Source organism: Serratia sp. 25CWL12 (assembly GCF_055790885.1).
Map to the genome: position 1 here is coordinate 230,686 of NZ_CM147698.1, position 115,343 is coordinate 346,028.

At 50.9% G+C, this 115,343-nt stretch carries 95 protein-coding genes, 1 tRNA gene, 8 pseudogenes and 1 riboswitch (2 of these 105 only partly in view); of the genes and pseudogenes, 53 read left to right on the forward strand and 51 right to left on the reverse strand.

All coding sequences use genetic code 11. The features are described from left to right. On the reverse strand, positions 1–1,580 hold the 5' portion of the coding sequence (gene dnaG / locus ACX9GV_RS01075) for a DNA primase (RefSeq protein WP_473196744.1). 169 nt of this gene lie to the left of the window's left edge; the window shows 1,580 of its 1,749 coding nt (coding positions 1–1,580); its start codon is at positions 1,578–1,580; the stop codon falls past the left edge of the window. Positions 1,581–1,715: 135 nt separating this feature from the next. After that, the gene (gene rpsU, locus ACX9GV_RS01080; protein WP_001144069.1) at positions 1,716–1,931 is read right to left on the reverse strand and encodes a 30S ribosomal protein S21; all 216 of its coding nucleotides are present in this window, start codon (positions 1,929–1,931) and stop codon (positions 1,716–1,718) included. 231 nt (positions 1,932–2,162) lie between these two features. On the opposite strand from rpsU, the gene tsaD reads away from it, so the two are divergent. Beyond that, the gene (gene tsaD, locus ACX9GV_RS01085) at positions 2,163–3,209 is read left to right on the forward strand and encodes a tRNA (adenosine(37)-N6)-threonylcarbamoyltransferase complex transferase subunit TsaD (RefSeq protein ID WP_473196745.1); all 1,047 of its coding nucleotides are present in this window, start codon (positions 2,163–2,165) and stop codon (positions 3,207–3,209) included. Positions 3,210–3,259: 50 nt separating this feature from the next. On the opposite strand, the gene plsY is transcribed toward tsaD, so the two are convergent. Further along, positions 3,260–3,898, reverse strand: coding sequence for a glycerol-3-phosphate 1-O-acyltransferase PlsY (gene plsY / locus ACX9GV_RS01090; protein ID WP_473196746.1), 639 nt, complete (start codon positions 3,896–3,898; stop codon positions 3,260–3,262). 106 nt (positions 3,899–4,004) lie between these two features. Between plsY and folB the strand changes: the two genes are divergently transcribed. Together folB and bacA are read left to right on the forward strand one after the other, a co-directional pair. Continuing rightward, positions 4,005–4,364: a bifunctional dihydroneopterin aldolase/7,8-dihydroneopterin epimerase gene (gene folB / locus ACX9GV_RS01095; protein WP_037384678.1), complete on the forward strand. Its 360-nt coding sequence runs from the start codon at positions 4,005–4,007 to the stop codon at positions 4,362–4,364. A gap of 97 nt (positions 4,365–4,461) precedes the next feature. Further along, a complete protein-coding gene (bacA, locus tag ACX9GV_RS01100; RefSeq protein ID WP_473196747.1) occupies positions 4,462–5,286 on the forward strand; it encodes an undecaprenyl-diphosphate phosphatase in 825 nt (274 codons plus the stop codon). Between the two features lie 35 nt (positions 5,287–5,321). Here the strand turns inward: bacA and ACX9GV_RS01105 are convergent, their stop codons facing one another. Next, positions 5,322–6,557 carry a multifunctional CCA addition/repair protein gene (locus tag ACX9GV_RS01105; RefSeq protein ID WP_473196748.1) on the reverse strand — a complete coding sequence of 412 codons (1,236 nt, stop codon included), beginning with the start codon at positions 6,555–6,557 and terminating at the stop codon, positions 5,322–5,324. Between the two features lie 167 nt (positions 6,558–6,724). Then, positions 6,725–7,342, reverse strand: coding sequence for a TIGR04211 family SH3 domain-containing protein (locus tag ACX9GV_RS01110; RefSeq protein WP_023490362.1), 618 nt, complete (start codon positions 7,340–7,342; stop codon positions 6,725–6,727). A 230-nt stretch (positions 7,343–7,572) separates the two neighbouring features. On the opposite strand from ACX9GV_RS01110, the gene ACX9GV_RS01115 reads away from it, so the two are divergent. The 4 genes from ACX9GV_RS01115 to yjeH all read left to right on the forward strand — a co-directional run bounded on the left by ACX9GV_RS01115 (position 7,573) and on the right by yjeH (position 14,658). Next, positions 7,573–8,868 (forward strand): CYTH and CHAD domain-containing protein, encoded by a 1,296-nt coding sequence (locus ACX9GV_RS01115; protein WP_473196749.1) that lies wholly within the window; start codon positions 7,573–7,575, stop codon positions 8,866–8,868. 59 nt (positions 8,869–8,927) lie between these two features. Next, a complete protein-coding gene (glnE, locus tag ACX9GV_RS01120) occupies positions 8,928–11,765 on the forward strand; it encodes a bifunctional [glutamate--ammonia ligase]-adenylyl-L-tyrosine phosphorylase/[glutamate--ammonia-ligase] adenylyltransferase (RefSeq protein WP_473196750.1) in 2,838 nt (945 codons plus the stop codon). A gap of 145 nt (positions 11,766–11,910) precedes the next feature. Then, positions 11,911–13,344 carry a bifunctional D-glycero-beta-D-manno-heptose-7-phosphate kinase/D-glycero-beta-D-manno-heptose 1-phosphate adenylyltransferase HldE gene (gene hldE, locus ACX9GV_RS01125; RefSeq protein WP_473196751.1) on the forward strand — a complete coding sequence of 478 codons (1,434 nt, stop codon included), beginning with the start codon at positions 11,911–11,913 and terminating at the stop codon, positions 13,342–13,344. Between the two features lie 60 nt (positions 13,345–13,404). After that, on the forward strand, positions 13,405–14,658 hold the full coding sequence (yjeH, locus tag ACX9GV_RS01130; RefSeq protein ID WP_473196752.1) for an L-methionine/branched-chain amino acid transporter: 1,254 nt from the start codon (positions 13,405–13,407) through the stop codon (positions 14,656–14,658). A 125-nt stretch (positions 14,659–14,783) separates the two neighbouring features. On the opposite strand, the gene ubiK is transcribed toward yjeH, so the two are convergent. Next, a complete protein-coding gene (ubiK, locus tag ACX9GV_RS01135; protein ID WP_473196753.1) occupies positions 14,784–15,056 on the reverse strand; it encodes a ubiquinone biosynthesis accessory factor UbiK in 273 nt (90 codons plus the stop codon). Between the two features lie 129 nt (positions 15,057–15,185). Then, positions 15,186–15,347: riboswitch (FMN riboswitch) on the forward strand. 111 nt (positions 15,348–15,458) lie between these two features. Here ubiK and ribB point away from each other — a divergent pair. Together ribB and ygiD are read left to right on the forward strand one after the other, a co-directional pair. Next, entirely contained in the window at positions 15,459–16,112 is a 654-nt protein-coding gene (gene ribB, locus ACX9GV_RS01140) for a 3,4-dihydroxy-2-butanone-4-phosphate synthase (RefSeq protein WP_473196754.1), read from the forward strand. A gap of 164 nt (positions 16,113–16,276) precedes the next feature. After that, entirely contained in the window at positions 16,277–17,059 is a 783-nt protein-coding gene (ygiD, locus tag ACX9GV_RS01145) for a 4,5-DOPA-extradiol-dioxygenase (RefSeq protein WP_473196755.1), read from the forward strand. A 224-nt stretch (positions 17,060–17,283) separates the two neighbouring features. On the opposite strand, the gene ACX9GV_RS01150 is transcribed toward ygiD, so the two are convergent. Continuing rightward, positions 17,284–17,706: an ester cyclase gene (locus ACX9GV_RS01150; protein WP_473196756.1), complete on the reverse strand. Its 423-nt coding sequence runs from the start codon at positions 17,704–17,706 to the stop codon at positions 17,284–17,286. Between the two features lie 67 nt (positions 17,707–17,773). Here ACX9GV_RS01150 and ACX9GV_RS01155 point away from each other — a divergent pair, with 67 nt between their 5' ends. Continuing rightward, positions 17,774–18,928, forward strand: coding sequence for a helix-turn-helix transcriptional regulator (locus tag ACX9GV_RS01155; protein ID WP_473196757.1), 1,155 nt, complete (start codon positions 17,774–17,776; stop codon positions 18,926–18,928). Positions 18,929–19,047: 119 nt separating this feature from the next. Here the strand turns inward: ACX9GV_RS01155 and ACX9GV_RS01160 are convergent, their stop codons facing one another. Next, a complete protein-coding gene (locus tag ACX9GV_RS01160; protein ID WP_473196758.1) occupies positions 19,048–19,425 on the reverse strand; it encodes a hypothetical protein in 378 nt (125 codons plus the stop codon). Positions 19,426–19,834: 409 nt separating this feature from the next. Between ACX9GV_RS01160 and zigA the strand changes: the two genes are divergently transcribed. Together zigA and ACX9GV_RS01170 are read left to right on the forward strand one after the other, a co-directional pair. Then, the gene (zigA, locus tag ACX9GV_RS01165; protein ID WP_473196759.1) at positions 19,835–21,058 is read left to right on the forward strand and encodes a zinc metallochaperone GTPase ZigA; all 1,224 of its coding nucleotides are present in this window, start codon (positions 19,835–19,837) and stop codon (positions 21,056–21,058) included. A gap of 232 nt (positions 21,059–21,290) precedes the next feature. Beyond that, entirely contained in the window at positions 21,291–22,304 is a 1,014-nt protein-coding gene (locus ACX9GV_RS01170) for a nickel/cobalt transporter (protein ID WP_473196760.1), read from the forward strand. 413 nt (positions 22,305–22,717) lie between these two features. On the opposite strand, the gene ACX9GV_RS01175 is transcribed toward ACX9GV_RS01170, so the two are convergent. Both ACX9GV_RS01175 and ACX9GV_RS01180 read right to left on the reverse strand, forming a co-directional pair. Then, positions 22,718–23,878 (reverse strand): glutathionylspermidine synthase family protein, encoded by a 1,161-nt coding sequence (locus ACX9GV_RS01175; protein ID WP_473196761.1) that lies wholly within the window; start codon positions 23,876–23,878, stop codon positions 22,718–22,720. A 3-nt stretch (positions 23,879–23,881) separates the two neighbouring features. After that, positions 23,882–24,541: a DUF1190 family protein gene (locus tag ACX9GV_RS01180; protein ID WP_473196762.1), complete on the reverse strand. Its 660-nt coding sequence runs from the start codon at positions 24,539–24,541 to the stop codon at positions 23,882–23,884. Between the two features lie 343 nt (positions 24,542–24,884). Between ACX9GV_RS01180 and ACX9GV_RS01185 the strand changes: the two genes are divergently transcribed. The 4 genes from ACX9GV_RS01185 to dhaM all read left to right on the forward strand — a co-directional run bounded on the left by ACX9GV_RS01185 (position 24,885) and on the right by dhaM (position 29,264). Further along, positions 24,885–25,985 carry a glycerol dehydrogenase gene (locus ACX9GV_RS01185; protein WP_473196763.1) on the forward strand — a complete coding sequence of 367 codons (1,101 nt, stop codon included), beginning with the start codon at positions 24,885–24,887 and terminating at the stop codon, positions 25,983–25,985. 134 nt (positions 25,986–26,119) lie between these two features. Continuing rightward, positions 26,120–27,187 (forward strand): dihydroxyacetone kinase subunit DhaK, encoded by a 1,068-nt coding sequence (gene dhaK / locus ACX9GV_RS01190; RefSeq protein WP_037384675.1) that lies wholly within the window; start codon positions 26,120–26,122, stop codon positions 27,185–27,187. 11 nt (positions 27,188–27,198) lie between these two features. Beyond that, a complete protein-coding gene (dhaL, locus tag ACX9GV_RS01195) occupies positions 27,199–27,837 on the forward strand; it encodes a dihydroxyacetone kinase subunit DhaL (protein WP_023489696.1) in 639 nt (212 codons plus the stop codon). Beyond that, positions 27,834–29,264 carry a dihydroxyacetone kinase phosphoryl donor subunit DhaM gene (gene dhaM / locus ACX9GV_RS01200; protein ID WP_023489697.1) on the forward strand — a complete coding sequence of 477 codons (1,431 nt, stop codon included), beginning with the start codon at positions 27,834–27,836 and terminating at the stop codon, positions 29,262–29,264. Before dhaL ends, dhaM begins: the two co-directional genes overlap by 4 nt. Here dhaM and dhaR read toward each other — a convergent pair. Next, a complete protein-coding gene (gene dhaR / locus ACX9GV_RS01205; protein ID WP_473196764.1) occupies positions 29,261–31,210 on the reverse strand; it encodes a dihydroxyacetone kinase operon transcriptional regulator DhaR in 1,950 nt (649 codons plus the stop codon). The genes dhaM and dhaR overlap by 4 nt on opposite strands. A 142-nt stretch (positions 31,211–31,352) precedes the next feature. Beyond that, positions 31,353–32,780 (reverse strand): outer membrane channel protein TolC, encoded by a 1,428-nt coding sequence (gene tolC, locus ACX9GV_RS01210; protein WP_473196765.1) that lies wholly within the window; start codon positions 32,778–32,780, stop codon positions 31,353–31,355. 341 nt (positions 32,781–33,121) lie between these two features. On the opposite strand from tolC, the gene nudF reads away from it, so the two are divergent. The 9 genes from nudF (at position 33,122) to uriT (ending at position 42,642) form a co-directional block, all read left to right on the forward strand. Next, positions 33,122–33,754 carry an ADP-ribose diphosphatase gene (nudF, locus tag ACX9GV_RS01215; protein WP_023490684.1) on the forward strand — a complete coding sequence of 211 codons (633 nt, stop codon included), beginning with the start codon at positions 33,122–33,124 and terminating at the stop codon, positions 33,752–33,754. Continuing rightward, a complete protein-coding gene (locus ACX9GV_RS01220; protein ID WP_023490683.1) occupies positions 33,755–34,180 on the forward strand; it encodes a DUF1249 family protein in 426 nt (141 codons plus the stop codon). It begins immediately after the preceding gene. A 197-nt stretch (positions 34,181–34,377) separates the two neighbouring features. Beyond that, positions 34,378–35,205, forward strand: a complete 828-nt coding sequence (gene cpdA, locus ACX9GV_RS01225; protein WP_473196766.1) for a 3',5'-cyclic-AMP phosphodiesterase — start codon at positions 34,378–34,380, stop codon at positions 35,203–35,205. After that, positions 35,205–35,780 carry an esterase YqiA gene (gene yqiA, locus ACX9GV_RS01230; protein ID WP_023490681.1) on the forward strand — a complete coding sequence of 192 codons (576 nt, stop codon included), beginning with the start codon at positions 35,205–35,207 and terminating at the stop codon, positions 35,778–35,780. The genes cpdA and yqiA overlap by 1 nt, the downstream gene beginning before the upstream one ends. Before the next feature lie 26 nt (positions 35,781–35,806). Continuing rightward, on the forward strand, positions 35,807–37,702 hold the full coding sequence (gene parE, locus ACX9GV_RS01235; RefSeq protein ID WP_023490680.1) for a DNA topoisomerase IV subunit B: 1,896 nt from the start codon (positions 35,807–35,809) through the stop codon (positions 37,700–37,702). 76 nt (positions 37,703–37,778) lie between these two features. Then, complete coding sequence (locus ACX9GV_RS01240; protein ID WP_473196767.1) at positions 37,779–38,675, forward strand: LysR substrate-binding domain-containing protein; 897 nt, start codon at positions 37,779–37,781, stop codon at positions 38,673–38,675. A 372-nt stretch (positions 38,676–39,047) separates the two neighbouring features. Next, positions 39,048–40,259: a ribokinase gene (rbsK, locus tag ACX9GV_RS01245; protein ID WP_473197947.1), complete on the forward strand. Its 1,212-nt coding sequence runs from the start codon at positions 39,048–39,050 to the stop codon at positions 40,257–40,259. Positions 40,260–40,300: 41 nt separating this feature from the next. Further along, complete coding sequence (uriH, locus tag ACX9GV_RS01250; RefSeq protein ID WP_023489182.1) at positions 40,301–41,248, forward strand: uridine-preferring nucleoside hydrolase UriH; 948 nt, start codon at positions 40,301–40,303, stop codon at positions 41,246–41,248. Further along, positions 41,248–42,642, forward strand: a complete 1,395-nt coding sequence (uriT, locus tag ACX9GV_RS01255) for a uridine transporter UriT (RefSeq protein ID WP_023489183.1) — start codon at positions 41,248–41,250, stop codon at positions 42,640–42,642. The genes uriH and uriT overlap by 1 nt, the downstream gene beginning before the upstream one ends. Before the next feature lie 93 nt (positions 42,643–42,735). On the opposite strand, the gene ACX9GV_RS01260 is transcribed toward uriT, so the two are convergent. The 4 genes from ACX9GV_RS01260 to tnpA all read right to left on the reverse strand — a co-directional run bounded on the left by ACX9GV_RS01260 (position 42,736) and on the right by tnpA (position 44,275). Further along, on the reverse strand, positions 42,736–43,161 hold the full coding sequence (locus ACX9GV_RS01260) for a DUF4952 domain-containing protein (protein ID WP_473196768.1): 426 nt from the start codon (positions 43,159–43,161) through the stop codon (positions 42,736–42,738). Positions 43,162–43,173: 12 nt separating this feature from the next. After that, a complete protein-coding gene (locus tag ACX9GV_RS01265; protein WP_023489185.1) occupies positions 43,174–43,461 on the reverse strand; it encodes a type II toxin-antitoxin system RelE family toxin in 288 nt (95 codons plus the stop codon). Continuing rightward, positions 43,458–43,709 carry a type II toxin-antitoxin system Phd/YefM family antitoxin gene (locus tag ACX9GV_RS01270; protein ID WP_037384612.1) on the reverse strand — a complete coding sequence of 84 codons (252 nt, stop codon included), beginning with the start codon at positions 43,707–43,709 and terminating at the stop codon, positions 43,458–43,460. Before ACX9GV_RS01270 ends, ACX9GV_RS01265 begins: the two co-directional genes overlap by 4 nt. Before the next feature lie 149 nt (positions 43,710–43,858). After that, the gene (gene tnpA, locus ACX9GV_RS01275) at positions 43,859–44,275 is read right to left on the reverse strand and encodes an IS200/IS605 family transposase (protein WP_473196769.1); all 417 of its coding nucleotides are present in this window, start codon (positions 44,273–44,275) and stop codon (positions 43,859–43,861) included. Between the two features lie 23 nt (positions 44,276–44,298). Between tnpA and ACX9GV_RS01280 the strand changes: the two genes are divergently transcribed. Next, entirely contained in the window at positions 44,299–45,507 is a 1,209-nt protein-coding gene (locus ACX9GV_RS01280; protein ID WP_473196770.1) for an RNA-guided endonuclease InsQ/TnpB family protein, read from the forward strand. A gap of 118 nt (positions 45,508–45,625) precedes the next feature. Here ACX9GV_RS01280 and ACX9GV_RS01285 read toward each other — a convergent pair whose 3' ends face one another. Then, positions 45,626–46,207, reverse strand: a complete 582-nt coding sequence (locus tag ACX9GV_RS01285) for an NAD(P)H-dependent oxidoreductase (protein ID WP_473196771.1) — start codon at positions 46,205–46,207, stop codon at positions 45,626–45,628. Between the two features lie 258 nt (positions 46,208–46,465). Here ACX9GV_RS01285 and parC point away from each other — a divergent pair, with 258 nt between their 5' ends. The 3 genes from parC to ftsP all read left to right on the forward strand — a co-directional run bounded on the left by parC (position 46,466) and on the right by ftsP (position 51,156). Beyond that, entirely contained in the window at positions 46,466–48,739 is a 2,274-nt protein-coding gene (gene parC / locus ACX9GV_RS01290; RefSeq protein ID WP_473196772.1) for a DNA topoisomerase IV subunit A, read from the forward strand. 162 nt (positions 48,740–48,901) lie between these two features. Next, on the forward strand, positions 48,902–49,636 hold the full coding sequence (locus ACX9GV_RS01295) for a 1-acylglycerol-3-phosphate O-acyltransferase (RefSeq protein ID WP_473196773.1): 735 nt from the start codon (positions 48,902–48,904) through the stop codon (positions 49,634–49,636). Between the two features lie 104 nt (positions 49,637–49,740). Then, positions 49,741–51,156, forward strand: coding sequence for a cell division protein FtsP (gene ftsP / locus ACX9GV_RS01300; protein WP_473196774.1), 1,416 nt, complete (start codon positions 49,741–49,743; stop codon positions 51,154–51,156). Here ftsP and ACX9GV_RS01305 read toward each other — a convergent pair. Further along, complete coding sequence (locus ACX9GV_RS01305; protein WP_023489892.1) at positions 51,153–52,067, reverse strand: LysR family transcriptional regulator; 915 nt, start codon at positions 52,065–52,067, stop codon at positions 51,153–51,155. The two genes, ftsP and ACX9GV_RS01305, sit on opposite strands and share 4 nt — an antisense overlap. Positions 52,068–52,372: 305 nt before the next feature. On the opposite strand from ACX9GV_RS01305, the gene xapA reads away from it, so the two are divergent. Both xapA and ACX9GV_RS01315 read left to right on the forward strand, forming a co-directional pair. Further along, positions 52,373–53,233 carry a xanthosine phosphorylase gene (gene xapA, locus ACX9GV_RS01310; protein ID WP_473196775.1) on the forward strand — a complete coding sequence of 287 codons (861 nt, stop codon included), beginning with the start codon at positions 52,373–52,375 and terminating at the stop codon, positions 53,231–53,233. 188 nt (positions 53,234–53,421) lie between these two features. Continuing rightward, a complete protein-coding gene (locus ACX9GV_RS01315) occupies positions 53,422–54,681 on the forward strand; it encodes a nucleoside permease (protein WP_473196776.1) in 1,260 nt (419 codons plus the stop codon). A gap of 113 nt (positions 54,682–54,794) precedes the next feature. Here ACX9GV_RS01315 and ACX9GV_RS01320 read toward each other — a convergent pair whose 3' ends face one another. After that, positions 54,795–55,532 carry a LuxR family transcriptional regulator gene (locus tag ACX9GV_RS01320; RefSeq protein WP_473196777.1) on the reverse strand — a complete coding sequence of 246 codons (738 nt, stop codon included), beginning with the start codon at positions 55,530–55,532 and terminating at the stop codon, positions 54,795–54,797. A 647-nt stretch (positions 55,533–56,179) separates the two neighbouring features. On the opposite strand from ACX9GV_RS01320, the pseudogene ACX9GV_RS01325 reads away from it, so the two are divergent. After that, positions 56,180–56,913 (forward strand): annotated as a pseudogene (locus ACX9GV_RS01325) (GntR family transcriptional regulator). A gap of 86 nt (positions 56,914–56,999) precedes the next feature. Then, entirely contained in the window at positions 57,000–59,180 is a 2,181-nt protein-coding gene (locus tag ACX9GV_RS01330; RefSeq protein ID WP_023491134.1) for a YgiQ family radical SAM protein, read from the forward strand. A 182-nt stretch (positions 59,181–59,362) separates the two neighbouring features. Here ACX9GV_RS01330 and ACX9GV_RS01335 read toward each other — a convergent pair whose 3' ends face one another. From ACX9GV_RS01335 to deoC, 4 genes are all read right to left on the reverse strand, one after another. Further along, positions 59,363–59,764, reverse strand: a complete 402-nt coding sequence (locus ACX9GV_RS01335) for a VOC family protein (RefSeq protein WP_473196778.1) — start codon at positions 59,762–59,764, stop codon at positions 59,363–59,365. A 1-nt stretch (position 59,765) separates the two neighbouring features. Further along, positions 59,766–61,097: an L-fucose:H+ symporter permease gene (gene fucP / locus ACX9GV_RS01340; RefSeq protein WP_473196779.1), complete on the reverse strand. Its 1,332-nt coding sequence runs from the start codon at positions 61,095–61,097 to the stop codon at positions 59,766–59,768. Beyond that, positions 61,094–62,626 (reverse strand): xylulokinase, encoded by a 1,533-nt coding sequence (locus tag ACX9GV_RS01345; protein ID WP_473196780.1) that lies wholly within the window; start codon positions 62,624–62,626, stop codon positions 61,094–61,096. Before ACX9GV_RS01345 ends, fucP begins: the two co-directional genes overlap by 4 nt. An 88-nt stretch (positions 62,627–62,714) precedes the next feature. Then, positions 62,715–63,428 carry a deoxyribose-phosphate aldolase gene (deoC, locus tag ACX9GV_RS01350; RefSeq protein WP_473196781.1) on the reverse strand — a complete coding sequence of 238 codons (714 nt, stop codon included), beginning with the start codon at positions 63,426–63,428 and terminating at the stop codon, positions 62,715–62,717. A 281-nt stretch (positions 63,429–63,709) separates the two neighbouring features. On the opposite strand from deoC, the gene ACX9GV_RS01355 reads away from it, so the two are divergent. Both ACX9GV_RS01355 and ACX9GV_RS01360 read left to right on the forward strand, forming a co-directional pair. Continuing rightward, positions 63,710–63,794 (forward strand) — tRNA-Leu (locus ACX9GV_RS01355). A 162-nt stretch (positions 63,795–63,956) separates the two neighbouring features. After that, complete coding sequence (locus ACX9GV_RS01360; protein ID WP_473196782.1) at positions 63,957–64,904, forward strand: tyrosine-type recombinase/integrase; 948 nt, start codon at positions 63,957–63,959, stop codon at positions 64,902–64,904. Positions 64,905–64,989: 85 nt separating this feature from the next. Here ACX9GV_RS01360 and ACX9GV_RS01365 read toward each other — a convergent pair whose 3' ends face one another. From ACX9GV_RS01365 to ACX9GV_RS01380, 4 genes are all read right to left on the reverse strand, one after another. Continuing rightward, positions 64,990–66,249, reverse strand: coding sequence for a hypothetical protein (locus ACX9GV_RS01365; RefSeq protein WP_473196783.1), 1,260 nt, complete (start codon positions 66,247–66,249; stop codon positions 64,990–64,992). A gap of 565 nt (positions 66,250–66,814) precedes the next feature. Then, positions 66,815–67,090: an Ogr/Delta-like zinc finger protein gene (locus ACX9GV_RS01370; protein WP_473196784.1), complete on the reverse strand. Its 276-nt coding sequence runs from the start codon at positions 67,088–67,090 to the stop codon at positions 66,815–66,817. A 1-nt stretch (position 67,091) separates the two neighbouring features. After that, a complete protein-coding gene (locus ACX9GV_RS01375) occupies positions 67,092–67,646 on the reverse strand; it encodes a phage polarity suppression protein (RefSeq protein WP_473196785.1) in 555 nt (184 codons plus the stop codon). Next, positions 67,639–68,403: a septation initiation protein gene (locus ACX9GV_RS01380; protein ID WP_473196786.1), complete on the reverse strand. Its 765-nt coding sequence runs from the start codon at positions 68,401–68,403 to the stop codon at positions 67,639–67,641. Before ACX9GV_RS01380 ends, ACX9GV_RS01375 begins: the two co-directional genes overlap by 8 nt. 892 nt (positions 68,404–69,295) lie before the next feature. Here ACX9GV_RS01380 and ACX9GV_RS01385 point away from each other — a divergent pair. The 12 genes and pseudogenes from ACX9GV_RS01385 to ACX9GV_RS01440 all read left to right on the forward strand — a co-directional run bounded on the left by ACX9GV_RS01385 (position 69,296) and on the right by ACX9GV_RS01440 (position 79,738). Further along, on the forward strand, positions 69,296–69,556 hold the full coding sequence (locus tag ACX9GV_RS01385) for a helix-turn-helix transcriptional regulator (protein WP_473196787.1): 261 nt from the start codon (positions 69,296–69,298) through the stop codon (positions 69,554–69,556). Next, positions 69,553–70,101: a host cell division inhibitor Icd-like protein gene (locus ACX9GV_RS01390; protein ID WP_473196788.1), complete on the forward strand. Its 549-nt coding sequence runs from the start codon at positions 69,553–69,555 to the stop codon at positions 70,099–70,101. The genes ACX9GV_RS01385 and ACX9GV_RS01390 overlap by 4 nt, the downstream gene beginning before the upstream one ends. Next, complete coding sequence (locus ACX9GV_RS01395; RefSeq protein WP_473196789.1) at positions 70,101–70,325, forward strand: hypothetical protein; 225 nt, start codon at positions 70,101–70,103, stop codon at positions 70,323–70,325. Before ACX9GV_RS01390 ends, ACX9GV_RS01395 begins: the two co-directional genes overlap by 1 nt. After that, on the forward strand, positions 70,322–70,645 hold the full coding sequence (locus ACX9GV_RS01400; RefSeq protein ID WP_473196790.1) for a DUF5375 family protein: 324 nt from the start codon (positions 70,322–70,324) through the stop codon (positions 70,643–70,645). The genes ACX9GV_RS01395 and ACX9GV_RS01400 overlap by 4 nt, the downstream gene beginning before the upstream one ends. A gap of 14 nt (positions 70,646–70,659) precedes the next feature. Further along, positions 70,660–73,002 (forward strand): primase-helicase zinc-binding domain-containing protein, encoded by a 2,343-nt coding sequence (locus ACX9GV_RS01405; protein ID WP_473196791.1) that lies wholly within the window; start codon positions 70,660–70,662, stop codon positions 73,000–73,002. Between the two features lie 484 nt (positions 73,003–73,486). Further along, complete coding sequence (locus tag ACX9GV_RS01410) at positions 73,487–74,785, forward strand: hypothetical protein (RefSeq protein WP_473196792.1); 1,299 nt, start codon at positions 73,487–73,489, stop codon at positions 74,783–74,785. 253 nt (positions 74,786–75,038) lie between these two features. Beyond that, positions 75,039–75,235, forward strand: a pseudogene (locus ACX9GV_RS01415) (IS630 family transposase); the annotation flags it as partial. Positions 75,236–75,823: 588 nt separating this feature from the next. After that, positions 75,824–75,901, forward strand: a pseudogene (locus tag ACX9GV_RS01420) (Arm DNA-binding domain-containing protein); the annotation flags it as partial. A gap of 214 nt (positions 75,902–76,115) precedes the next feature. Then, a pseudogene (locus tag ACX9GV_RS01425) lies at positions 76,116–76,510 on the forward strand (DUF6088 family protein). A gap of 259 nt (positions 76,511–76,769) precedes the next feature. Further along, positions 76,770–77,846, forward strand: a complete 1,077-nt coding sequence (gene fic, locus ACX9GV_RS01430; protein WP_473196793.1) for a protein adenylyltransferase Fic — start codon at positions 76,770–76,772, stop codon at positions 77,844–77,846. Positions 77,847–78,105: 259 nt separating this feature from the next. Next, positions 78,106–78,411, forward strand: a complete 306-nt coding sequence (locus ACX9GV_RS01435) for a helix-turn-helix transcriptional regulator (RefSeq protein ID WP_473196794.1) — start codon at positions 78,106–78,108, stop codon at positions 78,409–78,411. Between the two features lie 4 nt (positions 78,412–78,415). Further along, a complete protein-coding gene (locus ACX9GV_RS01440; RefSeq protein ID WP_473196795.1) occupies positions 78,416–79,738 on the forward strand; it encodes a type II toxin-antitoxin system HipA family toxin in 1,323 nt (440 codons plus the stop codon). 335 nt (positions 79,739–80,073) lie between these two features. On the opposite strand, the gene ACX9GV_RS01445 is transcribed toward ACX9GV_RS01440, so the two are convergent. Both ACX9GV_RS01445 and ACX9GV_RS01450 read right to left on the reverse strand, forming a co-directional pair. Next, on the reverse strand, positions 80,074–80,250 hold the full coding sequence (locus ACX9GV_RS01445) for a hypothetical protein (RefSeq protein ID WP_473197948.1): 177 nt from the start codon (positions 80,248–80,250) through the stop codon (positions 80,074–80,076). A 66-nt stretch (positions 80,251–80,316) separates the two neighbouring features. Continuing rightward, positions 80,317–80,460: pseudogene (locus ACX9GV_RS01450) on the reverse strand (ash family protein); the annotation flags it as partial. A 594-nt stretch (positions 80,461–81,054) separates the two neighbouring features. Between ACX9GV_RS01450 and ACX9GV_RS01455 the strand changes: the two are divergent. After that, positions 81,055–81,265: pseudogene (locus ACX9GV_RS01455) on the forward strand (hypothetical protein); the annotation flags it as partial. Between the two features lie 35 nt (positions 81,266–81,300). On the opposite strand, the gene ACX9GV_RS01460 reads toward ACX9GV_RS01455, so the two are convergent. Continuing rightward, the gene (locus tag ACX9GV_RS01460; RefSeq protein ID WP_473196796.1) at positions 81,301–81,654 is read right to left on the reverse strand and encodes a hypothetical protein; all 354 of its coding nucleotides are present in this window, start codon (positions 81,652–81,654) and stop codon (positions 81,301–81,303) included. A 50-nt stretch (positions 81,655–81,704) separates the two neighbouring features. Next, on the reverse strand, positions 81,705–81,899 hold the full coding sequence (locus ACX9GV_RS01465) for a DUF6862 domain-containing protein (RefSeq protein ID WP_473196797.1): 195 nt from the start codon (positions 81,897–81,899) through the stop codon (positions 81,705–81,707). A 24-nt stretch (positions 81,900–81,923) separates the two neighbouring features. Here ACX9GV_RS01465 and ACX9GV_RS01470 point away from each other — a divergent pair, with 24 nt between their 5' ends. Further along, entirely contained in the window at positions 81,924–82,226 is a 303-nt protein-coding gene (locus tag ACX9GV_RS01470) for a hypothetical protein (protein ID WP_473196798.1), read from the forward strand. A 35-nt stretch (positions 82,227–82,261) separates the two neighbouring features. Here the strand turns inward: ACX9GV_RS01470 and ACX9GV_RS01475 are convergent, their stop codons facing one another. The 5 genes from ACX9GV_RS01475 to ACX9GV_RS01495 all read right to left on the reverse strand — a co-directional run bounded on the left by ACX9GV_RS01475 (position 82,262) and on the right by ACX9GV_RS01495 (position 88,456). After that, entirely contained in the window at positions 82,262–82,603 is a 342-nt protein-coding gene (locus ACX9GV_RS01475) for an immunity 8 family protein (protein WP_473196799.1), read from the reverse strand. 2 nt (positions 82,604–82,605) lie between these two features. Beyond that, the gene (locus tag ACX9GV_RS01480) at positions 82,606–83,421 is read right to left on the reverse strand and encodes a hypothetical protein (RefSeq protein ID WP_473196800.1); all 816 of its coding nucleotides are present in this window, start codon (positions 83,419–83,421) and stop codon (positions 82,606–82,608) included. Positions 83,422–83,746: 325 nt separating this feature from the next. After that, positions 83,747–83,992, reverse strand: a complete 246-nt coding sequence (locus tag ACX9GV_RS01485; protein WP_473196801.1) for a hypothetical protein — start codon at positions 83,990–83,992, stop codon at positions 83,747–83,749. 421 nt (positions 83,993–84,413) lie between these two features. After that, entirely contained in the window at positions 84,414–85,481 is a 1,068-nt protein-coding gene (xerC, locus tag ACX9GV_RS01490) for a site-specific tyrosine recombinase XerC (RefSeq protein ID WP_473196802.1), read from the reverse strand. Beyond that, on the reverse strand, positions 85,481–88,456 hold the full coding sequence (locus ACX9GV_RS01495; RefSeq protein ID WP_473196803.1) for a CHC2 zinc finger domain-containing protein: 2,976 nt from the start codon (positions 88,454–88,456) through the stop codon (positions 85,481–85,483). Before ACX9GV_RS01495 ends, xerC (ACX9GV_RS01490) begins: the two co-directional genes overlap by 1 nt. Before the next feature lie 132 nt (positions 88,457–88,588). On the opposite strand from ACX9GV_RS01495, the gene ACX9GV_RS01500 reads away from it, so the two are divergent. After that, complete coding sequence (locus ACX9GV_RS01500) at positions 88,589–88,927, forward strand: helix-turn-helix domain-containing protein (protein WP_473197949.1); 339 nt, start codon at positions 88,589–88,591, stop codon at positions 88,925–88,927. A gap of 56 nt (positions 88,928–88,983) precedes the next feature. Continuing rightward, the gene (locus tag ACX9GV_RS01505; RefSeq protein ID WP_473196804.1) at positions 88,984–89,196 is read left to right on the forward strand and encodes a SymE family type I addiction module toxin; all 213 of its coding nucleotides are present in this window, start codon (positions 88,984–88,986) and stop codon (positions 89,194–89,196) included. Positions 89,197–89,242: 46 nt separating this feature from the next. On the opposite strand, the gene ACX9GV_RS01510 is transcribed toward ACX9GV_RS01505, so the two are convergent. The 5 genes and pseudogenes from ACX9GV_RS01510 to ACX9GV_RS01530 all read right to left on the reverse strand — a co-directional run bounded on the left by ACX9GV_RS01510 (position 89,243) and on the right by ACX9GV_RS01530 (position 95,584). Next, entirely contained in the window at positions 89,243–89,578 is a 336-nt protein-coding gene (locus ACX9GV_RS01510) for an immunity protein YezG family protein (RefSeq protein ID WP_473196805.1), read from the reverse strand. Further along, positions 89,578–90,510, reverse strand: a pseudogene (locus tag ACX9GV_RS01515) (DNA/RNA non-specific endonuclease); the annotation flags it as partial. The gene ACX9GV_RS01510 and the pseudogene ACX9GV_RS01515, both read right to left, overlap by 1 nt. A 364-nt stretch (positions 90,511–90,874) precedes the next feature. Continuing rightward, a complete protein-coding gene (locus tag ACX9GV_RS01520; RefSeq protein WP_473196801.1) occupies positions 90,875–91,120 on the reverse strand; it encodes a hypothetical protein in 246 nt (81 codons plus the stop codon). A 421-nt stretch (positions 91,121–91,541) separates the two neighbouring features. Beyond that, positions 91,542–92,609, reverse strand: a complete 1,068-nt coding sequence (gene xerC, locus ACX9GV_RS01525) for a site-specific tyrosine recombinase XerC (RefSeq protein WP_473196802.1) — start codon at positions 92,607–92,609, stop codon at positions 91,542–91,544. Further along, positions 92,609–95,584 (reverse strand): CHC2 zinc finger domain-containing protein, encoded by a 2,976-nt coding sequence (locus tag ACX9GV_RS01530; RefSeq protein ID WP_473196803.1) that lies wholly within the window; start codon positions 95,582–95,584, stop codon positions 92,609–92,611. Before ACX9GV_RS01530 ends, xerC (ACX9GV_RS01525) begins: the two co-directional genes overlap by 1 nt. A gap of 132 nt (positions 95,585–95,716) precedes the next feature. Here ACX9GV_RS01530 and ACX9GV_RS01535 point away from each other — a divergent pair, with 132 nt between their 5' ends. Both ACX9GV_RS01535 and ACX9GV_RS01540 read left to right on the forward strand, forming a co-directional pair. Beyond that, complete coding sequence (locus ACX9GV_RS01535) at positions 95,717–96,055, forward strand: helix-turn-helix domain-containing protein (protein ID WP_473197949.1); 339 nt, start codon at positions 95,717–95,719, stop codon at positions 96,053–96,055. 56 nt (positions 96,056–96,111) lie between these two features. Next, a complete protein-coding gene (locus ACX9GV_RS01540; RefSeq protein WP_473196804.1) occupies positions 96,112–96,324 on the forward strand; it encodes a SymE family type I addiction module toxin in 213 nt (70 codons plus the stop codon). A gap of 46 nt (positions 96,325–96,370) precedes the next feature. Here ACX9GV_RS01540 and ACX9GV_RS01545 read toward each other — a convergent pair whose 3' ends face one another. From ACX9GV_RS01545 to ACX9GV_RS01590, 10 genes and pseudogenes are all read right to left on the reverse strand, one after another. Further along, a complete protein-coding gene (locus ACX9GV_RS01545) occupies positions 96,371–96,706 on the reverse strand; it encodes an immunity protein YezG family protein (RefSeq protein ID WP_473196805.1) in 336 nt (111 codons plus the stop codon). Beyond that, positions 96,706–108,255 carry a hemagglutinin repeat-containing protein gene (locus ACX9GV_RS01550; protein ID WP_473196806.1) on the reverse strand — a complete coding sequence of 3,850 codons (11,550 nt, stop codon included), beginning with the start codon at positions 108,253–108,255 and terminating at the stop codon, positions 96,706–96,708. Before ACX9GV_RS01550 ends, ACX9GV_RS01545 begins: the two co-directional genes overlap by 1 nt. A 62-nt stretch (positions 108,256–108,317) precedes the next feature. Then, positions 108,318–110,042, reverse strand: a complete 1,725-nt coding sequence (locus tag ACX9GV_RS01555; RefSeq protein WP_473196807.1) for a ShlB/FhaC/HecB family hemolysin secretion/activation protein — start codon at positions 110,040–110,042, stop codon at positions 108,318–108,320. A gap of 315 nt (positions 110,043–110,357) precedes the next feature. Continuing rightward, entirely contained in the window at positions 110,358–110,945 is a 588-nt protein-coding gene (locus ACX9GV_RS01560; protein WP_473196808.1) for a DUF2913 family protein, read from the reverse strand. A gap of 356 nt (positions 110,946–111,301) precedes the next feature. Then, entirely contained in the window at positions 111,302–111,928 is a 627-nt protein-coding gene (locus ACX9GV_RS01565; RefSeq protein ID WP_023489257.1) for an ECs1377 family protein, read from the reverse strand. A 353-nt stretch (positions 111,929–112,281) separates the two neighbouring features. Next, the gene (locus ACX9GV_RS01570; RefSeq protein WP_473197950.1) at positions 112,282–112,407 is read right to left on the reverse strand and encodes a putative zinc ribbon protein; all 126 of its coding nucleotides are present in this window, start codon (positions 112,405–112,407) and stop codon (positions 112,282–112,284) included. A 26-nt stretch (positions 112,408–112,433) separates the two neighbouring features. Further along, a pseudogene (locus tag ACX9GV_RS01575) lies at positions 112,434–112,520 on the reverse strand (putative zinc ribbon protein); the annotation flags it as partial. A 15-nt stretch (positions 112,521–112,535) separates the two neighbouring features. Further along, positions 112,536–113,984, reverse strand: coding sequence for a UbiD family decarboxylase (locus ACX9GV_RS01580; protein ID WP_023489258.1), 1,449 nt, complete (start codon positions 113,982–113,984; stop codon positions 112,536–112,538). 2 nt (positions 113,985–113,986) lie between these two features. After that, positions 113,987–115,249 carry an MFS transporter gene (locus ACX9GV_RS01585; RefSeq protein WP_473196809.1) on the reverse strand — a complete coding sequence of 421 codons (1,263 nt, stop codon included), beginning with the start codon at positions 115,247–115,249 and terminating at the stop codon, positions 113,987–113,989. An 11-nt stretch (positions 115,250–115,260) separates the two neighbouring features. Next, positions 115,261–115,343, reverse strand: partial view of a phosphoribosylanthranilate isomerase gene (locus ACX9GV_RS01590; protein WP_023489260.1) — the 3' portion only. The gene runs 1,141 nt beyond the window's last position; only the last 83 of its 1,224 coding nucleotides appear in the window; the start codon falls outside the window, past its right edge; its stop codon occupies positions 115,261–115,263.

A 115,343-nucleotide genomic window follows, 5' to 3' on the forward strand; every position in this document is an offset into this window, starting at 1 on the left:
ACGATCATATGGTTCCATGTTGCCAAGGTTTCAAGCTGCGGACTGAATTCATTGTCCCGATAGAGCTCCAGCAACTGGCCGGTGTTGAGCCCAGGCTGTGCTAAACAGGTCTGCACCAATTCAGAAAATAACGGTAAGCCTGCCTGCTTGCTCTGCTCTAACCCTTCCAGCGATGGTATAAGTGTAGCCAAACGTGGATTCTGCACCAGTAAACCTATCAGTATACGCATGGTCGTGCGCTTTAACTGGGGGGCCTGATAAGGATTGGCATTTTCCATCTGTTTGGGCATCAACTTATCAAGTTGGCTGTCATCCAGCAGGCCCAGCTTACTACCCAGTTGTTGACGCAAATATAAACGCAACGTTTCTCCGGGCACCTGAGTGATCAACGGCAGTGCCAGTGTACTCAGTTTGGCGCGACCATCCGGGCTACTTAAATCCACTTGTGGCATCAAGGTTTCGAATAAGAAAGTGGAAAGCGGCTGCGCCAGCTCCATTCGTTGTTCAAAGGCCTCTTTGCCCTCTTTGCGTACTAAGGTGTCCGGGTCTTCACCATCAGGCAAAAACATAAAACGTAACTGGCGACCATCATTAAGATAGGGCAGTGCGGTTTCTAACGCACGCCAAGCTGCCTCGCGGCCAGCCCTGTCACCATCATAACAACAGATCACATTATCTGTGGCGCGGAACAGTAACTGAATGTGTTCCGCCGTGGTTGAGGTGCCTAATGAGGCAACGGCATAATCTATGCCATATTGCGCTAATGCCACCACATCCATATAACCTTCCACCACCAACAGGCGCTGTGGGGTGGAGTGAATCTGTTGTGCTTCATACAGGCCATATAACTGGCGGCCTTTGTGGAACACTTCAGTTTCTGGCGAGTTCAAGTATTTTGGCAAGCCATCACCCAATACCCGCCCACCAAAAGCGATGACTCGCCCACGTTTGTCGCGAATGGGGAACATCACACGTTCGCGAAAACGATCATAAGTACGCCCTTGATCGTTGGTCACCAGCATACCGGCATCATTCAATGCGGCCCGGTTGTCGCCATTCCCGCCAAAACGCTTGAGCGCGTTATCCCAACCCGGCGGTGCAAAACCGATGGCAAAATGGCGGATAACCTCATCACTCAATCCACGTTGTTGTAGGTAATGACGTGCCGACAACCCACTGGGTTGATGTAGCGACTGTTGATAGAACGTACTGAGCTGTTCCATCAGTTGGTAGAGATTTTGGCGCTGATGGCGTTCAATTTGCGTTGGCCCGTTACCTGCCTCGTAAGGCACTTCCAGACCCTGCATGGCGGCGAGTTCTTCGATGGTTTCGACAAACTCCAGTCTGTCGTAATTCATCAGGAAATCGACGGCGTTGCCATGTGCCCCACAACCAAAACAGTGATAAAACTGTTTTTCACCATTTACAGTGAATGAAGGTGTTTTCTCGTGGTGGAACGGACAACATGCGTGATAGTTCTTGCCCTGCTTTTTAAGCTTCACCCGCGCATCGATCAGATCGATGATGTCGGTACGAGCCAGCAAGTCATTGATAAATACACGCGGAATTCGCCCAGCCATAAGCCCCTGTTATATTTGCTATAAACAAGAACAAGCCGCGCTTTCCTTCCGGAAGGCACGGCCTTCGTATGCAACTACTCGGTCTGCGTGTTGTTTAAAACCAACAAACACGCGGTGGGGTTGCCCCCCGAAGGATTAATACAGACGAGTGCGGCGTGCGTTTTCGCGAGCCAGTTTCTTGGCGTGACGCTTTACCGCAGAAGCTTTAGCACGTTTACGCTCGGTAGTTGGTTTTTCATAAAACTCACGGCGACGAACTTCAGCTAAAACACCCGCTTTTTCGCAGGAACGCTTGAAACGACGCAGAGCAACATCAAATGGCTCGTTTTCACGTACTTTAATTACAGGCATGTGCCTCTCACCTCAATAAAATTCGGTTTGCTGCTGGCCAAGCGCCAGCCTTTTCAAAATGGTGCGGAATTTTACTTCAATGCATGCTGCTTTGTAAAGCACCATGGCAAACTCATATGATTATCCTTTAGCCAAAGTGGCCCTTCAAGTTGATTCAACTTGCCGGATTGGCAGTAAACGCTCTATGGATTGTGATAAACTGACCGCTGCACGTGAATGATGGGAAATGTAATGCGCGTACTGGGTATAGAAACGTCCTGTGATGAAACCGGAATTGCAGTGTATGACGACCAAGCCGGTTTATTAGCTAATCAACTTTACAGCCAGGTTAAACTGCATGCCGACTATGGTGGTGTGGTGCCGGAACTGGCTTCCCGTGATCATGTGCGCAAAACCGTGCCGTTGATACAGGCTGCGCTGAAAGAGGCCGGGTTGTCGGCGGCGGATATCGATGGTGTCGCCTATACCGCGGGCCCGGGTTTGGTCGGGGCACTGCTGGTTGGGGCTACCATTGGTCGCGCGCTGGCCTTTGCCTGGAACGTGCCCGCGGTGCCAGTACATCATATGGAAGGGCACTTGCTGGCTCCCATGCTGGAGGATAACCCACCTGCCTTTCCCTTTGTAGCGTTACTGGTGTCTGGTGGCCATACCCAGCTTATTTGTGTCAACGGCGTGGGTGAATATACCTTGCTCGGCGAGTCGATTGATGACGCTGCCGGTGAAGCATTCGACAAAACGGCAAAGTTGTTGGGGTTGGATTACCCGGGTGGGCCATTGTTGTCAAAAATGGCGCAACAGGGGACTCCTGGCCGTTTTACCTTTCCACGGCCAATGACGGACCGTCCCGGTTTGGATTTCAGTTTTTCCGGCTTGAAGACGTTTGCTGCCAATACGATTCGTGCCAACGGTAACGATGAGCAAACTCAAGCTGATATCGCCTGGGCATTTGAGGATGCGGTGGTAGAAACCTTAGCCATCAAGTGTAAACGTGCGTTGGAGCAAACCGGCCTTAAGCGGCTGGTGGTTGCTGGTGGTGTGAGTGCAAACCAGACGTTACGCCATAAACTGGCGGAAATGATGAAAAAACGTCGGGGTGAGGTTTTTTATGCTCGCCCGGAATTTTGTACCGATAACGGTGCCATGATTGCCTACGCCGGGATGATCCGGCTGAAAAACGGCGCCGATAGTGAATTGAGTGTTTCGGTGCACCCACGCTGGCCACTGGCAGAGTTGCCTGCGGTTGATTTCAACCCCGTCACGCTAGATAGCGCCAAGTGAATAGATAAACAGCGGCTGGATTAAGCTTGAATAGATAACTTAGCCGCTGATTACTCTTCTTTTTTTTCTGCCGATTCCGCTGTTTCTTTATTTTTTTTGCGGAATTTCCCCCAGATTTTCCCTTCTTGCCCACGCCACAGGCGCTGAATATTGTCGTGATGGCGCAACAGGATCAGGCATGAGAGCATGGCGACCGGGAAGGTGAACTGCGGCTTGAACCACCAGACGTAAAACGGTGCAATGAGTGCGCTGATGATTGCCCCCAGCGAGGAGTAACCACTCAAGAGTACCGTCAGCAGCCAGGTTCCGGTCATCAGGCCGGTGAGGTCCCAACTGATTGGTGCAATGGCACCGAATGCAGTGGCGACGCCTTTCCCCCCACGAAAATGGAAAAACACCGGGTAAATATGCCCAAGGCAGGCGGCGATGGCGGTTAACCCCAGGTATAGCGGTGGCAGGCTGAGCCAATAAGCCAGCCAGACCGGCAGCATCCCCTTGATAATATCAAACAGTAATACCGCCAGTGCCGCCAAGCGCCCGCCAATACGCAGCACATTGGTGGCCCCAGGATTTCCTGACCCTTGTTCACGCGGATCAGGTAGCCCGGCGATCCGGCAAACCAGGATCGCACTGGAAATTGAGCCACACAGATACGCGAAGATAATCATGCCAAGCGCGGTAGCACTCATAACGCGGTTCCGTTTAATAATGGTCGTTTTACTTACAATATCCATGGATAATACGCATATTCAGCCAGAAGTGGTACTGGCGAGGGCAAAAACTGAGAATGACGTGATGGATATCGTATTTATTGAAGAACTTAGTGTGATCACCACCATTGGTGTTTATGACTGGGAACAGACCATTCAACAGAAGCTGGTGTTCGATATCGAAATGGCCTGGGATAATCGCCAAGCCGCAGCCAGTGATGATGTGAATGACTGCCTAAGCTACGCGGATGTCAGTGAGGCGGTGATTGGGCATGTACAACCTAATCGTTTTGCTTTGGTAGAGCGTGTAGCGGAAGAAGTGGCTGAAATTTTACTGCAACGTTTTAACTCTCCTTGGGTGCGTATTAAAGTCAGCAAACCGGGGGCGGTGGCCCAAGCAAACCGGGTTGGGGTGATTATTGAACGCGGTAGGCGGCCAGTCTGAAACTCGGTCATTTTTATGCGCTAGTGATATTGGCTGCAACTTGAATGAACCTGGGTATAGAATAAGCTGTTAAATTTTAAACGGAGTAGGCAGGTTGATGACAGACGTACATTTATTGTTTGTGGCATTTGTGCTTGGGGTGGTTGAAGGATTGACCGAGTTCCTACCGGTCTCTTCCACTGGCCATATGATTATTGTTGGGCAATGGTTGGGTTTTACCGGGGATACGGCCAAAACTTTTGAAGTGATTATTCAACTGGGTTCGATTCTGGCGGTAGTGGTGGTGTTCTGGCGCCGCTTGTTTGGTCTGATCGGCATTCATTTTGGTGGTAAACCAGTAGCTCATGAAGGGAAGACGGCAGGGCACCTGACGTTGGGGCATATCCTGCTGGCGATGTTCCCGGCGGTGGTGTTGGGGCTGCTGCTTCATGATTTTATCAAATCGCTGTTTGAAGCGAAAAACGTCATGTATGCCCTGATTGCCGGTGGCGTGCTGCTGTTGGTAGCGGAATGGCTAAAACCGAAAAACCCACGGGCAGTGGGGTTGGATGACATCACTTATCGTCAAGCGTTTGCTATCGGTTGCTTCCAGTGTCTGGCGCTGTGGCCGGGTTTTTCCCGTTCAGGATCCACCATTTCTGGCGGTATGCTGGTGGGGGTAAACCGTTATGCAGCATCTGAGTTTTCCTTCATCCTGGCGGTACCGATGATGATGGGGGCCAGTATACTGGATCTCTATAAGAGCCTGCATTTTCTGACCTTGGCCGACTTGCCAATGTTCGCCGTTGGTTTTATTACGGCTTTCGTTGTCGCGCTGATCGCGATTAAAACTTTCCTGCAGTTGATCAAACGTATTTCGTTTGTGCCGTTTGCTATCTACCGGTTTATCGTTGCGGGTGTGGTTTATATGGTGTTTATGTAATTGAGTAAAAAGGGTAAGCCCCCCTGGCGTGATGATTACGCTGAAGGGGCTTGCTCTTTCTTCCATTCTGCCAGTGCTTGCTGGCGGCGGCGGCGCACTTCATCGCGGATTGCCAGCCCTTGCAGGCCACTGGCTACCACCTCTTTCACCGAAATGCTGTTGGCGACCAGATAGGCTTGGCGCAAGTAGTCACCTTGCGGGTAAGGTGAGTTTTCAAACCCGGTGCGCCCTCGGGCATCAGCTTCGCTGGAGAGGATCATCTGTTGCAGACGTTGTGGTTTACGCCAGACATCAATGTTATCAAACAACTTGAGCAATGTTTCCGGGCGTAGCTTGTCAACGGTGTGGATCAGGTCATGATATTCCGCCACCAGTTTGGCCAGTTCACGCAGTGGGTTCGGCACGCGTAACCGTTGGCAGAGTTGTTCCACCAACCTGACCCCCACTGGGCCATGACCGTAGTGATGGGGCCAGAGTTCTTTCGGTGTTAGCCCCTTACCCAAGTCGTGGCACAGAGCGGAGAAACGGATAGCCACTTCAGCGCTGAGTTGGCTGGCTATCGCCAGTGTCATCAACGTATGTACCCCGGTATCGATCTCTGGGTGCCACTTTTCGGGTGCCGGTACGCCAAATAAGGCATCAATTTCTGGGAACAACACCTTTAACGCCCCACAGTCCCGTAGTACCTGGAAATAAACCTGGGGAGTCTGGCTCTGTAAGGCTTTCTCTGTTTCTTTCCAAACTCGTTCTGCGGTTAAGCTGGATAACTCGCCACTTTCAGCCATGCTACGCATCAGCGCCTGGGTTTCCGCTGCGATGGTAAAGCCCAAAGGGGCAAAGCGCGCAGCAAAGCGGGCTACCCGTAAAACACGTAGCGGATCTTCTGCAAAGGCATGGGAAACATGGCGTAAAATGCGGGCATTAAGGTCAGCTTGACCATGATAGGGATCGACCAAATTCCCGTTGTCTTCCTGTGCCATGGCATTGATGGTGAGATCACGGCGCATCAAGTCTGCTTCGAGGGTGACATCCGGGGCCGCGTAGCAGTTAAAACCGGTATACCCCTGACCCGATTTACGCTCGGTACGTGCCAGTGCGTACTCTTCATGGGTTTTCGGGTTGAGAAACACCGGGAAGTCTTTACCCACAGGCTGATAACCGAGCGCGAGCAGTTCATCGGGTGTGGCACCCACCACCACCCAGTCCCGATCAACTACCGGCAGATTAAGCAGGGTGTCGCGTACAGCGCCGCCGACCAGGTAAGTCTTCACGGTTTAGCTCCTGAATATTGTGGGTACAGCGGTTATCAGGGCAAACCGACCGATGGGCTGTTGGCAACATCGGTCATTAGTATGCCCATGGTCGGTTTTGGCTCGGGTATCTTGAGCTTAAGAACCTGGTCAACAACCACAGATATTTGAACCGTAGGTAACGGTTATTAGTTCATCCAGCGGCTGTTTTTACGGCGTGGCACCAGGCGAGGCAGCAGTAGGCCAATCAGTAACCCCATACCCGCGACGCCACCACCGTACATAAACCACTGCAGAATAATGGTCCGTTGTTTGTCGTCAAGCTGCAGGTTAACCGCATCTACCTTTTTCTGCGCTACAATCAACTGATTCTTTAGATTCTGGTTTTCTTGGCGCAAACTATTGATGGTGCTGTCGCTGGTGGCGACTTTCTGCTGCATGTCGGCGGTACGTTGGTTCCAGCTGTTATCAATGTTGGCTAATTTATCGGTCAGGTCTTTCACCTGCTGTTCTAACAGTGGTACTTGCGTGCGCAGGCTGGGTGTTTGACTTAGTTGACTTAGTGGGATCCAGACCGTGCGCCCTTTGGCATCACGGATCTGCCCGTAACTATTACTGTCATTGACGTTCAATAGCGTGACTTCTTCGCCGGCATTAAGTGTGCCGACAACACGAAATTGGTTACCTGGGCCACTAAGGACATAGGTGTTTAATTCATCGGAGATATAGCGTTTATCTTCGGCATGTGCGCACCAAGTGATGCTAAAACTGAATATGGTAAGTCCAATCAGGCGTAATTTCGGCATAGTTTGATCGTTTCTGTGTGGATTTATGGAAAGATAGTAGAGTGTTAAATCTGAAGGTGCAACGGCAAAACCGGAATGAAAGCTATCTTTCCGGGGGAGATCTCATCCTTAGCTTGATTCAAGTTGCAGAATACCCGCAAACTTGCGGATGATTTGACAGGGTAAGCTGAGCGGAATGTGAGTGGTTGGTGTCTTTATATAACTGGCATGATTTAGAGTATAAAAACAAAATGAGTGTTGAAATAGAACTGAAGTTTATTGTTTCCCCCACTGCGGTCGATACGCTTTCCGAGCGATTTGCGGCCTGGCCTAATGAGCATGTGGCACCGCAGCAGCTAACCAATATTTATTATGAAACTGCCGATAACTTTATGCGCAACCATGATATGGGTTTGCGTATTCGTGGTTGTGATGGCAAATACGAGATGACCCTTAAAACCGCCGGTTCGGTGATTGGGGGGCTGCATCAGCGGCCAGAATATAATGTTGCCATCGCTAAACCCACGCTGGGCTTGAAAAAATTCCCTGCGGATATCTGGCCAGAGGGTTGCAAGTTGCTGCCGTTGCAAAAGGCGTTGCAGCCGCTGTTTCGCACTGATTTTGTGCGTGAGAAGTGGGTGGTTACTTACGGTAACAGCGAGGTCGAGATTGGCTTTGACCAAGGCGAAGTACGTGCAGGTGAGGACAGTGAAGCCATATGCGAACTGGAGCTGGAGCTGAAAAGTGGCGAAACGGCGGATTTACTGGCTTTGGCGGCAAAATTGGCTGAACAAGGTGGTTTGCGGCAGGGGAGCCTGAGCAAGGCTGCTCGCGGTTACCACTTGGCGCAAGGTAATGTCCCCCGTGAGCGGCAGCCGCTAAAGGTACTGAAACTGGCGGCCAAATCCACCGTGGAACAGGGAATGGTGGCTGCCTGTGAGCAGGCGCTGAGTCATTGGCAATATCATGAAGAGCTCTGGTTACGTGGTGACCAACAGGCCCGTCACGGGGTGATAGAGGCGATAGCGTTGATTCGCCAGGCGCTGGTGTTGTTTGGTGGTCTGGTGCCTCGTAAAGCCAGTACGGATTTACGCGCCTGTTTGACGGCACTGGAACCGTTGCTGGAGGCAAAAACCACCGAGCCTCAGGTGTTGTGTTACAGCCCAGAGTACCTGCAAGGTAAGTTGGTACTTACGTCGTGGTTAGTGACCGCTGCATGGCGACCCTTTATTGATAGTAAAGCACAGGTCAAGCTGGGCGGTTCCTTCAAACGTTTCTGCGATATTATGTTGGCGCGCTGTGTGGCGGAGTTGAAAGCGGCTTTCGCGCAGAAACTGAGCGAAGATGATTACCAAGAGCAATTGCCACGTTTGACCCGGCAGGTACTGTCGTTGCTATTACTGTCTGGCGCTTATCCTGATAGCGAAACCGAACCCTATATTGCGGGTTGGCGTGAGTTGCAATCTGCTGTCGCCGAGAATCGCCAGGGCTGGTATGAATCTTGTCGTAAACAGGCGCTTTCCCATGCGTCGTTTTGGTTAAGTTAAAGGGTCTATACCCAAGTTTATTAATCATGGCTGGCAGGCCACAGCACAGGTCCATCACTATGTTGCCACTCTCTGCTGCATTACAGCGCCAGGCACAGAATATTGTGCAGCGTTTTCAGGAAACGTTGGGTGCCGAAATGGTGCTCAGTAACACCGAACAGGCTGTTCTGGTGTCGAGCGATTTTGTCAGTGACATGTTGCTTCACCACCCGGAATGGTTAGAGACGCTGCGCAAGCAACCGCCAGTGGCGGATGAGTGGCAGCATTATGCCGCCTGGTTGCAGGACACACTTGAAGACGTGCGTGACGAAGGGCAGTTAATGCAGGTATTGCGCCTGTTCCGCCGTGAAAGCCTGGTGCGCATTGCCTGGGCGCAGGCCCTACAGTTGTGTTCAACGCAAGATACACTGCAGCAGCTGAGCGCCTTGGCGGAAACGCTGATCGTCAGCGCCCGTGACTGGCTATATCAAACCTGTTGTTGCGAGTGGGGGACCCCTTGTAATGCGCAGGGCGAACCCCAGCCATTGCTGATCCTGGGGATGGGCAAGCTGGGCGGCGGGGAGCTGAATTTTTCTTCTGATATCGATCTGATTTTCGCCTATCCGGAAAATGGCCACACTAAGGGCGGGCGGCGTGAGTTGGATAATGCCCAGTTCTTTACCCGTTTGGGGCAACGGGTGATCAAGGTGCTGGATCAGCAAACTATTGATGGTTTTGTCTATCGTGTCGACATGCGCCTGCGGCCCTTTGGTGATAGCGGCCCCTTGGTGATGAGCTTTGCCGCGCTGGAGGATTATTACCAGGAGCAGGGGCGGGATTGGGAACGTTATGCCATGGTGAAGGCGCGGTTGATGGGCGGCGCGGAAGACCCTTACAGTCAGGAACTGCGTAACCTGTTGCGGCCCTTTGTGTTCCGTCGCTATATCGATTTCAGTGTGATCCAGTCGCTGCGTAATATGAAGAGCATGATCGCCCGTGAAGTGCGGCGGCGGGGGTTGAAAGACAATATCAAGCTGGGTGCTGGCGGTATTCGCGAAATTGAGTTTATTACTCAGGTATTCCAATTGATCCGCGGTGGGCGTGAGCCGGATTTACAAGGGAGTTCGCTGTTACCCACGTTGCAAGCCGTGGGGGCGTTAGGGCTGTTGGCTGAGCAACAGGTTGCTTCACTCAGTGAGAGCTATCTATTGCTGCGGCGCTTGGAGAACCTGCTTCAGGCGATTGGTGATCAACAAACGCAAACCTTGCCGCAGGATGAGCTGGATCAGGCTCGCTTGGCTTGGGGGATGGGGCAAGCGGATTGGCAAGCGCTGGTCACTCTGCTGGATAACCATATGCAGCAAGTTCGAGCAGTGTTTGATGAGCTGATTGGTGACGACAGCCCGGATGTGGGTGAAGATCCCAACTATCAGCATTTCCATAGCCTATGGCAGGATGCGCTGGATGAGAACGAACTGGCCCCTTTGACGCCCCATCTGAATCCAGAGTCGCGCAAGCAGATGCTGCATACCATTGCCAGCTTCCGTCATGATGTAGACAAGCGGACTATCGGTCCACGTGGGCGAGATGTGTTGGATCAATTGATGCCACGCCTATTGGCTGAAGTGTGCCCACGTCATGATGTGACCACGGTGTTGGTGCGCTTGAGTCAATTACTGCTGAGCATTGTTACTCGCACCACCTATCTTGAACTGCTGATGGAAAACCATGCGGCCCTTAGCCACCTGATTCGTCTTTGTGCGGCATCACCGATGGTCACCAGCCAATTGGCACGTTATCCGCTACTGTTGGATGAGTTGCTGGATACCTCCACGCTGTATCAACCGGTGGCTCCAGGGGCGTATTGCAGTGAATTGCGCCAATACCGCCTGCGGGTCCCGGAAGATGATGAAGAGCAGCAGTTAGAAGCATTGCGCCAGTTCAAGCAGGCGCAGCAATTGCGTATTGCCGCCGCAGATATTGCTGAAGTTCTGCCAGTGATGAAAGTGAGTGATCACTTAACCTATCTGGCAGAAGCCATCATTGATACGGTGGTGCAGCAGGCCTGGATGGATATGTCTGCCCGTTACGGTCAACCCACCCATTTACATGAGCGTGAGGGGCGCGGGTTCGCGGTTATCGGCTACGGTAAGTTGGGGGGCTGGGAATTGGGCTATAGCTCAGATCTCGATCTGGTCTTTCTGTTGGATTGCCCACCGGAAGTGATGACTGACGGCGAACGTTGTATTGATGGTCGCCAGTTTTATCTGCGCTTAGCACAACGAATTATGCATCTGTTCAGCACCCGTACCTCTTCCGGTATTCTCTACGAGGTGGATGCCCGCCTGCGCCCTTCCGGTGCGGCGGGGATGCTGGTGAGCACGATAGAGGCGTTTGCTGACTACCAGCGTAACGAGGCCTGGACATGGGAACATCAGGCGTTGGTGCGGGCGCGTATTGTCTATGGCGACCCGGCATTGCATCAGCAATTTGACCACATCCGCCACGAGATTCTGTGTAAACCGCGCGAGGTCACCAAACTGCAACAAGAAGTGCGGGAAATGCGGGAAAAGATGCGCCACCATTTAGGGAGTAAGCAGCGTGATCTATTTGATATCAAAGCCGATGAAGGTGGCATCACCGATATTGAATTTATCGCCCAATACCTGGTGTTGCGTTACGCCGGGGGGGAACCGCGTTTAACGCGTTGGTCGGATAATGTGCGGATCTTTGAGCTGATGGCCAATTATAACATCATGTCGGAACAGGAGGCGCAGGCGTTAACCATGGCCTATGTCACCATGCGTGATGAAATTCACCACCTGGCACTGCAAGAACAGTCCAGTAAAGTCAGTCAGACGTTGTTTGCGGCTGAGCGTGATCAGGTATGTGCCAGTTGGCGTAAATGGTTGGGGTAATTTGTCGTCAGTTTTTACGGCTACTTCGGCTTTTATGTTAATATTCGCCAAATTTTTTTTGTACTCATCATATGGCTAGCGGCAGTGAGCGAAGGGGTTCCTGCCGCTTGAATCATGAGAAATATCACTTGTTGGGAGTTATTGGATGAAAGTGACACTGCCAGATTTTCACCGTGCCAGTGTATTGGTGGTGGGTGACGTCATGTTGGATCGCTATTGGCACGGGCCGACCAGCCGTATTTCACCGGAAGCGCCGGTGCCGGTAGTCAAGGTTGAGGCTATCGAGGAGCGTCCAGGTGGTGCAGCGAACGTGGCGATGAATATCGCTTCGCTGGGTGCCAACTCTCGTCTGGTCGGGTTGACGGGGATTGATGATGCAGCACGAGCCCTGAATACCAAACTCAGTGAAGTGAATGTGCGCTGTGATTTTGTGTCGGTGTCCACCCATCCTACGATTACCAAGTTACGGGTACTTTCCCGTAATCAACAGTTGATTCGCCTCGACTTTGAAGAAGGCTTCTCTAACGTTGATCAACAGCCGATTTTTGATCGCATCCAGCACGCTTTGCCACAAATTGGTGCGCTAGTCTTATCGGATTACGCCAAAGGGGCGTTGAGCCAGGTACAAGGGATGATCCAGTTGGCGCGTGCTGCCAAGGTACCGGTATTAATTGACCCTAAAGGCTCCGATTTTGAACGTTATCGCGGGGCCACCTTATTGACGCCAAACCTGTCTGAGTTTGAAGCGGTAGTGGGTCATTGCAAGAGTGAAGCCGAATTGGTTGAGCGAGGCATCAAGCTGGTGGCGGAGTATGAGTTGTCAGCATTGTTAATTACCCGTTCAGAACAAGGGATGACCCTGTTACAACAGGGGCAGGCTCCGCTGCATTTGCCTACCCTGGCGCAAGAAGTGTTCGACGTGACCGGCGCCGGTGATACGGTTATCGGTGTGTTGGCCGCGGCACTGGCCGCAGGCAATACCTTGGAAGATGCCTGTTTCCTGGCTAATGCTGCCGCTGGTGTGGTGGTCGGTAAATTGGGTACCTCCACCGTTTCCCCTATTGAGCTGGAAAATGCCATTCGTGGCCGGGCAAAAACCGGTTTTGGTGTCATGAGCGAAGCTGAACTGAAAAAGACCGTGGCACAGGCGCGCCAACGGGGTGAGAAAGTGGTGATGACCAATGGCATTTTCGATATTCTCCATGCCGGCCATGTCTCTTACCTGGCAAACGCCCGCAAATTGGGCGATCGCCTGATTGTTGCAGTGAATAGTGACGCGTCCACTAAACGCCTGAAAGGGGAAACCCGGCCAATTAATCCGCTGGAAAACCGCATGGTGGTGTTGGCTGCACTGGAAGCTGTCGATTGGGTGGTGTCGTTCGAAGAAGATACCCCGCAGCGTCTTATCGCCGATATTTTGCCTGATCTGCTGGTCAAAGGTGGCGATTATCAACCGCATGAAATTGCCGGTAGTGTTGAAGTCTGGGCTAATGGTGGTGAGGTCAAAGTACTAAACTTTGAGAATGGGTTATCAACGACCAATATCATTAAAGCCATCAAGGACCGTTCCAGCAACTAAGGGCCATTAACTCGGCTACAATTTGTTTGTATGGTGGCTGGGTTTACAAGGCGGTGTACAGTGAGCGGACTAAAGCAAGAACTCAGTTTGTTACAAGGCGTGGGGCTGTTGTCCACTTCACTGTTGGGTACCGGGGTCTTTGCCGTACCCGCCTTGGCTGCACTGGTGGCGGGAAGTGACAGCCTGTGGGCTTGGCCAATATTGTTGATATTGGTCTTTCCGATTGCCATTGCCTTTGCCGCATTGGGGCGCCATTTTCCCAGTGCCGGAGGGGCTGCGCACTTTGTTGGTCTGGCGTTTGGCCCGCGAATGGCCAAAGTCACCGCCTGGCTATTTCTTTCCGTGATCCCGGTGGGGTTGCCTGCGGCCTTGCAGATTGCGGTGGGTTTCTGGCAAGCGGCATTTGGTTGGGGCTCTAATCAATTACTGTTGGTTGAAATTGCCACACTGGTGGTGATTTGGTTACTGGGCCTACGTAGTGCTGGTTCCAGCGCGAATATTCAGACGTTGATCGCTCTTTTGGTGATCGCATTGGTGGTGGCGATCTGGCTGCAAGGGGGGATCACCCCAGCACAGATCGCTTGGCCAGCTATCCACGATATCTCTTCAACTAATATGTTCCACGCACTTGCCGTGATGTTCTGGTGCTTTGTCGGGCTGGAGGCTTTTGCTCATCTGGCGACAGAATTTCGTAACCCGGAACGGGATTTTCCCCGGGCGTTGCTGGTGGGGTTGACGGTCGCGGGGGCGGTCTATTGGGGCTGTACCGTCGCGGTGTTGCATTTCCATGCATATAGTGAGGATCAGGCAGCGGCGGCTTCACTGCCAGGCATAGTGGTGCAGCTCTTTGGCGAACATGCGTTATGGGTTGCCTGCATCATCGGTTATCTGGCTTGCTTTGCCAGCGTGAATATTTATACCCAGAGTTTTGCCCGGCTGGTGTGGTCACAAGCACAACAGAGGCCCGCGAGCCCGTTAGCTAAACTCTCCGCTGGGCAGGTTCCCGTTAATGCACTGAATGCGGTGGCAGTCAGTTGCCTGAGCTTTACCTTGCTGATTCATACCCTGGAATTGCCGTTGGATATGTTGTTGGTCTATGCCAATGGGATTTTTGTGCTGATTTATCTGTTGTGTATGCTGGCGGGCTGGCGGATATTACAGGGGCGCTCCCGGCTGATGGCGATTGTCGGCTCGTTACTGTGCTTGCTGTTGCTGGTGATTATTGGCTGGGAAAGCCTGTATGCACTGGGAATGTTCGTGGTTATCTGGCTGGTGATGCCGCGTAAGCTGCCAGCGGTGGTCCGCAAGCAATAAGCAAAAGCCACATTTATTGCGAACCGACAGTTATTGCGCACCCACATTTATTTATTGCGCACCACATTATTGCGAACCCACCTAGAGGGGTTCGCACCTGATAATGATGGCGGAGAAATCCGCTATTACTCTTCGGGTTTGGTGACTACTGCGCTGTGGCGTTGGTTTTCCAACTCAGACAGGCGCTGTTCCAGCAGAGCCAGTTTTTCACGGGTGCGCAGTAATACTTGGGTCTGAATATCAAACTCTTCGCGACTGACTAAATCCAGGCGGGTCAGTTGTGCTTGCAATACCTGGCGGACTTTTTTCTCAACGTCTTCCCCGAATTCACGGACGCCTTTAGGCAGCGATTCTTGTACTTGGCGTGCGATCTGTTCAATTTTTTTCGGGTCAATCATGGTGGTGTTTCCCTTTCTGATATTGGGTGGCTACCGTCTAGTGTAATGCGTGTTGCCTGCCAGATAAACTATTAACCTCTTGCGATGAACTCAGTTGAAAGAGGCAGTGGATAGGTTTATAGTTTGTAGGCTTATTCTCAGGGCGGGGTGCAAGTCCCCACCGGCGGTAAATCATCTTTTACGGTGAAAGCCCGCGAGCGCTCAGCCTGTCTCTTTGGAGTGGGTTAGAGGTCAGCAGATCCGGTGTAATTCCGGGGCCGACGGTGATAGTCCGGATGGGAGAGAGTAACGACACCTGCCGGGCCGAAGCCCGCTTGCGTTATTTTTTCGGCTATTGTGATGGCCACTCCTCAAGATCGCCCTGATTCTGGTAATCCATAATATTAATGAGGTTTTTTTACCATGAATCAGACTCTACTTTCAGATTTCGGTACGCCGTTAGAACGCGTTGAACATGCTCTGGAGGCACTGCGTAATGGACGTGGTGTGATGGTGCTTGATGATGAGAATCGTGAAAACGAAGGTGACATGATTTTCGCCGCAGAAACCATGACCGTTGAGCAGATGGCGCTGACCATTCGCCATTGCAGCGGTATTGTGTGCCTCTGTATCCCCGAAGAGCGTCGTCAGCAGCTTGAATTGCCGATGATGGTCAGCAATAACTCCAGCCAATTCCAGACGGCGTTCACCGTGACCATTGAAGCGGCACAAGGTGTCACCACCGGTGTTTCTGCGGCTGATCGCCTGACCACTATCCGTGCGGCGATTGCCGATAATGCCAAACCCAGTGATTTGCATCGCCCTGGTCATGTTTTCCCACTACGTGCGCAACCCGGTGGCGTATTGAGCCGTCGAGGCCATACCGAAGCAACGGTTGATCTGGTTTCCCTGGCAGGGTTTAAACCCGCAGGTGTGCTGTGTGAGTTGACCAATGATGACGGCAGCATGGCTCGTGCCCCTGAAGTGATCACCTTTGCCAAGCAACATGACATGGTGGTGTTGACCATCGAAGATCTGGTGGCTTACCGTCAGGCACAGGAAAAAAAAGTCAGTTAATTGACTGATGAATATAAAAAAGCCGCGATGCGGCTTTTTTATTGGCTGAAAACAGTAATTCAAATTTATTGAAAATCTTTATCATACTTATCTGACTTTTTTAACCGCATGAAGAGCGTAATGTCATCAGCAGACGAATTATTATTCTAACCTGAGGGTAATCTATGACCACTTCTCGTATGCCCGCTCTTTTTCTTGGCCACGGTAGCCCGATGAACGTGTTGGAAGAAAACCGTTATACGCAGGCATGGCGTGCGCTGGGTGAACAATTGCCAAGGCCCAAGGCGATTGTGGCTATTTCTGCTCACTGGTACCTGCAAATGACCGCAGTCACCGCAATGGCTCAGCCGAAAACCATCCACGACTTTGGTGGTTTTCCGCAGGCATTGTTTGATATCCAATATCCGGCACCCGGCTCGCCTGAACTGGCGGCAGAACTGCAACGTTTACTGGCCCCGGTTAAGGTTATCGCCGATAGCAGCGAGTGGGGGCTTGATCATGGTAGCTGGGGCGTTTTAATCAAGATGTATCCACAAGCGGATATCCCGGTGGTGCAATTGAGTATTGATGCAACCCAGCCAGCAGAATATCACTATCAACTAGGCCGTAAGCTGTCAGCCCTTCGTGATCAAGGAGTGATGCTGGTGGCCAGTGGCAATGTGGTACATAACCTGCGTATGCTGAAATGGCAGCAAGATGTCAGCCCCTATCCATGGGCGGAGTCTTTTAACCAATATGTCCGTGACCATCTTGATTATCAGGGTGAACATCATCCGTTGGTGAATTATCACCAGCATGAAGGGGCGATGTTGTCGAACCCAACGCCAGAACATTACCTGCCACTGTTGTACATCCTAGGGAGTTGGGATGGCAATGAAGCGATGTCGATCCCGGTTGATGGGATCGAAATGGGGGCCCTCAGCATGCTGTCGGTACAGGTAGGTTGATGCTAGTGGCACCATAAATACGGTAGTTGTAACCGGGAGCGTGGTTGTCAGGGCTCACATTTGCGTTGATTGTGGTTTCAAATGCGAGCCGTAACAACGATGACGCCACGCCCGAAAACATATTTTTCCAGCCCTGAATGATTGATGCCATCCAGCATTGTCATCAGTTGCTCGCTATGCACTCGCGCTGCCGCAATTCCCGCCCACAGGCAACGGAAATTAAATCAGTTCTTAAGCTGCTTTAGCGCAGTGGCCCAATCTTCGAGGTGGTGAACCCGTACGATCTGGCCGTTGTCGATTTCATGGATGTCGGTGGTGTCGATTTTGAACGACTTGCTGCCATCCAGTTCCATACCCATGAAATTACCTTTTGGTGTACCGGTTGCCACTGAGCGCACGACGACTTTTTTTCCATCTACATCGATCACCCAATCTTGCGGTTCCCATTTCAGATCGGGGATCAATTGCCAGAAAAAACCAACTTGTTTTATCAGCGTCGCTTTGTCTTTGACTTCTTGGCTGTTGATGGATTGGAAATTATCTGCAAGGATTTTTTCTAACACGGCAGTGGCGGTGGTGTCTTGATTGACAGTCAATGCCTGATGGTAGAATGGGGCCACGATTGCTTGAATTTCGTCTTTAGTCACTTTAAATACTCCTGATGGTAATGAACAGATTTATTCGGATGTCGATGCATCTGAATGTTTGGCGTTAATGAATTTAGACAATGCCTTTTCGCGTTGCCGCACTTTGCAGAGCAATTCCTCATCTCGAATTACCTTCAACGTGCCTGGCATGCTGAGTTCATCTCGGATTACCTTGGCGGCCGCACCACAACAAGGGCTGTGGGCGACACCAATCACAATTTTCCGCCTTCGTTTTGACAGCGACCATGATTATGTAGAACCGTCATTTAATCGAGGTAAAAAAGCGGCCTTCGATGGTAAAATAGGGACAATTTTAAAAAAGGGTGAGCATATGACTTCATTTCAGTCTATTGAGCTAGTCAAATATTCGGCACCCTTGGATGTACAGGTAATACGATTTGCTGACTTGCGATCACGTGCCAAAACGGGACGTTGGCGGAACCTGCCTCATCGAGTGGATTTTTGCCACCTGATAGTCGTTACAGAAGGGGATTTCAGTCACTTGGTGGACTTTGTGCCTATACGATGCCGGGTCGGTAGTCTGCTTTTAGTCAAACCTGGTCAGGTGCATACTTTTGACTTTGAATCAGCATGGGATGGCTGGCTTGTTGTATTCAAACCAGAAGCCATACCGACAAGTCACGGACTCAGGCTGAACAACAACATTAATGATACTTTTGAGTTATTGCCGACTTTGATGGAACCCCCTGCAGATGAGCAGGAGGCTGTGCTGACGATCATTTCCCAAATGGTGCGTGATACTAGGAAATATAACGAGCAAGCTGAAGGGAATTTTTTGTTGAGAACGGCTTTGTTTTATTTACTGTTACGATTGCAGTTATTTGTTAGTAGCAGCGTCAATCCGCAAGATGCCATAGGCAAAGCCGCATCCAATAGATTTCAGCTTTTCAAGGCGTTGGTTGAAGAGTGGCTGCACACTCAACACCATATTCATCAATATGCGTTGAAATTGGGCTGTTCTGAAAAGAGCCTGAACCGTTCTGTTTTGGCTGTGACAGGCGTTACAGCCAAAACGTATTTAACTCAGCGCATTGTACTGGAGGCTAAACGTTTGCTGGTTCATACAATGCAACCCGTAGGTGGGATTAGCATCGATCTTGGTTTTGACGAACCAACAAATTTCGTCAAATTCTTCAAGCGCGAGGCAGGGATGGTGCCGATGGCTTTTCGCCGGCTCTACACGGGATTTGAGGACCACTAAATCGTTAGTCAAAATAGTAATTAGCAGGGGGGCTATGCTCCTGGTTTTTTTCTGCTGCAACTTAAATAAACTTGGGAATATGTCGTCGCAGGGTGCTGTTTCATTTACCGCCCCTGCGCTTAATGACCAACCAACGGATAGTGTTTGATACGGCATGGGTAATCGTCGCGGCCTTCTCCCTTACAGATACCATCAATATAACGATAGCGAATCTGCACCGACTCTCCTTTCTTCGGCCATTGGCGGCGGGGAACTATCTTTTGATAATCCGTTGTTTCAGGATTAAATGTGATTATTTCCCCCACGGTCGGGCACTCAACGCCGGCTGTTTCTGGGGTAACCCGCACTATTTGCGCCTCTAGTCGCGGGTAGTCCTTGGTTTTGATGGCGCGAATCTGTACATCAAGCAGACATATATTCCAGGTACTGGCAAAGGCTGCAGGAGCCAGCAGCGTAAATGCGAGTAATAAAATGCGCGGGGATTGTGTTCGCCACATCTTGGTATCCTTCTTCAAAGGCAACATCAATATCGATATCTCAAGGTGGAATATTATACCCCATATCCGCAAGATTTACGGATAACCAGCGAGGGGCAGAATAATGCGCTTTGGTGGTTCGTCATTCCCCCGGGCTATACAGCAGCTCCCCGGCTTTGCGGTCAGGTACTGTCTAGCCTGGTAATCCTCCACAGACCGCGCTTATTAAAGCCAACTCTTCCCGCATGACTACACGGGTTCAAAGGTAACGATCAAATTGGCAATTGATATTGTTATGTTATAACGTAATAATATCAAGGCGACCTTCAAATGTTTGTGCGGGATTACCGTCAACGAGCCCCGTAACGGAATTGGCGGGGTAAACACGATTAATGGATTATTGATGAAAGTATTGGGAGAACAGTGAGCAATGTCAGAGGTTTCACTAGGGATTACAAAAGATAGCCGATTACCTGTCACCGTGTTATCTGGCTTCTTGGGCGCAGGAAAGACCACGTTGCTCAATCATATCTTAAATAACCGCGAAGGCAGGCGTATTGCTGTTATCGTTAACGATATGTCAGAAGTCAACATTGATGCTTCTTTGGTTAGAGATGGCGGCGCAGCACTTTCCCGAACAGATGAAAAGTTAGTAGAGATGAGTAATGGCTGCATCTGCTGCACATTACGTGAAGATCTGCTACTGGAAGTCAATCAACTGGCCAAAGAGGGGCGTTTTGACCAGTTAGTGATCGAATCGACCGGGATTTCTGAACCTTTACCAATCGCAGAAACCTTTACCTTTGCTGGCGATGATGGAGAGAGTCTGTCACATATTGCCAGGCTGGATACCATGGTAACAGTTGTCGATGCTTGGAATTTTCTAAACGACTATGAATCTGAAGATAGTATTCAGTCACGTGGTGAATCTTTAGGTGAAGAAGACGAACGTAGTGTTGTAGATCTGCTTATTGAGCAAATTGAATTCTGTGACGTGCTTATTCTCAATAAAATCGACCTGATAGATAAGGATCAAAAAGAGAAACTCGTTGCTATTATCCGTTCCCTTAACCCCGTGGCAAAAATCATCAACGCACAATATGGTGTTGTTTCGCTAGAGCAGGTACTTAATACCGGTCTGTTTGATTTCGAGAGAGCAGCTCAGGCTCCTGGTTGGCTGAAAGAATTACGGGGAGAGCATCTTCCTGAAACTGATGAATACGGTATCTCCAGTTTTACATTCCGGGCTCGTCGGCCTTTTCACCCTGCACGCTTCTGGCAAATCATGGAAAATGAGTTGACCGGTGTCATCAGATCTAAAGGCTATTATTGGCTTGCAAGTCGCCCGGAATATGTTGGAACATGGTCGCAGGCGGGCGGTGTGGCACATCAGGGGTTAGGTGGAATGTGGTGGGTAAACGTTCCGCAATCGGAGTGGCCGACGGATACGGAATCTCTCGATTTTATCGCATCGCATTGGATTGATGATGTAGGGGATGCCCGCCAAGAGCTGGTTTTTATCGGGATAGATATGGATGAAAATGTATTACGCAGCCAACTTGATGCAGCGCTACTCACTGAGCAGGAAATGGCGGAAGGGCCCGAGAAGTGGCTCACCTACCCAGATCCTGTTTCCCCGTGGTTCGAAGAGTAATATCGCACGTTCAGTCTTATTAAATATCAATCTTATATACTCAATTAACTTGAAAACGCTTGATCAAGTCTATTATTAGGGGAAGCCTGTTGAAGGGGGCATTCAGGCAGCCTGTAGGGCGGGATGCAGGGATGTATCCCATCATAGCCCCTTAGTGGGTGGTCCTGCTTGGGCCGAATAACGCGGCATATACGGGTGTCGCCCGGTGCACACAACTTGAGTCTGATAAGCCATGAGAACACAATCAGTCAATATCACTCTGACGGGTATGATTAGCATCGGAGTCATAGGGTTACTGCTTACTTCATCGCTTTTTGTATTCGTTCGTTATTGGGCGGATTTTGTTCAGTTCTGCATTAATACCCAGATTTATATGCACCGCTCGCTGGTAAGTTACCTCCTGCAACTACGGGCGCATCAATATAATGGGGGAGTCATGTTAGTCTTGGGCAGTTTTGCCTATGGATTTCTCCATTCTATCGGGCCGGGGCATGGTAAATTTGTAATTACCACATATCTGTCCACTCATCGACAACAGTTGCCTCGCAGTCTTTTGGTGACCCTACTCGGCAGTTTGTTGCAAGGCTTGACGGCTATTCTGTTCGTTTTGATATTGGCGATTATCTTAAATTTTTCAATGGGTGACCTTAGCCTCAGTCGCTATTGGGTAGAGAAAGGGAGTGCCGTGCTTATCGCCTGTTTTGGTCTGATATTATTGCTGCGTGCCAGTGGATTTCGCCTAGATAAATCATTAATGACCAGACCACTGACGATCCGTACATTACAGCGATCATCCGTATTACCCTCTGCCGTTGCCCCACCAGCACATAGTCACGATGAAACGTGCGGTTGTGGACATCGGCATTTACCTAACGCCAATGAACTGGCGGGTGATTGGCGCCATACCCTTTGGGTCATTGCCGCTATAGGTGTTCGCCCTTGTAGTGGTGCGATCATGCTCCTGGTTTTTGCGAATGCAATGGGCATATTTACTTGGGGGGTTATTTCCGCCATGAGTATGGCGTTGGGTACCGCGCTATCAATCATGATTCTGGCAACCCTTGTGCACCATCTGCGGGAGCGTTTTATTAATACCAGTAGCACAGTTTTTAATGTTTATTTTCCGCAGGTTGCTCGAGTGATCATGATGCTCGGGGGGATCATACTAATGTTGTTTGCGTTAGTTTTATTCAACTCAGTGATTCCAGTCAGCTTAAATGGTGACTTTATTTCTGCAGGTTGTTAAGCGTGCATTTGAGAGGGGAAATTTGCATGTTGTCTATACTCGTCATACTTCAAGCTGCTTGGGTGTTAGCTGCACTCTGTCACCCCAGTCACATAGTCAGCTATGCTCCTGGGGACTCCATCGCTGGCTGCCTACACGCAACTTGAATTATTTAGTGTATACAATCTGGACCCGCCGAAAATGGGCGGTTTATCAAGGCATTATTTTATGCTTGCTATAATCGCTTCCACATTGCTGCACCAGTTATATATTTGCTGCTCCAGTTATATATTCGCTGTACCAGCCATATAGTGGACAATGCTCCTGGTGGCAGTGAACCTCATTTATGAGGTTATCCCTTGCGGGCTAACGCAAGTGTTGTTCAAAACGCTTGGCGTTTTGAACAACAACTCGAATTATTTAAAGGATAGTCATCAACCAAGAATAATATGCGGATAAAAACGCGACAGATCCTGAGTGATCAATTCACGGTCTTCACGCAGACCAATACCACAAGGTTGATCATTCACCAGCCAACTACCGATCAGCGTATAGCTGCCTTCAAACTGCGGTAGTGGACAGAATTGCTGCACAATCATGCCTTCTTCGCCATAAGGCCCATCAACACGCACCACTTCCTGGCCATTTTTCACGATCTGGATATTGGCTCCTTCACGGGAAAACAGCGGCTTGGTGACGTAGTGTTCCATCGGTGGATGATCATCTTCGGCGAAATAAGCAGGCAACAGATTCGGGTGGTCGGGGAACATCTCCCACAACAGCGGTAAGAGTGCTTTGTTGGAAATAATGCTCTTCCAGGCAGGCTCCAACCAGCGTACACCGGCATCTTCCAGCTTGGTAGAAAACATTTCCCGCAGCATAAACTCCCAAGGGTAGAGTTTGAACAGGTTACTGATCACTTGGTCTTGCTGGTCAGTAAACTGGCCTTTCTCACCCAGACCAATCTCCTCCATAAACAGGAATTCGGTCGGTAGCCCGGCTTCGAAAGCACAGTCCTGCAGATATTGCACCGTGCCGCGATCTTCCTCGCTGTCTTGGCAGCAGGCCAGATGCAATAGGCTAAAGCCATGGTGGGCTTGCAGATCGGCAAAACGCTCAATCAGTTTTTCTTGCAGACTGTTGTATTGATCGGATTGCGGGTCCAACTTACCGGCATTGATTTGGTCTTCCAACCATAACCATTGGAAAAAGGCCGACTCATACAGCGAGGTTGGCGTATCGGCGTTGTTCTCCAGCAGTTTTGGTGGGTTGACCCCATCATAAGCCAGGTCCAGCCGCGAATAGAGTGATGGCTGATGGGTACGCCAAGAGTTGCGCACGAAATCCCAGGTATGCTTTGGAATACGGAATTTGGTCATCAGCTCATCGCTGTTGACCACTTTTTCCACCACTTTCAGGCACATCTGGTGCAGTTCGGCAGTGGCCTCTTCAATCTCTTCGATTTGCGCCAGGGTGAACTGATAATAAGCATCTTCACACCAGTAGGGCTCGCTATACATGGTGTGGAAGTTGAAACCAAATTCAGTAGCTCTTTCCCGCCAGTCGGGGCGTTCGGTAATTGCAATGCGTTTCATGCATTAACCGCCCATGCTGCGTGAGCTCGAAGAGCTAGCGCTACTGCTGCGCTGCATACTGGTCTGTTTGGCAACGGTTTCACCAAAGCCACCACGGGTGATGGTGTTGGTCACTGCAGGTTTGGGGGCCATGGCGGTTTTCGGCACCGTCATGGTACGGCCACCCGCGGTTGCCGCACCATAATTCTTGCCGCTGGCATCAACGAACTTGCCATTTGCCGGGCTGGCGGCATTTTTAGAGGTAAAGAGCGGTTGTTGGGCATAACCGCCACCCATCATACGGCCCATCATATAGCCAGCCATCAGTGGCATCCAGAAGCTGCCGCTGCTTTGTGATTGTGCTGCCATGCCTGCCTGAGCCGGAGCCTGAGTACATTGCGACTCACCAAATTCGGCAACGCAATCTTCACGGTTGGCATATTTGGGGGCGGTTTTCTCTGCTTCTTTCAGGGCATTATTGTAGGCGGTGGTACATTGTTCACTCATTGATGGATTCGCGTGGGAACAATCGTCAGCGTTTTGGTATAAAGAGACGGTTTCATCCGCTTGTTCGCAGCCAGCCAACATAAAGACTGCGCTGATTGCCAAAGCCACCGGTGCAACACGGTAGCTGCGCCAGGATTTGCGGAAGGTTTCTTGGTTGATTTGTTTTGTCCGTTTCATGGTTGTTATCCCGTCATTCAGGCGGTATTCGCCGTTACTCAGTTATTGCCCGTAAGGATAGGGGAAATACGTTCACAATTAAAGCTGAAATGGTCTCTTTACGCAGTTATACGTTGGTGTGTGCGCCAGTTCGCTTTATGGGTAAAAATAACATTTTAATGTTACATAATGGAACATTTTTAGGCGTAGAGTGTTCCATTACGTAACGTTTTTTACTGCTATTCGCCGGACCGTATGCAGGACGTATAGTCGGGAATACACCAAGATGCAGGTATTGAAATGCATCTGCTTTAAGCCGATACCTGAACATTACAATCGTTAACTTTCCTTCAAGGAGTCAGTTATGTTGAGAATCATTCAATCACCAAGCAAATACATTCAAGGTCCAAATGCCTCAGCCTCTGTTGGTGAATATGCTAAATCACTTGCCGATAATTACTTTGTGATTGCCGACGATTTCGTGATGAAACTGGTCGGTGAGACCGTTCTGGGCAGTCTGCAGCAACAAGGGGTGAAAAATCACGCCTGTGTTTTCAATGGTGAATGTAGCCATAAAGAAATCAAGCGTTTGGGCGAAGAGTTACAGAAGCATGGCTGCAAAGGCGTGATTGGCATCGGTGGGGGTAAAACCCTGGATACTGCCAAGGCGGTTGCCTACTTCCAACATTTGCCAGTGGTATTGATGCCCACCATTGCATCAACCGATGCACCGACCAGTGCTTTGTCGGTGATCTACACCGATTCGGGTGAGTTCGAAGAGTATCTGATCTACCCAGCCAACCCCAATATGGTGGTGATGGACAGTGCCATTATTGCTAAAGCACCGGTTCGTCTGCTGGTATCAGGGATGGGGGATGCACTTTCGACTTATTTTGAAGCCAAAGCGTGTTTAGATTCCCAGGCCACCAGTATGGCAGGGGGGAAATCGACTCTGGCAGCACTTAACCTGGCCCGTCTTTGCTATGACACCTTGCTGGCCGAGGGCGTTAAAGCCAAGTTAGCGGCAGAATCGGGTGTGGTTACCGAAGCCGTAGAACGCGTTATTGAAGCCAATACCTACCTGAGTGGGATTGGTTTTGAAAGTAGTGGTTTGGCCGCTGCACACGCCATCCATAACGGTTTCACCGTGCTGGAAGAGTGTCACCACCTGTATCACGGCGAGAAAGTGGCATTCGGTACCCTGTCTCAGTTGGTATTGCAAAACAGCTCCATGGAGCAGATTGAAACCGTGATGGATTTCTGCCAGCAGGTAGGGTTGCCGATCACACTGGCTCAAATGGGCGTCAAGGGTGAGCTGAAAGAGAAAATCAGCAAAGTGGCAGAGGCGAGTTGCGCCAAAGGTGAAACCATTCACAACATGCCATTCACCGTAACACCAGATATGGTGCTGGCTGCTATTTTGACTGCCGATAAGCTGGGTACTGCCTGGCTCCAGGGGGAGTAATCCCTAACAGCCATCAATGGATGGGTCAGGGATGAAACAACGCCCAAGGATTGGGCAAGTCATGACCCCTACAGTTTGCATGACAATAGCGGGCGTACTTCTGGGACTTGCTGTTGCCAATCGAGGAATGAATGGTGAAAAAACTTATCAATAAAGTTGAGTCAGTACTTGACGAACAGTTACTGGGGATAGCAGAAGCACATCCAGAACTGGTCGTCCATCAGGAGCCGTTATTTGTCACCCGCAAAGCAGGCCCGACCATGGGGAAAGTGGCGATTCTCTCTGGTGGTGGCAGTGGTCATGAGCCAATGCACTGCGGTTTTGTCGGTGAGGGGATGCTTGATGGCGCTTGCCCTGGGGAGATTTTTACCTCGCCTACGCCTGACAAAATGTATGACTGTGGTCTGGCGATTGATGGTGGTGCCGGCGTATTGCTCATCATCAAGAACTATACCGGTGATGTATTGAATTTTGAGACCGCGACCGAATTGCTGCATGACAGCGGTGTTGCGGTAGCCACCGTGCTGGTTGATGACGATGTGGCCGTTAAAGATAGTCTGTTTACCGCTGGGCGGCGTGGTGTAGCCAACACGGTGCTGATGGAAAAACTGCTCGGTGCTGCGGCAGTCAGAGGGGATGACCTGGATGCGATAGTGGCGCTGGGCCACAAAATCAACAATCAAGGGCACTCTCTTGGGGTAGCGTTAGGTGCGTGCACTGTGCCAGCAGCCGGTAAGCCATCGTTTATTTTAGCGGATAATGAGATGGAGTTTGGTGTCGGCATCCATGGTGAACCGGGCATCGAACGGCGCTTGTTCACTTCCCTTGATAATACCGTGGATGAAATGTTCCATACCCTGATTGAGCATGGCCCTTATCAGCGCACGGTCCGTGTTTGGGATCGTCAAGCCGGCGAATGGCTTGATCAGCAGCAGAGTAAGCGTGCACTGACCCGAGGTGACCGAGTCATTGCCCTGGTGAACAACCTGGGAGCAACGCCGGTTTCCGAGCTGTACGGTGTCTATCATCGCCTGGTTGAACGCTGTGCGGAAGCCGGGATCACCATCGAACGTAATCTGATTGGCTCGTACTGTACTTCGCTGGATATGCAGGGTGTTTCCATCACCTTACTGCAAGTGGATGATGAGTTGTTGTCACTATGGGATGCGCCGGTGAAAACCCCTGCGCTGTGCTGGGGCTGAGGAGCAGAAAGATGACGTTAAGCAAACAACAGGTTGTCGAGTGGTTGATGCAGTGCGGTGAAGTGTTTACCCGTGAGCGTGATTTTCTGACCCAGTTGGATACCGATATCGGTGATGGCGACCATGGCCTGAACATGAACCGTGGTTTTAACAAGGTGGTAGAGAAACTGCCTTCTGTGGCGGATAAGGATATCGGCTTTATTCTCAAGAATACCGGTATGACGCTGCTTTCCAGTGTTGGGGGCGCCAGTGGCCCGCTGTTTGGTACCTTCTTTATTCGTGCCGCTCAAGAGGCTAATGCCAAGCAGAGTCTGGATCTGGCGGAATTGAAGCAGATGATCCAGGAAGGGGCTGAAGGGGTCATGATGCGTGGTAAAGCCGAACCGGGCGATAAAACCATGTGTGATGTCTGGGGGCCGGTGGTAGAGAGCCTGAACCAGTCACTAGAACAGCAGTTGAGTCTGCCACAAGCGTTGCAACAAGCTGCAGTACGTGCCGAGCAAGCAGCACAAGCCACCATCACCATGCAGGCCCGTAAAGGGCGTGCCAGCTATCTTGGGGAGCGTAGTATTGGCCACCAGGATCCGGGTGCGACTTCCGCCATGTTGATGATGCAAACATTGGCTGAAGTAGTGGGGGCTGCTGGATGATTAATATTGTTGTGGTTTCGCACAGTGCTCGGTTGGCTCAAGGTATTGAGCAGCTTGCCCGTCAGATGATGAACAGCGAGGGGTGTAAACTGGCACTGGCGGCGGGGGTTGATGATGAAGAACACCCGATCGGTACCGATGCGATTAAGGTGATGGAAGCGATCGAATCGGTGTCTGATGCGGCCGGGATCGTTGTGCTGATGGATCTTGGCAGTGCGCTATTGAGTGCTGAAACCGCACTGGAACTGCTTGATCCAGAATTGTCTGCACGAGTGACATTGTGCTCAGCCCCTTTGGTTGAAGGGACTTTGGCTGCCGTTGTGGCGGCCAATGCCGGCGGTAACCTGGAACAGGTGCTGGCGGAAGCGCAGGGTGCGTTACAGGGTAAACAGGCACAACTGGGTGAACAGCCCGTTGCCAGCAAACCGATAAGTCTGCCATTGAATCAGGGTAAGAGCCTGAGTTGGCAGGTGCAGAATCCACATGGGTTACATGCCCGCCCTGCCGCTCGCTTGGCAGAGGCATTAGCGCCCTTTGATGCTGAACTGGTGCTGGAAAAACAGGGGCAGTGTGCCAACCCACGTAGCCTGAATCAACTGGCGATGTTGCAGGTTCGTCATGGTGATACTATCCGTCTGATTGCTGATGGTAATCAGGCAGATGAAGCCCTGGCTGCTTTCAAAGTATTGGCGGAACAGCATTTCGGTGAAACGGTTTCCGAGCAACAGCAGCCTTCGTTGCATGGTATTCCGGTGGCGGAAAGTGTGATCAGCGGTCCGATATTCCAAAACCGCAGTTTTTGGCCTCAAGTCGAGTCGCGCAAGATAGGTGTTGATGACGTGCTCAATGAGCAACAGCGTCTGCGTACTGCACTGCAGCACACGCTCAATGACCTTGACCAACTGGCGGATCATGCGGCTCAGCTTATCGGTAGCACACAGGCGGCGATCTTTGCCGCGCACAGTATGTTACTTGATGATCCTGACCTGCAGCAGGCAGCCTATAACCGTATTGCCGAACAGCTATGTACCGCTGAACAGGCATGGCAACAGGAGCTGGAGCAGGTAGCCGCTGATTACCGGGCATTGGATGATGACTATTTGCGGGCACGTGAACTGGACGTGCGTGATGTCTTGCGCCGTAGCTTATGCCACCTGCAACAGCAGCCGATTCAAGCGATCACACTCAGTGAGCCTTCGATTCTGGTGACGGATGAATTGATGCCTTCAGAGGTGGTGATGCTGGAACGTCGTCGGGTACTGGGTATTTGCCTGAGTGGCGGCAGTGCGTTGTCTCATGCGGCTATTTTGGCTAAAACCATGGGGATACCGATGGTTGTTGGCGTAGAAGAGTGCATGAACAAAACCCACAGCGGCCAGAAGGCAATGTTGGATGCAGCGCGTGGAACATTACAGCTGAGTCATTAAGCACGCTGTTTGAACTGGCGGATATCAATTTGCAGTTGTTTGATTTTCCGCCAGAGAGTGGTGCGGCTGATCCCCAGTAGCTGCGCCATCTCATTGAGTTGCCCATGGCTGACATTCGCCACACGGATAATAGCCTGCCGTTCCATTTCTGCCAGCGTCAACAAGGGCATGACCGGTTGCGTATCACTTTCCAGTAAGGGTTGTTGACTGAGTAAGTGAGAAGGTAAATCCGCCAGTTGAATATGATGATTGTGGCAAATCATGGCCGCACGCTCTATCACCCCTTTCAGTTCTAAATCGTTCCCTGGCCACAGATATAATCCTAATTGAGTCATCACTTCATCATCCACCCGAAAGCGGCATTGAAAGTGTTGTTCCAACGCACGTAGATGGTGGAGTACCAGCAATGGAATGTCACTAAGGCGCTGACGTAGTGGCGGGATTTGAATTTCGAATGCCTGCAGACTATAGAACAGTTGGCGGCGGAAACGATTCTGTTGCACCAAGACTGGCAGATTAGCAGCGCTGGCGGCAATTACCCGGACATTCACCGGGATCACGTGACTGGAATTCATACGCATGACCACGCCGGTTTTTAAAATCTGCAACAGGGCGGATTGCATCGTCAGCGGCAGATATTCGATCTGTTCAAGATACAGCGTACCCCCGTTGGCCAGTTCAAATTTGCTGAGCTGACCCGCTTCCTCTTCACTGGCATCACTACCCAGCAGTTCTTTTAGCCCTTGTTCTTCTGGCAGCAATTGGCAATTCAGCGCGATATAGGGCCCAGCCGCCCTGTCGCTGGCGTTATGAATAGATTGACTCACCAGCTCTTTACCCACCCCCTCTTCACCACACAGCAAAATAGGGTGATGGCCTTTCGCCGCTTGCTGACCATAGCGGATCAAGCGGCGCATCTCTTGTGTACCTGAAGGCATCTGTTCGAAGGTGTGACTCACCCGGCTGATTTGGCTACTGACATATTGATGCAGCCGCTCAAACGGATGCAATAGGGCAATAAAGCTGCAATGTTCCCCATCAGGGATCGGTTTAAGCGTTAATAAGGTGGCGATAAACTGCCCCTGATTCTCGAAGGTGACTTCAACATGTTGCAATGCCTGGCGTTGAGCAATAGCCCGGTTCAGCAACGCAGGCAAGGTCAGCAACTGAGAGAGTGGTTTACCCTGGCTTTGCTGTTCATGCAGTTTCAGCATAGTGGCGGCACGGTGGTTGATGTATTGCAGATAACCACGGTGATCCCAAGCCATAACGCCATCGTCAACGCTATCGAGCAATCCATTGAGCTGATTCAGATGGCGGTTGGATTCAGCCAGCAAACTATCGGCGCTCAGGGCGTTACCAATTTCTCTGGCAATGGCCAGGATCAGTGAGAGGTCGCTGGCACTAGAGTCCGCCAGTTGGCAACCGAGTGCCAACGTCCCGCGCTGCCGACCATTGTTATCATAAACCGGGGCGGCGCAAAATGACCAATTGTGCAATGCCTGGCGGACATGCTCACTCCCGTAAACTTGTATTGGGTGACCTTCTGATACTGCCAGTGCAGGGGCATTGGTGCCAATATCCCCTTCCGTCCAGTATGCGCCAGAAGTAAAGCCCAGTTCGAGCAGTTGTTCACGGGTGGTGTCATCGCCACATTGCCAGAGTGTACAGCTGCTCTCATCGAGGATCATCAGCACACAATGACGCTGCTCCATATATTCCCAGGCATCTTCTAATGCTGCTTGACCGAGGGTGATGAAGTCGTCTTTACGCTGGAAGATGGAATTGAAGGTGGTCCCCAACGCACAGTGAGGCGCTCTCCAGACCGTGGGTTGCATCAGAGTACGGCAACGTAACCAGGAAGCATAAATGGCCGGTGAGGGTTGATCTGCTAGTGTTAGGGTACCTTCGGCGATCAGGCGTTGCCAGCGAGAAGCGTTCTCCATCAGTTCTTATCCAGCCTTGAAATCATCGGAAGAGAATAATAACACTGAATAGTAGAATGAGGGCAGCAACGTATTAAGCAAAAAGGACAAAACAAAAAGCACAAAACGGAGCTAGCGAAGGCTAGCCCCGTGATGGAAGTGATCAGCGGGTTGGCGCGGTGGTGCGGCTGTTTTCTGGTCTGGTGGTGGTGGCACCAGCGGCATAGGCATCTTGCTCAGCCGTTGAGGGTGCGACCGCCTCTGGAGAGGTTGAGATCGGTTTGCCCAAAGCTCCGTTCAACATCATCAGATCATTTTCATTCAAGGTGCCCTGGGCCAATTGAATTCTCAACTGATTGGTCAGATAGTCGTAGCGAGCCTTGGAAAGCTGTTGCTTGGCGTTATACAGCGCTGTAGTGGCATTCAACACGTCAACAATCGTCCGTGTTCCCACCTCATAACCGGCCTCTGTTGCATCCAATGAGCTCTGGGCAGAGACTTCTACCTGCTTATAGGCACTGATACTACTGATGGATGCAGAAATATTGTTGAAAGAGGAACGAACCGTTTGTATCACACTGCGGTGCGCACTTTCCAACTGCTCACTGGCCCCGACAAAATTGTACTGCGCCTGTTGTACTTGGGCGTTGGTTATCCCACCGTTATAAATTGGCACGCTGAGATTAACCCCAATCTTGTTCTGACCAATATCTGAGTCAGGTGTGTTGTTTTGCGAACCACCAGTTCGGGTATTGGTGATCCCACTGGAAGCGGTTAAATCAACGGTTGGCATATAGCCTGTCTGTGCCGCTTTAATCTGTTCGCGCGCCAAATCCTGGCTCAGACGGGCAGATAATAGATTCAGGTTACGGTTTTCAGCCTGTTTCAACAGATTGTTGACGGCATCTGGGCGCTTGGTGGTGAACTTGCCCGTATCCAGTGAAGAGAGTTCCGCGTAATAGGTGCCGGTGATTTGGCGTAATGCTTCTAATGCGTTATCAAGATTGTTACGTGCGGTGACTTCTTGGGCCAGAACGGTATCGTAGTTGGCACGGGCGTCTTGCACATCGGTAATTGCCACCAAGCCGACGTTAAAACGTTGGGTAGTTTGATCCAGTGTCCGGTAAACCGCCAATTTATTCGCTCGAGTAAAAGAGAGCGAATCAATGGCTTGTAGCACGTCAAAATAGGCTGTCGCCGTATTGAGTATCAACTGTTGGGCTGAGGTTTGGTAGGCGACATCAGTAATCCCGGCGCTTTTTTCCTGAATTGTCAGGGCACGCCATTTAGACATGTCAAACAGGGTCTGAGTGAGCGCCAATGATCCGCCGGTGGTATTACTGTTGGTATTGCTGGCATCACGAAAACCGCTGTTATGCGTATACCCGGCGGTGAGTCCCAGTTGCGGCAGCAAGGGGCTGCGTGAAATATTGATACCTTCATAGGCAGCATCACGATCGGCGGCGCTTTTACGCAGGTCCGGGTTACTTTCCCTGGCCTGTTTGTAAACTTGTAGCAGGTTTTCTGCTGAACTCATGGTACTAAAGCCGCTCAGGCTCAGGCCGATAATAAAGGGGAGCAGTTTTTTCATTTGCATTCCTTGTTGTGCAGCAATATGGCGATCTCAAATAACAGGTGAACTCTCATGAGTTTGTTGTAGAACTGCTACTTGTATCAGTTCGAGATACGTTAGTGCTGACGATAGACGAATAGTTGCCAATTCTAGCAGAGACTGTAGTTTACTTAATGTGACTTAATGTGCCATCTGACAGAACTTTTACTTTTCTCGCTGCCAGGTTAACTGACACTTGGCTGTTTGCATCGGTATCATCTGCATATCATGGTTCACAATCTAGCATAAAGTAGGGCAGGATAGCCCTACTGTTTCTGTTACCAACATAGCTTAGCATCATTGCACAGGAGAATTGGCACATGAACCGTTCACAACCTTCCCCCGTTACTCTCGGTAAGAAAGAGGTAGAAATTATTGCACGAGAGACGCTATACCGAGGTTTTTTTTCCCTTAATTTATATCGGTTTCGCCATCGCCTGTTCAATGGTGAAATGAGTGGTGAGGTAACACGCGAAATTTTAGAGCGTGGTCATGCGGCAGTCTTGTTACCTTATGATCCGGTAAGAGACGAGGTGGTGTTGATTGAACAGATACGTATCGCCGCCATTGAGACGTCTGAAACTCCATGGCTACTGGAAATGGTGGCCGGTATCATTGAAGCCGGGGAAAGTGTTGAAGAGGTTTGCCGCCGTGAAGCGTTAGAAGAGGCGGGTGTGGTGGTTGGGCGCTGCAAACCGGTATTGAATTATCTGGCAAGCCCAGGGGGTACCAGTGAGCGTTTGTCGATTATGGTCGGCGAAGTGGATGCCCTAATGGCTGAAGGGATCCACGGGTTGCCTGAAGAGAATGAAGATATTCGCGTTCATGTGGTCAGCCGTGAGCAAGCTTACCGTTGGGTTGAAGAAGGGGTGATTGATAATGCGGCCTCAGTGATTGCATTGCAGTGGTTGGCATTACACCATCAACAGCTAAAAGCGGAATGGAACAACTAAATGCAAAAGCGCTATACCCCTGATTTTCCTGAAATGATGAGATTGTGCGCGATGAATTTCGCACAATTGCGGCGTTTGCTGCCACATAACGATGAAGTTGATGAAAGCGTTACTTATCAGGTTAATGGCGTTCACTACCGTTTGACTATTATGGAAAGTACACGTTATACCTCTTTAGTGCAGATTGAGCAGGTCCAGCCCGCAGTCAACAGTTGGAGCCTGCCGAGGATGACGGTTCGGCTATATTATGATGCAATGGTTGCGGAAGTGTGTTCCAGCCAGCAGATCTATCGGTTTAAAGCGAGTTATGATTATCCGAATAAAAAGTTACATCAACGTGATGAAAAGCATCAAATTAACCAGTTTCTTGCTGATTGGCTGCGTTACTGTTTAGCGCATGGAGAGATGACGGTTCAGGTTATTTAGTACCCTGTGGGGTTTAGGCTGCAGCTTGAATGGCGACGAGTAGATACCCAAGTTCATTCAGGTTGCAGGTAGGCGGCAATTGAACGAAGCCCCGGGAGCTTACTCAAGTAAGTGACTGGGGTGAGTAAAGGCAGCCAACAACCCTGCGGCTTGAATGGCGAAGGGTATAGAGAGACTGAAATAGTAAAGGACACCATTTGGAAAGCCTGTTTAGACTGCCTGTGGCTGGTGGGGCCAAGGTCAGGATTTTACAAATAACTGATACTCACCTTTTTGCCAGCCAGAGTGAGACTTTGCTTGGCATTAACACTTATTCCAGTTATCACGCCGTGCTGGATGCTGTCATCGCACAGCAGTGTGAATATGATTTGGTGGTAGCGACGGGAGACTTGGCGCAGGACCATTCGTTGGAAGCATATCAGCACTTTGCTGCGGGCATGAAACGTTTGCCAGTGCCTTGTGTTTGGCTTCCGGGTAATCATGATTTTCAACCCGCCATGGTGTGTGCGCTGGCTGAGGCGGCTATTTCACCCTCCAAGCAGGTACTGGTGGGTGAGCACTGGCAAATTCTGTTACTGGATAGCCAGGTGTTCGGTGTGCCTCACGGAGAGTTGAGCGAGTATCAGTTGGGGTGGATGGAACGCTGTCTGCAGGCGTATCCTGAACGTTATACCCTGTTGCTACTGCATCACCATCCGTTACCCTCAGGCTGTACTTGGCTCGATCAACATGGCCTGCGCAACCCGCACGTGCTGGCGGCTATTTTGTTGCGCTACCCTAAGGTCAATACCTTATTGTGTGGGCATATCCATCAGGAGTTGGATCTGGATTGGTATGGGCGGCGGTTATTGGCCTCCCCCTCCACATGTGTGCAATTCAAACCGCATTGTACTAGTTTTACTATTGATGCGGTTTCTCCTGGTTGGCGCTATCTTGATCTACTGCCGGATGGCCGGGTGGAAACCCAGGTATTCCGGCTGGAGAACGATGATTTCCGCCCCGATATGGATTCGGACGGTTACTGATGTCTTCAACACTACTCTATTTGCACGGTTTTAACAGTTCCCCGCTCTCTGCCAAAGCGAGTTCATTGAAAGCCTGGCTGGCAGAGCATCACCCTGATATCGAGATGCTGGTACCTCAGTTGCCAGCTTATCCAGCCGATGCGGCAGAGATCCTCGAAGATATGGTCATGTCGCGTGCAGGGCAGACGATGGGGATCGTCGGCTCTTCGTTAGGGGGTTACTATGCCACCTGGTTATCACAATGTTTTGTTCTGCCAGCGGTGGTGGTCAACCCGGCAGTGAAGCCCTTTGAGTTGCTGATTGACTATCTTGGGGTTAACGAGAACCCCTACACCGGGCAGCAATATGTGTTAGAGTCACGCCATATTTACGATCTGAAAGTGATGCAGATTGAACCTTTAGAGTCGCCAGATTTAATCTGGTTGCTGCAGCAAACCGGCGATGAAGTGCTCGATTATGGTCAGGCAGTGGCTTATTACAGTGCCTGTCGCCAAACAGTAGAATCGGGTGGCAATCATGCTTTTGTCGGTTTCGAGCACTACTTCCCACAGATTGTGGATTTTTTGGGGCTGTGAAACCTTAACCACGAAAATAATCAACGATGACTCAATCCAGCTATAACGCAGATGCCATTGAAGTACTCAGTGGCTTAGAACCAGTGCGCCGTCGTCCCGGTATGTATACCGATACCACGCGCCCAAACCACCTTGGTCAAGAGGTGATTGATAACAGCGTCGATGAAGCGCTGGCAGGACATGCCAAGCGTATCGACGTGATCCTGCACGCCGACCAATCGCTGGAAGTGATTGATGATGGCCGAGGTATGCCAGTCGATATCCACCCGGAAGAAGGGGTGCCAGCGGTGGAGCTGATCTTGTGTCGTTTGCATGCTGGGGGCAAGTTTTCCAATAAAAACTACCAGTTCTCGGGTGGTTTGCACGGCGTGGGCATCTCTGTGGTAAACGCCCTGTCGAAACGGGTGGAAGTTAACGTTCGCCGTGATGGCAATGTGTACAGTATTGCGTTTGAAAATGGCGATAAAGTCCAGGACCTGGAAGTGACGGGTACCTGCGGCAAGCGTAATACCGGTACCAGTGTTCATTTCTGGCCAGACGAGCAGTTTTTTGACAGCCCACGGTTCTCGGTTTCCCGCTTGAGCCATCTGCTGAAGGCCAAAGCAGTACTGTGCCCCGGCGTTGAAATCTACTTTATCGACAAAATTAACAATACCGAGCAGCGTTGGTGCTATCAAGATGGCCTGACCGACTACCTGATGGAAGCGGTGAATGGCTTGGTTACGTTGCCGGAAGCCGCCTTTGTCGGTAATTTTGCCAGTGATGTCGAAGCGGTGGACTGGGCGCTATTGTGGCTACCGGAAGGCGGGGAGCTGTTGACAGAAAGCTACGTCAACCTGATCCCGACCATGCAGGGCGGGACGCATGTTAATGGCTTGCGCCAGGGGTTACTGGATGCCATGCGCGAGTTTTGTGAATTCCGCAATATTCTGCCTCGCGGGGTGAAACTTTCAGCAGAAGATATTTGGGACCGCTGTGCCTATGTGCTCTCGGTGAAAATGCAGGATCCGCAATTTGCCGGCCAGACCAAAGAACGCCTCTCTTCCCGCCAATGTGCGGCTTTTGTCTCTGGGGTGGTAAAAGATGCTTTCAGCTTGTGGCTGAACCAGAATGTTCAGGCAGCTGAACAACTGGCAGAACTGGCGATCTCCAGTGCTCAACGTCGTCTACGGGCGGCGAAGAAGGTGGTGCGTAAAAAACTGACCAGTGGGCCGGCATTGCCGGGCAAACTGGCGGATTGCACCTCGCAGGATCTGAGTATGACCGAGCTGTTCTTGGTGGAAGGGGACTCGGCAGGGGGCTCGGCCAAACAGGCACGCGATCGGGAATACCAAGCGATCATGCCGTTAAAAGGTAAGATTCTGAATACCTGGGAGGTCTCTTCCGACGAGGTGCTGGCCTCACAAGAAGTACACGATATTTCAGTAGCGATCGGTATTGATCCCGACAGTGATGATCTGAGCCAATTGCGCTATGGCAAAATCTGTATCCTGGCGGATGCGGATTCCGATGGTCTGCACATTGCCACACTGCTGTGCGCGCTGTTTGTGCGCCACTTCCGTTCATTGGTGGTCGGTGGTCATGTCTATGTGGCAATGCCGCCGTTGTATCGTATCGACTTGGGTAAAGAGGTGTATTACGCCCTGGACGAAGAAGAGAAGGCCGGGGTATTGGATCAGTTGAAGCGCAAGAAAGGCAAACCGAACGTACAGCGGTTTAAAGGATTGGGTGAAATGAACCCGCTGCAATTGCGTGAAACCACACTGGATCCTAATACCCGTCGTCTGGTGCAGTTGACCATCAATGAAGAAAACACGGCACAAACCATGGCGATTATGGATATGTTGCTGGCGAAGAAGCGTTCAGAAGATCGGCGTAACTGGTTGCAGGATAAAGGCGACACGGCCGAACTTGATGTGTGATGCTGGTGGGGGAGGTCTCTCCGTTGCTGTTCAAGTGGCAAGGGGGGACTGAACCCGGTAACCCAGGGTGGGGCGCATGAAAATCACGCTTGAAGAGTTATTGGCTTATACGACGGTGGTCGACAGTGGCTCGGTTACTGCGGCTGCTGAATTGTTGGGGCAGACCACCTCCGGCATCAGCCGTGCCCTTAGCCGTTTGGAAAAGAAACTCGATACCACCTTATTACGCCGTACCACCCGCCGCCTGACCATGACCGAAGAAGGGCAAAGTTTTTTAGTCCATGCGCGAGAGATTATTAACGCCGTGGATCATGCCGAAGAGCAAATGGCACTACGCCGCCAGATCCCGGCAGGCCGCTTGCGAGTTAATGCGGCGGCCCCCTTTATGGAACATGTTATCGTGCCGTTGGTGCCGGGTTTTCGGCAAAATTTCCCGCAGATTGAGTTAGAACTGAATACCGATAACCGGATTATCGACTTAGTGGAAAAACGCACCGATATTGCCATTCGTATCGGCATATTGCGAGACTCCACCATCCATGCCCGTTTGCTGGGCACCAGCCAGGTACGCATTCTTGCCAGCCCGGATTACCTTGCCCGTTGTGGCACCCCACATAGCATAGAAGCCTTGAGCCACCATTGTTTGCTGGGTTTTACCCAACCTGAATCACTTAACCAGTGGCCGCTACGTAATCATCAGGCGGAGTTCTTTACCATAACCCCCACCTTATCGGCATCCAGTGGTGAAACGCTACGGCAACTGGCGCTATGTGGTGTGGGCATTGTGCGGTTGGCTGATTTTATGACGCGGCAAGATCAGCAAGCTGGGCGGTTGATCCCACTATTGACGGAAGAAACGCTGGTGGTACGGCAGCCGATCAATGCTGTCTATTACCGTAATACCCCATTAGCGGCACGTATTACCTGTTTTCTCGATTATGTGAGCACACATATTAATGAGCAGACGTTATAGATAATATACTCGTCATACTTTAAGCTGCTTGGTTGTTGGCTTCAATTACTCGCCTCGTCCATGAGGCTCGCCCCTATCGGGGCCGCCGCAAGCAGCGTTCAAATCCACTCCAGATGGATTTGTCGTTCACCCTAGTCACATAGTTAGCTATGCTCCTAGGGATTCGCTCAGTTGCCGCCTACAAGCAACTCGAATTATTTAGAGTATATTTTATTATCCATCTAAAATCCTAATGAATATTACTTATTTATCATTTAAATGAATGATTTATTTTGGCTTCCGTTTACTTCCGTTTTCTATAACAATACATGAGTGTTGTCACTTTTTTATTATTACATCCGGTTATTATCTGGTGGAAAGAATTTTATTATGATGTTTAGAGAAAAAAGGCAGGAAGTTATTCTGGGGTTGTTGGATAAAAATGAAAGTTTGAGTGTTAATTACTTGGCCAGGTTCTTTTTTATTTCCAAAGAAACCATTCGTAAAGACTTAAGTGAGTTGGCTGAAAAGGGCGTTATTCAACGCTATCATGGTGGGGCGAGAATATTACGCCGGGTACTACTGTCAGAAATCAGTAAAGCGAATCAGTTAAATATTGAGGCGTTACTGAAGAAAATTAACAGCCAGAAAGCGATAAATCAAAAAACAGCACGGGGAGATAAAATGACCGGACAGGTCTGTATTTTAGGTTCGTTCAATATGGATATTGTATCGAAGGTGGCTCGTTTTCCTCATGGTGGGGAGTCGATCATGGCCACCAGCAACACGTTGTGTCCGGGCGGCAAGGGGGCAAACCAGGCACTGGCCGCCAGCTTTGCTGATGCTAACGTTCACTTTGCCTGTAAAGTGGGGGATGACCAATTCGGTCAACTGGCTTATGAGCATCTCTCATCCTCAAATATTGACAGTTTAACGCTTTATAAATCGGCGACACAGCCAACCGGAAGTGCAGTCATTTTTGTCTCGGAGCAAAATGGCGAGAATATGATTGCGATTGATTCTGGTGCAAATAAAACCGTAACCGAAGATGAGGTGGCACGGTTAGAGCCCCATTTAAAACAAGCGGGGATCTTGTTAGTACAGTTGGAGAATAATATTGATGCAACCATTAACGCGATTATGTTAGCTAAAGCGTTAGGGGTTAAGGTTATTCTTAATCCCGCGCCATACTCTGACGGAATATTACCGTATTTACATCAAGTCGATATTGTCACCCCTAATGAGACCGAGGCCTCATTACTGTCTGGAATCCAAGTTTGTGATTTAAACAGTGCCCGTCAAGCGGCAGAGGTGATCGCCAGCCACGGGGTGAATACGGTGCTTATTACCTTGGGGAGTAAGGGCTCATTATTGTATGAAAATAACAAATTCAGCCATATTCCCGCATTGCCGGCGCTGGCTGTTGATACCACTGGTGCGGGGGATGCCTTTAATGGGGCTTTGAGCGCTGCAATCGCCAAAGGGAAAAATACCCATCAGGCGGCAGTCTATGCCACGGCATTTGCCTCGCTGGCAGTGGAACGGGAGGGGGCGTCCAATATGCCGTCTCACCAGTCGGTGTTACAGCGTTTATCACAGCATTAATGCTTCATATATAAGCCAACAAATAAAAAGAGACGATAAAGATGACAAAAAAAATCATTTTAGACTGCGACCCAGGTCATGATGACGCAATCGCCATATTATTGGCTCATGGCAATCCAGATATTGAGTTACTGGCGGTGACCACGGTAGTGGGTAATCAGACGCTGGAAAAGGTGACCCGCAATGCCTTGGCGGTGGCCCGTATTGCCAATATTACCGGGGTGCCTTTTGCTGCCGGGTGCCCACGCCCACTGGTACGTCAAATTGAGCTGGCACCCGACATTCATGGGGAGTCGGGCATGGATGGCCCGGTATTGCCCGCACCGACCTTAGCGCTGGATCCCCGCCATGCTGTGGATTTGATTATCGAGACCATCATGTCTCACCCAGCAGGGACGATTACCTTAGTGCCAACCGGTGGCTTGACGAATATCGCCCTGGCGGCAAGAAAAGAGCCGCGCATCGTTGAACGAGTCAAAGAAGTGGTGTTGATGGGGGGCGGTTACCATGTGGGTAACTGGAGTGCCGTGGCCGAGTTTAATATCAAGATCGATCCTGAAGCGGCCCATATTGTCTTTAATGAGAAGTGGCCACTGACCATGGTGGGGCTCGACCTGACACACCAAGCCCTGGCAACGCCAGAGGTGGTGGAAAAAATTAAAGCGGTTGGCACATTGCCCGCACAGTTTGTCGTTGAGTTATTGGAGTTTTTCAGTACCACCTATAAACAGGCGCAGGGCTTTGACTACCCACCGGTGCATGATCCTTGTGCTGTCGCCTATGTTATCGACCCCAATGTGATCACCGTAAAAAAAGTGCCAGTGGATATCGAGCTGACCGGTACGTTAACCCTGGGAATGACCGTGGCCGATTTCCGTTCTCCACCGGCGGCGGATTGTCATACCCAAGTCGCCGTTAAACTCGACCATGATTATTTCTGGCAGATGGTGGTGGACGCGCTAGAACATATTGGTGAGGTAACGACCTAATGCAGAACTCATCAGCTAACTCCGTCAGTATTAGTGCATTAATGGTCGCATTACTGGCAGCCTGTACCGCATTCCAGTTAAACGCCAGTATGTTAAGCCCGGTATTGGTGACGATCGCCAAGGAATTAAACACCAACGATGCCGCCGTGGGCTTATCTCAGACGGCATTTTTTACCGCCGCTGCGTTGTTTTCCCTGTTTCTCCCACGGTTAAGCGACATTATTGGGCGTAAAAAAGTCCTGATCTGGATGTTGGTGATCATGACATTGGGCACGGTGTTGGCAGCGATAGCACCCAATATTACCGTGCTCTATATTGCGCGTATTATTCAAGGGGTATCCGGCCCGGTTGTGCCGCTGTGCTTGCTGATGTTGCGCCATGAGATTGCTGACCCTAAGAAATATGGCATGTTGATGGGGGTGGTGACGGCAGTTAACGGCGGGATTGCGGGCATCGATGCCTTTTTAGGGGGCGTATTGGCCACCCACTTTGGTTTTCGCTCGGTATTCTGGTTGATTACGGTGGTTGCAGTGGTGGCTGCGGGTTGTGTCGCCAAATGGGCGCCTGAATCTAAACCTTCTGCGGGCAGCAAAATGGATTGGCTTGGGGTCACCCTGTTGGTGGGTTCCTTGGCATGTTTATTACTGGCACTGAATGAAGCCGGTAAATTGGCGCAGGCAAACGGCTTGATGATCAGCGGGCTGGTTATCGTTGCTTTGCTGCTGTTTATGCTCTTCTGGAAAGTGGAAACTCACTTAGTGCAACCGCTGGTGACCACCGCGCATTTAAAACAGCGCAGCACCTGGGCGCTACTGTTGACCACGACACTCACCATGACCGGTATATTTGCAGTGATTAATGGCTTGGTGATGTCTTACGCACAAAACAAAGAGGTAGGTTTTGCGCTGGAAGCGGACTGGGCATCGTTAATTTTACTCACACCTTATGCGTTAGTGGGCTGGTTGGTCGGGCCATTCTCTGGTCGTTTTGCGCCGGGAATCGGTTATAACACCGTATTACGCCTAGGGCTGGTGGGCAGTATTATCGCCATTGCCTTGATGATGTTCTTCGGCCTGAACTCGTTAACCATGCTAGTGACCTGCGCGGTATTGATCGGCATTACCTATGCGGGAACCGGCAATATCATGCTGAATGGTCTAGGGATTGTGTTATCCCCCAAAGATAACCCCGGGTTTCTGCCGGGTATGAATGCCGGTGCATTTAATCTGGGGGCCGGTTTAAGCTTCGCTATTCTACCTGCAGTGCAAATGGTCAGTGATAGCCCGAGTGAAGGCTACTTTAATGGTATGTTGGTGGGGCTAATAATTACTGTTATGGCGCTATTATCTTCACTACTGATACCCCGGCCAGTCAGTGCCGAGATTAACGGTTGATGTTTATCGCCATCACCTTGCTGGTTGCCGGGTGATGGCGTGATGAGCCAAATCAGTCATGGAGTTGCTGTTTATATCGTCGGGGGCAGGGTATCAGGGATCATTGATGTAGTGCGTCATAGACAGCGTCAAATAGGGAATTTTCGACCATGCTTGACGCTCGTTGATGAGTGTCTCACCACCCATATCGATATAGTACTCGGCTCCATCCTTGCTACGATAAGCGACGGTGCGGGATTCCCAGCCACAGCAGACAAATTTTAATGGCTTGAGGTTGAATGTCTGGATAGCCCAGGCTTCCACTTGGGGTAAATCGTTACCCGTTACGCGATAGGTTGCTTCAAGATAATCGGTGTTTCTATCATGGTGTTTGGCACAACCTTGGAATTTGACGTCAGGACGTGACAGGCCGAGCTGATGTAAAAAGTCACCGCATTCGAGTGGCGGATGTGCGACTGGTGCGGCATTTGCGTTGAAGTGGAGCCCAATAACGGCAAAAAAAAACGCCAGATATTTCATTACGATCTCCGTTTATCTGAGTCGTTTACTTGCCAGGTTATAGACCTCACTGTCTTCACGTTTACCCACGGCGACTACGGCAATAATTAATTCATTATCGATTACCTGATATACCAGCCTAAAGCCGGATGCTCGAAGTTTAATTTTGTAACAGCCCGGCATTCCCCTCAGCTTTGCCGAAGGGATATGGGGGTTTTCCGTGCATTTTTTCAGCTTTTTCGCAAACTGCTGCTGTATGGATTGGTCAAGATTACCCCATTCCTTAAGTGCATCCGTTCTGAACCTGACTCTGTAGCTCATAGATAGCTATCTAGGTCGATGTCATGTAATGCCTGTTCTGAACGCTGTTTGACCAGATTAGCCAGATCCTGGTCATCAATATACTCCAGCATCTGTTCGTAAAGTTTTGCAGGGACACAGTAGAATGCCGGCTGGTTACGATTCAGAATGGCTACCGGATAACCATCACCTGCATTGACCGTCGCCATGGGGTTTGTTTTGAGCTCAGTGATACTGGCTGTTGTGTTGCTATGAATGATGCTAGGCATAAATCCCCCGGGAAAAAACCAGTTAATAGGTTTTATTGTATCATATGGAAACCGATTAACCCGTTTTTTGGCGATCATTTGTCCGTTTTTATCCGGTGTGCCGTAAAACCCCGTCCTTCAGGGCGAGGATATAAGGCACGGTTTTCTACCTAACTTGGTGTTTGCTGTTGCTCAATGTATTGCCTGATGATGGATATTGGCGATCCGCCGCAGCTACTGGCAAAGTAGCTCGGCGTCCACAGAACACCTTTGTAGTAATACCGAGCTGCAATGTCAGGACGATCACGACGAAGTAATCGGCTAGACACACCCTTGAGGCTGTTAACAAGATTTGATACCGCTAACTTTGGTGGGTAGTTAATCAGCAGGTGAACGTGATCGCCTTCGCCGTCCATCTCGACCAGTTCAACCTCGAAATCAGCGCATACACTGGCAAAGTAATTTCGTAGCTTCTCGATAGCATCCTGATCAAATACTCTGCGTCGATACTTGGTAATAAAGACCAAGTGAACATGCATCAGGAAAGTACAATGTCTTCCTCGACGAATATCAATTTCTTTTGTCATAGGCCAAGAGTATAATTGTGGGAATGAAGCGACTGCAAGCCTTTAAATTCCAGTTAAGACCCAATGGTCAGCAAGAGCGTGATATGCGGCGCTTCTCTGGGGCTTGTCGTTTTGTTTTTAACCGCGCACTGGCGTTACAGAATGAAAATCATGAGGCGGGAAACAAATACCTTCCCTATGTAAAAATGGCCGCATGGCTGGTTGAGTGGAAAAAAGAACCTGAAACTCAGTGGTTGAAAGAGTCACCTTCTCAGCCTTTACAGCAGGCGTTAAAAGACCTTGAGCGAGCCTATAAAAACTTCTTCCAAAAAAGAGCCTCATTCCCACGGCTTAAAAAACGTGGTCAAAGTGATTCATTCCGCTATCCGCAAGGTGTGAAGCTCGATCAGGAAAATAACCGTATATCGTTGCCAAAACTGGGCTGGATAAGCTACCGCAACAGCCGTGAGGTTGTTGGCGAGGTGAAAAACGTCACGGTTAGCCAGTCATGCGGTAAGTGGTACATGAGTATTCAGACTGAATACGAAGTCACTGAACCGGCTCATACCTCAACATCGATGGTAGGTCTTGATGCTGGCGTAGCAAAACTCGCTACGCTCTCTGATGGCACTGTGTTTGAGCCTGTAAACAGCTTTAAAACCAATCAGAAGAAAGTTGCCAAACTTCAGCGTGAAATGAGCCGTAAGGTGAAGTTCAGCAACAACTGGAAGAAGGCAAAACGCAAAGTACAAAACCTGCACTCTCGTATCGCAAATATTCGCCGCGACTACCTTCACAAAGTCAGTACGACAATCAGCAAAAACCACGCAATGATCGTCATTGAAGACTTGAAAGTTGCCAACATGTCAAAGTCGGCAGCGGGTACGGTAATCCAGCATGGGCGCAACGTCCGTGCAAAATCAGGCTTAAACCGTTCGATATTAGATCAGGGGTGGTACGAACTTCGCCGCCAGCTTGAGTACAAACAGCTCTGGCGCGGTGGGCTGGTGCTGGCGATTAATCCAGCCTACACCAGTCAGAAATGCGCTTGCTGTGGTCATACAGCGAAAGAAAACCGCCAGTCACAAAGTCAGTTCGAGTGTCTGGAATGTGGCTATACAGAGAACGCCGATATAAACGGCGCTCGTAATATTTTAGCGGCGGGGCACGCCGCGTTAGCCTGTGGAGAGATGGCAGCTTTAGGCCGCTCGATGAAGCAGGAACCCACCGAGGCGAGTCAGGCTTCGGTCTGAACGCTGTAGGGATCCTCACCCTTTAGGGCGGGGAGGATGTCAATGGGCAAATGATCACTTAAAACAGTCAGAATTGCCTGTTGGTTTACTCAGTCAAGTCCAGTGGATTTTCCGCGTGTTAAGCAAAAACCTCACCCAGATGGGCACGCCAACGGGCGATATCACTGGCAACATCCGGCTGTTTAATTACGTTGTTACAGATAAAGGTCGGTAGTGCTTCCATCCCCAAGAACTGGTTGGCTTTGTGAAAGTGCAGGTAAACCCCATCAACACCGACGCCGTGGAAGAACTGTTCCGGGTCGGTAAATGCTTCTAAGGGGGCGTTCCAGGTCAGGCTCAGCATATACTTTTTCCCCTGAACCAGGCCGCCGGAGCCATATTTTTTACTGTCGTCGGAACGCGTCCGCCCATCGCTGGCGTAAAGTGTGCCGTGGCCTGCGGTGAACACCTCATCGATATACTTTTTCAGGATCCACGGTTCCCCCATCCACCAACCGGGCATCTGGTAAATAACGGTATCGGCCCAGAGGAACTTTGCTACCTCAGCGTCGATATCATAGCCATCATCAACCACCGTCACCTGAACCTGGTGCCTGGCATCACGCAGATAACTTTCTGCAATGTCGCTCAGTGTCTGGTTCAGTTGCCCGTTGGAATGGCCGAATTGCTTCTTGGCATTAATGATCAGAATATTGCTCATGGATAACGGGTCCTGTCAGAAGAAAAAAATGTTATGGCACATCACCAGGTGTCAGGCCATAGGATGGTTGGCAGTGTAATCCTTCAGTAAACAGAAAAAAATGTGATGTGAAGCATAACAGTGTTGACTATTAGTCAATATAACGGCGAGATCAGTGACATCATTGCACTAACCATGCGTCAACTGTGACAGCCACCCGGTAGATGAGTTACTATCGCCGGCAGAATCGACCTTTTGTCGTCTGAGGACATTTGAGTAATGAGTGAATTGACTCATGATGGTGTTGAGCGTCTACCGCTGCACACATTCACTGAAAAAGCCTATCTTGACTACTCCATGTACGTCATCATGGATCGGGCGCTGCCTTATATTGGTGATGGTTTAAAGCCAGTACAGCGTCGCATTATCTATGCCATGTCGGAACTGGGGCTTAATAATAGCGCCAAATTCAAAAAATCCGCCCGTACCGTCGGTGACGTGCTGGGTAAATACCATCCCCATGGTGATAGCGCTTGCTATGAAGCCATGGTGCTGATGGCACAGCCCTTCTCTTACCGTTATCCGTTGGTGGATGGGCAAGGGAACTGGGGGGCACCGGATGATCCCAAATCCTTTGCCGCCATGCGTTATACCGAATCTCGCCTGTCAAAATATGCGGAAGTGCTACTGGGTGAACTGGGCCAGGGGACGGTGGAATGGGGGCCGAACTTTGATGGTACCATGCAAGAACCCAAGATGTTGCCTGCGCGTTTGCCGAATATCCTGCTGAACGGCACCACCGGTATTGCGGTGGGGATGGCAACGGATATTCCGCCACACAACGTGCGCGAAGTGGCGGCCGCTGCTGTGGCGTTGATCGACAAACCGGGTGCTTCACTGGACGATCTGCTAGCGTTCGTACAAGGGCCGGACTACCCGACGGAAGCGGAGATCATCACCCCCAGCGAAGAGATCCGCAAAATTTACCAGCAGGGTCGTGGTTCGGTGCGGATGCGCGCGGTGTGGAAAAAAGAGGATGGCAGTGCGGTGATCACCGCTTTGCCACACCAGGTTTCTGGTGCCAAGGTGTTGGAGCAGATTGCCAGCCAGATGCGCGCCAAAAAACTGCCGATGGTGGAGGATCTGCGTGATGAGTCCGATCACGAAAACCCAACCCGCCTGGTGATTGTGCCGCGTTCTAACCGGATTGACTTGGAGCAGGTAATGAACCACCTGTTTGTCACCACTGATCTGGAACGCAGCTACCGTATCAATATGAACATGATTGGTCTGGATAACCGCCCCCAAGTTAAAGGGTTGGTGGAAATCCTGACTGAATGGCTGAGCTTCCGCCGTGAGACGGTGCGTCGCCGGTTGAATTATCGCTTGGAGAAGGTGCTTAAGCGGTTACATATTTTGGAAGGCTTACTGATAGCGTTCCTTAATATTGATGAAGTGATCCACATTATCCGCAGTGAAGATGAACCCAAACCGGTCTTGATCCAGCGTTTTGGCATCTCCGACACGCAGGCAGAAGCCATTCTGGAGCTGAAACTGCGTCATCTGGCCAAACTGGAAGAGGTGAAGATCCGCGCCGAACAGGATGAACTGGCGAAAGAGCGCGACCATCTGCAGGCCTTGTTAGCCTCTGAGCGCAAACTGAATAACTTGATCAAAAAAGAGATCCAGGCAGATGCGCAGGCTTATGGTGATGATCGCCGTTCGCCATTGACAGAACGTGAAGAAGCCAAGGCGATGAGTGAGCATGACTTTGTGCCTTCCGAACCGGTGACCATTGTCTTGTCGCAAATGGGCTGGGTACGCAGTGCCAAAGGCCATGATATCGACCCAAGTGGCTTGAGCTACAAAGCCGGAGACAGCTTCCGAGCGGCTACACGCGGCAAGAGCAACCAACCCGTGGTGTTTATTGACTCCACCGGGCGCAGCTATGCCCTTGACCCAATGACATTGCCTTCAGCACGTGGGCAAGGTGAACCGTTGACCGGCAAACTGACACCACCACCAGGGGCGACCATTGAACAGGTGTTGATGGCGGCTGACGAGCAGAAATTGTTGATGGCCTCGGATGCGGGTTACGGATTCGTGTGTACCTTCAACGATCTGGTGGCCCGTAACCGTGCGGGTAAAATCATGATTACCTTGCCGGATAACGCGAGCGTCCTGCCGCCGATGGTGATCAACAGTGATGACGATATGTTGTTGTCTATCAGTACTGCTGGCAGGATGCTGTTGTTCCCGGTCGCGGATCTGCCGCAGCTTTCAAAAGGGAAAGGCAACAAGATTATCTCTATTCCAGCCGCTCAGGCGGCGAGCGGTGAAGACAAACTGGCTTGGTTGTTTGTGTTACCACCGCAGACGGCGCTCACCTTGCATGTCGGTAAACGTAAGTTGAAGTTGCGGCCGGAGGATTTGCAGAAATTCCGTGCTGAGCGTGGCCGTAAAGGCACCTTGCTCCCACGTGGTCTGCAACGTATTGACCGGGTTGAATTGGATATGCCGGAGTCACTGTCCCTTGGGGATAGCGAAGAGTAAGGGGCTGCTGTGGCGGCTGTATACCCAAAATTATTCGGGTTGCTTGTAGGCGGCAAATGAGTGAGTCCCTAGGAGCATAGTCAGCTATGTGACTAGGGTGAACGAGTGCAGCTAACACCCAAGCAACTTGAAGTATGAAGAGTATATGTGAATGAGGTTGGTATGTTATTAATATTACGTGCAATTATTGTCACGGTGTATTGCCTTCTGGTGTGCTTGCTGGGCTCTGTTTACTGCCTGTTTAGCCCACGGAATCCGCGTCATGTGTCCACTTTTGGTCATCTGTTTGGGCGCCTGTCGTCGGTATTTGGTTTGAAGGTTGAAATCCGTAAACCTGCCAATGCCGCCAATTTTGGCAAGTGCATCTATATCGCTAACCACCAGAACAACTACGATATGGTGACGGCAGCGAAAGTTGTGCAACCGCGGACGGTGACCGTAGGTAAAAAAAGCCTGATGTGGATCCCGTTTTTTGGTCAGCTTTATTGGCTGGCGGGTAACCTGCTGATTGACAGAGATAACCGTGCCAAAGCCCATGGCACTATTGCCCAGGTGGTTGAGGCTTTTGAGAAACAAGAGATTTCAATCTGGATGTTTCCTGAAGGGACGCGAAGCCGTGGGCGCGGCTTGCTGCCCTTTAAAACCGGTGCTTTTCACGCCGCTATTGCGGCAGGTGTGCCGATTGTGCCGATCTGTATCTCCACCACCAGCGGCAAGATTAATTTAAACCGCTGGAACAATGGTCATGTCATTATCGAGATGTTGGAACCGATTGACTCCAGTGATTACAGTAAGGAACAGGTACGTGAACTGGCCGCTCATTGTCATGAGTTGATGAAGGCAAAAATTGAACAGTTGGATGCGGAAGTCGCTGATCTGGACGCCGGTAAAAAATAAATTTGGGTAGGCCATTAAGGGCTATTTGATCCGGCATGATGCCTTTTGTACCCCGATTACTCGGGGCTGTTTACCAGACTTGGCTTTATTTTGATGGAGAGATCATGTCACTCAGTCGACGTCAGTTCATACAGGCATCGGGTTTGGCTTGCTGTGCAGGGGCTGTGCCGCTGAGGGCGGAGGCGAGCGGAAATCAAACTCCGTTACCGATACCACCGTTGTTGGAATCTCTCCGTGGGCAACCACTGTTTTTAACCTTACAACGTACCCATTGGGCTTTTGCAGATAACCGCAAAACCTCTGTATGGGGCCTTAATGGCATCTATCTGGGGCCAACAGTAAAGGTGTACAACGGTGATGACGTCAAACTGATCTACAGTAATCGCCTGAATGAGCCAGTATCGATGACCATCAGTGGTCTGCAGGTACCGGGGGTGCTGATGGGTGGCCTACCACGGATGATGTCACCTAACGTAGACTGGTCGCCAGTGATACCGGTGCGCCAGGCCGCAGCGACCTGTTGGTATCATGCTAATACGCCGAATCGTATGGGGCCCCATATCTATAACGGTCTGGCGGGTTTATGGTTGGTTGAAGATGAAATCAGCAAAAACCTGCCATTGCCGAATCATTATGGTGTTGATGATTTCCCGTTGATTATTCAAGACAAGCGCTTGGATAACTTTGGTGTACCTGAATATAATCCGCCAGCACATGGGGGGTTTATTGGCGATACGCTATTGGTGAATGGGGCACAGAACCCGTTTGTTGAAGTGTCCCGCGGTTGGGTACGCCTGCGTTTACTGAATGCTTCCAACTCACGGCGCTATAGACTGCAACTGAGTGATGGCCGGCCAATCCATGTGATCGCCAATGATCAAGGGTTCCTGCCAGCCCCGGTGGCGGTGCAACAGCTGTCACTGGCTCCGGGGGAACGTCGTGAAGTGTTGATCGATATGTCGCAAGGGACAGAGGTTTCTCTCACTGCGGGTGAAGCGGCAGGCCTGATGGATCGCCTGCGTGGTCTGTTTGAACCTTCGAACCTTTTGATCTCCACCCAGGTATTGACCTTAAAACCGACCGGGTTGTTACCGTTGGTGACCGACACCTTGCCGACGCGGTTACTGGCAGATCAGTTAATAGAGGGGAACGCCAGTCGTTCGCGGGAATTCCAATTGGATGACACGATGGCTGGTATTAATGGCGCCCTTTGGGATATGCAGCGTATCGATGTACAAACCTTGCAGGGGAGTTGGGAACGTTGGACTATACGCGCCGACAAGCCTCAGGCGTTCCATATTCAGGGCGTGAAATTCCTGATCAAACGGGTCAATGGTGCTCAACCGATGGTGGAAGACCGTAGTTGGAAGGATACGGTCTGGGTTGATGGCACCGTTGAGCTGCTGGTTTATTTTAACCAGGTCTCTTCAGAGCACTTCCCGTTTCTGTACTATAGCCAGACGCTGGAAATGGCTGACCGTGGCTCTATTGGCCAGTTTGTGGCCCGAGGGGCTTCTTAAACCACCGTGGGTGTTCGCAACATTTGCAGGAACGCCTGTACCACTGGTGTGGCGCTTTCTGCCTGGTAAATCGCATACAGGTCGGCTGAAGGTGCCGCTTGTAGCGGGCAGAAGCTCACGCCAGGCCACGGAATGCATCCGTAACTCTCCGGCAACAGCGTAATACCAAATCCTTCTGCCACCAGCGCCATCAATGTTTGTGGCTCATTGACCTGATGAGCAATATTGGGGGCAAAGCCATGTTGCAGGCACAGATTATGCAGATACAGCCCCAGACTGGCTTCGCTGGCGGGTAACACAATAAACTGCTCATGTTGTAAAGCGGGCAAGGCCACTGCCTTTCCATTCGCTAATGGATGATTGACTGGCAACACCACCGCAATATTTTCCCGTGCCAACAGTTGGCAGGCGAGCCCTGGCAGCGACTGTTGCTGAGCCTCGCGCCAGACACCCATATCGATATGACGCTTTTGCAATGAAATAATTTGCTGGCTCGGTGTTTGTTCGTTTAATGTCCAGGTTATCTTCTCTGCCTGTGCGGTAAAGCGTTTTAGTGCCGGGAGCAACCCGCCCCAGGCAGAAGTCCCTACCATACCAATCACCATATGACCGGTTTCACCACGGCCTAACTGCTGTACCTGATGCAGTGCATTGCCGGCCTGATCCAACAACCTTTCTACGTTACGAAACAACGTGTGGCCAGCCTGTGTCAATGCCATGGAACGCGTGGTGCGCTTAAACAGTTCCACCCCTAACTGCTTTTCCAGCTCTTTAATATGTTTGCTCAGTGGCGGTTGCGAGATATTCAGCCGTTGGGCGGCCAGGGTGAAGTTCATCTCTTCAGCCACAATGCGGAAATAGTGCAGCAGGCGAAAGTTGATCCTGCCTGGGTCGGGTAATGGTTGTTTCATCGCTTTTGCTACCTCCTTGTAAAGTGAGATTTATAGTCAAACGGAATAAATCAATGGGTAACAATGTATTGGTCACCGCTCCCTACTATGGAGATTATCTATACCCGTCACTAATCAAGCTGCAGCGGTGTTGGCTACGTTCGTTCACCCGAATCACTTACTTTAGTAAGCTCATCGGGATTCGCTCTCTTGCCGCCTGGCTGCAACTTCATTGAACTTGGGTATATACCCCTCGGTCATCCTGCCAAGATGCGAGTGACAGAGGGGATGACCGTTGGCATAACCCTACTACAGATGAGAACGTCATGCTTAATCAAAAAGATAGAGTTAATAAAAAAAATACGTTTAATCAAGAAGATGCTTTTTCCTGTGCGGAAATATTACGTAGCCGATTACCTGGCTTCCAACCACGCGCCGCCTTGATTCTCGGCTCTGGCTTAGGGGCGTTAGCCGAGGTGATGACAGACACCGTGACTATCGATTACAACGAACTGCCCGGCTTCCCGGTAAGTAGTGTGGTTGGCCATGCTGGGCAACTGGTGGCGGGTTGGTTAGAAGGTGTGCCGGTGGTGTGCATGAAAGGGCGCGGGCATTTCTATGAAGGCCGCGGTATGCAGGTGATGACCACCGCGATACGCACCTTCAAACTACTGGGCTGTGAATTCTTGCTGGCGACCAATGCGGCGGGTTCACTGCGTAAATCAGTAGCGCCAGGTAGCTTGGTGGCACTGACTGATCACATCAACTTTATGCCAGAGTCACCCTTGGTGGGGGAAAACGATGAACGTTTTGGCCCACGCTTTTTCAGTTTAGCCAATGCTTACGACCGTGACTTGCGTGCGCAACTGGCAGCGGTAGCTGTCAAAGCGGGCATCCCGTTGGCTGACGGGGTATTTGCCGCCTACACCGGCCCAAATTTTGAAACCCCAGCAGAAATTCGCATGATGCAGACCTTGGGTTGCGATGTGGTGGGGATGTCCATCGTGCCTGAAGTGCTTTCTGCCCGCCATTGTGGCCTAAAGGTGCTGGTGGTTTCCGCAATGACCAACTATGCCGAAGGGCTATCAGAAACTCCTCTTTCCCATGAACAGACGCTGAGTTGTGCAGCGATGGCGGCAGATGACTTTATGCGCCTGATCCGTGAGTTTTTCAAAACCTTGTCGTGACGACCTCTACCCGTCCCCATTTAAGTCGAGGGTTGCATGAGCCCGAGTATCTCACTGACTAAGTAGCTGCTTACAGGCCTGATGCTTAACATGGGGCGGCATGAGGAGAGGTTATTTAGACTAGCCCGCGGCAGGCCAGACTTGCCGCGTCAATCATCGTTTCGATCAGAATAATAAAGGTGATGGTAATGGCAATCAAAACACGCTTAAAAATAATGATTTTCCTCCAGTTCTTTATCTGGGGTGCCTGGCTGGTTACCCTGGGTTCCTACATGATTAACACCCTGCATTTCACTGGGCTACAAGTGGGGATGGTCTACAGCTCCAAAGGCTTGGCGGCGTTGATTATGCCCAGTTTGGCGGGGATTATCGCTGACCGCTGGGTTAGGGCCAATTACCTCTATGGTTTTTGCCATCTACTGGGGGCAATAGCGCTCTATTATGCTGCCCAGGTTGAACAGCCGATGGTGATGTTCTGGGTGATGTTGTTTAACGCGATGGTCTATATGCCCACCATGGCGCTTTCCAATGCCATTTCTTACTTCTGCCTGGAGAAGCACGGGTACGATACGGTGAAGGATTTTCCACCGGTACGGGTGTTCGGCACGATTGGCTTTATTCTGGCAATGTGGCTGATCAGCTTCAGCAAGATTGAATTAAGCAATATGCAACTCTACTTGGCTTCAGCCGTCTCGCTGTTATTGGCCGGCTATTCGCTGACCTTACCCCAATGCCCCACCAGTAATGCCAAGCGTTCGCAAAGTTGGGTCAGCATGTTGGGGTTGGATGCCTTTGTCTTATTCAAACAAAGACGGATGGCGGTGTTTTTGTTGTTTGCCATGCTATTGGGGGCGGCGTTACAGATTACTAATACCTTTGGTAACCCGTTCCTGCATGATTTTGCTATTAATCCACAATATCAAGATAGCTTTAGCGTGCGCTATCCTTCGGTGCTGCTTTCTCTGTCGCAAATATCAGAGGTGTTTTTCATTCTCACCATTCCATTTTTCTTGCGTAAGTATGGCATTAAACAGGTGATGCTGATCAGCATGGCGGCCTGGACATTACGCTTCCTGTTTCTGGCTTATGGTACTCCCGCCGGGTTCGGTTTTCTGCTGTTGCTGCTTTCGATGATTGTTTACGGCTGTGCCTTCGACTTTTTCAATATCTCGGGTGCCATCTTTGTGGAGAAAGAGACGGATAGCCGCATTCGTGCCAGTGCCCAAGGGTTGTTTATGAGCATGGTTAACGGTGTGGGTGCTTATGTGGGGGCGATTGTCAGCGGTAAAGTCGTCGATTTCTTTACTCATGAAGGGGTGAAAGACTGGCAGAGCATCTGGCTGGTTTTTGCATCTTATACGCTGTTGCTGGGGGTTATCTTTGCTTTCACTTTCCACTATCAGCATCGCCCAGAAGAGAGCGGTGGTGAGGTCTGTCGTAGTCAATAAAAACTGGCCAATAAAAACTGGTCAATAAAAGCTGGCCACGGTTAATAGCGTGAACCTTTGAGCGAAATATGAAGGAGCGCTCAGGTTCTAGGGGCCCACTCGCTGGTGGGCGCTTATCTGGCTAGAGCTGCTGTTGGGGTGATCAGAGCCAGCTCTACCCCCAAGCGTATCGCTTGGCGAACGTTGCTAACCCCCAGCTTGACGACAACATTATTCACATGGAACTTGACGGTACTGGTGGAAATATTGGTGATGGACGCAATTTCCGCATAGGTTTTCCCCATACTGGCCCAATAGAGCACCTCATTTTCCCGCGAGGTGAAAATGGCTTTATCGCTGTTTGTCGCCTTGCTCTGCCCACTGGACAGGATGCAATTCGCCAGGCGATACATCTGTTCATTAATGTCGATCAGCAGTATTTGCATGGCCCCGCGTTCGGCAGAAACAGGCGAACCCAATGCTCCGGGCAAATTGTCAGGGACAATAACCGATAACAGCGCCAAGTTGTTCATATGGTCGTGCAACACGAAGGTGAAGCCGTTGACGATATTGTAGCGTTTGGCGAAGGAGAATATCTTGTCCGTCATTAGCGTGATATTTTCGTCCCAGGCAAAGGGTGAGGTTCGTTTAAATGCCGCCAGTATAACCGGGTCGCTAAGCTGTAAATTGTTAGTGCGGTAAAATTTAATCCACTCGTCAGGGTAGTTGGAGATGACAAGCATATCTGATGGGTTTTTCTTGTTGATTACGGTATAGGCGTACTTAGGGCTACCGATAGAAGAGAGTTTTCTATCAATATAATCCTGCAGCGTTTCGGTTATTATCTGATTTTTATCGAGGACTGAAAGCATATCAACTCCCTGAGAAGCTAAGCATCCTTCTATAGATAAGCTGTACTTAAGGTCAGGTAAAAACAAGACTTAAGTATAACTTACCCATTGCTAGCTTTTGTCTATAATATCTACGTTAGGCCAGTGGTAAAGAACTGACCATTATGGTCAGGTAGCCAATTTAGCCAACACCAGGAAAAACCTATCCGGTCAGACAGACTCTACAAAAAGTGACTGCTGACCGCGATTTTATCGCTAACCCATTCCGCTACTCTTCTCTTTTTCCGTTACCATTCTGTTCTCGACCAAGCAGAAAATGGCTGTTCTAGCCAAAATAATCAGCTACCCGCTGTTGTGGCCCTAGTTCTGACGGCATCCCCATCACTTCCCATAACATCGTCAACGGCTTTCCCATAAAGTGTGCCCAGCATGGGTGGTGAGGATTTTTTTATGGATGAGTATTCCCTAGTGTCGCTGTTTACTGATAAAAATATCAATAATGCTAATGTTATTCTTTAATGTGATCCAATTAAATGCCAATAGTTTTGAATTGTGATATCAATCGAATTCCAATGTAATCCCTTAAGATGTCATGGTATAGAGTGTGACAGTTCTGGTGAAAATAAGAGGGCGCTTAGAGTGATAGAATCATAAGAGGATTCGAATAAATGAATAATTTTATTGCCTGGATACGTCAACACTTGTCGCAGACGGCAGCAGCACCACGTTATAGACAATTAGCCTCACTGATTGAAAGTGCTATCAAGCAACGGGTGATCGTGGTGGGTGATTTTCTGCCCCCTGAGCGTGTGCTGGCAGAAGGGTTGGCGTTGTCACGAGTGACAGTCAGCAAGGCAATGAAATTACTGGAAGAAAAGGCATTAGTTTGGCGGCAGCAAGGGGTGGGGACCTGTGTTGCGATGCGCATAGATTACTCCCTTAATCAAGATCACGGTTTTACCGCCCAGGTACTGCGTAATGGTGGCAGTGTCAGTAATCAATGGTTGTTGCGCACTCATATGCCAGCAACAACGGAGGTGGCCAAAGCATTGGAAATGGACATGGGTAGCCCCGTGGTTAAATTACGCCGCCTGCGGTTGATGGATGGCCACCCGGTTTCGTTGGAAACCACCTATATTCCCCCCATTTTTTACCTGAGCCGGAAAAACTGGAACATTCGCTCTATGCTTTATGGCAGTCGCAAGGCATTACACCCCAAGGGCGACATTTCTTGTTGAAGGCGGTGGCCTGTAATGATGAATATGCCCACTTGCTCAATATACCCAGTGGCATGCCCCTGTTGCGCATTGTAAAAATCAGCCGTAATACACAAGGGGAAGTCTTGGAGTTTTGTGAAACCCTGTGCCGTAGTGATGTATATGAATTTGAAGTGAATAGCTAAGCGGCCTGAAAATATCCGTACTTTTTTGCCATGAGTGCGTATAATCGCCGCCCGGCGATAAATTAATCGGTACAAGAGCACCTGTCATGAGCACCACAAGCCTGATCCAACCTGAACGAGAGTTGTTTTCCTACCCGCCTTATTGGGCGGAATGTTTCGGCCCTGCGCCATTTTTACCCATGTCGCGCGAAGAGATGGAGCAACTGGGTTGGGATAGCTGTGATGTGATCATCATCAGCGGTGACGCCTATGTTGACCACCCGAGCTTTGGTATGGCGATCATCGGGCGCATGCTGGAAGCGCAGGGTTTCAGAGTGGGGATCATTGCCCAACCTGATTGGAGCAACAAAGACGATTTTATGCGTTTGGGTAAACCGAACCTATTCTTTGGTGTTACCGCGGGCAATATGGACTCGATGATCAACCGTTATACCGCTGATCGTAAACTGCGCCATGATGATGCTTACACCCCTGGCAATGTGGGGGGCAAACGTCCGGATCGGGCGAGCTTAGTCTATAGCCAGCGCTGCCGCGAAGCCTATAAAGATGTGCCGATTATCCTCGGGGGGATTGAAGCCAGTTTACGGCGTATTGCCCACTATGATTACTGGTCTGATACGGTGCGCCGTTCGGTATTGGTAGATTCCAAAGCCGATATGCTGATCTACGGCAATGGTGAACGCCCGCTGGTGGAGTTGGCTCACCGCTTGGCTGCCGGTGAAAAAATTGAGGATATCAATGATATTCGCAATACGGCGATCATGCGCAAGCAGGCATTGATAGGGTGGTCGGGTGTCGATTCAACCCGCCTTGACCAGCCGGGGCGCATTGAACCTATTCTTAACCCTTATGGTGAAAATCTCCCCTGTGCTGATGGCAGCACGCCAGAGCCGGAGGTCAAGCCCATCACCGTACGTGCGGCTAAACCAAAGCCATGGGAAAAAACCTATGTCCTGCTGCCTTCTTTTGAGAAAGTGAAAGCAGACAAAGTGCTTTATGCCCACACCTCACGCATTTTGCACCACGAAACCAACCCAGGTTGTGCCCGTGCATTGATGCAAAAGCATGGCGATCGCTATGTATGGATTAACCCACCAGCTATCCCGCTCAGCACCTCAGAAATGGACAGCGTGTTTGGGTTGCCGTATCAGCGTGTGCCGCACCCTGCTTATGGTGAAGAGCGTATTCCTGCTTATGATATGATCCGTTTTTCGGTAAATATCATGCGCGGTTGCTATGGTGGCTGTTCGTTCTGTTCGATTACCGAGCACGAAGGGCGCATTATCCAGAGCCGCTCAGAAGAGTCGATCGTGCGTGAGATCGAAGAGATCCGCGACAAAGTACCGGGCTTTACTGGGGTGATTTCAGATCTGGGTGGGCCAACTGCCAATATGTATATGTTGCGCTGCACCAACCCCCGTGCAGAGCAGACTTGTCGCCGAGCATCTTGCGTCTATCCAGAAATTTGTACCTATATGGATACCAACCATGAGCCCACCATCAAGCTTTATCGCCGGGCTCGTGCGCTTAAAGGGATCAAAAAGATCCTGATTGCATCTGGGGTGCGTTACGACTTGGCGGTGGAAGATCCCCGTTATATTAAAGAGTTGGCGACCCATCATGTGGGCGGCTACCTCAAGATTGCCCCGGAGCATACCGAGTCAGGGCCACTGTCTAAAATGATGAAGCCGGGCATGGGCAGCTATGACCGCTTCAAACAGTTGTTTGATCAGTTTTCCAAGCAGGCGGGTAAAGAACAGTACCTTATTCCTTACTTTATCTCTGCGCACCCGGGCACCCGTGATGAAGATATGGTGAATTTGGCCCTGTGGCTGAAGAAAAACCGTTTCCGGCTCGACCAGGTACAGAATTTTTACCCTTCACCGATGGCTAACGCCACCACCATGTATTACAGCGGTAAGAACCCGTTAAGCAAGGTGGGGTATAAAAGCGAAGAGGTGTTTATCCCACGGGGTGAGCGCCAACGCCGTTTGCAAAAAGCGCTGCTGCGTTACCATGATCCGCTTAACTGGCCGTTGATCCGCAGCACGCTGGAAGAGATGGGACTGAAACATTTGATTGGCAGCCGCCGTGAATGCCTGGTGCCCGCGCCGACACTTGATGAACAGCGTGAAGCCAAGCGTTTGCAGCGCAACACCCGCCCGGCATTGACCAAGCATACGGATATAACTCGCCAGCGGAACCCCGCTGCACCAGCCGCGAAAAAGCCGCTGCAGAAAGGTAAAAGCCGAGGTAAAACCAGCTAAACCGTGATCATTCAAGTTGCAGCAAGAGCGCTGCAACTTGAATATACCCTTATTACTTCAAACCGCTTGGGTGTTGGCTGCCTTCGTTCACCCCAGTCACATAGTCATCTATGCTCCTGGGGATTCGCTCAGTTGCTGCCTACAAGCAACTCGAAGTATTTTGGGTATAGACTGGCGATACCCTACAAGGGTTGGCTAAATTCGACCCTTTCACCATCTGGCCCGGCAATCATAAAGTAACGCACACCGTTGCGCCCGCTGGGTTGGTGGGTGGGCCCTTCGATTACCGGGTAACCAAGCTGTTCCACCCATTGCTGGCTTGCCGCCAGATCGTCCACCCGCAGTGCCACATGGTCGATGCCGAAGCTCGCCGCATCCCGTTGCTTACCTGGCCAAGGCAACTGATACAGTTCCAGAACCAGCTCACCCAATGCCAGAAAACGTACTTCAATGCAGCCTTGCGGCGAGTCCGAGGTCAGTGACTGTTGAGTGGTAAACCCCAATGAGTGATAAAAACGAGTCGCGCGTTCAATATCTGCACTGCGCAAACCAATATGTGCCAGACCAGAAATCAACGACGCCATGTTAGACCCCCTTCTTCACACAATAGAAGCCATAAAAGGCGACATAAGCGAAGCAGACCAAAGGCACCGAGAAGGCAATTTGCATATTGCCGCCGTTAGCGTCGGAAATCATCCCCATGACCAACGGCACTACCGCACCACCAATAATCGACATCACCACAATGGAACCCGCCACCTGAGTTTCTTCCCCCAGCCCTTTGATGGTCAGGCCGAAGTTGGTGGGCCAGCACAGCGCCATGCAGAAGTTGGCACCCATAATGGCCACAACGGCGAACAGACTATGAATATTGACCGCCAACAACAGTAGCAGCACGCAGATGGAGCAGAACACACCCAGCAGCAGCGCCGGATTAAACTTCTTCATTAATGCCGTCGTAACCACCTTACCCGCTGAGTAGCAAATCAGCGTGGCGATCAGCCAATACGTGGCGGAGTGCTCGGTGGTGCCATGCTCAATCATCTGCACAAAGCGAATGGTAAAACTCCACAGCCCTACCTGGGCACCCACATACAAAAACTGGGACAGAACCCCGAGACGAAAACGTGGCATTGCCAGCAGGATGCGTAATGACTGAGAGAGCGGCTTACCGGCTCCCCCTGCTGAGTGCTGGGTTTTACAGGCGGGAAATTTCACGGCGACAAAGATCAGCGCCAGTACCACTAAAACAGACCCGATGATCAGATAAGGGGTGACGACTTGCGACACCATCTGAGTACGTGCTGCTTCAGCCAGTTCGGCAGGCATTTGCAGTAGTTGCTCGTGCGTTGGGTCGTTTTTGCTAAATACCAGTTGCTGGCCGATGAGCACACCAAAGATCACCCCCAACGAGTTAAAAATCTGTGAGAAGTTAATCCGCTGGGTAGAGGTTTCCAGTGGCCCTAACAAACTGGAATAAGTATTGGCGGAGGTTTCCAGGAATGATAACCCGGAAGCGATCACCCCCAGACAGGCCAGAAAAGCGCCATAGGTCATGATTTGTGCGGCAGGAATAAACAGGAAACAACCGAGCGCATACAGGCACAAGCCAATAATAATGGCGACTTTGTAAGAGTAACGCTTGATCACCGCCGCGGCCGGTAGCGCCACCAGGAAATAACCGAGAAAGAAGATGGATTGCACCAGTGCTGTTTGGGTATCGCTCAGGTCAAACCCCTTCTTGAACTGGGCGATGAGAATATCGTTCAGGTTGCCAGCCATGCCCCACAGGGCGAACAGACAGCAAACCAGCATCAGTTGCAGCCAAGGGGTCGCAGGGAGATAGGCACTGCGATCAATATGTTCTGCTGCGGTTTGTTGTTCCGTCGTGGTTTTACTGATTAGGGATTCGCTCATAATGGTGTTGTTCCTTTATCCGTAGAAAAAGAGAAAGAGCTAATAGCATCAAGCTGTTGGTATAAGGGTTGAGCCTGACGATAGAGCTGTTCAAAAAGCTCAAAACATTGCAGGTAGAGTTGATGCAGCCTGGGGTCTGGCATAAATTCCCGTTCTACACTGACGGTACGGCTCACCCCCTGTGCAAAACTGCTGAACAGACCGACTCCGACCCCGGCGATAATGGCGCAACCGGTAGTGCCATTTTCCTGATTACGGGTTTGTAGGATGGGCAGGTTATAGGCGGAGGCTTTGATTTGCAGCCACAGGGCACTGCGGGCACCACCGCCGGAGGCGATCATCGCGTCCGGTTCCTGACCACAGCGCCGTAGTTGTTGCAAGTTACGCAGTGAAGCCAGCGCCACCCCTTCCAGCACTGCGCGATAGAGATGTTCCTGCCGGTGTTTGCGCTGCAGGCCGAAGAATTGCGCCCGGGAATTGGTCTGCTCAGCCAGGCGTTCGCCGGTAAGATAAGGCAGGAACAACAACCCTTCAGCCCCCGGTTTGACCTGTGCCGCCAGCTCTAACATCTGCTGGTGGTTGAGCCGACTATCGTTTAATGCCATCCGTGCCCAGCGCATTGCATCGCCACCCGCATCCAGAATGGTAAAGCCCCCCCAAGCCGGGTTGGCCAAGTGCAGGTTATTTACCCATGGGTCGAGCAAGGGTTGCTTGGCGACCATGGTTAATAAAGTGGAGGTGCCGGTACTGTCTGACGCTGTTCCTGGCTGATAAACCCCCGACCCTAGTAGCGTGGCGGCCATATCTGCGGCACCCACAACAACGGGTATCCCCAGCGGTAATCCGGTGGCGGCAGAAGCAGCCTGACTGATCTGGCCGATGACCTCGCTGGAGAGATGCAGGGCGGGTAACTGATCACGCCGAACGTTGAATTGCTCAAGTGCAGTGGCTGACCAGTCGAGGGTGTTGCTATCCATCAGGTAGTAGCAGGAGGCTTCACTGTAATCAGTGGCACGTACGCCACACAGCTGGAAATTGATGTAGTCCTTGGGCATTAAAACGGTGGCAACACGGGCCCACAGTTCAGGATGGTTTTCTTGCAACCAGCGCAGCTTGAAGGCGGGCCAAGCGGCAGTGGGGGGATTATTGAGCAGAGCCAGCCAAGGCGCAGAGTCTTGCTGCTGCTTAAAGTGTTCGACCTGTGGCTGGGAACGTTTGTCGTTCCATAGCAGGGCGCGGTCAACCACCAAGTTACCATCGGCATCCAGCAACACGGTGCCATGCATTTGACCACAAACCCCCACGGCAGCAATGCGTGGGCGATATTCGGCAAAGCGGGCCAGTAACTCTTGCGTACACTCACAGGCACTTTGCCACCAGAGTGATGGCGGCTGTTCTGCCCAGCCTGCCTGAGGGGTGATTTGATCGTATTCACGCTGGGCGAAGCCGAGGATTTCTCCGGTGCACATCACCAGCCCGGCGCGTGTACTGCCGGTGCCAATATCAAGGGTAAGAAGTAAATCTTTCATATTATTATCACTCCTGGTGGGGGCAGCGTGAGCCACCCCGAGAAGCGTTAAACTGGAGCGCTAAAGACAGCGCATAGCGCATGGGGAGTTAGTTATCGTTCAGTTCCGGGAACAGACCAGGGTCTTGTTCCAACTGTTCCAGCACTTTTTCGGTGGCGGCAGCGCTCATACCGAAACGGCGTACCCCAAGGCGATACAGTGCCCGCACGGTGTCCAGATCACGGATGCCACCGGCCCCTTTGATCTGAATGCGGCCACGCAACTGATCGGCAATGATGGCGACTTTTTCAGTTGTCGCCCCGGTAGGTGCCCAGCCGGTAGAGGTTTTTACCCAAGCCATACCCACTTCCACCGCGATATCGCACACCTTGCGGATCTGCTCCTCATTCAGATAGTGGGTTTCCAGAATCACCTTGGCAGGAATAGGGGCCGCAGCCTCCACCACACGGCGCAAGTCTTGGCGCACATAGTCATAATCGCCAGACAGTACCTTGCCGATATTCACCACCATATCCACTTCACGCGCGCCATCAGTAATCAGTTGGCGAACCTCTTGCACTTTAATATCGGTCGCATGCCCGCCACTGGGGAAACCGACCGGCCCCCCGATCATCACATCGGCACGACCTTGCTCTGGCAGTAGGGTGCTTAGAAAGCGCGTCCAGCAGGGCAACACATGAACCGAAATGATGCGATAACAGCTAGCCAGCTCGGCACAGTGGCGAACATCAGCTTCGGTATTGGTGGCTTGCACCGCACTGAGGTCGATCAGCCTTGCCATACGTTTTGTAGTTTCATTCATTGTCGATATCTCTCTTTTGCTTTCATTTGATTTTATATTCGCACCTTACTTGTTTTCATATGCATTTAAAAAGAGAGTATTCTGGCAAATGTGATCTCTTCTGCAGTTTTTATGCTCGTTATTGGCAATTCGGGTGATTTGGCACAAAAAATAGACGTGAGCAGCGGGAAAATTCGACGAGTGACGTTTTTTTCAACATTCAATTCATTGAATGCTTGATAAGTGTTGCGTGCGAGAAGCGGGCAGGTATAATGCCCACGTTTTCCGCATACTACTTCAGTGCCGAAGTGGCGAAATCGGTAGACGCAGTTGATTCAAAATCAACCGCCTTCGGGTGTGCCGGTTCGAGTCCGGCCTTCGGCACCATTAAGTAGTTCGAGAACGTCCGTAACAGTCCATAAGTTACTAAAAAGAAAGCCGAAAGGCTTTTTTTTTGTCCTAAAGAGTCCGAGTGCATCCGTTGCAATCCGGGCATCGATGGGGGCATAATCGGGGGCACCAGACTTCGATAAGAAATGTGCCCCCAAAATGAAACTCAATGCCCGCCTAGTCGAAACAGCCAAGCCCAAAGAGAAAACGTACAAGATGGCCGATGGTGGCGGTTTGTATCTTGAGGTTTCTGCTAAGGGTTCCAAATATTGGCGTATGAAATACAGACGCCCCTCAGATAAGAAAGAGGATCGCTTAGCATTTGGTGTCTGGCCGACGGTTACGCTTGCTGAGGCAAGGGCAAAACGCGATGAAGCAAAAAAGCTGTTAGGGCAGGGCATCGACCCAAAAGCCGAACAGAAAGAAGCCCAGGCCGAGAACGCAGGGGCTTATACCTTTGAAACTATCGCCCGTGAATGGCACGCCAGCAATAAACGATGGGGTGAAGATCATCGATCGCGTGTTCTTCGCTATCTTGAGCTTTATATCTTTCCCCACATCGGCTCGTCTGATATTCGCCAGCTCAAAACCAGCCACCTGTTAGCCCCGATTAAAAAGGTTGATGCCAGCGGTAAGCATGATGTTGCACAGCGTCTCCAGCAACGTGTAACGGGCATCATGCGCTATGCTGTACAGAATGATTACATTGATTCAAATCCGGCCAGTGATATGGCAGGCGCGTTATCAACCACGAAAACGCGACATTATCCTGCGCTACCTTCCAGCCGTTTTCCTGAGTTCCTTGGCCGCCTCGCTGCTTACCGTGGGCGAGTAATGACACGGATTGCGATGGGGTACGATACAAAAACGGAAGTCTGTGGTCATGGTTTCAGAACAATGGCACGTGGGGCATTGGGTGAATCAGGGTTGTGGAGTGATGATGCGATAGAGCGTCAGTTAAGCCATTCAGAGCGTAATAATGTGCGAGCGGCTTATATCCACACGTCAGAGCATTTAGATGAACGTAGGTTGATGGTGCAGTGGTGGGCGAATTTTCTTGATGCAAATCGAATAAGACTTGTTTCACCTTATGATTTCGCTAAATAAATTTATACTTACTTTGTGGGATTGATTTTAATTGACTAGCTCAAGTTGAATAGTGGACTTATCTCTTGATAAGTCCACTATGCCTTTATATTACTTGGGTTAGCGTTTTTAAATAATCTTTTGCTCTGGATAACTCTAATTCCAACATGTTGTGTAAAAAAGTGTTGTCTGGTAATGTTTTATAGTTTTCAACCGCCCCGTTCAATTTGCTTCTGTATTTCCTGAGTTCTTTTCTATATGAGTCATGAATATCCATATATATAAATCGCGTTAGTTTTTTAATGTATAGCTCTCCGTCACTCAATAACTTTTTATCTGCTGTTTTATTGGTTTCATCTTCAGCTTTGTTTATATCTACGGTGTCGCCTGTTTCCTCATGAATAGTTGATTTTAATTCCGTCTTTATCTCTGTTTCTTGTTGTTTTGTTATTTCTATTTTCTCAATGGCATTTAAAGCTTCGCTAATTACTTCATCTATACTGTTTTTCTTGCTGATTATTTTTTTAATCTCTTCGTGGCTGATGAAGCGGTTGTGTGCCACCTTATTCCTAAGCTCGTATAGTGACTCCCAATCATCAATTAATTTCTCTTCTTTTTTGTTTATTTCTTTAGTGTCTGTGATGTTGGAGTAAACCTCAGGAAAAAAATACCGCTGCCAATTACTTCTCGGTACAAACTCCATTAATTTCTCAATATCAATGGTTTTTTTTGTACTATTTAGAATTCTATGAACATCAGCAGTTTTAATTGTGCTGTATTTATCAAAGAGAAACTTGGATAATTGAATGAAATCCGTCTCAGATAGGAATGTATTTATTGATTGCGTTTCTGACTTCAAGTTTTTGTTTTTTATTGAATCAATTACTTCCTGAGGAATATTTGACTTTATCCACTCAAGTCCAACCTTGGTTGACATGAATATTGTAATTAGCTTCCTCATTTTGTTTTCTATTTCATGGATGTGCTTATATCCTTCTATGGAGAACTCTGTGGCAAGATCATCCCTCAGTGTATTTAACTGCGAGTGCTGCAACTCCTTTATTGTTTCGATTACTTCCTTATTTAAATCTCTTACTGTTAACTTTTCTTTTTCATTTAAAATGTTGGTATCGTTGCCTATTTCTATAAAGTAACTTCGATATTCTTCATTTTTTGACTTTATTTTCTTAACATCCAATGAAAATTGGATGTCATTATAGATGATGAGATTTCTACCCGCTCTTTTATTTATATCGAGCTTGTTGTTTAATTGAAGGGCTCGTATTAAATCCTCTTCACTCTGCATTAGTTTTCTTTCCTCAGAAAAAATTAGCAGGTACTCAGATGTATAAATTTTTCCTTCCACGTTAGCTCCATTAACTCTATGAGAAACAAAAAATTAAATAAAAATAGGTAAATGTGGTCATTAAATACTTACCTATGCCGAAAAATCATAATGTAATTAATAAACTTCATTGTCTTAGCTTTGTCAATGATATCTTGTTAGATGTAAGATATATCTTTGAGATACCAAAGTCATGACAAAATAGACTCAACGAGAGGGGGGGTTGTACTTGAGTGGTAAAGCTTTCAGCCGCTTGCTACGCCTAGATAGCCATAATAGACGTTTGTTGAGGTACCGAAACTAAGCGCCACCATGCCGGACTCACTCAATATTATCACGTAATTAAATGCACACCCGCGCGCGCTCATAGCCCCGCCACGCCTGCCCGCTTCATAGAGTGGTTTTCATGCGTCTGCATGACAGGCGTTTTTTCACGCCGTAGCTGGCCTGAGTGGCAAAAATCGTGGTGCATTTAATCATGCGTTTTCATGCAGCATAGACATGCACTCACCAGGCGAGTAGCTAGCCAGAAAAAAGAGACGAAAAAAAACCGGCATGATAGCCGGCGGAAACGGTAGAAATAAAATCAAACAGGGATTTGTTGTCGAGATGACAGCTTACAGGCTGAACCATATCGGCCCAGCGTGCGTCGCTGGTTTACTGGCTCCTCTGGCATGCTGGCAGCAGCCTGTTCATGATGTAGCGGTTTTACAATTATTTTGTCGATACTCTCCAACGTGGTGAAGGTACACGAGCATTCAATATTCCGGCACTGATACCATGAGCGCTTCACTGTTGGGGCTTCATAAGAGCTGGTTCTGGTATATGCCATTGAACCACATTCAGGGCATTTGTGAGCCATATTACGCAACTCCTCTAGCCTTGAGGCGGGTGAGCCGGTCCTGAAAAACTTTATGCTTTGCAGGGGTATAGCTTACCGTGGCATCCGCACGCATTGAGCCGTCAGCCATTAAGCCGGTTTCTTCAAGTATGGTGCGGTAGCGTTCCTGTATGACTGGCCGCTGGATCTCGGCCTGATGAACGATGGCCGCACGTAATACGTTCATCGCTGCTTCCAGCCCATTAGGCCCGTTTAGATAAGGTGCTAGCGCATTAACCAGTACTTGGCCATGGGCTTGCATCAGTGCCGTTATGGCATCATTGACGCAGGCATCCACAACCCAGCGGTGAGCATACAGGCTGTCGCGTGCAGCACAGTTGATTTGCCATTCGAACACCGCCAGCCGTTCACGGATATCGGCAAACTGGGTGCCATGGTGGGCCTTTTTCTCGTCCGAGCTCACCAATGCGCCAAGCTCGAATTGGGCTGAACTTTGCGCGCTACGAAGCGTAAGCCAATTCTGAGCAGTTACACGGTAATCGTGTAATGCTTCTTGGGGCGATGGCATGTTATTCATCCGTCGCTTCCTCCTTAGCTTTAGCCTTCAGTTCCCTCCGTATCATTATTCGTGAACGTGCGGCTGGGCTCGGTGCATTTTTGATATCTGTGTGTGCCTGTTGATCGGCATATATGCCCACCTGACGAAGAAAAGGGTCGTCCTGATCAAATGCATGGTGGTTGAGAGCCGGTTTGGTGATTTTATCTGCGATGAAGTCCTTCAGTATGGTTTCAGGGTCGTTGATTGAATGGACTACTCCAGTGCCGATGCTTGCGTTGCGCCCGAGTGTGAGCTGAAGAAGACTCAGTAATTGTATCAGGTGCTGTCTGTGCTCCTTCTCAAACTGTGTCCATAACCAGTTGGCATAACATGCAATGAGGTGGTTATGCTGAGCAATGTAATGACGAGCGGCATCTCCTGTATGCCACGGTAAAAACTCCGTTTCGGCAGCATGGGCTTGCAGTAGTTCATCAAATTCTTCCAGGGTTTCCCGCCCCAGTGCAACTTCGGTGCGCAATTTCTTCATCGGCGCTGTCATAGCACCCTGGTTTTGGCGAAACAGGTCACGCCATTCTTTGTTTAATGCCTTGGCTTCAGCGTCGGTTTCATCTCGACGTTTACGGATGGTTTCGGCCATGGCATTGGCTTCATCCTGCTTACGTCGCTTTTCGTGCCAGACCGCTTTGGCTTGATTGACCTGATCCAACGCCTGTTGGATTTCTGCGGGAAGGGTAGCGATGTTGTCAGTGTGTGGGTTCTGGTCGTGCGTTTTCATGGTTACTCCATTTGTTCATTGCCGTCGTGTCAATTGTGCCGACGCTCATACAAGCGGACTACCGAGGGGAATTGTGCCAGCATCCAGACAAAGACTTTTTTCTGGCAAGCCAGAGCAAAGGGCGATGTGGCTTATTAGTTTCAGTTTATCTATAAACTATTCACTACTATTCACTACTATTCACTTAAAGAAAAGAATAGTAAATACATATGGTTATAGGGTGAATAGTGTAAAATAAAGTATTCATCCGCTGTTCACCACTGTTCACGGCTTGGAAAATGGCATTGATAATATTTTTTTATAAAAAATAGGTTCCTTATTCCATATAATAAGTTGCTTTTTACTCCTCACCATTCCCTAGTATTAATAGGTATTACGCGGTGTTATTAAAAAAGGCAGGATAATTTTTTTGTGCATTTAATGTACGCTGTGTTTGTTTGTATGGTATTGCATTTCTGATGGCTTTTTATAAAAATAAACCCAATGAGAACCCAATGAATTCATTCGCACATCGGCGGACTCATCAAGTTTTAATTTATTAGAGATACTACTCTCTTTCTTATTGCAGGCTTTTTATTATTGCGGTTTTTATGAGGTTTTAATTTGTTTTAAATCTAATGGGTTAGGCTGATGGCCTTTGGTTTTAGCTAGTCGGTTAACAAAGCCCCCCGTTGTACTGGGTGACATGAATTTTATTTTTTTGCTCCCGTATACATTGCCACTGTTATGAATAATATTGCCATTAATTGTCTGGGTTGACCTTATTAAAACTGTCAATTCTCCCTTGAAAATATAAAGCATGTTATGGCAGGTGATATGTATATAATAAGGAGCTACCTGAAATTGGACGGTTTTGTCCGGATTGATGCAAATATTATAGAGAGGTAGCCAAATGCATAATATTTCTGTTTCTACTCCCGTTCCCGCTGCTCCCCCGTTGCCTGTTCCTGCTCAACAGGAGCGATTTTTACGCCTGCCCGAAGTCATGCATTTGTGCGGTCTGTCGCGTTCAACCATTTACGACCTTATCAGCCGCGATGCTTTCCCGCAGCAGGTATCGCTAGGTGGAAAAAATGTTGCTTGGTTGCAGTCGGAAGTCAATGCGTGGATGGCTGTGCGTATCGCGGCCAGACAGCAAGGATGTGATACATGATGGCCCCTATTCCCCAGCCAGCCCTTTTTTCTTGCTTGCTTCCAGTTAGCGTTCACGAGTATAGTTTTCCTGCTGTCGAAAAATCGGCAGCCGGGCGTAGGAACCCGAGTTACTTATTGGCGACAACAGACGCGCCATGCGTCTTTTTTTACGTCGTTGCTCAGGCATACCCATTTTTCGGGTCATGGGGTTTATACCTCTGGCCTTGTCAGATAATGGTGGCCCGGGCGGGGCAGCCTTCGGGCTGGCCGGTTTCCAATAAGGCCGGTATTCCTACCCCCGTTCGGGTCACCACCCATGAGCGTAGGAACTCCGGTGGTGGCATCAATCGCTACTTATTGGAGGTTGCCGCCATGGCTACGACCCTCACCCCGTCACACCCGCAGTTTGTCTTTGTGTTTGCTGCCGTTCGTCGCGTAGACCCTACACAAGCTATCTCTATGCTTCGCACCCTCTCCAGTGATGAACGTTCTGCGCGCCGTTCACTGGCACCTGATTACGTGCTTTCCTTTGCTGCGCGCTTACCGGCTGGGGAGGTACGGTGATGAATCAGACGACTATTTCTAGTGCCGACATCGCACGTCTCGAACATTTGCGCAATGTGGGTGATTTTGTCACCGAGATGGCAGCCCTCCAGACCTGTTACGAAAAGCCCTTAGAGGTTCAGCAGGAACAACTGGTTTCCTTGATTTTCCTCATGACAGAGCAACTCGATGGCGTGGTGCAGCGCTGTTATGGTGACCTGATGTGTCAGGAGGTGGTGCAATGAAATCAAATACCCTGCTTCTGGCCCGTCGTGCTGCGCTTTATCGCCGTGCAGTGGCTTGCGCCTGGCTCGACCTCTGCGAACATCAACATCGCCATCTGCATCTGACCATGGAGATGTTGGAAGACGCCATCGCCGCCGAGCTGGAGGGGTTCTACCTTCGCCAGTACGGTGAAGAAAAAGGTAGCCGGATTGCCTGTGCCCTGCTGGAAGATTTAATGGAAGCGGGCCCCCTCAAGGGCGCGCCGTCTCTCTCTTTTCTCGGGCTGACAGTGATGGATGAGCTCTGTGCTCGTCACATCACCGCACCAGTACTGCACTGAGGGAAGCCAACGCAATGAAAATGAATGTAACGGATACCGTAAAAATGGCGCGTGGGCACTGGTTGAGTATTCTCCCCGCATTGGGGATGAACGTGGTGAAAAACCGCCATCAGCCTTGCCCGGTGTGTGGCGGTACTGACCGTTTCCGCTTTGACGATAAAGAAGGACGAGGAACGTGGTTCTGTAATCAATGCGGTGCCGGTGATGGTTTAACACTGGTTGAGAAAGTCTTTGGCGTGAGTCCATCAGAGGCGGCCAGCAAGGTGAACGCGGTGACCGGCAGCCTGCCACCGATGGTGCCGGAAGTGATCGCGACCACGGAGGCCGAAACCGAGGCAAGCCAGAAGAACGCCGCCGAGCTGACCTCATCGCTGATGGAGAAAACCCGCAAGGGGACCGGTAATGCTTACCTGACCCGCAAGGGTTTTCCTGCTCATGCTGGCTTAATGTTAACAGCTATGCACAAAACCGGCGGCGTCACCTATCGTGCCGGTGATTTTGTGGTGCCGTTGTATGACAACAGCGGGGCACTGGTTAACCTCCAACTGATTAATTCAGACGGCCTAAAGCGCACGCTGAAAGGCGGCCAAGTGAAAGGGGCATGTCATACTATCGAAGGGCTGAAACAGGCAGGAAAACGCCTGTGGATAGCGGAGGGCTACGCGACTGCGCTCACCGTTCATCACCTGACCGGTGAAACGGTAGTGGTGGCACTGTCATCGGTGAACCTCCTTTCTCTGGCTGGCTTTGTTCGGCAAAAGTATTCGACCTGTCAGATTGTTTTCGCTGCTGACCGTGACCTTAATGGTGACGGCCAAAGCAAAGCTGTAGCAGCCGCAGAAACTTGCGAGGGCATTGTTGCCCTACCGCCGGTATTTGGTGACTGGAATGATGCTTTTATACAGCAGGGGGAGGAAGCCACCCGCAAGGCGATTTATGACGCCATCAAGCCACCGAGGGCCAGCCCCTTTGATACCATGAGCGAGGCAGAATTTAGCGCTCTGAGTATCAGTAAGAAAGCGATGCGATTGTATGAGCATTATGGTGAATCGTTGGCCGTGGATGCTAACGGTTTGCTGTTGTCACGCTATGAAGCCGGTATATGGAAGGTTATTTCTCCGTACATATTTGCTCGCGGTATAGCCGATCTTTTTCTACGCCTGGATGCGTCGTTCTCATCTACACAAATTGCCACGGTGGTGGACACATTAAAACTGATTATCCCGCAGCAGGCTGTTCCTGCACGGCATCTGATCGGTTTTCGCAATGGTGTGCTGGATACCGTCAGCGGTATCTTTAGCCCACATCATAAATCGCATTGGTTGCGCACCCTGTGTGATGTGGATTTTACCCCACCCGTGGAAGGGGAAACGCTGGAAACCCATGCGCCGAATTTTTGGCGCTGGCTGGACCGTGCGGCGGCTCGTCAGGCGGAAAAACGCGATGTGATACTCGCTGCGCTGTTTATGGTGTTGGCAAACCGCTATGACTGGCAGCTTTTCCTTGAGGTCACGGGGCCGGGAGGGAGTGGTAAAAGCATTCTGGCGGAAATCGCAACCCTGTTGGCCGGTGAAGATAACGCGACATCGGCTGATATTAATACACTGGAATCACCCCGTGAACGGGCCGCCCTGATTGGTTTCTCGCTTATTCGCCTACCTGACCAGGAAAAGTGGAGTGGTGATGGCGCCGGTTTAAAGGCCATTACTGGCGGTGATGCGGTTTCAGTTGATCCAAAATACAAAGATGCCTTTTCCACCCATATCCCAGCGGTCATATTGGCGGTGAACAATCACCCCATGCGCTTTACTGATCGCAGTGGGGGCGTATCCCGCCGTCGGGTTATCCTGCACTTTCCTGAACAGATAGCGCCAGCAGAACGGGATCCACAGCTTAAGGAAAAAATCGCTCAGGAACTGGCTGTTATCGTGCGCCAGCTTATGAAGAAATTCAGCGATCCGATGCGTGCTCGCGCATTGCTGCAATCCCAGCAAAATTCCGATGAGGCGCTCAGTATCAAACGTGATGCTGATCCGACCTTTGATTTTTGCGGCTACCTTGAAGCCCTGCCAGCGGCAGACGGAATGTATATGGGCAATGCCAACATTATCCCACGGCGGCCTCGCGTTTATTTGTATCACGCTTACTTGGTATACATGGAAGCGCATGGCTATAAAAACACGCTTAGCCTGACCATGTTCGGTAAGGGGTTGGCCGCCATGCTGAAAGAGTATGGGATTAACTACGAGAAACGACGGACGAATCAGGGCATGCAGACCAACCTCGCACTGAAAGAGGAAAGCAACGCTGACTGGTTGCCAAAATGTGAGAGCGAATCAAAGGAGGGAGGCGCATGATCGTTTTTACCGATCAATACGCCGTTATTGATCTGCCTAACCCATTGGACGCTGCCATGGTGGGGCATTTATAGTCCATTGTACAAACCGCATACACCAACACCAGGGAACTATTGCGGTGATCATTATGGCCTGCTTGCGGGCCTTATCCTCAATCTCCATCCCATTGACTGAAACGACAAAGCCAGCCTTGACTGGTTTTTTGTATTTTGCCCTGCACTTGCCGATCTTTTTTCCTGCCAATCATCTAAAATGAACAGTAGAGTGTTCACTGATCACAGGCTAATCACGGCTTAACCTAATGAATAAATTGAATAAAGTCATTGGGTGAACAGTATGAATGGTTTTTATATAAATCTTTTTATGCGTAAATGCTTATCTAACAAAGTCAGTTTTCTAAGCGTAGTCTACGGGCCATATAATTCTCACGATAAACTCATTATAATTAGTCATAACTATATAAAGTCGATTTTGGAATTTTTAAATGGATATTAATAATAGAGAGCTTGCTACAATAATATGGTTTTCGATAGTATTTACATTCTTAATGACGAAGAGAGATATAAGGCTAGTGTTTTTTCAGATGTTCCATACATTGATACAGAAGGAAATAATTATTGTCTTTAGCGCATCAATTATTTGGATAGTTATTTTTATATTGGTTTTTAGTAAAATAGGTCTATGGGGCTTAGATAATTTAAAAACAACTTTAGTTTGGGTTGTGACTTTTGCATTTGCAACTATTTTCGATCTAAATAAAATAAAAATATGCAATGATTATTTTAAAGACAAAGTAATGAGTACAGTAACAATAACCGCTGTTTTAATGTTCATATTGGAGTCGCAAAGCTTCTCTTTAATTATAGAGTTAATTCTAATCCCTATCATATTCATGATATGTTCCATGATGATAGTAGGGAAGCATAATAAGAATGCTAATATTACCATCACCTTTTTGACCTATACATTATCAATTATAGTTATAATTTATTTCACACACTCCTTATATATTTCATTGGAATCATTTTCAGAAACATTTACAAAGAAAAACCTAACTGAATTTCTTACCCCTATAATCCTCTCGTTAACATACCTGCCATTTCTTTATTTTTTATATATATACCAAAGATATGAAACGGAGTTTATTGGCCTTAATTTCATAATAAATGACGATAAGCTATTAAAAAAAGCAAAGCTAATATCATTTCTAAATTTCAGAAGTGATATAGAGGGGTTGCATCGTTGGGTTAGGGAAGCTAACGGCTTAAAGAATATTAAGGAAATAAGAGAAAAGATACGTGAAATTAAAAAAAGGAAATATATGGAGTTACATCTATCCCCACACTATAGTTATGACGGGTGGTCCCCCTATTTGTCACGACACTTTCTAAAAGAAATAAATTTATCCACAAATGATTATCATCCTACTAATGATGGGTGGTGGGCATTCAGTCCAACGTTAGACATTATTGATAATTCATATACTACAGATTATATTTTATACTATATATATGGTAATGAAACTGCAGTTAAAAAACTCAAGCTGCGAGCATATATATATAAAGCACCTATTTCAGAAAAATCAGCTAACTTTATTAATATTGCCATTTCAATGCTTACTAGCAAAGCTATTACAAATAGTAATCTAGAAATTCCAGATGTTAGAAAAATCATTGACAAGGTGGAAATAAAAGATGAAAAATACAGTATAACCTTAGAAAAAGAGGATTTCATTAATGAAATAGATGGTTGCACTTTCGATTTTTTAATCTCCTTAAAATGAAAATGTAATTATTTATGGTGATTAAGTTAGCAATGAAAAAACAGATTAAGGAGTGACTCTATCACGAGAATAAAATCTACATATTTAAATACTCGAATATGATTATTGCTAAATGTCTGTGTCAAATAGTCGGTAATTGAAGGAAGCTCAAGCAGGTTTAATCGATCTAATCAATCGTCAAATATCGCAAATTCTCACAACTGCACTGAGTAATGGTGATTATGGTATCCATCCTCAACATGAACGACGCCAGATGCAACAAATTATCCAAAAAATGCCAGATAAAAATTATGCCAGACGCCTTATCGCCATGTTGATGTTACACCGTGGCAACACGTTGACTTACGTAGCTAAGACCTTATGGCTGCCTGTTCCTCTGTCGGGCTGTGGGTGAATTTGTTCACATCATGCGGCTATGAAGGATTGGAAAGTATTTCACTTGGACGAGCTTAACCAGTACTTGCCAGTCATTTTTTCCTGCAAATCATCAAAAATGAACAGTGAAGTGTTCACTGTTCACAGTGTAATCACGGCTTAACTGGCTGAATATATTAGATATAATTCTTTAGTGAACAGTGTGACCTGTTTTTCATAAAAAAAGTTTTTATATGAGGGTGGTAATGTGCCGGTTAGGTTCCGAGACACGGAACCTAGCCGGAAAAGGTAATATTAAAAGTTTATTTTTTATAAACAATGAGTTGAATTCATTTTGAGTAGAGTAAGCTATGGGGGCATAAAAGGGGGCATATAAAAAATAATTTTTAAATATATCTTTAATTTCATTATCTTAAGGTTGGTTTTGAGTCCGGCCTTCGCACCATTAGTATGAAATCAAGCTACCTTCGGGTGGTTTTTTTATGCCTGAAATCTTCCATTAACATCCATATCTTATTGTTTAATAATAAATAAAATTCAATGCCATTCCTTCCTGATTTGTCTGTTTTATCCGCCATGGTCTTTCCCCGTCCATTGACAGCCAGATGATTTGGGGGGTCAAGATGAGGGGCAGCCCACTTCGATTAGGAGTTGACCCCAATTATGGCCCTGACAGACATTGTCGCTAAGACTGCCAAGCCTCGCGAGAAAGCCTACAAACTCGCGGATGCGCATGGCCTGTGATCCTAATGGTTCTAGAAATGCTAAGTGCTTAGGCCCCCCTTCACATTCCACCTCTTTTATCGCCAAACATTAGATAGTAACACTGGCCATGCGCTAGAGTGGGTGTCGTACGTTTGTTGTTAAAAATGTCGTATGTTTGCCATGATAAATAAATGGTCAAAGGAGGTAGCATGACGATAAAAGCTGTCTGGAGATGGCGGGTCAAGAACACATGACGATAAAAGCACGTATTCAGTCACGACTGAAACGCTCAAAGCGTTATGTTTCACTCGTGACGATTTCAAAGATCTTGCTGGTTACGATCAGGTTGGTAGAGCACTGCGCGAATTGGTGAAGGAAGGGCAACTGTTGAAAGTAGGCTATGGCGTCTACACCAAAGCGCGGCAAAATGCGATTACTGGCAAGTTAATGCCTGCCGCTCCAGGTGGTTCTGCCGCAGTGGTGATTGAGGCGTTGGAACGCCTGAAAGTGGATTATCGCCTGGTGGGGGCGACAAGCGCCTACAATAGCGGTAAATCTAATCAGATCCCCGCATCACTGGAAATCAAGACTTCACCACGTTTTAAGAGAACATTATCAGTAGGGAGCAGCAAATTAAATGGATGATTCAACAACATTACCCCCGGATATTGCTGACGCACTGCGAATTGAATCTGTTGCAATTGGCGAGTTTTCTCTGAGGTGAAAGCCAATCACAGTATCCTCGTTGGAGCCATGTGAATGGTTGTAGCTGGGTTGAGATAGCCTAGGTTATACATCTTAGAATATGTCGACAAAACGTGATTTTTTAAACATGATGTCGTGACATGTCTATGGCATCGACATATTATGGCTATATGTCGATTAAAACGGTTTTTATAAACATATGAACTGGGATCCAGAAACCCCATACAATGCCCTGCCGATATTGCCGCCTGACCTGGAGCGCATTGAAACGCGCAGTGTACTTAAAGCGTGCATACGTGCGCGCGCAGCAATCGCTGAGTTGAAAACTGCCGGTGAGCTGATCCCCGACCAAGGGTTGCTGATAAACATCCTTCCAATGCTGGAAGCGAAGGACTCATCGCGCATAGAGAACATCGTAACGACCAGCGATCAACTCTTTCAGTATGCTGACCGTGCAGATGGCGCAGATCCGGCGACTAAAGAAGCGCTACGCTATCGTACAGCGCTTTATGATGGCTATACCCACCTTGATGCCTATCCACTCTGTACAAACACAGCGGTAGCTATCTGCACCAAATTACGTGCAGTTCAAACTGATATCAGGAAAACGCCTGGCACGGTATTACGTGATCAGAATAATAACGTGGTGTATACGCCGCCGGCGGGTGAAGACTGCATTCGTAATTTACTGGCGAACTGGGAGCAGTTTATACATGGTGATGATGATTTAGATCCGTTGGTAAAAATGGCTATTGCGCACTACCAGTTTGAGTGCATCCACCCGTTCCATGATGGGAACGGGAGAACGGGCCGTATCCTGAATATTCTGTATCTGATCCAGAGCGAATTGCTTTCGTTACCTATCCTATATTTATCCCGCTTCATCTTGGAGAGACGCGATGATTACTACACGCTCCTGCGTAAGGTGACAGAGGAGGGTGATTGGGAATCGTGGATATTATTTATGCTGGAGGCTGTGGAGAGAACCTCCCGATGGACGACTGATAAAATAGCGGTTATTAGGGCATTGATGACAGAAACCACAGAGTATGTTCGCGAGAAGCTACCGAAAATCTACACTCATGAACTTGTGCAGGCGCTTTTCGCACAACCATATTGTCGGATCGATAACCTTGTCGCACGCGGTGTTGCCAAGCGCCAGACGGCATCAACGTATCTCAAGAATTTGGTCGAAATTGGAGTACTGGAGGAAATGAGTGTTGGCCGTGAAAAGCTGTATATCAACACTCGGCTGCTGCGTGAATTGAGTCAGTAACGTGAATTTTATCCTGTGAATTCCTGTAGTTTGTAAAACAGCCAGTATCCTTACTTCCATTTTCAGAAAGAGATCGTGATGTTAGGGCGCAAAGCGGAAGGATTTACCTCCTCGTTATGTCCCCAGAACAGCGTGCAGGAGGTAATTCTGCCATTTTTTACAGCCTATAGGCTGTTTTATTGTTTTACAGCTTGTAAGTTGTATTGTTCAAAAACAGCCTATAGTATGTATAAGCGTCTAAAACAATGGTAATTGCATTATGAATACTGTTTATCCGTTGAAAACCTTGAATCAGTTGCGTCCATTGCTGATTGGCTTTCGCAAGGCGAATGGGTTGACGCAAAAAGAAGTGTCTGAAAGGTTAGGTGTCACACAGCAAACCTATGCCCGTCTGGAAGCAAACCCTGGAAGCGCCAGTATTGAGCGTTTGTTTAAGGTGCTTACTTTACTGGGGGTTGAAGTGGTGCTCTCTTCTGAACCAAGAGGGCTGTTATCTGCGTCATCTTCAACAATGGAAGGGGCAGCAAAACCAATAGATTCTCCTGCCCGACGGGAAAAATGGTGATGATATGCGTCGTACACAACAGCGTTTAGCTTTATGGATGAATGGGATCCAGGTTGGATTCTGGGAAAAGGTCAAAGGCGAAGATCGTCTGCAATACCTCCCGGAATGGATTGCTGATGAACAGGGCAGACCTTTATCGCTCTCTTTGCTTTTCACTCCCGGCAATCAGCTTTGGCGCGGCAACGTGGTACGCGACTATTTTGATAATTTATTGCCTGACAGCGAAGGTATTCGCAGGCGTTTAGCCATGCGTTACCAGGCAGCAAGCCTTGATCCTTTTGATCTGTTGGCTGAGTTGGGAAGAGATTGTGTTGGTGCGATACAGTTATTGAATGTTGATGAAGAACCGACAGATTTATTCTCCATAAACTATCGTCCGCTTTCTGATGCAGAGATAGCCACAAGATTGCGTAATACTACGGCAGCTTTGTTACCTGGTCGGCAGGATGATACTGACGATTTGCGCTTATCAATTGCCGGAGCGCAAGAAAAAACGGCTTTACTGTGGCATGAAGAACAATGGTGTTTGCCAGAAGGTAGCACCCCAACGACGCATATTTTCAAGTTACCACTCGGGCTGGTTGGTAATATGAAAACGAATATGAGTACCTCGGTTGAAAATGAATGGCTATGTTCTTTGATCCTTGAGGAGTATGGGCTCCCTGTAGCAAAAACGCAGATCGCGCAGTTTGAAGAACAGAAAGCATTGGTTGTTGAGCGTTTTGACAGGAGATGGTCGGGGGATCGGCAATGGATTGTTCGCTTGCCACAAGAGGATATGTGTCAGGCTCTGGGGGTTTCTCCACTCCGAAAATACCAGTCTGATGGTGGGCCGGGTATTTCCGATATTATGGATATACTCAGTCATTCAGACCGGGCTGAACGGGACAAAGCGTTGTTCTTTATGGCGCAAATTATTTTCTGGCTGATAGCGGCCACGGATGGGCATGCCAAAAATTTCAGTATCGCTATTGAGCCACAAGGTCGTTATCACCTTACGCCTCTGTATGATGTTTTATCGGCATGGCCAGTCATTGGCTCTGATAATAACCAGATTTCTTGGCAGAAGTGCAAACTGGCAATGGCAGTCCGTGGTAGCAGTAATTATTACCAGTTGTATAGAATTCAACGGCGGCATTGGATCAAGCAGGGTGCATTAACCGGCTTGGGCAGATTACAGGTTGAATCCATGATGGATGAAATTATATCCAGAACACCTGAGGTTATTGAACGTGTATCTGCGTTGCTACCAGAGTCGTTTCCATTAGATCTTGCGGAATGTATTTTTGATGGTATGCGGCAACAATGTGGTCGGTTACAGGAATAGCATCGTAAATAAGAGAAACAATTCGTCCTCTAGGCAGGGCAGTCATCAAATGGTGAGTGAGCAAGGCAAACGATCATAAAGTTTCCCTCACTTAGCGTATATATACATCTGGGAAGTGGGGGAACATGCCAAATATCATGACCCAATAGCCAGATTCCTCCACTTGTCCCCCAGTTAATCCCCTACTTTGTTTCGGTGTGGTAACGGTGTGATGTGCTCACCGGAAGCACGATGCAGCGTTAACAGAAGGTTCCCCTCATCAAAGGTAATGCCGCTGATGCGCATTTTTTGTTGTGCGGTCAAGCAGAGAAGAAGAGTGGGTATCCGAGATAAATTTACTCATCGCTAGGCACCTCCGTTTCCAGTGATTGATTCAACTGGTTGAGCCGCTCCCACAGGATAAATGTCAGCAGTTCTTTAGCGAGGGGATTACTCAGTTCGATGATGGCATAAGCCAACGCCCGGCACTGATCGGCGAGTTCTTTTAGCGTAAGTGGTGTGGGGTCATACATGATGCACCCCCGCAGAAGAACTGAAGAATTGCAGGTATAAAAAAGGAAGGGTAGTAGCCATAGGGCCGCCTCCAGACTGTAGCTTCGTAGATAGCTACCAGCAGAGACGCCAACCTCTTGGGTGGTAGCCCGTGCAGGGTTGGCGTTACCGGACAGTCTGGCTACCGGCCTCCCTTTCGGGAGCCCCGCACGAGCCACCATTGAAGGCATGACTCAATGCTTGCCTGAACAACAATACGCATGACGCGTATATTCAGGCCCCAGACTTTTGTTCGGAACGCCAATTCCGGCTGCGGATTTTGCCGCAGCATCAGCATTATATCGTAAATGGCCCGCCAGAAAAAAATAAGAATGTATCATTTGCGCGTCTCCTCGCGTTTGTTGATACGTTCAGCGATCCATTCATTTATTTCGTTTTACACCCATGCCACAGCGCGGGAGCCAATTTTGACCGCAGGAGGTTGCAAGTTCGGTGGATTCTTACGTGTCATCCCTCAACTCTGTAGCTCGTCACCTTGAGATAGAGATTAGCTCCCAAACGCTCAGAAATGTAGAAGATGTCGAGTGCATCAAAACTCGGCTGAAAGGAATTGTTGCACCAAAAACCATCAGTAATTATTGTTCAGCCATGTATCAATACGTAGCCATGGTACGAGAGTGTTAGTGTCTTTAGATATATCACAACCCGCCATACCTCAAACGCGCAAGAGCATTGTGGATGACAGAACCACCAGCGGCAGGCTAAATCCGTTGCCGTAACTGACTATCAATGACTGGAGCAGTTAGGCCTTATCAAGGCCAACCGTGGCCGATGATCTCACCTGGCAAGCATTGTGCGCAGCCAGCCAAGACCGCCCGGATCTGGGGGGACTGGGTGCGGGAGAACGGCGAGTTGGTAATTGCTGGCGACTGGCTGACCGAGAGCGGCATTACCAACGCTGAACAACTGGAGGTTACCGCTGCACCGGGGGTGATCCGGGTGCAGCGGCGGGAAGAGGGCGGATTTAGGGCTTAAATGTTGTAACCCCGGCTAAGGCCGGGGTTACTGCCTTAACTTTGCGGTTGGTAACGTTCATCTTGCTGAATAAGGGGCTCTATTTCGTCTTCCCATATGTGTTTTTGGTATAACTGCCCTTCACTTGTTTCCTTTCGAGCAGCTAAGTATTCCCTAATAACCTTAATAGCTGTATTAAATTCAGATTTACTCAACTCATTGAAATTTATCTGATCAAGAACCTGAACTTCCATGATTTTTTCATGTATTACAGGATAATTATCCTGTAATACTTCATCAAGTAACGCTTCCAATACATCGGATGCTTGACGATTTAGCACTACGCTTAAATTTCGCTCACCATAGTTATTATTTAAAGCTCTATAACCAATACCAAAATAAGCTCCCATGTCTCACCTCATAATAATGATTTTATCTTGTTGCGATTTAGGCAATGTCTTTACTTCGCTTTCGCTCTTTCTACCTGACAGTCACCACCTTTGCCAGTACAGGCTGCGTAAACAGCCAGATCACTTTCCAGATCCTTACGATTTAACGCCTCCTTATCTTTCTGCTCTTCTGGCATCAGGTTCTGTTTGTTGTTGAGATACGTCTGGCGGCTCTTTTCCGTGCTGCTCAGATCGGTAAGTGTCAAGGTAGTTGTCGTCCTAAGTTAACGTTGTCCGGCAAGCCACTGGCTGCACTGGGTTTTACCACCGGCACCCCGTTGCAACTGACGTTAAGGAACCGCACATTGTGGGTCACTACCGTCACCGATGAGGCCACTTGGCAACAACTCTGTGAGGCCAGCCAACAGCGGCAAGATTTGGGGGCGGATTGGGTGCGGGATAACGGTGAACTGGTGATTGCTGGCGACTGGCTAACCGAGTCCGGCATAACCAACGCTGAACAACTGGTCCTCACCGCCGCACCGGGGATTATTCGGGTGCAGCGGCAGGAAGAGGGAGGGTTTGAGGCTTAAAAGTAAGAACCCCAGCCGATGGCTGGGGTTGCTTTTTATTGGTAGTCTTCATATTCCCAAGCAAAGACACGGGAGAGCTTTTGGGCGATATCCATCCAGTCATTGCCTTCACACTGGTCAATATAATCTGTGATGGTTTTGGTAATCTCATCAAGATCATACTTGCGAACCAACAGAGTATGACGCATTAACTCAGGTGACCAATGGTGTTTACACAGCCATTCGGGGGTACAGATAAATACATCAAAATTATCTCCCCCAACTGAGTCAACAGTACCTATCGTTAATGTTAACGTGATTGCTGTTTCATCTTTTTCAGGTAAATACATATTGAAATCATGATGAGTACAATCAATATTTTTTAGTATTGCCTTCATTTTTAATCCGTAATATTTAGATGTCCATTGCCTACTTTGACGGCTTTCCCTGATGAGCTAATTTCGTAGGTTTCAAAATTCGCTTGTGTTCCTGTTGTGGCGAAAGAGCTATCTTTAGGCGATGGTGGCCGATAACCGCGTGTACCATCAGCACTAATCCATCCATTACCACTGGTTTTTTTCGCGCCATCACCTAACCAGATCATTCCTAATCTATCAGCTTCTTCTCGTGAGCCAGTACCCATTCCGAAATTCAGATTTCCAGTGCCATCTCCTTTCATTGCAATTTCTAACCGAGAGTCTTGTTTAGCAATGTTATTAAGATTTTGTTGCCGTAGGTCGTCTTTCAGCTTCGGATATGTTGCTGCATTACTTGCTGATACCTCATCACTGGCCTTGTTGATAAATTTTGACGCTTCAGCAAGGTCACCTTTCTTCAGTGCTGCTTCTGCTGCCTTGATTGCTTTACCTGCTGCATCACCCGCACCAGGGATAATCCCTATCGCTGCAACCAGATAATCCAGCGCACTCTGCGCTTCCACAAAACTCTTGATATCACCAACAATCGGCACAAAATCCGCACCCGTTGACAGGATATCTTTGAGCTCTTCTCTGCGTTGCTCATACATCTTCACCGAACAGGCTTCTGCGCTCATTCCGGCACAGTTTTCCTGTCTGTACCGTTCATTTTGTTCTTCAACGCGCTCTTTAGCCTGTTGTTCTGGTGTCTTCCCAGCGGCCAGCGCATTATGAACATCACTCAGCGCGTTATTCTCCACAACAACTTGCTCCGCCGTGAAGTTGGCTGTCGAACTCACTTTTTCCCTGTGCCATCAGCCAGTTACAACCGTTTTTTGCCAGTGCATTTTGCTACAGACAACTTTTTGCCCAGACGCGCGTTTTCAGCCTGTTACGCCATTTTCCCCAACATTGTTAAAGAGCGATTGCCGCCACATCATAGCAGCCCGTTTCCGGTTTTCCATTAGTGGGCGGTTTTTATCAGAACGGTGAGGCGCCAGGCTGCCGGGGGTTTTGGCAGCCTAGCGCTGAGGCGTTGGCCCGGTGTGGGCGGGCCTAGCCCACGGTGTGGCTTCTTCGGGTGGGCGCGGAAGCTGGCGAGACGGGAAGGAGTGACCCGCTTCTTTATCGCGGGGCACGACCCGGCGCAGCCAGACGCAGCCGGGCGGGCATTAACTTTTTAAGCGGAGGCCGCCAGGCCGACAACCCTTGATGCTGTTGACCTTGGTTGAGGTTGCCATTGTTACCAACAGCGGCGGGAGCTTGCGAGCGGCGCGCCTCTCGGGCTGGTGTTGTGGCGTGCTGAACCTGATAGCGGCAGGAGCGCAGCGACTGGCGCGCCACTCCGCACTTGCCAACACGGAGCGCCAACCCACAACCGACACCGGACTACCTGACTGCGGGGGCGCAAGACATAACGCGGATTATGCGAACTGGGCCACACGCTACCGCCTGACAAGCCCTTGACCGTGACTGGCCAGTAAGTGCGCATAATCCCCCGCGTTATGTTTAATAGCCGAAGGCCAGCAACCCAGCACACAGAGAGTGCCGCCGCCAAGCGCTGGCCGGAGGCTTTTTACCCCCGCACACACCGAACTGGCATGAAGGCAGGAGGTGCGCCACGTTGATGCTGATGGGGAAGGGGAACCTGATTGCGCGCCTGCTGCCGTGGGCTTGCTAACCCTGCTGCCTCACAGAGAGTGAGCTAGCGTGATATTTCTTCCGGCGGTTCCGTCGTTGTAGCGTCCGGTTGTTGGCGTGGCGGGTGTGCAGATCTGCACACTTGCAGTGGCTATTGGTCCGATGGTTCCGTTGCTGCGTCCGGCTCCGGGCTTTCCGGCGGTGTTTCGCTGTCCGGCTGCTCTGCGGGGTGGGTTGACGCATGAACCGCCTGTAATGCCCGGATGCTCACTTGTGTATAGATTTGCGTAGACTCGAGACTGGCATGGCCGAGCATGGCTTGTATCCAACGGATATCGGCGCCGTTCTCCAGCATTTGCGTTGCCATGGCATGGCGGAACAGGTGACAACTGCCCCAGCGGCTGACACCGGAGGCCACGATATAGCTTTTGGTGACAGCCGTAACGCCATTGGGTGTTAACCCTGCCAAGCCATCCAGTGCCACGAACAGCGCCTCAACCTCGGGATTAACCACCAGTTGCGGCCGCACTTGTTGTTGATAGTGCTGTACCCATTTCAACGCCCGGTCACCGATGGGGATAACCCGGTCTCTTTTCCCTTTACCCTGGCGGATAGTCACTATTTTACGACTGGTATCAACCGCGTACTGGTCAAGCCCGGCCACTTCCATGCGTCGCATCCCGGTTGACCACAACAGCTCTAACAACGCCCGGTCACGCAACCCCTGCAAGGTGCTGATATCCGGCAGCGCCAACACCTGCTCCACTTCTTCCACACTCAGGATATGGCGCGGTAAGCGTTTTTCCTGCTTCGGCAGTACCAACCCCGAAGCCGGGTCCGCCAGTAACAGGTGGCTGCGGGTCATCCAGCCGAACCACACCACCAACGGCCCCAACTGGCTGCGTTGTGTCCGGGTGCTGAGTGGCTCGCCATTGGGTTTACGGTAGGTGAACAGATAGCGTTGGTAACGCTCCAGTATCGGCAGGGTAATATCCTGGGCATAGTGCAACCCACGCTCATGGGCCCACAGGATGAAGCGGTATTGGTGGTGCGTCTGGGTTTTCAGGGTGGTTGCCGACCAGTTGCGTTCACGCCGCCACGCCACGAAGCGCAACAGTAGCGCATACAGTCCCTTAGGGTCATGGGCCGGGCCAACGGGTTTTCTGTAGACATCATCAACGGTCAGCAGCGCATCGGCGCGGGGTCTGCGGTAGGCCATCAGTCACCCCCGGCAGTGACAACAACAGGTGATTTTTTTATTCCCTTTATTACTGCGTTTGCTGCAACGCCGACCGCTTCCACTGCCAAGCCTTGTACTGCCTGGCTTGGAGCGGCTTTTTCACTTGCCGACTGAGTGCCGACCACGCCCCGACCTGATACCGACTGTTTATCATCAGAAGCCGACCGATTATCTTCAGACCCCGACCGGGACGCTTCGCCCGACTCCAACAACCCGCACAGGTGCGCTTCACCGTTATCGTCACCGTCCCACAGCAAGCCATATTCATAGGTTAAGCCACGGCGGAACATCACCAGGTATTCCATTTCCAGCAACCGCGCCAGATGCACTTTAAGCTGGGTATCTCCCCATTTCAGCGCGTTACGCACATCACGCCGGGTAAAGCGCACCTCATCCAGTTTACTGCCTTGCGCCTGCGCTTGCGGGGTTAACCAGTCACGCAGTAGCACCAACAACTTGCGCGTCTGCGGCGGCATTTCATCCAGTGTGCGGCCCAGCACTTCATGCGCCAGTTGGTTGGCAAGCTCGATATCTGACCGCGCCACCTCGATATATTCCAGCCATTCGCCGCGATGCTGCACTCGCTTCACTTCCCGTTGGTACTGGTGCAACAAGGCGATTGACTGTATCAGCGTCAGGTATTTCATATGGTCGCGGCGGGTGCGGGTCTTGTCTGACAGGAACGTCAGTTGCTCCGCATAGGGGTTGACCACTTTGAGTGGCCGCAACAGCCGTTGCGCGTTCTGGTGTAACCGGGTCAGATAGCCTTTTTCATTCGCCGCCAGTAACCCGGCCAGCGTTTGGCCGTGCCGCTGCAAGGCATGTATGGCTTGGGTTTGCTCTCGCGATTCGTTCACCGTCAGCACCAGACAGCGGTTTAACAGCTCTTCGTCAACGTCGATGGCGGTGGTGGTCAACATCAGCATCACCGGGCCTTGTACCTTGTATTCTCGCGTCACCAGTTCGCCGCTTTGCTCGTTCTTGCCCGTCGAGGCGATTTTCAGTTCCCCATCGGACTGCAACAGCTTCAAGGCATAGGCTGCTTGCCTGACGCCTTCTTCTTCCGCTATTGCCAGTATCTTGTGTGAGAGCGAGGTTTCCCCCAGATAGTAAAGGCTTTGCCCGGTCATGGCGCTGTACTGGATACGCTCTTCTTCCGGTATCAACCCCAGCACCGCTTCCATCAACGAGGATTTCCCCGCTGCCGAGCTGCTTTGTATCAACACCGCCAACGGCCTGTCCAGCTTGCGCGAGGTCGCCGCCAGATACCCAGTGAGCAGGTTGGCCGATTCGCCCACCACGCCACAGGTCGCCAGGTCATTCACCACCCGCGCAGCCAGTTGCGGCTCTTTAAGCAACTCAAGGGCTGCCGCTTCCTCATCACCACTGAGCGCCACTGTTGCCACAGGCTGGGCCTGTTCTGCTGCCAGCCGGGCTTCATCCTGCTTCTGCTCCAGCAACAACAGTAACCGCCCACATTCGCGCTTGATCACCGCCACATCACAACCCAACTCGGCCACCGCCACGCTGATATAACTCTGGCGCTGTTTGGCGTGGTACATGTCCAACTGGTCAACGTGGAACGCGCCGCTTACCTCATCCCGCACCTGTACATTGACTTTCATCACCTCAGAGACAGTATTTTTCTGCCAACCACGCACCCGCCACACCCGAGGGCCGCAGTGCATCAGCAGCTCACCGGAAGCGGTGACTTCACTTGGCACCGCCTCCATTTGTGGCACCGCTGAGGCGGCTAATAAGGGAGAGTTTTCAGCGCTGGCGGTGTCGTTCTCCGGTGCGGCACCGAGCCGCTGGGCGGATTCCAGCGCCAAGCCCAACGCCTTTTCTGGATTGCCGCTTTTGAGTGCATAGTCGTTGGCATCCATCCCTTGCGGGAAGCGCACCCGCCATGCTTCTATGCCTGCCGTTTGCAACTGTTCAGCAACCGCTTCCGCACCCCGATCCCCGGCCTCATCACGGTCATACGCGATCAACACCCGTTTCACACCGTGATACTGCAACGCCGCCAGATGCTCCGCCGTAAAGCCGTTGACGCCGTAGGCGGCGATCACATTACGGAACCCGGCACACCAGAAGGTCATGGCATCGATCAGCGCTTCACACAAGATAACTTCTGATGAGGCTTGCAACGCGGGTTCATTCCACACACCAACCAGCGGCGAAGATAAGTACAGGTGTTTAGGATTACCCTTGATGATTTTGTAATCCGGTTGGATACGCCGCCCATACAGTTGCAGCACCCGGCCACGGTGAGCCACGTTGGCCGACTCGGCCCAACCGATCACCGGCATCACCACGCAGCCCCGGAAGTGGTCTTGCCGGGTCGTTTCCCGCAACACACCCGCTTCGGCTAACCGTTCCCGCAGCCGCTTACCTTCCTTGCTGGCTGAAGTGGGCAACAACCCGGCACTGCCGCCGATCCCATGCAGCCCGGCGAACCCCAGCCGGAAGTGGCTCACCAGTTCAGGGTGGTTTAACCCTCGGCTGACCAGCCACTGTTGCGCTTCCGGTGAGGCCAGGAGTTGTTGGTGATAGAAGTCGATCACCTGATTGAGCAGGGCTTGGCCGTCTTCATCCAGATCGGCCAGTTTGGGATGCACTGCAGGCGGCGAAGAAGAAGGGGTGATGGTTTCAGCAGCAACAGACGACGAACCCGCCAGTTCCCGAAGCCTGACCAGCGTTTGTGCATAAGTGAGCCGTTCAGTGTGTTGCAACCAGTCGATCACCGAACCTGCAGCGCCACAACCAAAGCAGTGATAGAGATTCTTTTCAGGCGAGATCACACAAGACGGGGTTTTCTCCCGGTGGAACGGGCATAGCGTGACATAGTCCTTGCCCTGGCGTTTCAGCTCAAGCCCTTGGCTTTGTGCCACTTTCAGCAAGGACACTTCCTGTTTTAACTGCGCCAGCTCTGCCGGGGTCATTCTGCCCATTCCTGCTGCTCCTGTAAAAACCTGTCAATAACCGTTTAATGTTTTTATTAAATACCTTATAGTGTGTATGTGTCAAACATTATTAGAGAGGCAAGTTACAGTATGACTACGTCAACTTTGTGGTTTTTACCGATGAACTTTCCTGCTCGTTTGATACAACTGCGCAAGGCTGCTGACCTGACTCAACAGGCATTAGCGGATAGAGCATTGATTCATGTTAACCAGATACGTCGTTATGAAGCGGGGTCTGCACAACCCACCTTAGACGCCCTGATTAGGTTGGCTAAGGTGCTGCATGTCTCGCTGGATGGATTGGTATTTGATGAGCATGAGCGCGGCCCATCCGATGATTTGGCCTTGCAGTTTGAGGCGGTAAGCGGGATGCCGGAAGAAGAACGCCGGATTATAAAAGCGCTGCTGGATGGAATGATTTTAAAGTACCAGGCTAAACAGATTACTGAGCGCGGCTAAAGCAGGGGGCAACCTGCCTTAACCGCTAACCACATGCAACTAACAAGGAGTTGATTATGGCTGAGCAACATCATAAGTCAGAACCCGCCACACCCCAAGCCCGTAAGAGTGTTGTCGGCTATCGCCCCAACGGTGGCAGGCCGAACCCGTTACCGCAACTGACCATCAAGGGCCGTTGGCTCGAAGCGCTTGGATTCACCACCGGCCAGCGGATCGAGGTGATCACCGAGCCGGGCCAGTTGATCATCCGGCTGGCGACTGAAGGATAACTGACTGACCTATAAAGTAAAATCCCGGCACCAAGGCCGGGATTTTTTATTGGTCGTCGTATTTAAAATCAATATTAATCTTTAAGGTCTCTACATTTACCGTTACTTCGCAACCATGCCAGAACGGCTTCTCTTGAGACTTAAAATTATCTACAAAGTAATTTCTTAACTCTACAAGTAGATCCAGTAGTCTTTCACTTGCATCAGCGGTTTCAGTTATCCAACGCTGCTCACCATTGTTATCTATATAGTCATAAGTAAATTCACCGCAATCACTCTCTGGCTCCAACGTTGCACACAGAATAACTTTTGCCGCATTATCAGGGGCTATTGATAGCAATATTGAACCAATATCATTATAGATTTCTTGATCAGTTCTCATTATTTCCCCCCTGGAGAATTATTGAATACTTTTTCAATTGGGCGACCACCATCCACTGAATATACAACCTTAAATTTATCCGGCCTGACGTTGTTACCTGTATAAGATGGTTGAATATTAACCTTAACATCTTGACCTTCGCTTAATGCCTTCGCCCAAGTGTTTTCCATCTGTTTCCAAGCACCTTTGTTCAGGTTTCCATCCATCGGTAACAGGTTCAATTTTTCACCAGGACCATTAAAGATACTGGCGATTAAATGTCCCCCCTCATCACCTGGATTGCCACACTTACCCGCCTTACATTGCTGATAACCATTCCGGTCTTTCGCACTAGCGCTAAGGGTTGCTTCAACCTGAGTTGGTCTGGCCAGGTTGTCAGTATGATAAGTCTTATCACCATCGACCTTATAAACCGTATTCGGTTCCGGCTTGTTCATCGCTTTGTTCCAGGCACCTTTCTTACCCGAGTCTACAACAACAACGTTCTTACCTGCTGTTGCAGAACCGCCTTTGCCCATACCTCCCGTAATTGCACCAAGCGCCGCACCTGCCAGTATTTCTGCCTGCTGCTTATCAATACCGTAAATACTCTGGAGTCGTTGGGCAAACTCGGTGCTCGATACTACACCTTCAGCTTCCATCTGTTGCGCCAGCAATGAAGACATATCATTCTTCATTTTCGACGGCACATCATCACCCAACACACGGTCTATCGCTTCGCGTACCAGCATACCATTTGCTGGAATATCACCGTACTTCTCTTTACAGGCTGCTGGATTGGTTGAACATAGCGCAATCATTTCTTGCTGTTGCTTCAAGCTCAGATCTTCCATTTCCTTCACGATCTGGTCGCAGTCACCTCGCGTATCACAACCTTTCGCTCTTGCCGCAAAATCATCTATCTGCTCAGCACTCAGGAAGTTATTCTCCACAACAACTTGCTCCGCCGTGAAGTTGGCTGTCGAACTCACTTTTTCCCTGTGCCATCAGCCAGTTACAACCGTTTTTTGCCAGTGCATTTTGCTACAGACAACTTTTTGCCCAGACGCGCGTTTTCAGCCTGTTACGCCATTTTCCCCAACATTGTTAAAGAGCGATTGCCGCCACATCATAGCAGCCCGTTTCCGGTTTTCCATTAGTGGGCGGTTTTTATCAGAACGGTGAGGCGCCAGGCTGCCGGGGGTTTTGGCAGCCTAGCGCTGAGGCGTTGGCCCGGTGTGGGCGGGCCTAGCCCACGGTGTGGCTTCTTCGGGTGGGCGCGGAAGCTGGCGAGACGGGAAGGAGTGACCCGCTTCTTTATCGCGGGGCACGACCCGGCGCAGCCAGACGCAGCCGGGCGGGCATTAACTTTTTAAGCGGAGGCCGCCAGGCCGACAACCCTTGATGCTGTTGACCTTGGTTGAGGTTGCCATTGTTACCAACAGCGGCGGGAGCTTGCGAGCGGCGCGCCTCTCGGGCTGGTGTTGTGGCGTGCTGAACCTGATAGCGGCAGGAGCGCAGCGACTGGCGCGCCACTCCGCACTTGCCAACACGGAGCGCCAACCCACAACCGACACCGGACTACCTGACTGCGGGGGCGCAAGACATAACGCGGATTATGCGAACTGGGCCACACGCTACCGCCTGACAAGCCCTTGACCGTGACTGGCCAGTAAGTGCGCATAATCCCCCGCGTTATGTTTAATAGCCGAAGGCCAGCAACCCAGCACACAGAGAGTGCCGCCGCCAAGCGCTGGCCGGAGGCTTTTTACCCCCGCACACACCGAACTGGCATGAAGGCAGGAGGTGCGCCACGTTGATGCTGATGGGGAAGGGGAACCTGATTGCGCGCCTGCTGCCGTGGGCTTGCTAACCCTGCTGCCTCACAGAGAGTGAGCTAGCGTGATATTTCTTCCGGCGGTTCCGTCGTTGTAGCGTCCGGTTGTTGGCGTGGCGGGTGTGCAGATCTGCACACTTGCAGTGGCTATTGGTCCGATGGTTCCGTTGCTGCGTCCGGCTCCGGGCTTTCCGGCGGTGTTTCGCTGTCCGGCTGCTCTGCGGGGTGGGTTGACGCATGAACCGCCTGTAATGCCCGGATGCTCACTTGTGTATAGATTTGCGTAGACTCGAGACTGGCATGGCCGAGCATGGCTTGTATCCAACGGATATCGGCGCCGTTCTCCAGCATTTGCGTTGCCATGGCATGGCGGAACAGGTGACAACTGCCCCAGCGGCTGACACCGGAGGCCACGATATAGCTTTTGGTGACAGCCGTAACGCCATTGGGTGTTAACCCTGCCAAGCCATCCAGTGCCACGAACAGCGCCTCAACCTCGGGATTAACCACCAGTTGCGGCCGCACTTGTTGTTGATAGTGCTGTACCCATTTCAACGCCCGGTCACCGATGGGGATAACCCGGTCTCTTTTCCCTTTACCCTGGCGGATAGTCACTATTTTACGACTGGTATCAACCGCGTACTGGTCAAGCCCGGCCACTTCCATGCGTCGCATCCCGGTTGACCACAACAGCTCTAACAACGCCCGGTCACGCAACCCCTGCAAGGTGCTGATATCCGGCAGCGCCAACACCTGCTCCACTTCTTCCACACTCAGGATATGGCGCGGTAAGCGTTTTTCCTGCTTCGGCAGTACCAACCCCGAAGCCGGGTCCGCCAGTAACAGGTGGCTGCGGGTCATCCAGCCGAACCACACCACCAACGGCCCCAACTGGCTGCGTTGTGTCCGGGTGCTGAGTGGCTCGCCATTGGGTTTACGGTAGGTGAACAGATAGCGTTGGTAACGCTCCAGTATCGGCAGGGTAATATCCTGGGCATAGTGCAACCCACGCTCATGGGCCCACAGGATGAAGCGGTATTGGTGGTGCGTCTGGGTTTTCAGGGTGGTTGCCGACCAGTTGCGTTCACGCCGCCACGCCACGAAGCGCAACAGTAGCGCATACAGTCCCTTAGGGTCATGGGCCGGGCCAACGGGTTTTCTGTAGACATCATCAACGGTCAGCAGCGCATCGGCGCGGGGTCTGCGGTAGGCCATCAGTCACCCCCGGCAGTGACAACAACAGGTGATTTTTTTATTCCCTTTATTACTGCGTTTGCTGCAACGCCGACCGCTTCCACTGCCAAGCCTTGTACTGCCTGGCTTGGAGCGGCTTTTTCACTTGCCGACTGAGTGCCGACCACGCCCCGACCTGATACCGACTGTTTATCATCAGAAGCCGACCGATTATCTTCAGACCCCGACCGGGACGCTTCGCCCGACTCCAACAACCCGCACAGGTGCGCTTCACCGTTATCGTCACCGTCCCACAGCAAGCCATATTCATAGGTTAAGCCACGGCGGAACATCACCAGGTATTCCATTTCCAGCAACCGCGCCAGATGCACTTTAAGCTGGGTATCTCCCCATTTCAGCGCGTTACGCACATCACGCCGGGTAAAGCGCACCTCATCCAGTTTACTGCCTTGCGCCTGCGCTTGCGGGGTTAACCAGTCACGCAGTAGCACCAACAACTTGCGCGTCTGCGGCGGCATTTCATCCAGTGTGCGGCCCAGCACTTCATGCGCCAGTTGGTTGGCAAGCTCGATATCTGACCGCGCCACCTCGATATATTCCAGCCATTCGCCGCGATGCTGCACTCGCTTCACTTCCCGTTGGTACTGGTGCAACAAGGCGATTGACTGTATCAGCGTCAGGTATTTCATATGGTCGCGGCGGGTGCGGGTCTTGTCTGACAGGAACGTCAGTTGCTCCGCATAGGGGTTGACCACTTTGAGTGGCCGCAACAGCCGTTGCGCGTTCTGGTGTAACCGGGTCAGATAGCCTTTTTCATTCGCCGCCAGTAACCCGGCCAGCGTTTGGCCGTGCCGCTGCAAGGCATGTATGGCTTGGGTTTGCTCTCGCGATTCGTTCACCGTCAGCACCAGACAGCGGTTTAACAGCTCTTCGTCAACGTCGATGGCGGTGGTGGTCAACATCAGCATCACCGGGCCTTGTACCTTGTATTCTCGCGTCACCAGTTCGCCGCTTTGCTCGTTCTTGCCCGTCGAGGCGATTTTCAGTTCCCCATCGGACTGCAACAGCTTCAAGGCATAGGCTGCTTGCCTGACGCCTTCTTCTTCCGCTATTGCCAGTATCTTGTGTGAGAGCGAGGTTTCCCCCAGATAGTAAAGGCTTTGCCCGGTCATGGCGCTGTACTGGATACGCTCTTCTTCCGGTATCAACCCCAGCACCGCTTCCATCAACGAGGATTTCCCCGCTGCCGAGCTGCTTTGTATCAACACCGCCAACGGCCTGTCCAGCTTGCGCGAGGTCGCCGCCAGATACCCAGTGAGCAGGTTGGCCGATTCGCCCACCACGCCACAGGTCGCCAGGTCATTCACCACCCGCGCAGCCAGTTGCGGCTCTTTAAGCAACTCAAGGGCTGCCGCTTCCTCATCACCACTGAGCGCCACTGTTGCCACAGGCTGGGCCTGTTCTGCTGCCAGCCGGGCTTCATCCTGCTTCTGCTCCAGCAACAACAGTAACCGCCCACATTCGCGCTTGATCACCGCCACATCACAACCCAACTCGGCCACCGCCACGCTGATATAACTCTGGCGCTGTTTGGCGTGGTACATGTCCAACTGGTCAACGTGGAACGCGCCGCTTACCTCATCCCGCACCTGTACATTGACTTTCATCACCTCAGAGACAGTATTTTTCTGCCAACCACGCACCCGCCACACCCGAGGGCCGCAGTGCATCAGCAGCTCACCGGAAGCGGTGACTTCACTTGGCACCGCCTCCATTTGTGGCACCGCTGAGGCGGCTAATAAGGGAGAGTTTTCAGCGCTGGCGGTGTCGTTCTCCGGTGCGGCACCGAGCCGCTGGGCGGATTCCAGCGCCAAGCCCAACGCCTTTTCTGGATTGCCGCTTTTGAGTGCATAGTCGTTGGCATCCATCCCTTGCGGGAAGCGCACCCGCCATGCTTCTATGCCTGCCGTTTGCAACTGTTCAGCAACCGCTTCCGCACCCCGATCCCCGGCCTCATCACGGTCATACGCGATCAACACCCGTTTCACACCGTGATACTGCAACGCCGCCAGATGCTCCGCCGTAAAGCCGTTGACGCCGTAGGCGGCGATCACATTACGGAACCCGGCACACCAGAAGGTCATGGCATCGATCAGCGCTTCACACAAGATAACTTCTGATGAGGCTTGCAACGCGGGTTCATTCCACACACCAACCAGCGGCGAAGATAAGTACAGGTGTTTAGGATTACCCTTGATGATTTTGTAATCCGGTTGGATACGCCGCCCATACAGTTGCAGCACCCGGCCACGGTGAGCCACGTTGGCCGACTCGGCCCAACCGATCACCGGCATCACCACGCAGCCCCGGAAGTGGTCTTGCCGGGTCGTTTCCCGCAACACACCCGCTTCGGCTAACCGTTCCCGCAGCCGCTTACCTTCCTTGCTGGCTGAAGTGGGCAACAACCCGGCACTGCCGCCGATCCCATGCAGCCCGGCGAACCCCAGCCGGAAGTGGCTCACCAGTTCAGGGTGGTTTAACCCTCGGCTGACCAGCCACTGTTGCGCTTCCGGTGAGGCCAGGAGTTGTTGGTGATAGAAGTCGATCACCTGATTGAGCAGGGCTTGGCCGTCTTCATCCAGATCGGCCAGTTTGGGATGCACTGCAGGCGGCGAAGAAGAAGGGGTGATGGTTTCAGCAGCAACAGACGACGAACCCGCCAGTTCCCGAAGCCTGACCAGCGTTTGTGCATAAGTGAGCCGTTCAGTGTGTTGCAACCAGTCGATCACCGAACCTGCAGCGCCACAACCAAAGCAGTGATAGAGATTCTTTTCAGGCGAGATCACACAAGACGGGGTTTTCTCCCGGTGGAACGGGCATAGCGTGACATAGTCCTTGCCCTGGCGTTTCAGCTCAAGCCCTTGGCTTTGTGCCACTTTCAGCAAGGACACTTCCTGTTTTAACTGCGCCAGCTCTGCCGGGGTCATTCTGCCCATTCCTGCTGCTCCTGTAAAAACCTGTCAATAACCGTTTAATGTTTTTATTAAATACCTTATAGTGTGTATGTGTCAAACATTATTAGAGAGGCAAGTTACAGTATGACTACGTCAACTTTGTGGTTTTTACCGATGAACTTTCCTGCTCGTTTGATACAACTGCGCAAGGCTGCTGACCTGACTCAACAGGCATTAGCGGATAGAGCATTGATTCATGTTAACCAGATACGTCGTTATGAAGCGGGGTCTGCACAACCCACCTTAGACGCCCTGATTAGGTTGGCTAAGGTGCTGCATGTCTCGCTGGATGGATTGGTATTTGATGAGCATGAGCGCGGCCCATCCGATGATTTGGCCTTGCAGTTTGAGGCGGTAAGCGGGATGCCGGAAGAAGAACGCCGGATTATAAAAGCGCTGCTGGATGGAATGATTTTAAAGTACCAGGCTAAACAGATTACTGAGCGCGGCTAAAGCAGGGGGCAACCTGCCTTAACCGCTAACCACATGCAACTAACAAGGAGTTGATTATGGCTGAGCAACATCATAAGTCAGAACCCGCCACACCCCAAGCCCGTAAGAGTGTTGTCGGCTATCGCCCCAACGGTGGCAGGCCGAACCCGTTACCGCAACTGACCATCAAGGGCCGTTGGCTCGAAGCGCTTGGATTCACCACCGGCCAGCGGATCGAGGTGATCACCGAGCCGGGCCAGTTGATCATCCGGCTGGCGACTGAAGGATAACTGACTGACCTATAAAGTAAAATCCCGGCACCAAGGCCGGGATTTTTTATTGGTCGTCGTATTTAAAATCAATATTAATCTTTAAGGTCTCTACATTTACCGTTACTTCGCAACCATGCCAGAACGGCTTCTCTTGAGACTTAAAATTATCTACAAAGTAATTTCTTAACTCTACAAGTAGATCCAGTAGTCTTTCACTTGCATCAGCGGTTTCAGTTATCCAACGCTGCTCACCATTGTTATCTATATAGTCATAAGTAAATTCACCGCAATCACTCTCTGGCTCCAACGTTGCACACAGAATAACTTTTGCCGCATTATCAGGGGCTATTGATAGCAATATTGAACCAATATCATTATAGATTTCTTGATCAGTTCTCATTATTTCCCCCCTGGAGAATTATTGAATACTTTTTCAATTGGGCGACCACCATCCACTGAATATACAACCTTAAATTTATCCGGCCTGACGTTGTTACCTGTATAAGATGGTTGAATATTAACCTTAACATCTTGACCTTCGCTTAATGCCTTCGCCCAAGTGTTTTCCATCTGTTTCCAAGCACCTTTGTTCAGGTTTCCATCCATCGGTAACAGGTTCAATTTTTCACCAGGACCATTAAAGATACTGGCGATTAAATGTCCCCCCTCATCACCTGGATTGCCACACTTACCCGCCTTACATTGCTGATAACCATTCCGGTCTTTCGCACTAGCGCTAAGGGTTGCTTCAACCTGAGTTGGTCTGGCCAGGTTGTCAGTATGATAAGTCTTATCACCATCGACCTTATAAACCGTATTCGGTTCCGGCTTGTTCATCGCTTTGTTCCAGGCACCTTTCTTACCCGAGTCTACAACAACAACGTTCTTACCTGCTGTTGCAGAACCGCCTTTGCCCATACCTCCCGTAATTGCACCAAGCGCCGCACCTGCCAGTATTTCTGCCTGCTGCTTATCAATACCGTAAATACTCTGGAGTCGTTGGGCAAACTCGGTGCTCGATACTACACCTTCAGCTTCCATCTGTTGCGCCAGCAATGAAGACATATCATTCTTCATTTTCGACGGCACATCATCACCCAACACACGGTCTATCGCTTCGCGTACCAGCATACCATTTGCTGGAATATCACCGTACTTCTCTTTACAGGCTGCTGGATTGGTTGAACATAGCGCAATCATTTCTTGCTGTTGCTTCAAGCTCAGATCTTCCATTTCCTTCACGATCTGGTCGCAGTCACCTCGCGTATCACAACCTTTCGCTCTTGCCGCAAAATCATCTATCTGCTCAGCACTCAGGAAGTTATTCTCCACTTCCACCCGTGCCGCATTTGCGCCACTGGACGCCGAGAATGTATCGCCTCCTACGGTACCGCCTGCCACCGCGCCCACGGCGGTGGCAAGGTTACTGATAAAGGTCCGCTGCTCTGCATCCAGGTCGTCAGGGTTCTTGCCGTAGAACGCTTGCGAAAGCCTATCACTCATCAACGCGGCAGAAGCCATACCGCCTGCAGCACCCGCCAGAGCATCGCCGCCTTGCGCCTGCGTTAGGGCAGCCGAGATAATCCCGTGCAGTGCAATACGTGCTGCGTCGCTACCTTCTGTAACATCTTTCACCAACTTCGCCATATAAGGTGCAGCACCTGCTGCCAAGCCGCCCTGAATGTTACCCCCCAGAATGCCGGCAATAAGCCCCGTGGCTGCTGAGGTTTCACGCCAGAAGTCACTTCCCGGACCGTATTCTTTCTCAGCATCAATGTAGCGGCTGTCACTCTTCACTGCCGCATCCAGTTGCTCCTGGGTTTTCTCTGGGTATGCCTTGGCCAACTCCTCTCTCAACTGGGCGTTTTTCTCTGCGGCTTGCTGTTCCATCGATGTCTTATAGGCATCTGCCGCCTGAATACCCAGTGCGATCGCTTCCTTCTGGATATCCAGCTTATCTTGTACCTTATCCTTGTCGAAGCCATCCTTCACGCTGTGGTTTGCATTCGCGGTATCACGGCTCAGATCCGCGATATCCTGTTGCTGAGCCTGTTCATCGCGGATGACGATGGTGCCGTTGGAGATGGCACTCTTCGTGGTGCCACTCTCTTTGCCAGTAACCTGATTGATACCTGTAGAAGGTAAACCTTGTGCAATCGGTACATACTGCTGGGTGCCTCCATTATAGTCCAAGCCCCCTGACACCGTAAATCCACTCTGTTTACCACCCCACTTCGATTGATTTTCCAGGTCGCTCCAGCCAAGCGTATTGGTATCAAGACGATTCTTATCCGCCGTCGCCTCAGAGGCCAGTACCGCGCCATCCAGTTGGGTATGATTACCCACGCTAATATCAAAACCACCTTTCCCAGCGTAAATCCCGCTCTGCTCTATCACCGAGTTGTAGTTGTTCTCCAACTTCCCTGAATTGGCGCTCACACTACCTTGGGCGATTGCGCCATAACAAAAGGGCGGGACGCAGATGCTCAGGTTCATACCCGATGACGAGGAGCTGCTGTCATACTTGGCACTGTCTTGCACGCTAGAGATACTCAGGTTACGACCGACATCGGCAATCACCTTGTCAGCATCAAGTGTTGCACCGGTGAGTGTCGTGTCGCGCCCACTGATGACTGTCAGCGTATCATCAGCATGGACATGGCTGTTGTTATTGTTCTGGCTGTTGCCATTGGCTCGGCTCTGGTTCTGGCTATAACCCAGCTCGCCAGTAAAGCCATTTTGGCTGCCACCCATTGAGAAACCGACACCTGCACTCATTGAGTTGCCACTGGCGCTGCTTGTCTGGGACTCGCTATTCTGCGATGCACTCAGGGCAATATCCCGCCCGGCGTTCAGCACCACACTCTTGCCACTGATATCCACACCTTGCCCGACAATATCGTTACGGGCCTTAATCACCACTGTATCGCCGGCTTGTAAAGTGCTCCCCTGTCGCTGCTGGCTGCTGTAGTCCTGCTCCTGAGAAGATTTACCCGCTGTCGCGCTGACGCTCAGCTTAAAAGCGGAGGGGTTCATGTTTGACTGTATGGTCTGAGTCGCGACAGTCAATCCAGCTTGTGCTGCATAAATCCCGGTCAGACGGGGATCACGGCCATCCTGGGCTGAACGGGCGGCTTTTTCTGCTGTCTGCGCGGCACTCGCCACCCAGCCGGAGACCTGCCCTTTGACACCATACTGAGTTGATGAAGATTCGCTGTGGTTCTTCAGGTTGTCTTCACTCACATCAAACAGGACATTATTACCGCTGAGGACCAGGGATTTGCCTGCGCTAATATCGGCACCATAGATGGCGACATCCTCTCCAGCCTGGAGCGAAACATTGCCATTCTGGCTCATAAGCTGGCTGCGTAAGTTACTCTGCTGATTACTGTCTGTCGTCGAGCTGAAATTGTCCTTTTGCCAACCCACCATACCGCTGTAACCATCTCCACCAAGGTTACCCACGGTTGTATGGCTGCCCGACTGTTCCTGGTGAACCGCATTATTACCTGTAGTGACGGTAATATTGCCTTTACTCGCTGCGATCAACAGATCGTCAACGGCAGAAATTGAACTGCCTGCGATAGCCACGCTTCCTTCACGACTGTTGATATAAACATCAGATCCGCTAATCAGTGAGGCGTTTTCCGTCGTGCTAGTACGCTCTGTATTGCTACTGGATTTATCGAGAGCGAATGGAAGGACATCGTTACCGTTGTTCGGTGCGCCATTGATGGCGCGAGATACCGCCCCCAAACCTGGCATACCATCGGTGACACTCCAGCCTTTGCTACTCGCGCTGCTGCTCAGATACTCCGAATCGGTAGAGGTCACGATGACCACATTACGCTTCGCATCCATAATGACCGCTTCACCAGCACTAATCTGGCTACCGCTAATCAAAATATCGCCTTGGCCCTTTTTGCCCGTGGCGGTTAACTGAACGTTACCTTGAGCGTTCAAGGTACTCCCGGAATTGAAGGTACCTTCGTAATGGCTCTCACTGTTGGACGATGATTTGCCATAGGTCATGGGGAGTGAGCTCCCCATCCCCATGTCGGCCCCGGTGGCGCCGATTTCATTACCCAACTGTTTCACTTTGGTGAGGGTGTCAGTGTCAGAGTTGGCGATGTCGCGGAGATTACGGATACCGTTGATAATAGGATCCGCGACGGAAATCGTCAGGCCGCTGCTCTTGCTGGATTGTTTCGTATCCTGTGTAATCTGGTCGCGGCCAGGCAGGATAGCGATGTCATTGCCCGTGATATCGATATGCCCGGTTTTACGCTCAGTATCACCGACGGCGCGCGCTGCGACCATATCTGTGGCACTGAGCGTCACCAGATTACCGGCGTTGATAATCACGTTACCGCCCGTCGTACCGATGACACTGCGGGAGTCACTTTCAGTCACTTCTGTGCCTTGCCGCTCAGACTTGCTGGACTGTGAACCGATCGTGATACCCAGGCTGCCACCACCGAATACACCGCTCTTTTTGGTGCTACTCATGCTGTAATAACTGTCGGTATTGGTCGCGGCCTCTACCGTGACATCATTTTTGGCAGTCAGAATAATATCGCCATCACCCACCACCGCCGAGCCTTTTACGGTCAAGTCGTTACCGGCAGAAAGTGACACGTTGTTGCCGCTAAGTAATGTGCCTTTTTCGTGCGTGGTGTAATCTTCCTGTAGCGTGTGAGTCGTTTTCTTGGACAGTAACTTTTTCTTGGTTTTGCTTTCTTCGAAGAAGTGGTAGTCGCTTTCAGTAGCACTGGTGAGCGTGAGATCCCGTCCGGCACTCACCGCCACGTCACCACTGGCTTGCACTTGCGCTGCCTTCAGCGTGGTATCGCGGCCAGCGTGAATGATTGTATTGCCACCGCTGGCGATTTCGGTGCTCTGCTGGCGGACAGTGTCATCCACCTGCTGCTGGTTGCCGCCTTTGCTCTCGCTGTACTCGCGGGTTTGCTGGGTATTGAGATTAACATCGCGCCCGGCACTCAGGATGACGTTGTTATCTGCCACCATCGTCGCCGCCTGTGAGTTCAGATCGCGTCCAGCTTCCAAAATCAGATCACCGCCGCTGGCTAACGTGCTGCCTGTTGCTGTAAGACTCAGGGCTTTGTTATCACCACCGCTGCCATGTTGCACTAAATGCTGCTCATCCTGGCTGGCATTCAGCGAGATATCACCGGTGGCTTTCAGCCCTATCGTCCCTTTCTCACTTTGCAGCGTGCTACCTTGCAGCAGAATATCCCCTTGTTCAGCGATGACGGTGACACCCGTTTTGGCGCTGAACAGGCTACCCTGACCCGTGTCACTGGTGATCTCGCTCTGGCGCTGACTTTTCGCTTTACGGACCTTGTTCTGTTCGCTGTCGCTATCGCTTACCTGCTGGCGCGCTTCTTTAATCGTCACCTGTTGTGCACTTAGCCCAATACCGCCCGACGTACTCTCCACCTGTGCCCCTTCAGCCACAAAGTTGCCGCCAGCCAGAATTGTGACGCCGTTGTCACCGCTTAACCCGCTGGTGTGTAGGGTGTCCGCCTGACGACTGTTGCTCACCGTCGAGGCACGGCTGTTGGCTTCCAGATGCGTGCTGTTGGTGGTGGTATCCGCCAGCAAAGAGACATTGCCCCCGGCCTGCACCTGGGTTTTGCCCCCGGCACTGGCTTGGCTACCTTGCAGAGTGATGTCCTGGCCCGCCTTCAGGTTAAGGTTGCCCCCGGCGGTCAGGCTGCTGCCCAACGCCTGCTGCCATTCGCCGCTGACCTGGGCCATCCGCTTCCCAGCTTCTTCCATTCCTTCGCGTTTACGGTTGCCCATTGCACCGGAGATCACGCTCACGTCTGCCGTGGTGGTGCTCCGTGCGGTGGTGATGTTAATACTGTTGCTGGCACTCAGGCTGAGGTTTTCGGTGGCGCTAAGCTTCGCGCCTTGTAGGCTGATATCACCGCCGCTCAGGCTGAGATCGCGCGCACTCATGCTCGCTTGGCGCAATGCATTCTGCAGGTTGGTGCTTAGGCTGATGCTGTCGGCCTGCACGTTGATCGTGTCTGCACGAATATCGCCCCCCTGATGCAGGAATGTGCTGGTGTCAATGCTCATCGCTTTGTCGGCAAACAGGTTGCCCGCATTGCTGAGGCTACCGGTAGACAATTGCAGGTTACCCCCGGCAATCACTGCACCATCACCTGTCACGCGGATTGTGCTGTTGGCCAGATAGACTTTCGGTACCCACACGGTCTGTGGTCCCTCGGCCGTCTCCACCGTTTCACTCACCAGCCAGACGATATCCTGCTGCAAGGCGGCAATTTGTGACGGCGTGAGTGCTACGCCGGGTACCAGGTGGAAATCTTCCGCCACTTTGATGCCGTTATTCATCAAAGCCTGGTATTGCGCCATCGCGTCGTCACCTTTCAACGATTGTCGCCCGGTCAGCATCAATAACTGTTCACGTACTACGCGTTGCTCGTAGTAACCGTCCCCCAGGCGTTTATGCACCTGGCTAGGGTCATAGCCTACGCGTTGCAGCAAATAGTCACTGCTCAGGAAATTGCTTTTGCTGGTAAAGCGTGAGTCAGTCACCACCAGGAACGGGCTATTGGCTTCAGTTTGCTGGCGGAAAAGGCCATTATTGGGAATAGTGGTTGCTACACTAGCCAGGTGTTGTTTGTCGGTTAACGCCAGTTCACTCGGTGTCAGCGGCTGGCTGCTTCCCGCCAGACCGGTATCCGCAGCCTGCCAGTCACTCCCGTCGACGTTGACCGCCAACGGGTTGCGCTCCCATTCGGCCCGCTCGGCCGCCGCGGCATTCAGTGCGGCTTCCACAGCGCTGATTTGTGCCTGGTTAACCGTGGTGTTTTCCAGATGCGCGCCGCCGATCGTCACATTACCATAGCCGCTGATCACCCCATCAATGGTCATCAGTGCGGTGGTTTCATCCCGATTGAACGTGGGGTACCAGTGATTAGTATCCCTGTCGTAGTGATCGACCATAAACTCCTGGCGCCGTTCATTCACTGAGTATCCCCGGTTAATGATGTTAGCGGTGCCGTCAATCGTCAGATTTCCGTTGGAACTGATGGTGCTGGCATCATTCAGCAACTGCTCGCCAATCTGCAGGGTCATGTTGCCGCCTGCAAGCAGGTAGGCCCCAACGCCAGCGGAGATCAGCTTGTCACTGGTCAGCGTGCCAGTGACCGTGCGCTCACGGAAGTTGTTGTAGTCGGTCACAAACGGCGCAGCGGCGATATCGATATGCAACTGGGGATCCCACTGTTCCAGTGATCCCCAGTCATGCTCCCGCCATACGGTGTTGTGGTAAGGAGTCGGCACCGTATTCTGCCGGAAACCGCGCGTTTCATAGAACGTCATGGCATAACTGCCGTCAGCATTCGGGACAAGGGCCAGATAGTTTACCCACAGGCTGATCAGTTGGCCTTGATTATCTTTCACCTGCACTTCAGCACGTTTAGCAGCAGCATCAATATTCAGCAGTGTGCCATACGGGTTGCTCGCGGCCGCCGCATCATCACGGAAGGTCAGTTGTTGAGTGGTTGGTGCCATAGAGGCCGGGTCGGTATTCACTCCAGAATCGTATGAACGCCAGTAGTAGTTGTAACGGTGCCAGTTGTACTCACTGCTCTCCGCCTCACGCGCAATCTCCAGCCCTTCACGGAGGTTGTCAAATCGTTTGGCGCTAAGGGTGAGGTCACCATCTGCTTCAATATTGCTAGCACGGTTTTCAATCAGATCATCGCTGGCAAGCTGCAAACCGCCCGCACTGTAAATCAGCGCACCCTCGCGGTTGGTTAACCGCTCACCGGTTATCAGGCTGATGTTTTCCGTGGCAGCAATCAGCGCTGCACGGCCATGGTTGTCAAGGATCCGGCTGTTGACCACCAGATTATCCGCCATCAGCGTGGTCTGGTTATCCAGGCTGTCGGCGTTAATGGTTAGCGTATCGGCTTCAATACGCCCCTGGTTGGTCAACGCCCCGGTGGTCAGATGCAGTTGATTACCCACCAGGCTGGCAAGGTTGTTTAAATGCGCGCTGTACAGCGTCAGATCTCCCGGCAGCAACCAATCCGCCAGGTTGGTCAACACGCCTGCGACACTAAAGGTCACCGCACTATTGCTGCTGATGGTATCCCCGATGCGGTGTGTGTAATCCTGTTGTACGCTGAGTTGCAGTGCCTGCTGGCTGAGCAGCGTGCCCGATTGGTTATCCAGCCATTGGGTCGAAACCGTTAATGTCCCGCCGCTTTGGATGTTACCGCCCTGGTTAAACAGCGACAGTGCCCCGCCACTGATGCTCAGCGCGTTATTGGCGAGCAAATACCCTTGACGGTTATCCAGCGAATCCAACTGCGACAGCGTCAGGGTGCCTGCACTCTGCACACGCCCAGAGGTATTATCCAGCGTGCGAGCGTTCACTTCGGTCTGTGTGGTGCCAATCAGCAGGCCACCGTCGCGGTTGTTAACCTGCTGGGCGTGCACGGTCAGTGCTCCCTGGCTGCTGATGATCCCTTGGTTGCGGTTGTCCACGTTCTCGCTATTGAGCGTCAGCGCCTGGCTGGAGACCAATTGACCGCCCTGATTATCCACGCTGCTGCCGCTCAGTGTGAGTGCACCACCGCTGTGGATTTTACCCTGCCGGTTTTCAAGTGTGCTGAAGTGATAATCGCCCACCCCTTGGCTGATCGCCGTACCTGCGGTGTTGTCAAACTGGCTGGTCGTCAGCTGCAGGCTCCCCAGGCTACTGATCACGCCTTGCGCGTTCAGTACACGGTCAGCAGAAATTTGCTGGGCCTGATTGGCACGCAGCGTGCCACGGGTATTATCCAATATGCCAGAAAGCTGCAGATTGAGTTGCTGCTGGCTGTCAATAATCCCTTGCGTATTCAACAACTGTAGGGCACTGACCTGCATATTTTCGCCACTTTGCAGTTTGCCCAAGCGGTTATCCAGCGTGTCGTTGAGCGTTAATTGCAGCTGTTTCTGGCTATAGAGCAGGCCATTTTGCTGGTTATCGATGCCTTGAGCACGGATCCAGAGTTGCTCACCTGCCAGCAGTTGCCCTCCCGCATTGTATAGCACTCCGGCAAGCGTAGCGTCAGTGAGCCCTTGCAGCCAGAGACGGTTTTGTGCACTGATCTTTCCGCCCTGGTTGGTGATGTCTTGCACCGTGCGCAGTACCAGATTAGCGGCAGATTGCAGCGTACCGTATTGGTTATTCCAGTAGGTCGCGGTGAGTTCGGCATCCTGCTGGCTGACCACTTCACCCAGTTGGTTATCGAAACCCTGGCTGATCGTTGTCAGTGTGCCCTGGCTGCCGATCCATCCTTCGGTGTTATCGATATTTTCGGCCTGTAAGTGCTGTGACCCTTGGCTGATGATGTTACCGCTGCGGTTATCCAACGTGCGGGTGAACTGCATATCCAGGCTATCTAAGGCCTGGATTTCACCCTGTGCATTGATCAGGCTGAGTGCACGCAGCGTGCTGCTGCCACCGCTGGCTACCTTCCCGCCTTGGTTATTCCATGCCCCGCCAAGGTTCAATGTCAGTGCCTGCTGGCTTTGTATCAACCCTTGCTGGCGGTTATTCAGTTGCCCGCCATTCAGTGACAGCGCGCCGCCGCTTAACAGCTTGCCCCCGTCATTGTTAAACAGGCTGAGTGGGCTGCCTTGCCAATAGAGGTTCTGTTGTGCCGTCAGGATACCCGCCTGGTTGTTGACATTGCCGGTAGTGTTGAGTGTTAACTCACCACCCGACTGCAGCTTGCCTGATGCGTTATCCAGGCTACCTGCCGTCACCTTGGCCTGTTTTGCCCCCAGTGCGGTACCGTTGCTGTTATCCCAGTTCCCTGTCGTGCTGATATCCAGGGTATCGCCCGCTTCTATTAGCCCTAGCTGATTATCGAGCGACTGTCGGGTGTCAAGCTGCAATCGCGCCAGGCTGATCACTTGGCCCTGTGCATTGTTCAGCGCCTGTGCAGCGAGTTGCAGTTGGTGACCACGGATCTCACCAGCACTGTTATTCACCGCGCCCTGGCTGTTCAGGATCAGATCACCCCCTGACAGTAGCTTGCCCTGGCGGTTATCCGCCCCTTGCTCTGTGGTGACAGTCAGATGTGATTGGCTTTGCAGCGTGCCCTGTTGGTTGTCTAACGTGCCCAGATCCAACTGCAAACTACTATTCGTACCTAATACCCCGGCCTGGTTGGACAGCAGGCCACTCACGCGCCAGTGTTGCGCTGTGCCATCCAAAGCCACCAGCCGACCACGTAGGTTGTTAAGGGTGGTGGTATTTAGGCTGAGTTGCTGGGTTTCAATGCTGCCATCGGTATTATCCAGCGCACCGCGCAGGGCAAAGCGGCTTTCACCGGCCCCCACCTGTGACCAAATACCCGCCTGGTTAAACAGGTTATCGGCGGTAATTTGCCAACTACCCGCGCGGATTTGCGCCTGCTGCGAGTAAACATTACTCTGGCTGTTTACGGTGAGTTGCTGGCTATCAACCTGTGTCTGCTGTAGAGCAACATCCCCGGCAAACGCCGTCAATACGGCTTGCTCTGCCGCCACACGGCTCTGGCTGATATCCACATTACGACCCGTCACGCTCACCTTTTTCTGGCTCATCAGGCTGCCGCTGGCACGAATATCTGACTGACTCTCGAGCGTGAGATCAGCCGGGCGGATCAGAGTGCTGTTTGCATCACTGCCCGCTAACAGATGCCCACTGCTCTGGATCGCCTGCGCGGCCTGCAACGTGACATTGCCCGCTGCTGCCATGGTGCCAGATTGCGTGATCTCCCCCTGGCGGCTTTGCACGCTAAGTTGGCTACCACTGTACAGTTTGCCATGATGCTCAACACTGTCTCTGGCTGTGAGGGTGATATCGCCCCCGGCCTGCGTGTGAGGCTCTGCCGTGCCAGCCTGCCAGGTCAGTTTGCCTTCGCTGCTTACCACCAGGGTCTTTTCAGCCTGCAGATGCCCGCCTTGATTGCGCACACCTACACCGGCTTCTGTGCCGACCATGCGGATATGGCCGCTGTACATGCCGCCCATCTGGCCCATATCGATCGCCAGTTCAGGGGCATTGCCGTCACTGCCTGCCAGTGCAGTGACTGTTTTGCCATCTGCACCGACCTGGTTTCGCCCTGCGACAACTGAGACGCCTTCTTTCGCCCAGACGGCGGCGTTCACCTGCACCGCACGCGCCAGAATATCGACATATTCGGTATCGTGGCGCGGATCGCCATTCAGGCCGCCGCCTTGAACCTGGATCACCCCACGTTCAACCTGATAACCAGCCACACTGCCATCCGCATTCAACTGAGGTTTGCCAGTGGTCAGGGTCATGCGCCCCGCATTGATGGTGCCGCAGCCGTCACACATGATGCCTGACGGGTTGGCCACCACCACTTGCGCCTTGCCGCCTGCGACCTCAAGAAAACCGCGTAACTGGCTAGGGTTGTTGCTGTTGACTTCATTGATGATGACTTTGGCGGGTGCCGCATTCGGGTCAAGCTTAGCATTGCCCTGGATATAGCCGGCCAGTTGGGTGGAGGTCATCACAGCAGAGTTATTGAGGATCGCCCCTTGCTTGTCGACATCAAACTGCTGGTACTGGTTGTGTGATATCCCGGCCTGATTCGGTGCATTGATATTGACTTGCGGCACGCCGTTTTGGGTATTGATCACTTCTGGGCGCTGCGCGGGTGCCAGTTGGCCATCGGCCACAATGCCATTGGCCAGCACCGGCTCGGTAAACAAGGCGAGCCCGATCAAGAATAAGGAAAGACGCACGGTGACCCACAGTCGGGCACTCCCGGTACTGCGGCTTTGCCCAGGCTGGGTGCTACAACTACGGGCCAGTTCTGATACCACTCTCAACTCACCTTGAGTGCGGCTGAAAATGATACGGTAGCAATGTTTGTTCATGGAGCGAATTCTCTAATAAAATCAATAACAAGGCATCTGCAAGTATTTCTGCGTCGCGGTCGCTAGAGTTGCAGGTTGATGCTGAAACCCGTGGTCACACCGGAGGTGTGGAAGCTTTCCGGCTTGTTGACCGGGACGCCAGCAAACAGGTCATAGCTGAAGCGTTGCCACAATGTGCCGCGTAGGCCGATGGCGCTGCCAACTAACTGTTGCCCAGCCAAATTGCGGGCCGCGGGGCCATCCACCCGGCCATAGTCCACACCCCAATACAGCTCATGGTTGCTCGCCAATACCTTCCAGGCCAATTCGTTACGCCAGATCAGGCCTTTTTCAGCAGATAAGTTCTGCTCGCCATCAAACCCGCGCACGGTGTAGCGCCCACCAATCGACAGTCGGTCCTGTGGGATTAGCGGTTGGTTGCTCCATTGCCAACGCAGGCTGGTGTTATAACGCCAAGATTGACTGGCCCATTGGAAAGGCTGGTTCAGGCTGATATCCCCGGTGACCAGACTCGGGCGCGATGTGCCTGCGTTATTATCTTCTTCCGGCACACGCAGGGCACCAAAAGCACCGATACCGCGCCGCCAATTGAGGTTGGCATCCAGAGTGGCATCACCGAGATAGCTGCGCTGGTTGAGCCCCAGTTCCCAGCCTGTTGCACGCCGTTCCTGTTGCGTCAGCTCAATATCATCGACGGCATTGGTTGAGTGACGGCGGTAGCCACGCAGGTTAAGCGTGGTTTTATGCACCTGATCGCGGAACAGTAAACGGGATACCGTGAATTGCGCGTTTTCGCTTTTGCCGCTGTAAGTGAGGATTTCGTTGGCATTGGCGATATTCTGGTAATAGTCGTAGTCGTTGTAGTTAGCGGAGAAACTCCAGTAGCCGACAGGAAGGGTGTAGTTCACCGTATTGGATCGGCTATCATAAGGCCCATCGCGGAACAGACTTCTGCCGAGGTTGACATAGAAAAGATCGTTCTGGGCAAAAGGCGCATCGATCGACAGCGTGGTTGAACCCTGGTATTTACCGGTGCTTTCAGAGCCGCTGTCATCCAGCCCCAGGCTAAGATGGAACGGGCGGCTCTCTTTCCAGGTAATCACCAGATCGCTGGTCGCTTCTTGCGCCCCTGGCACAATCTTGATATCTGCCTCAACATTCGGGACGCGCTTGAAATTCTCCAGGGCCTGTTCGATATCACGCAGGTTAAGGATATTCCCTGAGCGCGTGGGTACCGCATTCCACGCTCTAGCACGGTAAGAGACCGGCTCAGCAAAGCGGATGTTGGCAATACGGCCGGGCTGAAGCATCAGCGTAAAGACGCCTTTGGTGAGATCTTGCTCTTGCGCCATCACGCGCGTGGTGACATACCCTTGTTCCAAAATGGCATTCTGGACTTTGTTGATCACCAGCAGGATCCCTTGCGATCCTAAACAGCGGCCTTTCGCGCCATTAGCAGCCTCTAACGCCCATTGAAAACGGCTGGCTTCATCCCCGGCCAGCGTAAAGGTATTAACCGTAAAACACGGGGACTCATTGGCCGGGTAATCAGGCAATGAAGTCGTTGGCCGGGTTAGCCGCACATCGGTTTCTGGGGTATTTTGCTGTTGTAAAACCCGTTCCCTTTCCTGCTGCCGGTTTTGCTCTTGAGCATCAACAGTTGCTGCATTTTGCGGTACGGCAGGTGAGAGCGTACTGGCTGACACCAGCGCCACGGGGTGTAATACCAAACAAGCCAGACTGGTACTGAGCAGACGCGCCAAAGGCGCAATAACATTGCAGTTCATCCCTGTAACCTTTAACAAATTCAAGTCAATCTAAAACAATGGCTCTCCCCTTCGTAAGCTACATCGGGGGGTATAATCGCATCACAAAATCTGCACCGATGATCAAACCACCCTTGTCTTGGGGGGCACGAAAAAGGGGTATTCAGATTTTTGGATGAAAAGCGCGCGATAATACCTGATAGGAAGGAATATTGACAATTCCCTACGAGAAATATTATTCAGCGGAACTCAAAGATACCATTCCCGTCACTTTATTTGATTTGCGAATTTGGGTAAACGTGAAGCCTTTCTTTACCTTCTCACCAGAATGGATGCCTAGTGATGTGATCTAGGGGTAAGTGTCACCACACTCGCTGAACAACGGGCCGTTATATGGCAAGCGGCCAAGGTCTTAACGAAAGGCTGAACCTCCCCCACCACCCTGAACGCCAGCGATGTGATTAATCGACCTTCTGTTGTAAACGCCGCATTGAGCGCCGATTTGACAGCATACAGCGCGGGCTCTACCCCCTCGAAGATACCGCTATTCCACTCGGCCTGGGTCACCAACTCATTGCGCCAACCTTGAGCTTTGAGGCTCTCGATAGCATACGTTAGCCTGAACAGGTCGTTTTGGTTCTTTAGCTCGCCGGTGCAGGTGCGCCAGACATAGTCGAATCGGGTTTTGAGTTTGGCCTCAATCCCCTGTTTACGTCCCTTGTCCAGCAACTGCTGAATATCTAACGCCACACTGCGGGGAAACCGTTTCTGTTTTTGCGCTGTGGCCAGCCAACGTACCAGGAACAGGTGTTCTGCCATCGGAGACGTGACGGTACCTTGCTGAACGGCAGTATATAAGGCTACCAGGGCGCAAAACGCGAGGTGGGCCAGGTCTTTTACGGTTTGCTCGGGAGGTATTGTCATCGGGTTATCAATGTTAAGTAAAATTGATGCCAAGGGTAATGAAGCAGTGAGCCCGTAGCAACCTCATGGAAGTGTTTATCTTGTCACCCAGACGGTTTCGTTATTCCTGGCATCGTTATCGACACGATGAGAGTCAGCACGCGTCGGTTTTATTCAGCGTAACAATACGGGACCGTTGAAAATCCAGGTCGTCACCACGATATCATACAGGCTACCCCGTACCGGCTTCGTGATGTTTTTTAGGGTTAAACATCGGGGATGGGGTAGCTTCTGTCAGCCCTGTTGTACCGTCCAAACTGTCAAGAACCTGCGGCGGATCGGCAACAGCGTGTTCAACGGTCAATCAATACCTGTTTTCATCCGCAGCGGTAGACCGGTACAGGGCGGAGGGTTGCGGTGAGGCTGTCCCAGATGGGTACCTCAGCGGTTGCAATACGCATCCCCTTTTTTCTGAGCACCGCCACGTCGGCTGCGATCCGCTGCATACCGAACCAGAACAGACCATCCAGCGCCGTCACCGCCAGTCCGCTCTCCAACGCCCGCTTAAGCCGCTCACGCGGCATTCTAATTTCCCTGGCAATCTCCCGGTAAGGCGCAGCGGTCTCGCCTGACGATCCTTCCCGGCGAATGCGGGTTGACAAGCGGTAGTGAAACTCCTCCGGCACCTGATTTACATCAGATTTCACGCTGTAGACACAGCCAAAACGTTTGCCGTTAAAAACAACGTTTTTCTGACTGAGTGGCAATTCATCACGCAGATCGGCAATCAGTTGTGGGGCACGCACCAACAGCAGACGAAAGGGCAGCTCAAAGCTGGTGACGTAATCCACATTCAGCAAGGCGATACGCAGACGCTCGGCACTTCCTGCCTGGAGCTGACGGCATTCTTCGCTGACCTCAGCCCACTGCTGCGCAATTCGCGGTGTTTCATTAACGTCCGCAAAGCTGTATTTTTCAATCTGGTAATCAATACGTTCGACCATGCAGCCTTCCCTCTACCTACCTATCGGTTACTTTATCAACGGCTTACGATAAGCGGAAGTCAATTTGCAGTGGGTATTGAGGTAGCGCACAGCGCCTGACACATTTCTGGTTTCCAGTAGAAAGTTACAGGAAGCCAAATCGGCGTATTTGGAAGCCGTATCAAGCCCAGCCGCAAGCGCTTCTGAGCCAGGGTAGTTCAATATCTCTGCCGTTTCTGAAGAACCTAGCCACTTCTGTCAGACAGTGACAGTGGTGATAATCATGTTCGAGGAAAGTTAGAAGGGGAGTAGTGGTGGTGATCTTTGGCTTCAGGTCGATAAATCCGGGAAATGCCAGAATCTCAACGGAGGGTTCAAGTGTAATTCTCACGCCAGCTTTCTTCTTCAATGCTGTATATCCCGGTGTTACAAGCGATGCAGTATTTTTCACCCTGATAATGGTTCTGGCACCAGACGCAGTACCATGATCGTAACGCAATAGGTGCCGTAGCTGGCCCACCGTTTTGCGCAACTCTGCGTACCTCGCCTCGGCCTTCACCTGTGGGTCGAGATACGCACAGTTCATCAATGCCGATACTGAAACGGTGTGCTGATCATGCTGACACTTTTAGCCATCCCTATCCCCCACGTCCTTTGCATCCCATGCGAACGCACGTCTAAAGCGCTGCCGATGCTCAAAAGGTGCAGTACAATCAATCACACACTTTCTGGTGCATCCATTCACACCCTCTCCGGCATAAAATGCAGATTGCGTTGGATCAAGTGCAGTACCTGAAAGCAATTCAGTCGCGTAAATATCGCTATCCAGTCGAGAGCGCGTCGCGATAGCCCACAGAATATCGTCTGCTGAATGAGGATTGACGTCTTCATCAACCAGAATGATGTTCTTTAATGATGAAAGGCGTTGCAGCAATGCCATCCCCAACGCCAAAATACCTTGATCATCCGCCAGTTCCCGTTTAAGTATCTGCAGTACCGTCATGAGATGGCCACCTCCCGACGGCAGCGATACGATCTCACGTACTGACCTCTTGACGTCCAGGCTGTGCAACAGGCTGTACAGGGCCTGTTCCTGAGCCATTCCCAATAAAGCGGACTGTTCATATCCCGGGCCAGACACGGATTGATACACCGCGTTGGGTCGGTAGGTCAGGAGGTTAATCTGCAACGAAGATACCAAGCCACAGGAGGAGAAGTAACCTAGGTATTCCGGCATTGAGTAACCCTGCTCCTTGTCAGGTGACTCGAATTCCCTATCGGCACCCAGCGAGCCCTCAAGGGTGATCTCAGCATGATCAACAAACCAGCCCTGATGGCTGAAGCAGGGCGCAATATTCACTGGCTGATTGCGCAGAGCGCCGACCACACTCAATTCGTCGAAGCCAAAGTCCACATTCGGTTTACCCAGCGCCGAGGCAATGTAAATTGCCGGATCCAAACCGATATTGATGGAAACGGGTAAACGTTTACCCTCAGCGACATGCAAGTCGAGCAGACGCTGGAGGTGGCTTTTCCTGGAGATACTGATCGTGACCCTATTTTCTTTCAGTGTCATGCGGTGCACCGAACAATTGGCTATTCCGCGCGCGTCGTCACGGGCATACACCATGCCCAAGGTGATTGTCGGGCCGGGGTCGCCAGCCGTATAGGTCAAGGTTGGCAGAATACGCCGCAGGTCCGGCGATTCAACGATAACCCGATCACTCAAGGCGGCTACCTGCTTTTGCGGCGGGATAGGATGATTTATGGCTCGGAAGAGTAACTCGGCATCAGTCACGGTTGCTGGATGTTGATGGCTGGGATCCAGAAACAATCGACAGCGTTTACGGCTGCCGAACACCCCCATCAATACCGGAAACTGTCCTGCGGTAGGCATTTCATAGCAGCGGACGGGCTGCTCGTCCGCGATAAAAGCCCCTTGTGGCCTGCGATAGGCATTCAGGTAGTCTTCAATCAGCTCGATGGCCGGATTAACAGGGTATTGAACCTGCTCAGGTGGGAAGCCAGTATGGCTGAGTAACTCCATTGCAGATCTAAGATCATTGATCTCAAACATACTCATCCTCTAGGTATATGATGCGAAAACACTGACGCTTCAGTCCGCTCGTCATGAGAACGATGTGCCATTAACACCGCCAGTGCAGAAAGCAGGGCACACACGCCCGTCAGAACAATGGAGAGGGTATAGTTTTGATAGACATCGAACAGAAACCCCGCCACGCTTCCCCCGGCCACCGCCGCGATACCGACCGCAATGTAGAGTGCTCCCAGGATCGCTCCAAGATTCCTGGTACCAAACCAGGAAGCGGCTACGGCGGGGTACAGGGAGATACAGCCGCCATTGGCTGCACCGAAGAGGACGGCGAACGTTGCCAGGGCAACAAAACCCTGTGCAGCGATCCATGCGCCACATAACACCGCCAGCGTCAGCGTCAGCACGATGAGGAATTTCAATGGACCCATCCTGTCACCAATACGCCCAAGTACCAGACGTCCGCCAATATTGCCGACGCCGATCAGGCCTATCAGTAAGTTCGCCTCGGTGACGGAGAGTCCTTGTTGTTGCGCGTAGGGATTGATATGGATCAGTGCCAGAAAGAGTCCGATCGAGCCCAGAAATATTGCCACGAAATACCACCAGAACCGTCCCAAACGTACCGAGTCGCGCAACGTCATGCCTCGTGCTGCTTGCGGTATGGCTCCCGCAGCCAGTTGTTCTGGCTCCATGCCATCAGGATGCAGGCCGACATCTTCGGGACGCCCCTTCAGCACCAAGGCAGAGAGACAACCGATCGCCGCGATAGCAACAGCGAACACCTGCATGGTCGTTTGCCATGACAGATATTTCAGCAGCTCTCCCGCCACGATCGGCCCGATCAATGTACCCAGGCCTGTGCCTGCCAGCGCAATACCGGACGCTGACCCCCGGTATACCACAAACCAGCGTTGAATAGTGGTCACTGTCGGGACATAAACCAATCCTACACCCAGTCCGACCAGTACACAGAACGACAGGAGAAAGAGGGTGAGTGAAGAGGAAAGCAGGCTGCTGATCCCGAACCCTAACGCCAGCGAAATGATGCCGCAGAGCACCACGATACGCACAGAGCTCTTGTCGCTTAGCGAGCCAGAAAATACCCCTATCACATAATAGAGCAGGGCCGTAAACGAAAAGATCGATGCGGTGGAGAACCGGTCTGCATTGAAATAGGTTTGAATGCTGGAGAATAACGCACCGAAGGAGTACGCTGCGCCAAAGATCAATGCCAACAGAATATGGGCAGCGCCCACGATGTACCATCCTCTAAATATGCCACCCATTCTCACAGTCCTTATTGTTGTGCGTAGTTGAGCGAAACCACCGATGAGGTTTTCCCGGAAATATCAATGCGGACCAGCGAGATGACATCAAGCC

Bases quoted from the DNA above. Each gene is read 5' to 3' on its own strand.
- ACX9GV_RS01445 (WP_473197948.1), bottom strand. From the start codon at position 80,250: ATGTATGACCCCACACCACTTACGCTAAAAGAACTCGCCGATCAGTGC.
- ACX9GV_RS01540 (WP_473196804.1), top strand. From the start codon at position 96,112: ATGGCTGAGCAACATCATAAGTCAGAACCCGCCACACCCCAAGCCCGT.
- ACX9GV_RS01115 (WP_473196749.1), top strand. From the start codon at position 7,573: ATGAGTGTTGAAATAGAACTGAAGTTTATTGTTTCCCCCACTGCGGTC.
- fucP (WP_473196779.1), bottom strand. From the start codon at position 61,097: ATGAGCGAATCCCTAATCAGTAAAACCACGACGGAACAACAAACCGCA.
- ubiK (WP_473196753.1), bottom strand. From the start codon at position 15,056: ATGATTGACCCGAAAAAAATTGAACAGATCGCACGCCAAGTACAAGAA.
- ACX9GV_RS01580 (WP_023489258.1), bottom strand. From the start codon at position 113,984: ATGTTTGAGATCAATGATCTTAGATCTGCAATGGAGTTACTCAGCCAT.
- ACX9GV_RS01385 (WP_473196787.1), top strand. From the start codon at position 69,296: ATGCATAATATTTCTGTTTCTACTCCCGTTCCCGCTGCTCCCCCGTTG.
- deoC (WP_473196781.1), bottom strand. From the start codon at position 63,428: ATGAATGAAACTACAAAACGTATGGCAAGGCTGATCGACCTCAGTGCG.
- parC (WP_473196772.1), top strand. From the start codon at position 46,466: ATGAGTGAATTGACTCATGATGGTGTTGAGCGTCTACCGCTGCACACA.
- ACX9GV_RS01175 (WP_473196761.1), bottom strand. From the start codon at position 23,878: ATGAAACGCATTGCAATTACCGAACGCCCCGACTGGCGGGAAAGAGCT.
- nudF (WP_023490684.1), top strand. From the start codon at position 33,122: ATGAACCGTTCACAACCTTCCCCCGTTACTCTCGGTAAGAAAGAGGTA.
- ACX9GV_RS01260 (WP_473196768.1), bottom strand. From the start codon at position 43,161: ATGAAATATCTGGCGTTTTTTTTTGCCGTTATTGGGCTCCACTTCAAC.
- ACX9GV_RS01240 (WP_473196767.1), top strand. From the start codon at position 37,779: ATGAAAATCACGCTTGAAGAGTTATTGGCTTATACGACGGTGGTCGAC.
- dhaM (WP_023489697.1), top strand. From the start codon at position 27,834: ATGATTAATATTGTTGTGGTTTCGCACAGTGCTCGGTTGGCTCAAGGT.
- parE (WP_023490680.1), top strand. From the start codon at position 35,807: ATGACTCAATCCAGCTATAACGCAGATGCCATTGAAGTACTCAGTGGC.
- ACX9GV_RS01585 (WP_473196809.1), bottom strand. From the start codon at position 115,249: ATGGGTGGCATATTTAGAGGATGGTACATCGTGGGCGCTGCCCATATT.
- ACX9GV_RS01535 (WP_473197949.1), top strand. From the start codon at position 95,717: ATGAACTTTCCTGCTCGTTTGATACAACTGCGCAAGGCTGCTGACCTG.
- ACX9GV_RS01360 (WP_473196782.1), top strand. From the start codon at position 63,957: ATGAAACTCAATGCCCGCCTAGTCGAAACAGCCAAGCCCAAAGAGAAA.
- ACX9GV_RS01510 (WP_473196805.1), bottom strand. From the start codon at position 89,578: ATGAGAACTGATCAAGAAATCTATAATGATATTGGTTCAATATTGCTA.
- ygiD (WP_473196755.1), top strand. From the start codon at position 16,277: ATGACCACTTCTCGTATGCCCGCTCTTTTTCTTGGCCACGGTAGCCCG.
- ACX9GV_RS01410 (WP_473196792.1), top strand. From the start codon at position 73,487: ATGGATATTAATAATAGAGAGCTTGCTACAATAATATGGTTTTCGATA.
- uriH (WP_023489182.1), top strand. From the start codon at position 40,301: ATGACAAAAAAAATCATTTTAGACTGCGACCCAGGTCATGATGACGCA.
- plsY (WP_473196746.1), bottom strand. From the start codon at position 3,898: ATGAGTGCTACCGCGCTTGGCATGATTATCTTCGCGTATCTGTGTGGC.
- ACX9GV_RS01395 (WP_473196789.1), top strand. From the start codon at position 70,101: ATGAATCAGACGACTATTTCTAGTGCCGACATCGCACGTCTCGAACAT.
- yqiA (WP_023490681.1), top strand. From the start codon at position 35,205: ATGTCTTCAACACTACTCTATTTGCACGGTTTTAACAGTTCCCCGCTC.
- rpsU (WP_001144069.1), bottom strand. From the start codon at position 1,931: ATGCCTGTAATTAAAGTACGTGAAAACGAGCCATTTGATGTTGCTCTG.
- ACX9GV_RS01285 (WP_473196771.1), bottom strand. From the start codon at position 46,207: ATGAGCAATATTCTGATCATTAATGCCAAGAAGCAATTCGGCCATTCC.
- ACX9GV_RS01530 (WP_473196803.1), bottom strand. From the start codon at position 95,584: ATGGGCAGAATGACCCCGGCAGAGCTGGCGCAGTTAAAACAGGAAGTG.
- ACX9GV_RS01220 (WP_023490683.1), top strand. From the start codon at position 33,755: ATGCAAAAGCGCTATACCCCTGATTTTCCTGAAATGATGAGATTGTGC.
- dhaL (WP_023489696.1), top strand. From the start codon at position 27,199: ATGACGTTAAGCAAACAACAGGTTGTCGAGTGGTTGATGCAGTGCGGT.
- xerC (WP_473196802.1), bottom strand. From the start codon at position 85,481: ATGGCCTACCGCAGACCCCGCGCCGATGCGCTGCTGACCGTTGATGAT.
- ACX9GV_RS01375 (WP_473196785.1), bottom strand. From the start codon at position 67,646: ATGAATAACATGCCATCGCCCCAAGAAGCATTACACGATTACCGTGTA.
- fic (WP_473196793.1), top strand. From the start codon at position 76,770: ATGAACTGGGATCCAGAAACCCCATACAATGCCCTGCCGATATTGCCG.
- ACX9GV_RS01440 (WP_473196795.1), top strand. From the start codon at position 78,416: ATGCGTCGTACACAACAGCGTTTAGCTTTATGGATGAATGGGATCCAG.
- hldE (WP_473196751.1), top strand. From the start codon at position 11,911: ATGAAAGTGACACTGCCAGATTTTCACCGTGCCAGTGTATTGGTGGTG.
- ACX9GV_RS01495 (WP_473196803.1), bottom strand. From the start codon at position 88,456: ATGGGCAGAATGACCCCGGCAGAGCTGGCGCAGTTAAAACAGGAAGTG.
- ACX9GV_RS01390 (WP_473196788.1), top strand. From the start codon at position 69,553: ATGATGGCCCCTATTCCCCAGCCAGCCCTTTTTTCTTGCTTGCTTCCA.
- ACX9GV_RS01380 (WP_473196786.1), bottom strand. From the start codon at position 68,403: ATGAAAACGCACGACCAGAACCCACACACTGACAACATCGCTACCCTT.
- ACX9GV_RS01505 (WP_473196804.1), top strand. From the start codon at position 88,984: ATGGCTGAGCAACATCATAAGTCAGAACCCGCCACACCCCAAGCCCGT.
- ftsP (WP_473196774.1), top strand. From the start codon at position 49,741: ATGTCACTCAGTCGACGTCAGTTCATACAGGCATCGGGTTTGGCTTGC.
- ACX9GV_RS01435 (WP_473196794.1), top strand. From the start codon at position 78,106: ATGAATACTGTTTATCCGTTGAAAACCTTGAATCAGTTGCGTCCATTG.
- tnpA (WP_473196769.1), bottom strand. From the start codon at position 44,275: ATGACAAAAGAAATTGATATTCGTCGAGGAAGACATTGTACTTTCCTG.
- ACX9GV_RS01460 (WP_473196796.1), bottom strand. From the start codon at position 81,654: ATGGGAGCTTATTTTGGTATTGGTTATAGAGCTTTAAATAATAACTAT.
- rbsK (WP_473197947.1), top strand. From the start codon at position 39,048: ATGTTTAGAGAAAAAAGGCAGGAAGTTATTCTGGGGTTGTTGGATAAA.
- ACX9GV_RS01550 (WP_473196806.1), bottom strand. From the start codon at position 108,255: ATGAACAAACATTGCTACCGTATCATTTTCAGCCGCACTCAAGGTGAG.
- ACX9GV_RS01345 (WP_473196780.1), bottom strand. From the start codon at position 62,626: ATGAAAGATTTACTTCTTACCCTTGATATTGGCACCGGCAGTACACGC.
- ACX9GV_RS01280 (WP_473196770.1), top strand. From the start codon at position 44,299: ATGAAGCGACTGCAAGCCTTTAAATTCCAGTTAAGACCCAATGGTCAG.
- ACX9GV_RS01335 (WP_473196778.1), bottom strand. From the start codon at position 59,764: ATGGCGTCGTTGATTTCTGGTCTGGCACATATTGGTTTGCGCAGTGCA.
- ribB (WP_473196754.1), top strand. From the start codon at position 15,459: ATGAATCAGACTCTACTTTCAGATTTCGGTACGCCGTTAGAACGCGTT.
- ACX9GV_RS01555 (WP_473196807.1), bottom strand. From the start codon at position 110,042: ATGAACTGCAATGTTATTGCGCCTTTGGCGCGTCTGCTCAGTACCAGT.
- ACX9GV_RS01545 (WP_473196805.1), bottom strand. From the start codon at position 96,706: ATGAGAACTGATCAAGAAATCTATAATGATATTGGTTCAATATTGCTA.
- xerC (WP_473196802.1), bottom strand. From the start codon at position 92,609: ATGGCCTACCGCAGACCCCGCGCCGATGCGCTGCTGACCGTTGATGAT.
- xapA (WP_473196775.1), top strand. From the start codon at position 52,373: ATGCTTAATCAAAAAGATAGAGTTAATAAAAAAAATACGTTTAATCAA.
- ACX9GV_RS01155 (WP_473196757.1), top strand. From the start codon at position 17,774: ATGAATTTAGACAATGCCTTTTCGCGTTGCCGCACTTTGCAGAGCAAT.
- ACX9GV_RS01560 (WP_473196808.1), bottom strand. From the start codon at position 110,945: ATGACAATACCTCCCGAGCAAACCGTAAAAGACCTGGCCCACCTCGCG.
- ACX9GV_RS01565 (WP_023489257.1), bottom strand. From the start codon at position 111,928: ATGGTCGAACGTATTGATTACCAGATTGAAAAATACAGCTTTGCGGAC.
- ACX9GV_RS01305 (WP_023489892.1), bottom strand. From the start codon at position 52,067: ATGAAACAACCATTACCCGACCCAGGCAGGATCAACTTTCGCCTGCTG.
- zigA (WP_473196759.1), top strand. From the start codon at position 19,835: ATGTCAGAGGTTTCACTAGGGATTACAAAAGATAGCCGATTACCTGTC.
- ACX9GV_RS01295 (WP_473196773.1), top strand. From the start codon at position 48,902: ATGTTATTAATATTACGTGCAATTATTGTCACGGTGTATTGCCTTCTG.
- ACX9GV_RS01475 (WP_473196799.1), bottom strand. From the start codon at position 82,603: ATGAAGGCAATACTAAAAAATATTGATTGTACTCATCATGATTTCAAT.
- ACX9GV_RS01170 (WP_473196760.1), top strand. From the start codon at position 21,291: ATGAGAACACAATCAGTCAATATCACTCTGACGGGTATGATTAGCATC.
- tsaD (WP_473196745.1), top strand. From the start codon at position 2,163: ATGCGCGTACTGGGTATAGAAACGTCCTGTGATGAAACCGGAATTGCA.
- folB (WP_037384678.1), top strand. From the start codon at position 4,005: ATGGATATCGTATTTATTGAAGAACTTAGTGTGATCACCACCATTGGT.
- ACX9GV_RS01500 (WP_473197949.1), top strand. From the start codon at position 88,589: ATGAACTTTCCTGCTCGTTTGATACAACTGCGCAAGGCTGCTGACCTG.
- ACX9GV_RS01320 (WP_473196777.1), bottom strand. From the start codon at position 55,532: ATGCTTTCAGTCCTCGATAAAAATCAGATAATAACCGAAACGCTGCAG.
- uriT (WP_023489183.1), top strand. From the start codon at position 41,248: ATGCAGAACTCATCAGCTAACTCCGTCAGTATTAGTGCATTAATGGTC.
- ACX9GV_RS01270 (WP_037384612.1), bottom strand. From the start codon at position 43,709: ATGCCTAGCATCATTCATAGCAACACAACAGCCAGTATCACTGAGCTC.
- tolC (WP_473196765.1), bottom strand. From the start codon at position 32,780: ATGAAAAAACTGCTCCCCTTTATTATCGGCCTGAGCCTGAGCGGCTTT.
- ACX9GV_RS01180 (WP_473196762.1), bottom strand. From the start codon at position 24,541: ATGAAACGGACAAAACAAATCAACCAAGAAACCTTCCGCAAATCCTGG.
- ACX9GV_RS01330 (WP_023491134.1), top strand. From the start codon at position 57,000: ATGAGCACCACAAGCCTGATCCAACCTGAACGAGAGTTGTTTTCCTAC.
- dhaR (WP_473196764.1), bottom strand. From the start codon at position 31,210: ATGGAGAACGCTTCTCGCTGGCAACGCCTGATCGCCGAAGGTACCCTA.
- ACX9GV_RS01370 (WP_473196784.1), bottom strand. From the start codon at position 67,090: ATGGCTCACAAATGCCCTGAATGTGGTTCAATGGCATATACCAGAACC.
- ACX9GV_RS01265 (WP_023489185.1), bottom strand. From the start codon at position 43,461: ATGAGCTACAGAGTCAGGTTCAGAACGGATGCACTTAAGGAATGGGGT.
- ACX9GV_RS01160 (WP_473196758.1), bottom strand. From the start codon at position 19,425: ATGTGGCGAACACAATCCCCGCGCATTTTATTACTCGCATTTACGCTG.
- ACX9GV_RS01315 (WP_473196776.1), top strand. From the start codon at position 53,422: ATGGCAATCAAAACACGCTTAAAAATAATGATTTTCCTCCAGTTCTTT.
- glnE (WP_473196750.1), top strand. From the start codon at position 8,928: ATGTTGCCACTCTCTGCTGCATTACAGCGCCAGGCACAGAATATTGTG.
- ACX9GV_RS01405 (WP_473196791.1), top strand. From the start codon at position 70,660: ATGAAAATGAATGTAACGGATACCGTAAAAATGGCGCGTGGGCACTGG.
- ACX9GV_RS01185 (WP_473196763.1), top strand. From the start codon at position 24,885: ATGTTGAGAATCATTCAATCACCAAGCAAATACATTCAAGGTCCAAAT.
- ACX9GV_RS01110 (WP_023490362.1), bottom strand. From the start codon at position 7,342: ATGCCGAAATTACGCCTGATTGGACTTACCATATTCAGTTTTAGCATC.
- bacA (WP_473196747.1), top strand. From the start codon at position 4,462: ATGACAGACGTACATTTATTGTTTGTGGCATTTGTGCTTGGGGTGGTT.
- ACX9GV_RS01400 (WP_473196790.1), top strand. From the start codon at position 70,322: ATGAAATCAAATACCCTGCTTCTGGCCCGTCGTGCTGCGCTTTATCGC.